We start from the raw sequence: 99,527 nt of genomic DNA, 5'->3' as shown, positions 1-99,527 counted from the left end.
GCCCTGCATTCCAGGACGGAAATCTCACGGAAAACCAGTCAAATACGACAAGCGAAAATACAAACGCCGCAACCGCATCGAGATCATGTTCGGAAGGCTCAAGGACTGGCGGCGGGTCGCAACACGCTATGACAGATGCCCGACCGTCTTCTTCTGGCTATGAGTCCTGAGCCTAGAATTAATGATCCAGATCCTGGCCATTATCGGGACCTTTGAGCAGACGGCTCTTTTCTCCGGTGATGCTGAGAGGGATATCGCCACGCACGGTGATACGACGCAGGAGCCGGGGATGAGTATCGAAATCGGCTGTGGCATAGTGCTGGGTGGCGCGGTTGTCCCAGATGGCAACGTCACCCGGTTTCCAGTTCCAGCGGACGGTGTTGTCAATCTGCGTGATGTAAGACTGGAAGATCTCCAGCAGCCGATTGGCATGCTGCGTGGGGATGCCGCGAATTTCCTTGAAGAAATGGCCCAGAATAAGGGTGCGCTCCCCGGTCTCAGGATGAACGCGCACGACCGGATGTTCTGTCTCATAAAGGCGTGAAATGAAACGAGCGCGGAAGTCCGCAATTTCCTCGTGGCGCGTGTCGTATTTGTAGAAATTGGTGTCGTAATCGTTGCCATGAACGGCCCAAAGTGTGTCGGCAAGCTGCTGCAAAGGCGCAGGGAGATCGTCATAGGCCGTGGCTGTATTAGCCCAGAGTGTGCTGCCGCCATAAGGCGGGATCGTGATAGCGCGCAGGATCGAGGCCTTGGGGTAAGCCGGCACGAAAGTGACGTCTGTATGCCATGAATCCGTGGAACGACCGTTGCGGGAGTTCAGTTCGAACGTATAGGGCGTCCCTGCGGCTGCGGGGATTGTCGGGTGAAGGATTGGGTCTCCGAAGACACGACTGAACGTTTCGTGCTGGGCATCATCGAGGAACTGGTCACGCAGGAAGATCACTTTATGGCGCAGCAGAGCATCATGGATGAATGCTTTGTGCTCTTCAGGCAGAAGTTCGCGGGCGTTAATCCCATGGACAATGGCGCCGATACGGGATGTGACCTTTTCGATCGTAAGCTGTGTCATGAGGGAACTCCTTCGGATTGGGGGAGTGCCTGACTACTGGTGCGGTCAGGTCGCGTGAGAGACGGAGGCGTAATGAAAAAGGTCAGGATTGCGCTTGCGAGGAACAGTGCGGCGTAGATGAGGATAATTCCCTGCGTGCCGACTGCGCCTTCAAAAAGGTAAACGATGAAAGGCCCGATCCAGACGCTACTTCCGGCGCCAAGGTTCAGCAGGGACATGGCGATACCTTTGTGATCCGGCAGAAGAGAGGGCGTCAGAGCCGAAAGCGGCACATATCCGGCAAGCGTCATGCCAAAAACTGCGGCAGAGCCATAAACCGCGAGCAGGCTACTGTGGGCGTACAGCAGCGGGATCCAATACAGACCAACGCAACTCACGGCGCTCCCGATACCGCCAAACCAGATGATGGTCTGCCGCCATGAAATATAGTCGCTGGCGAAACCGATCAGCAGGTTAAAGACGATGTTGCTGGCGAAGATGATTTCGAGAAAGCGAATCCATACATCCTGTGACAAGCCCAGACGACCCGTAAAAAAGAATGGCATGAAAACGATCAGGCCATGCGTAGCGCTGGAATTGACTGCCCGCACGATGCACGCCAGACCGACGCCTGGATTGTGACGGATCTGACGAACCGTTTCACGCAGGGTAGGACCGATGTCTTTCAGGCTGCCTTTCTCTGCACGTGGCGTAGTGGGCAGCGGCAGGACGGCAAGGAGGCCACCCGCTCCCACGCCGAGAAGGGCGATCCAGAGTGTAATGTACTGGCCGTAAACGGGGAGCAGGAGTTGCGCCACAATAGAACCGACCGTGGGCAAGCCGCAGGTAAAGCAGAACCAGAACAGACCGACAGCACGACCCAACCGGTCCTGACGGATCGTGGTGACGAGCAAGGTCAGCAGTCCATAGGAAAACAGCGGATATCCCGCTCCTCGCAACCCGTAGGTTAAGAGTAGCAAGGCTGAAGAATGAGCCGGAATGGCAACGCCAAGAAACAGAAGTTGCGGCACGATCCAGAATAACAGACCAGCCGTCATGACGGCGCGACTACCAAAGATGTCGCACAGCAAGCCCGAGAACCAGGCCGCCAGAGCAGCGAAAAGTCCGTAGGCTGTGAAGAGAAGGGCTACGAAGTGCTCCGTCTGCCCCGTCTGGACCAGAAACGGCGACAGATAGCCGACCTCGACGCCATCCCCGATCATGAAGACCAGAAGGCCGGCATACTGGAGGGTAAAGCTGCGGGGCAGGCGGCTGGCTGGCAGAAGCGGAGCGGCGGGAAACGTCGTCTGCATGTCAGAAATCCGCATGAACAGCGCCGAAGTACTGGCGGGGCGCACCGAGGACGACAGACTGGTAATCACCAGCCATAGGGTAACCGTTCTGCCCCATGGTGGAGATGTATTTTACGTTCGTCAGGTTATAGACATTCAGGTCGACCGAGAGGTGCTGGAGAAAGCCCGTGTGAGACAAGCGGTGCAACTGTTTGCTCAGGTCGTAACGTGCACCGAAATTAGTCAGCCAGTAGGACGGGACCTTCGTGTCGCCAGTGTAGCTAAGATTCCGCTTGCCGACATACTGGGCCTCGATATGTGCCTGAAGATCATGCCAAGTGTAGGACAGGTCAGCGTGATACATAAGACGTGGATAGGCCACGACCTGCTGGCCGCGGATATTGTAAGTCACCCGCGATCCGTTGACGGTCTGAGTAATGTTGTTGTCATAGACGGCGTGGTTGTAGCTGATGCTGTTGGTCAGGCTCAGCCCCTTAACGGGTGTGAGCGTGACGGCACCATCCACACCGGTCATCGTCACACCGCCGACGTTCTGGATGGTCGTGTAGGGCTGGGTTGTCGGACCGGTGGAGATGCGCTGCAGCCGGTTGGAAAAGATCGTGTGATAGCCGTAGAGCGAACCGCTGACGAGACGGCCGGTATAACGATAGCCTCCTGCAAAATTCCAGTCCGTTTCGGGGCGCAGCGTACTTTTGGAGGCCTGATAGGCGGCCTGTGAGGTCGAGAACGGCGATGAGCCGCTGTTATAGCCTGAGACGGGATAAACCTTCACGTTCTCCGCGATATCGAAATAGAGCTGATGGCCGGGAGCGAAGCGCCATTCCCCGCTGAAATGCGGCAGGAAAGGCTTGCTGGACGTGAGTGAGTCTCCACCAGCGATAGCGGTCGTGCGGGTGTAAGTTTCCCAGTTGGCCAGCGCGCCGACGCGGGTCGTGTTCAGGACGGATCGGAAACCAGCATGGAGCGCGATGGTGCTGGTAACGTGATACGTATCCTGGAAATAAGCGACAAACGTGTTGGTATTAAAGACCTGTCGGTAGCCATTCTGGAAAGGGTTCTTGAGGTTGTCGAGCCCGTTGACGGGTGTTGCGGTCCCGTCGAGGACGTCCTGCAGCAGCGGCTGCTGGTAAAGCGGCTTACTAATGTCGAAATGAGTATTTTCATACCACAGACCTACATTCAGCACGTTATGCGCGATGCGATAGGACAGGGACGTCGTGAAGCCGAAGCGGTTCGTATCGGGCTGGGTAACCTGATCGATCAGAGGCGCTCCGTTAGGGGACGAGATCAGAGGGCTTGCGACTGAACCGCGCTGATAGGAGCGATGCCCATAGACCGTACTCTGCCAGCGCAAGCGATCAGTCAGGGCAAGGTCGGCCGATACACCCCCAACATAGGAATGCTGCATCTGGGCGCCCTCGTAATAGGACGCGGTGTAAGGGCTCTTGAGGTTGGCATAGGCTGCAGGAACCTGTCCTCCCGGAAGTCCACGCTGGGCCAGAGCGAGACGATATGCCTTTTCATAGCCGCCGGGCTGCCCGATGAAGTTATCGATCGCGTAGCCACCGTTATTGAACATATCCAGGCTATAGTCCTGATAGTTCTGCATCTGCATATCGGTGTAGTCGAAGTAGGCCGTAATGCGGCTGTCCTGCCCGATAGGGTGCAGAACCTTGGCGTTGACCTGCTGCATGAACTGGTCCTGCCCACCACGCCATTTGGTGGTGTCGTTGCGGGCATAGGAGACATAGAAGCGCGTCCCTTGGCGGTTCAGATCACCGCTTTCGAGACGCACAAACGTCCGGTAGGTCGCATTACTCCCGAAAGTCTGGTTCACACTGCCCCCCCGTTTGTGAGACGGATCGCGTGAGATAAACTGCACTGTACCGCCCAGATTGGACGTACTGGCCACGCTCTCCGAACCGGTGGACGCCGAAACATCCATACGCTCAATGTTTTCAGACGAAATAGCGGAGGTCGGGCTCAGGCCGTTAACGTTGCTGAATTGCTGGTCTCCAAGCGGAATCCCATCCAGCGTCATGCCGATCTGGCTCTGATCGAAGCCGTGCATCAGGAAGGAGTTCTGCCAAGTGTTCACGCCCTGCGGATCACCGGAATTGAACAGAACGCCAGGTAGTCGGGTGAGGGCCTTGAGCGGATTGGTTCCGGCGGCATATTCGCGAATGGTAACAGCAGAAACGGGATTGGATACCCAGTTAGCTTGGCGGTGTCCTTCCACCCCAATGCTTTCGGTTGCTTTGGCGCTGATGGCGCGGGATGCAGCCGGTTTGTGAGCAGGCAGCGCAGGCGTGCCGTGACGCGGATTTGTGCCCACCTTGATGGCCGGAGAAGCAGTATCAGCGAAAGCGTAGGTATTAACCGAGAGAGTCAGCAGGGCAATCAGAGAAACGGAGCCACTGGCGCTACGGCTGGAAAATGAAAATGCGGGCATGGAGATACACTCACAAGATACAGGAAACGGGAATTTTCAGGTCTTGGGAGGGTCAACAGCGCCAGGCCGGGTGGTCGGGAGCTGGATGTGCGGACGTATTCTGCGGGAAAAGCCTTTCACGCAGCGTCTTGCCGTCCTTGGGCTTGATACGGCCACGACGCTTCAGTTCCGGCAGAACGAGGCGGATGAAGTCGTTGTAGCTGTCCGGATTAACGAGCTGGATCAGATTGAGGCCATCGGTCTCGGATTCCTCGAGCCACTGCTCAATCTGATCCGCGACGGTTTCACCTGTACCGACGAAAGTTTTGGCACGGCCAAAGCCTTCTGCCGGGCTTGTGGCTTCTGCAATAGTCCATGAACGACCACTGATGGCAGGATCAAACTGTTCAAGGACAGACTGGCTGGCTTCCGTCGGACGATAGGTCAGGACCTCGTCTGTCTGGTTTTTTGAGAAGTCCACACCCGTCATTGAGGAGTAGTGGATGAGCGATCCGGTGGCATCGTAGAAGGCTTTGTATTCCGCGAATTTGCGAATAGCGTCTTCCTCAGTCTCCCCCACCACGACCGCTGCGGCGCAAATGAAGCGCAGGCTGCCTGGGTCGCGACCTTCACGAGCAGCGTCCTCACGAATACGCCGGACATTCTTTCTTGTCCCTTCTGCACCAGCACCTACGACGAAAATGACTTCCGCATGTCGTGCCGCGAATGCCCCCCCCCGGGCTGAAGCGCCTGCCTGAAGCAGAACGGGAACCCGTTGCGCGCTGGGCTCGGCAGTATGGCCGTCCGGAACGCGGTAGTACTGGCCTTCATGTCGTATAGGGTGAACTTTTGCCGGATCGGTGTAGATCCACTCACCTGAAGCCGTTTGGCGTCGGATGACAGCATCGTCTTCCCAGGATTTCAGCCACAACTTGTAGACGACGCTCATGAACTCGTCCGCCCGGTCGTAGCGTTCGTCATGGGGTATCTGATGGTCTAATCCAAGATTGCGAGCCGCACTTTCCTGCTGCGACGTCACAATGTTCCAGCCCAGACGGCCCTTTGTCAGATGGTCGAGCGTCGTCAGCTTGCGGGCGAGAAGATAGGGGTGCTCATACGTCGTGGACAGCGTGATGCCAAAACCAAGCGTCGTCGTCGCGGCGGCCATGGCGGACACCAGCAGAAGCGGATCGATCAGTGGGGACTGGATACCGTGCTTCAGGGCAGCGTCTGGACTGCCGCCGTAAACATCAATCTGGCCGAGGGCATCCGCGATAAACAGGGCATCGAACCCAGCGTCATCGAGTGTGCGTGCCAGGTCAGTCCAGTAGCTGATGTCCTTGTAACGATGTGTCTGGTCAGCGGGATGGCGCCACAGGCCGTAATTCAGGTGCGAGACCGTGGCCATCGTAAAGCCGTTGAGGATGATGTGCTGTCCCATTACGCCACCCCCACGCGCCACTGAGCAGGGGGCAGGATTCCATTGACAGCGTAATCCCCAACAACGCGTGTGCGATAGACACGGGGGTTGTGATTACCCAGTGTCCGAACGTTGCGCCAATGTCGATCCAATCCAACGACCCGCAAGGTTGCACCACCGCTTAGCGCGTCGAACAAAGCCGTGGTGGCTTCCAGAACCAGCGGCAAAATCCGATCCTGTACCTGCCAGACTTCGAGTTCAGCACGCGCAATCGTGAGGTCGATTTCCGAGGCAGGACTATCTGCAACGGCCTGAATGGCGCGGGCAGCGCGTTCAACAGCTGCACCGGCGATATAGGCGCCACTGAAGACATGACCGACAACTTCGAGTATTTGCGGATCTTCTGCGGGAAGGTCTGCATTCCCGTGGCTGAAGGTGCGTTTGCGGCGCCGCACGGCATCCGCTACGTCCGTTGCAGCGGAGCGCGCAATCCCGGCAACAGTCGCCAGATGATAGAGCTGGAAGAATGCCTGGGAGTGCGGGAAGGCCGTGTTGCCGTAACGCAGATCGGCGTCTTCGGTATGGACGTCACGGAAATGTGCCGTGCCGCTGGCGGTCAGGCGTTGCCCAACACCGTCCCAGTCATCCACAATTTCCAGGCCGGGATCATTGCGGGCAGCCAGTGTTTTGACGGTCTGGCCATCTTCCGTTGTGCCGGTAACAGTCAGCCAATCGGCATAGAGCGAACCGGTCGTAAAGAACTTCGAGCCGTTAATGACCCACTGGCCATCTTTCTGGGACAGGGTCGTGCTGAAAAGATCACGCTTTGACGCCGGGCCTTCAGCGGCTGCGGCCCCTGCGGTCTGTCCGGCTCCAAGCCGATCGAGCCATTTCGTACGATAGGGGCCATCGGGTTCGAACAGGAGATGCTCAACGAAGCCGAAATGGGCTCGGAGCGCCTGTGCAACGTTTGAATCGGCCTTGGCTAACGCCGTGATAAGAGAAAACAGATCCTCAAGACTGGCACCAAGGCCACCATGCACTACGGGAACGCGGAGCGCCGTGAAACCACTCTCCTTGAGAAGGCGTATCTGCTCGAAAGGAAGTTCGCGGTTCAGTTCAGCGTGAAGAGCCTGCTTCCGAATTTTTTCGAAAACGGCAGAAAAACGCTCGTGAAGCGGAGTATTTTCACGCGCATCCTGTCCCCAGAGAAGGGAGAGATTAGGAAGAGGAGCGGATATGTAGGTCATGGTGTCTACCTGTGGCGTGCGGTCCGAACAAAGGGAGTGAGAGCAGGGGAGAGCCCGGCATCATCGGAGGACAGGAACTGGCAAACACTACAGACATAAAACCATACCGTTTCGTTATTATTTAATATCAAATAAATTGTGTAGTGATTCTTTTGTTGTGTCAAACTCATGGTTATTAAATATTTTAACTATATTATATAGTTAAATTTATGTGTAGATAATTGAAAAAATCTGGTTTGTGACCGGGGTCTTTGGCTCGCGTAGCCTGCCGCCATCACAGGCTGCAGTATCGGTCGCTGTCCATTTCCGGGTGAAACTGAACTGCCGGTCAATATAAATATGCAATTTGTAACCAACGAACGGGAACGGCAAAATTCGTTGCACGACATGTTCCATCATCCTGTCGCTTTGATGGACTTCAGCGTCCAGCGCGCATGCCTGTTTTTATGAGACAGCTTTGAGGGATTGTTCTGCCAGTCTTGTGGGAGCCGACCTTACCGGAGGTCCGTCTTCTCAGCGTTTGTCTTGCGCTGCTTTGGAGCTGCAACCAATGTCGCATTCAAGATGTGACCTGACATCGGTAGATCAATGGTGTCCCGCAGGGTCGCATCAAAGCGGTTGAACAGCATGTCGATAACACCAGCTCAAATGAATCGCTCACGGAACAGCCAGGCCGTTTGGCGTCAGGCACGCGGTCCGACAGCCCAAGCGTCAGCAAACGCGTAAAGGATAGGCAATCGTTGATCAAATATTCCGTTCGTTCGTCGGACAAATTATTCAGCGCTTGGATCATCAGAATTTTGAACATCAACACCGGGTCAAACTGCGACCGTCCGCCTTTCCCCCATCCACATGGGCCAGAGACCCTTTCGGGTCAGGGCGGAACACTTCAAAATCCACAGTCGGGGAAAAGCTTTGAGTTAATCACAAACCCACGCAGGCGAGCCAGCTGCTCTACAACATCAAAGAAGTCCACCTGCTTCATGCGATCCTCTCCCCAATGTACGCGGAGGAAAACAGAATTACAGAGGCAACCTTAAAACCAAGGGGTTTTTCGAACCTCCAGCCGTCGTTATGATAGGCACTGAACGAGAGTGTCTTCTCTTTTCCGCCGAACCGATATTCCAGTCGCCAGATCTTAGCGCCATTCGGGCGAACAATAAGGTGCAAACCCTGCGCATCGCTAAGTTTATACTAAGATTCCCGCGGGAAAGATTTGCGGATTGCTACGTCTGTCAGCACCGATACTCCCACGCCTCAAACGATACCCCCATAGCTACCCCTTATCACGATTAAAGTTCATGTTTTGTTCTCATCATTAATGGACACAAACCCGATGAACGAAAAGGGCAGAAACGGCTGCCCTTGGTCAATAGCGTGTACTAATGGTGGGGGTATCGTTGGCGGAGAGAGTGGGATTCGAACCCACGGTACGCTATTAACGTACACACGCTTTCCAAGCGTGCGCCTTAAGCCGCTCGGCCATCTCTCCTGTCGAGCGAGGTGGTGTTTACGAAAGGTCTGTTTGAAGATCAACCCCTTATGCGGGCTTTTTCGACGAATTGTTCAATTAATTTGTGAGATTTTTCACCTACGCGGCTTTCAACACCCGAAGACACATCCACAGCGGGCGCTGAACTGGCATTAATAGCGTTTTGAACATTGGAAGGCGTCAGGCCACCTGCCAACATCCAGAAGGCTGGAGCCTTCCATTCCTGGGTCAAGGCCCAATCGAATGTGCGCCCAAGGCCGCCCGGACGATCGTCTCCATCCTGCCGGGGGGCTTCAATGACATATCCGTCAACCTCAGCGCGAACAGGAAGATCCGAAGCGGACTTCATCCCGCGTGCCAACCAGACGGGAAGTCCAAATCGACTTCTGATTTCTTTTGCACGCTCAACTGAATCGTAAATCTGCAAAACATTGAGCGGCACTGTTTCCAGAGTGTGCTCAATTGTTTTGTCATCGGCTTTGACGAACAACCCGACACGAGAGGATGTAAGACCGCCTGACACACTCTCATGCAACCGGCGGGCCTGTTCCGGCAAAACGTATCGCGGTGATGCCGGATGAAAGACGAAGCCAACCCAGTCTACGCCTAAACTGGCGCAAAGCTGCATGGTCGCGACATCTCGCACACCGCAGATTTTAACTCTCGTCATACGCTCGCAAGCTCAGCCATAATAGCTGCCGCAGCTTTTGCGGGATTGGGCGAACGCGTGATCGGGCGACCTACAACAATCCAGTCTGCTCCTGCTTTTGCTGCCTGAGTGGGCGTCATGATGCGCTTCTGGTCATTGGAAGCGGTACCCTCTGGCCGAATGCCAGGAACAACCAAAACCGGATCATCGCCCAAAGCGTCTCGCAAAAGAGCAATCTCATGTGCCGAGCATACAAGGCCATCCGCACCGGCACGAATGGCCAGTTTGCCAAGACCCAGAACCTGTTCCCGTGGCGTAGCCTCAACACCGGTTTCTCTGAGCCCGGCTTCATCCATGCTCGTCAGAACAGTTACGGCCAGCAGTTTGGGGCGCTTTTCGTCATTCGGAAAAGCCTGCTCCAAGGCTTCGCGGGACCGTGAGATCATCTCGGTGCCACCACAAGCATGAATTGTCGTCAGGGCAGGGCGCAGTGGCGCCAATGCAGACAGTCCCGAAGCTACAGTATTGGGAATATCATGCAGTTTGAGGTCCAGAAACAACTCATGCCCGGCAGACACAGACTTTACGGCATCCAGACCACAGGCATACGTAAACTCGAGGCCAAGCTTGATGGCATCAACAGCATGCCCAAGACTTGAAGACCACTCTTCTGCCTGCGTTCGACTGTTTGTATCAAAAGCGGCAATCAGCCGGGTGCGCTTGGTCATGGGTGCAGTCAGATCCGGTTTTCAGGTGAGGACACTGTTGTCGTAGCAGCAACAGGCGGTGTCTGGAGGCGATCAAGGCGCTGGTGCAGCTCAACAAGCTGGCTTTCCAGAGTGCGGACATGCGCTTCGGAGCGACGAGCTCGGGAGCGTTGACGAAACTCACCCACCCAGCCCGTGAGAAACCCGAAGATCAGCCCCACGACACCGATGCCCAGCGCGAGCGTACCCACGGACAGATGCCAGCCAAAAGAAATCAGCCAGATCGGCTCAAGGTCCGTGTTGCTCAGGGCGAATACGATCAATACGGCCAGAAAGATGACAATAAAAAGAAGTCTCAGCATAGGAATGTCCTATTCGTGCTGCCCGTGAGGCACGAACCGCACCACGGGAGGATTGATTTCCTGTCAGCACTCATGATGTGCTTGCGTCTGGAACATAACCAAGCACCGATGCTGACGTTCCTTTAAGGCGATAACATTCTCAGCGCCTCACTGAAAGGGAGAGCTATGTCCGAAGTCATCCCCCTCCGCCCGACACTTCCAAAAGCTGATCTTCTCTGGGCTGTCATTGCTTCACAGGGAAAGCGCAAAGTCGTCGCAGATATTCATCTATCCCAAAAGGCCGCTGAAGCTGACTGCCAGTGGCGCATGGCTCAGGTCAGGACTTACTCGCGATTTCTTATCAGTGAACAGCAGCCACCGCCCGTCTATCACATCGAGCGTATACGCCGGGCCGAATTACCTAAACGATGGGCACCGTTGCCAGCTTTGGGAATGCTACGTGGCAGGTTCATTTGAGATCAGCAGAAAGTGTTGCCGGGTAGCCAAAATGCCGCCCTCATGACACAAGACTATTTCAGACATGTTGCTGCGCTTTCAGACGACTACGCAGGACACCGTGCATAGCTTACAAGGTAAGGTCAGGATGAACGATCACGATCACGCAGACACACTTCAGGGCGCTTCGGGCGTTTCTGCAAGCCCGGCTGCTGCCCCTACACTCGTCCTTGGCTCTCAATACCTTCGCACACTGTCCATCGACGTACAGAATACGCCTGACATCTATCGCGATATTTCAGGCGAGCCCCATATCGGCATGACGGTAGACGTGACAGCCCGGCAGCTTCCGGGAGGGCACCCGAATTTCGAAGTCACGCTGGTAATCCGTGCTCAGGGTCTGGACGCCCCGCAGTCCGCCACACACAATGCCCGTACGCTTTATGAACTTCAGATCGCTTATGCGGGTCTCTTTGCGCTTTCCGGTCTGGTCACACAGGCAGATGTCGAACCTCTGCTGCTGGTCAATGCTCCTGGGTATCTGTTCCCGTCTGCAAGAATGATCCTGCTTAATACGATCCGGGAAGCAGGCTTCCCTGTGGGCAATATCCAACCGATCAACTTCCATGATCTCTGGCAAAGCCGCCGCACTCAACAGAACTGAAATACTGCTGGCACTGAAGTAAGAGTTTCGCGCAGAGGAAACGGTCCGCATGAGCCTGAAAGACTACATCCTAGCTTCCCCGGCTTTTTCCGGTAGCCGTCCCCCCGTGTGGGGACGCTTTGATGCGGAGTGGTACCGGACACGCTATGCTCACGTTCTGCGCGAAGAAAAGCTTCTGAGCGATGACGGTCTGCCGTTGAACCTCAGCAATGAGGCAATGGAAACTCACTGGCTTGAAAAAGGTGCCAGCAGAGGCCTCTCACCGAACCGGTTCTTTGATGAAGAATGGTATCTCCGTCAAAATCCGGACGTTCGAGACGGGATCGGTTACGGCGTCTTCAGCTGTGGCTTTCTGCACTATTGTGAAAGTGGCTTTCGCAGCCGCTCGCCACACTGGCTGTTTTCAGAAACGGACTACTTCAGCCGCAATCCAGACGTCAGTCAGCCGCAATCCAGACGTCAGTTTGCCTGTCCTGATCTCTCAAGGGTTCAGCAACGGGTATGATCATTACCTGACCGACGGCGAACACGAGCACAGACAGGCACATCCCTTTTTTGAAACTTCTGTCTTCCGGATGGCGAGCCTGAGCCGAGGCTTGTCATATGATTACGGAAAGGGAGACTTTCGGCAGTTCTTGATGTCATCTGAAGCAGGTCTGTGCCGTAGTTCCTGGTATTTCGATCCGGAGTGGTATCTCGCTACATATCCCGATGTCGCAAAAGCAGTAGAGCAGGGCCTCTTTCTCAACGCTCTTCATCACTACCTGACAAACTCAAATCCCGTCGCGTACAGTCCGAACCAATGGTTCAGCGAAGCGCACTATGCTCAGCTGTATCCAGATGTCGCCGCGATCGTAGCAGATGGTGGCTTCCGGAATGGGTACGAGCATTTCATCCGGTTTGGCGCACGGGAAATGCGTGTCCCGCAAACGGGGGTAGATCTCCAGGCGTTTGCTCACCACCCTGGCGTTCAAAGAAAGCTCAGGGAACGGCATTTCAGAGACATTTTTGCGCTCTGGGTACAATCACAGAGCACTCTTGGTGTAGAAGAAGACATCCCGGATGCAACGGCACAGCAGTACCAGAATTTGGACCTGCGACGCGCAGAAACACTTATTCCGTCCATCGTCAGAGCGCCTCTTGATTTCCGCCTTATTCGCCCGGCGGAAGTCAGTGTCATCATCCCAGTGGCTAACCAGTTTCTGGACACACTTTCCAGTCTCGCGGCCCTGCATGCCAACGGCGCAGGCACGCTCGATGTCATTATCGTTGACGCCGGATCAACGGATGAGACCGCGCAGATCGAGCGTTTTGTCAAAGGGATCCGCGTTCTGCGTCCCTCGTTCCGCGCGAGCAGCAGCGAACAGGTCAATCTGGGCGTAGAAGCAGCGCGCGCTCCCATTGTACTCCTGATAGAACCTGGAACGCAGCCCTTTCCGGGTACCATCAGAGCCGCGCTTCAGGCCTTCAAGACACCTGATATCTGGGCCGTTGGTGGGCAGTCCCTCGGTCTCGATGGACGCGTGCTGGAAGCTGGAACAGTCGTATGGCGTGATGCTTCTACGCTGCGGTTTGGGGCCGGCGCCAAAGCAAACGAACCCACGATCGGGTTCTGCCGTCAGGTAGACGCCATTTCGGTTGGCATGCTGTTTTGTCGGCGCCAGAAACTAGCAGAATGCGGCAGCATTGATCAGAATTGCATCGGCTCGGAAGCACGACTGCTTTCCCTCTGCCTGGCCTTGCGTCAACACGGCGGGAAAATCGTTTATGACCCGTCAATCCTTGATCGAACCAGACCACCAACCGCACTTCCAGGCGATTTCCTGACACGCAATCAGAACTGGTTGCGGCGGCGCTTCTCGTCCCTTCTTTCCAGACACCCCATGCAGGGCAGTTCACTGTTCAAGGCACGTTTTGCATCTGGCGTGCCAACCGTTCTTTTTCTGTGCGACAGACTGCCACATCGCTCGCTAGGGTCTCCCCATCTACGACGGCAGGATCTTGTTCTCGCACTAAGCCAGAAGGGGCACCACGTTACGGTCTTTCCAATCGACGGAGACGTCACGGATACTGTAACGACCGCTCTGGATTTTCCGGCCGACATCGAAATCATGAACGACAGCGATATTACCGAGCTGTCTGATTTCCTGCGCGACCGCAGCGGATCTTTTGACATGATCTGGGTAAGTGGCAGCAGCGCGCTTCGACGCACCGCTACAGTTCTTCGCGCACATGCTGCTACTCTGCCTGAACTAAACATCGTTCTGGACCTGGATGGAACAGGCGCGGAAGAGACATATCTCCGCAAACGGGTCGGGGCGGTTGATGATCGTGAGCAGATGCTCGATGATCTCGATCAGGAACTTGCAGATGCCTGGATGTGTCAGGTCCTGGTAACCAGCCATGAGACGGAAGCAGACAGTCTCCGTCAACTTGGCTACGGCAATGTCAGGCAGTTGGACCAACTGCCAGTTACCCCTCTCGCGAGTACGCCGGGCTTCAGTGAACGCTCCGGCATTCTGTTTGCCTTACCCGTACTTGATGCAGGAAATGCAGTACATGACGGCCTGAACTGGTTCATGCTCGACGTTATTCAGAAACTCGAGGGACGGCTTCCGCCAGACGCAACAGTTCTCATCGCGGGACAGATAGGGAACGATGTCGATCTGACACCCTACACGCGTGCCTCGCTTGTCGAGCCGTTGCAATCCCTGGTGAATATGAGCGCTCTGTATCGTTCTCGCCGTATCCTTGTTGATCCATCCCGCGTCATGAGCGCCTCTGCCAAGGAAATTCTTGAAGCTGCGGCTGCAGGTTTACCGGCAGTACTGACAGAAACAACACGAGCCCAGTTGAATTGGGAAGATGGGAAAGATTGCGTATCTGGCGGTTTCTGTGATCCCGACAGGTTTGCTGATGCAATCGTGCGCCTGTATCAGGATCAGGCACTTTGGAACGAAATCAGCAATCAGTCTCGTCACACAGTTTCCGAGACGTCGAAAGCAATCCGCTTCGACCAGCAGCTCAATGCCATTCTGGCATTGGCAAGCGGCCAGGACGCTCTGCCGGCTCAAACCCATCCGCCGCGTATGATCCGGCAAAACAAACCTGCAGGGCCCATTGCGCCTGCTCCGATCCGGCTGCAGCCCCGTAAAATATCTGACACCCCGACGCCAGCGCCAATCCCTGATGACGAAGATCACGGTGACGTAGCGTCGGCAAAAACACTCGCACCGCGCGTTGGAATTTCATTACCGCTTTCGGAACTTTGACCTAATGACGACCACTTCTCACATTTCCGCTCTGGATGCTGTCCTCTCACATATCGACACGTCTCTTGATGCCTCTGTCGAGCGGCTTTTCAGCCTCCTGAGAATTCCGAGCATCTCCACACAGCCATCACACGCTGCAGATTGCCGAAAAGCAGCGGAGTGGCTTCAGGCTGATATGGCAAGCATGGGTCTCACCGCGGATATACGTGAAGTTCGCTGGGCCGCGCCCGGACACCCGATGGTCGTGGCTCATGATTCTACCCAGGCAGGCAAGCCGCATGTCCTGTTCTACGGCCATTATGACGTGCAGCCGACTGACCCGGAAAATCTCTGGAAGGCGCCTCCCTTCGAACCAAGGCTTGTGGAAGAACCGTCTGGACGCAAGGTCATCGTGGCACGTGGGGCCAGCGATGATAAAGGTCAGGTCATGACCTTCCTAGAGGCTTGCCGGGCGTGGAAAATTGTCCACGGTTCCATCCCGGTGCAGGTCAGTGTTCTCCTGGAAGGTGAGGAAGAGTGCGGCGGAAGCAATCTCCTGCCATTCCTTCAGGAGAATGCTTCCGAACTGAAGGCCGATGTCGCTCTGGTATGCGACACGTCGATGGCCGACCGGCAGACCCCCGGCATTACAACCTCACTCCGAGGCATGATGGCGGAAGAAATCATCATCGAATGTGCCTCTCATGACCTACATTCAGGCATCTACGGCAACGCCGTAGCCAATCCTATTGCCCTGTTATGTCAGATTCTAGCTTCACTTCGCGATGCTGACGGACGTGTAACACTTCCTGGGTTCTACGACGGCATTCAAGACCCATCCCCAGAGACACGCGCACAGTGGAAAACACTGTTTCCAGATGATGCGGCCTTGCTGGAAGAAGCTGGCCTATCCGTCGCTGCCGGGGAAAAGGGCTATACCGCCATTGAGCAGACCTGGTGCCGCCCAAGTTGCGAAATTAATGGTATTTCTGGCGGATACGAAGGCGAGGGCTTCAAAACAGTCCTTCCCGCAAAAGCAATGGCAAAAGTGTCCTTCCGGCTTGTGCCCGGGCAGGACCCGGACAAAATCCGCGAAACCTTCCGCGCGCATGTGAATGCTGCCCTGCCAGCAGACGCCAAGATTACATTTACGGCGCATGGCGGCTCACCCGGCTTTGAAGTCTCTCGTGATAGTCGCTTTCTTGCTCCCACACTGAAAGCTCTAACTGACGAATGGGGCATCCCTGCCGCTACGATCGGCTGCGGTGGGTCCATCCCAGTGGCTGGCGAAGTACGGGACGCGTTAGGACTGGATGCACTCATGGTTGGCTTCGCACAATCTGATGACCGTATTCACTCTCCCAATGAGCAATACGGCCTGGACTCCTTCCACAAAGGTGTGAGGTCTTGGGCGCGCATCATTGCTTCCCTCGCAGACGCAGGCTGACATGAACGCTCCGATTGCCCTGACCCTCGGTGATCCGGCTGGGATAGGGCCGGAGCTGGCCGCCCTGGCCTGGTCGGCCCTGCGAGAAACAGGGCCAACTTTCTTCTGGCTTGGTGATCCAGCGCTTCTCAACGACGCGATACCCTTCAAGCTGATTGAAGGGCCGGAAGATGCTCAAGACGTGTTTTCCGATGCCTTGCCTGTTGTACCAGTTGAATGTTTGGCTCCCGTCGTTTCTGGAACGCCGGATTCACGCAATGCTTCTGCAGTCATTGCGAGCATTGAACAGGCCGTACGATATGTTCAGAGCGGGCAGGCGGCAGGCATCACGACCAACCCGATTGCCAAGCATATTCTGGCCTCAGCAGGATTTTCCTTTCCTGGGCACACAGAATTTCTGGCAGCGCTCTGTCATTGCGATGGGCAGGAAGTCATGATGCTGGCATCCCCTCATCTGAGGGTTGTGCCTGTGACGATCCATGTGTCTCTGCGCCAGGCAATCGAGAGCCTGACCACCGAGCGGATTGTTGCGGTCACGCTCGCCACGCACAAGGCTTTACAGAGTGACTTTGGTATCACTAAGCCGCGCCTGGCGATCGCTGGCCTAAACCCCCATGCTGGCGAAGAGGGCGTGATGGGCACGGAAGAAAAAACCATCATCGGCCCAGCTATAGCCATATTGAAGTCCCAAGGACTGACCGTAATGGGTCCGTTCCCACCAGACACAATGTTCAGCGCAACAGCGAGGCCGGGCTATGACGCAGCTATTTGTATGTATCATGATCAGGCGCTTATTCCCCTGAAAACGCTTGATATGGCTGAGGGCGTGAACGTCACCATTGGCTTGCCGATTATCAGGACGTCTCCAGATCACGGCACTGCCTTCGATATTGCGGGCCCGGTAGGACGTTCAGACAGTCAGGTTGATCCATCCAGCCTTCTCGCAGCACTCAGACTGGCAGATTCCATGTCCCGTCATAAAAAGGGAGACAACCGATGATTCGTCTTGGTGTTAATATCGATCATGTTGCCACCCTGCGAAACGCCCGCGGCGATGCATACCCAGACCCTGTAGAAGCCGCAAAGCTTGCCCTTAAATGGGGAGGAGACGGCATTACAGCGCATCTTCGGGAAGATCGTCGACACATCCGTGACGCAGACATGCCACGCCTCAAGGCACTCGCAGCACCGTTGAATTTCGAGATGGCTGCAACGCAGGAAATGGTTCGGATCGCTTGCCTGCTGAAGCCCCACGCATGCTGTCTGGTTCCGGAAAAACGTACGGAAGTGACGACAGAAGGCGGTCTGGACGTCGCAGGACATCGCGAAGTGCTGGCCCCGCGGATTGCGCGCCTGAAAGACGCGGGTATTCGGGTCTCTCTGTTCATTGATCCGGATCAGCGCCAGATCGAAGCTTCGGCGGAGCTTGGCGCAGCGGTTGTGGAACTTCACACAGGCGCTTATGCCCACAACAAGCCTGGAGAACTTGAGCGCCTTCAGCATGCCGCCGGAATCGTCACAGACTGTGGACTGGAACTCCATGCCGGTCACGGTCTGACTTATGACAACGTGACGCCTGTGGCCAAGCTTCCAGGACTGGCTGAGCTGAATATCGGGCATTTCCTGATCAGCCAGGCGGTTTTCGATGGCCTGGGCCCAGCCGTTCGTAAAATGAAATATCTGATCAACTGCCCATAAAAAAGAGCCGGGATAAATCCCGGCTTTTTCGTTCTTACTTTGCTGGCTGAATAACCGACTGTGTCTTGTCGTCGGTGAATTTCGGCACATATTTTCCGGACTGGTCGGAGTATGTGGCCGAGGTGCTCTGTGCCGGTGTTGCCGGTGGGTGGAAGGCTGACACCGGACCGAATGGACCTGCATTTACGCGATGCATCGTCGACTCTCTCTGGCGGGCACACCCACGGGTGATGATGGAGCATATACCGTCAGTGCCGATATATTCGTCGTCATTTCCCGTATAATGCACTTCGGAAACACGATCATGGTCCAGTCGAAGGACCATACGGCAAGTTGTGCCGCCGCCGCCAAAAGCAGACTGATAAATGCTGATAATGGACTGTGCAGGAATCAGACCTGAGTCAGAAGAAATGGTAGGTGTGCTCTGCGTACCATCATACTGCCAGATCTCTGTCGTATCGTTCAGCTTCTTGGTGCTTCCCGGAAGACCGGCGCAGGCCTGGAGATCGTAGCCCGTCATGCCGACCATCTCGAACTGGGCCTTGTGAGCGTTACGGGAATCAAAATAACCGCATCCGGAAAGAGCTGCCGTTGTGGCGAGAGCTCCGAGTGTACGGAAGAGGAAGGGGCGCATTCTGTCTCCTTTGCGCGGGGTCAGGATGGACTGCCCTAAACCAATCCGGACAGGACCGAATGGACAGGGCAAAATAGAAAGAGCCCGATTTCTACAACACGAAACCCATTCAGGGTAGGGGAGACGGGTTCCTTTAAGGGTAACGATGAGCTACAGGGCAAGACCTTGCCAAACACAGGAGTGCCACTCATGGCCGATATGACCCTTTCCGAAGTGACACGCCTTCAAACGACGCTGCAGCGTCTTCTGGGATCGCCGAAGCTCGCAGTCGTTAAGCCTGCACGTAAGGGAATGAGTGTTGAACTCGCCGTTTCAGGCGAAGTTATCGGCACGGTTCATCGTGACGAAGATGAAGGCGAAGTCTCATACGCCATTCACATCACAGTTCTTGAGGAAGATCTTCCTCCGGCCTGAACAGCCCTTATTTAGGGCCGAGGGGCAGACTGCGGTAATTCAAATCGCGTGATTTTCCAGCCCCAGTGCTCGAACTTCATGTGCAGAACGAACGGCGTCTGCCCGGGCTGGTCAACTTGTGCCTCAAATTTGTTCAGGCTTACGAAATGAGCATGCAGGCCACCAAGCACTGGCCAGCCCCCTCCCGAAGAATAACTGGAAGACCCTGCTGGCATCAGCTGATGCGCCGTTGACATGAGGGTCGTGGGAGAAAGCTCTGTATCGATGGCATTCGATATGGCATTTCCCGCAAATGAACTCCCAAAATCCGGAAGATCATCGTCTGAAGCAGGCACGGGCGGTCTGAACTGCTCCTTGAGAGAATGCGTCAGGGAACTCCAGTCCACATGGGGAATCAATCTGGCGGGATTATTGCCTTTCATGGCACGGTCAATGTCCCACAGCGCCAGAAACGGAGAAACAGCGTAAGCTGCCAGCACCGCACCAGCTGTAACACCCAGCCCCTGTCGGGCTCGGTATGATATTTTCCAGAAAGAATTTTTCACGCTCAAGCCTCCGCACAGGCCCTGAAAATCAGGGGAAGGTGGACATCCGTGAATCTAACGTCTTTCCGTCTGAAAAGTCAGCAATTATCTTGTACTGATGAACCTTGATTTTTCTGATGCCGAACTTGAGCGATATTCCCGTCATATTCTGCTTCCGCAGGTAGGCGCCACGGGGCAGGCTCGGGTCAGGCAGGCCTCGGTCCTGATTGTTGGGGCAGGAGGGCTAGGCGCTCCTCTGGCGCAGCAACTGGCCGCTTCTGGTGTCGGGCATATTGGCCTGATGGATCACGATCATCTGGAGCTCAGCAACCTACAGCGTCAGGTTCTCTACACGACACAGGACATTGGCCGCCCTAAAGCTAAAGCTGGCGCAGAACGGCTTGCAGCGCTCAATCCGTTGTCTCGCGTCACGGCGTACTGCACCCGTGCAACAGCAGAGACGCTGGACGAGCTTGTTCCGCACTACGACCTCATTTGCGACGGTACTGACAATTTTGAGACACGCCTTGCTGTCTCAGATGCCTGCGTAAAATATGGCCGAACACTTGTCTCTGGCGCCGTTCAGGGATTTTCCGGGCAATTGGCCGTTTTCAGACCTCAGACTGGCGGCCCCTGCTATCGCTGCCTGTTCCCCGAAGCCGCCCAGACCGAGGCCCCGACATGTGGCCAATCTGGAGTGCTCGGCGCAGCAACGGGCGTCATGGGGAGTTTGATGGCTGTTGAAGTGATGCGCGAGCTTATGCAGCTTGAAGGGCGGAATGAAACACGCCTCATGATCTGGGATGCTCTAGGCGCAACCATGCGGAGTTTTGCTCTGGCCCGGGATCCCTCCTGTCCAGTCCACACCCATAACGAAAGCACACCAGCGTGAAACCTCCTGTTTTTCTGACGCTGGCAGACGATTCCTGGCAACGCGCGCACTATGCTTTTATCGTCGCTGCTGGAATGCTCTCCCTAGGGCGTGCAGTTACAATTTTTGCTGGCGGCAAAAGTGTTCACGCACTGGCAAAAGACTGGTCAGGTCTCGCAGGCATTATTCCTGACGATGAACTTGCCGCTCGTGGTGTGCCGGGTTTCCGTGAGTTGCGGGACGCCTTGATCGAATTCGATGTAACACTGATGGCATGTGAAACAGGCCTGGCCCTCGCCGCCCTCGAACCAGACGCCCTTGTCGAAACCGTTTCTGTCCGGGGTATCGTAACCTTTCTGGAGCAGGCGGGAGACCGCCCGATCACGGCACTATGAGTTTCCACATACGAACAATTCGGAAGTTTTGTGATTTGGTGACTTGCCGAAACCCTTCACCCTTGGCAGGGATGCGGTCATGAGAACGCTTGTCACCCCTCTGTCCCGAACACTGCGCTGCCGTCAGTTTCTTCTGGCTGTCACGACTGGCACGGCTTTGCTGGCCATTCACCCCGCAGAAGCGCGCCATCACAAGCATGAGCACACGGCTAAAGCCGACGCCTCTGCAGCTGCCAAGACGACCCATGCGAAAAAGAAATCGGCAAAAGCCAAAAATGACAGTGCAGGGGCCGTCAAAACGACTCATCACGCATCGCATCACGGTTCGAGCAAGCATATCGCGCCTGTAGCGGCGGCCGGAGCCGGGGCGGCAGCAGCCGCTGCGGCCGCGAGCCAGCCCGCAACCGCAGCGGCAACGCCAGATGTTCCGCCCACCGACCCGACCGATAAAGGGAGCAACACGGGGCTACCTCTCCCCAGATACGCAGCCCTGCGTGCAGACAAGGTCTATATGCGGCGTGGGCCGGGTGATCGCTATCCCATCGACTGGGTTTATCATCGCCGTGGTCTCCCTGTTCAGATCGAGCGTGAATTCGATGTCTGGCGACTTGTCGAAGACTCCGACGGCCAGAAGGGATGGGTCCATCAGGCAACGCTGTACGGCAGCCGAACTTTCGTCATTCCGGGCTTGCCGCCTGAAGGCGTGAAAGCTCAGACGGGAGAGGCTTCCGCCAAGGACGGAGACCACATTGGCCGCGCAGATGCACGCGTTCTGGGTCACGTCGAGACGCAGGATGAAGCCCGCGCGCATAAAAGTGATGTTCTCCTCATGAGCCATCCGGAGGAAGACAGTAGCGTGGTTGCTGTCCTCCAGCCGGGAACCGTGGGCAACATCAAAGCCTGCCCACAAAGTTCTCAATGGTGCCACGTGGTCGTCAAAGGCTACGAGGGATGGCTGCCACGTCGTCTGTTCTGGGGACTTCTCCCAGGAGAGACGATTCAATCCAACTGATTTTTCTTGCGAGGACGCCAACACATGACATCCAGCTCCCATCATCGCCGTACGCGGATCGTCGCAACTCTTGGCCCGGCATCGTCCTCGCCTGAGATGATCTTTGCTCTGGCTGAAGCAGGGGTAAATGTCTTCCGTCTCAACTTCTCCCACGGCGCCCATGAAGACCACGGCGAGCGTCATGCGGCGATCCGGGCAGCAGAAGCGAAAGTTGGTCGACCACTCGCCATTCTTGCCGATCTTCAAGGGCCGAAACTGCGCGTAGGTGTTTTCGAAAATGGTCCGGTTATCCTCGAAGAAGGAAAGCCGTTCCGTTTGGATCTGGATAGAACACCCGGCACGGTAGACCGCGTCTGCCTGCCACACCCAGAAATCATTTCTGCCGCCAAGCCAGGCAGCCACCTCCTGCTCGATGACGGCAAGCTCAAGCTGCGCGTTGTCAACGTCATTGAAGGTGCTCTGGAAACGGAAGTTGTCATTGGCGGCAAGCTGTCTGAACGCAAGGGCGTAAATGTCCCTGACGTGACGCTTCCTATTCCGGCTTTGACCGAGAAAGATCGCAAGGACTTTGACTTCGCGCTTTCTCTGGGTGTGGATTTCATTGCGCTCTCCTTCGTACAGCGCCCGGAAGACGTCGAAGAAGCACGCAATATTGCCAAGGGCCGCGCAGCAATTGTGACGAAGCTCGAAAAGCCACAGGCAATGGATGACCTGGAGAGGATCGTTCGTCTCTCAGACGCGATCATGGTGGCGCGTGGCGATCTTGGTGTTGAACTGCCTCCGGAAGAAGTTCCAGTCGCACAGAAGCGCGCCATTGCTGAAGCGCGTCGTCAGTGCCGTCCGGTTATCGTGGCGACGCAGATGCTGGAAAGCATGATCGAAAGCCCAACGCCAACACGTGCCGAAGTTTCCGACGTATCCAACGCTGTCTATGATGGCGCTGATGCTGTGATGCTTTCGGCTGAAAGTGCTGCGGGCAAGTATCCGATTGAAGCAGTTTCCATCATGGCGCGTATTGCGTCTCGTGTTGAGCAGGACGTCGAATGGCGTCTGCGCATGGACCGCTCCCGCCCGAAGCCGGAAGGAACGGTTCAGGACGCGATTGTTCAGGCCGCCTGGCAAGTTAGCACCGCGCTGAATGCCCGGACCATTGGCGTTCGGACACAAGGCGGTGGTGGCGCCCTGCGCATGGCTCGTGAGCGTCCTCACTGCCCGATCCTGGCCGTCACACCTCATCAGGAAGTAGCTCGCCGTCTCTGTGTTGTTTGGGGTGTCTTCCCTCAGGTCGTAGAGAAAGAACACATTGCTCAGAGCATTGAGGAGCTGGCAGCTCCGACGGCTGCCATGGCACTGTCCATGAAGCTTTGTCGCAGCGGGGACCACGTTATCGTTCTGGCAGGGCTTCCTTACGGCGTGGCTGGAAGCACAAATACACTTCGCATCACAACGGCCTGATTTTAAAGAATTTTCCCTTCCTGCTATTTTTCAGGAAGGGAAAATTTTCAGGCCTGTCGATTTTCGATCAGCGTCCGCCGGATTGCCCGGCCTCGTTCAATCCGGCTCGTAATCGCTTCCTCATCCCCTGCACGTATCGCCTGCGCCATACCCTGGGCATCTGCGACAAAGCGATCCAAGGTCTCTAACAAGACATCCTTGTTGGCGATGAAGATATCTCGCCACATGACGGGATCAGAAGCCGCGATACGCGTGAAATCACGAAAACCCGATGCGGCATAATCGAGAACGGCTGCACGAATTTCTTCGGAAAGATTATCCGCCGTATCGCAGATCGTAAAAGCCAGCAGATGGGGAAGGTGACTCACCATGGCGCAGATACGGTCATGCTTGTCATCAGGAAGAATTTTTGTGCGAGCGCCACAAAGCTCCCACAGCTTCTGTATCTTCTCTATGGCAAGCTTATTTGCCCCCTCTGGCGGCACGAGCAGCGACCAGCGGTTCTCAAAAAGCGTCGCAAAACCAGCGTCCGGCCCTGAGTGCTCGGTTCCAGCCATAGGATGACCCGGAACATAGTCCACACCCGCAGGCAGGAGAGCCTGTATCGTAGGGCCGAGTTTTCCACGTACAGATGCAACATCCGTGAGGATTGCTCCCGGTCGCATGTGAGGCAGAATAGCGCGCGCTGTCGCTTCTACTGCACCGACGGGAACACAGATCATCACGCAGTCAGCCTGCGCTGCCAGCGCCATATCGTCTGTAACAACGTCTGCAAATCCAAGCTCGCGGACGCGATCAAGAACGGCAGGATTAATATCAGCCGCGATCAGCGTATCCGCTAGCGTGCCCATTTCTTTCCCCCGCCGCAGGACAGAGGAACCGATCAAACCGGGACCAATAACGGCCAGAGAACGGAAAAGGGGCATCACAGAACGCGCGGCGCGGTTGCGAAAGCGGCGTCGTCCTCTTTTTCAGCTTTTTGATGAGATGATCCGTCTTTTCCCGCAGCCCCAGCTATCGCAGACGTTCTGGCCTTTTTCAGGACCGACGTAACGGTGTCTTCAGGAGCACCGGCAAGAGTAGCCCGTTCTTTGCGAAGACGATTCATCTCTACAACCTGCCATCCAAGAAGAACGGGGATACCGATCAGGATATCACGCCCACGGCGGAGCAGAGACAGGCTTAGGGAGATCTGTGAGTCTATTCCGAAGATCAGGCCAAGCGCCACATAGGCGGCTTCTTGCACACCAAGTGCCGCCGGAACAAGAAATCCTGCTGACATGATCCCGCACACCACGCCTTCAATGGCGAGAGCAGACAAAAACCCGACGTGAGCGCCTAACAGCTCCAGCGCCGTCCATGTGGCGGCTGCACCACCGACCCAGCAACTGAAATGCACGATCGCGCCCAGCATAATGCGATCCGGGCGCCCCCAAAGCGATTCCAGCCGCGCCTGAAAAATGTCCGTATTTCCGATGAGGCTTTCTCGCCAGTCAGAGGCGATATGACGCCCGAAGAACATGGCGGCCTTGCGTACCATCGATCCGCCGCGGTGCTGCGTCCAGATGAAACCGGCAATGCCGAGAGAGAGCAGCACCATGCCGCCCATCAGCGGCCAGATAAACCGCGCGGCTCCCTGATGACCAACGAGGCAGAGAATCGCAACAAGAATGAAGGCGATCTGCCCCAGAACCTCTGTTGTGATGTCGACCAGATTGGCCGCCACACCTTCTGGCCAGTGAAGATCTTCACCATCAACGTCCCGAGCCTGATGCCCTGCCAGGGTTGCACGAACGCCGAGGACCATTCCGCCCAGCTGGGAAAAGGGAAGGCAGGCACCCGCTGCATCACGGACAAATCGTGCGCCGGTCAATCGTGCCAGACCGATCTGCGGTACGGCTGCCTTCCAGGCGATGCCGAGACCGACATCCAGAACAAGCTGGATCAGCACCAGAAGGAAGAAACCTCCGACGCCAACTTTTCCTAGAGCTTCCATGACTGGCTGGATGCCTGCCTTGGCGGCAATGAATGTGAAAAGAGCCACACCCAGAAGGGAGAGAATAATAGGGAGAGTTTTTTTCAACGTCTTCGTCACATACCGTTCGCAACACGCTCTAACCCACAGCTCTGCAATATTCCAGCCTTGCAGACGCTTTCCCCCGAAAGCCACCGGCAGTATGGTGGCCGAAAAATTTCAACCTGTTGCTGATGAGCCGAGGAGAAGATTGCCACCATGAACGATGTCACACTCGTTACAGGGGCTACCGGGTTCGTTGGTTCTGCTGTTGCCCGCGTACTCCGGGAACGTGGGCACCGCCTGCGTTTGTTCGTTCGGGAAAACTCGGACCGTTCCAACATTGCAGAGCTCGACGCGGAACTTGCCATCGGGGATCTGTCTGATCCGACGACCCTTCCTGCCGCTCTCAAAGGTGTGAAGATCCTTTTTCACGTCGCTGCCGACTACCGACTCTGGGTCCCGGACCCTTCGGTCATGATGAAAGCGAACGTAAACGGCACACGGAACCTGATGCTCGCAGCTCTTGAGGCCGGGGTAGAAAAGATCGTTTACTGCTCTTCCGTAGCAGCACTTGGCCTAAGCAAAGACGGCACACCTGCTGACGAGGAAACATACGTCACGGAAAGCAGTGTCATCGGCACGTACAAACTGTCCAAGTATCGTGCTGAACAGGAAGTACTGAAGCTGGTCCGGGAAAAAGGTCTCCCAGCGATTATCGTCAATCCCTCCACGCCCATTGGTCCGCGCGATATCAAGCCAACCCCCACGGGGCAGATGATTCTAGACTGCGCCTCCGGCAGGATGCCCGCATACGTCGAGACCGGATTGAACATCGTTCACGTGGACGATGTCGCAGAAGGCCATGTTCTGGCTCTGGAACGCGGCAAGATCGGCGAAAAATATATTCTCGGTGGCGAGAACATGATGTTGGGAGACCTCTTCAGGCTCACCAGCGAAATCGCCTGCGTCAAGCCGCCTCGGGTCAAGCTCAAGCAATCCTGGCTCTATCCAGTCGCGGTCGTCTCTGAATGGCTTGCACGAGGATTTGGGATTGAGCCCCGCGTGACGCGCGAAACACTCGCCATGTCCCGGAAGCTCATGTTCTTCTCATCGCTCAAGGCTCAGAGAGAACTGGGCTATGCGCCGCGCCCTGCACGGGATGCGATCGCGGATGCGATTTCATGGTTCCGACTGCATGGACGTATGAAATAATGCTGTTTGGAAGCGCACTTACCAGTCTTGGGGCTTGGATTTATCTTTCACTCTTCCATGGAAAATTCTGGCAGGGTGGCCCAACTCTCAAAGCAGGTTCGTCGCCCCCGTGCGCCCCGGATGTTGCAATCGTGGTGCCCGCGCGTGACGAAGCTGAGTCTATCCAGTCGTGTCTGACATCTCTTTTGCAACAGGACTACGACGGCAAACTTTCTGTCATTCTCGTAGATGACAACAGCACGGACGGAACGGGAGATCTGGCACGCGCCGTTCCCGACCCTCATAACCGGCTGATTGTTCTCACTGGTGCCCCACGACCACCCGGATGGAGTGGCAAGCTATGGGCTGTTAACCAGGGCGCCCAAAAGGCCCTTAACCATATTGGACCGTACGGCTACATTCTGTTTACCGATGCCGATATCATGCATGCGCCCCAGCACTTGGCCACCCTTCTGGCCAAGGCGCGTGAAGACGATCTCGACATGGTTTCAGAGATGGTTGCCCTTAACTGCGAAAGTTCAGCCGAGCGGTTTCTTGTTCCGGCTTTCGTCTATTTCTTCGCCATGCTCTATCCGTTTGCCTGGACAGCCAGTGAACGGTCACGCATTGCGGGAGCAGCAGGGGGAACAATCCTTCTCCGTCGACGCGCTTTGGAGCGCATCGGTGGCATTGAAGCCATCCGGGGCGCACTGATTGATGACTGCACACTCGCAGCGCATGTCAAACGATCGGGTGGCAGGCTCTATCTGGGGCATAGCGAACTTGCATGGTCAGTGCGTCCCTATCGCGGAGCCAAAGACATCTGGGAAATGATTGCCCGGACAGCTTACGTCCAGCTTCGCCAGTCTCCGTTGCTGTTGCTTGCGACCATTCTGGGAATGACGCTGATCTGGCTTCTCCCTGTCGGTCTGGCGCTTTTTGGCAAGGGGCGTACGAGGAAAGTCGGACTTCTGACCTATCTCGTGTCTTGCGCAACCTTTCTGCCAACTTTGAAGCGGTTCGGTCTTCCACTATGGCGAGCATTACCGCTGCCATTCGTTGCGGCTTTTTATATGGCTGCCACCGTTGGTTCTGCCATAGACCACCATAGAGGCGTCGGCGTACGCTGGAAAAATCGTTCCTATACGGATGAGGCATCGTGACAGAAGACATCTGGGGGACGAAAGACGTCACCTCCGCCAAAGGCAAAACTGACGAAAATTTCCCCGTCGGCTCTCTACTGATTTCCCGGCGCCTGCGCCCATATGTTCACACATATTATAATTTCGCCCGCGTCGCCGATGATATGGTGGACACTCCTGACCTGACGCCGCAGCAGAAAATTGCGCGGCTGAAAGGGATGGCTGCCGTCATTCGGGGGGAAATCCAGGCGCCTCAAAGAGCAGATGCACAGACAGCCGTAAAATTAAGAGAGGTGCTTCTCAAAACAGGCGTTCCTCTGGAGACGGCAACGGATCTTCTTGAAGCATTCTGTATGGATGCAGAAAAGACACGTTACGAGAGCTGGCAGGAACTCCTGCATTACTGCCGGTATTCGGCCAACCCGGTTGGGCGCTTTCTTCTACTGCTACACGCAGAAGGGCAGGAGACCTTGGCACCATCAGACGCACTGTGTTCCGCATTGCAGGTCATCAACCATCTCCAGGATGCGTCTGAAGATCTGAAAACGCTGGATCGATGCTACATTCCGCTTCCTTGGCTCGCAGAAGAAGGCGTTACAATCGACGATCTTCGGCTTGTTCGAAGCAAACCAGGTCTACGCCGCGTTTTTGATAGAATGCTGGATGGCGTAGACACACTGAATCGCGAAGCCCGCGGACTACCGATGCTGATCAAGGATCGCCGGATGCGGCTTGAAGCTGCTGTTATCGTAGAGCTATCGCATATTCTGACGCGCAAACTAAGACGTCAGGACCCTGTCGCAGAACGTGTGTCTCTTACGAAATCAGACGGTGTAAAGGCATTGCTTCTGGCTATGCGCTACTTTCCGTCGAACTAAATAGGGTGAGGGAAGGCTTCAGACCTTCCCTCAGGCAGATCAGCCGACAATACGGTCGAGCGCTGCACAGAACTTTTTCATGTCGCTCATGGAGCCAACCGTAATACGGGAGGCATTCGGCCAGATCGGCCAAGAGCGACCAATGATAATATTTTCCTTCAGGAAAGCATCCTTGATCGGTGCAGCAGGGCGCTTCCAGTCAATAACGAACATATTCGCGTCAGACGGAATGAAGCTGATACCCTTCTTCTGAAGGTGCTCATAGGTCATGGCGCGTGCCGCATCCATCTCACGACGGCGTGCCGCAATATCCGACGCCATGGTCAGGCTCTTCGTACCGCAAATGACCGCAGGGATCGGCAGCATGTGAGTCTGGTTTACACCGTCATAGCGCATCATCTTCTCATGCAGAGCCGGAGGAGCCATGCTGAAGCCAAGTCGCAGGCCAGCCATCGCGAACATCTTCGAGAAGGTCCGCAGGACAACTACATCGCGTCCTTCAGCAACGAGCGAAACGGCGCTCGGGGCGTCAGAGAAATGGATGTAGGCTTCATCAACCAGAACAATGGAGTCTTTCGGCTTGTTCGCAACCAGCCAGCGAATATCTTCTAGCGGGGTGATGGTGCCGGTCGGGTTGTTCGGTGAGCAGATGTAGTAGACGCCGGCATTCGGATTAGCCTTCAGCATCGCCTTCACATCGGTCTTATAACCGTTCGATGCGTCCAGCGGCACCTTGGCCAGCGGAATCTTGAGCCACTCAGAAGCCACCCATCCGGCTTCGTAGCTTGGGTCTGCTGTGACCAGACCACGCGTCGGGGAACAGAACGTCACGATCGTACGACAGAGCGGATCAGAAGAGCCACCCCATGGCAGAATGCAATTTTCTGGGACGTTGTCGATCTTGGCGGCTGTGCGGATCAGATCTTCACGGGTATGGCCGCTCGGATCATACCGGTTTCCCTCGAAAACGGCAGCGGCACCCGCCTTGGCAGCGGCTGGAAAAGGACCGGTCCAACATTCATTGCTACCGATGCGGACCATCTTGGTGACATCACCGGGCGGCAGCGCGGTGAGGGGGGAAGCCTCCGCACGCCCAACAAGGGACCGAACTGCCATGCCTGCACTCATTAGTGCAGCCACGCGGCCCAGACTACGACGGGAATAACCGCGTGAGAGAAGATCGTCTTTTGCTTCAGGGGACAGGCAGTCGGTCATGCTCGGCTCACGCTCCTAGTGTGTCTGAAAACATACTAGAAACGAAACGATCTGTCTGTCAAAGCCCGAAATGAAATCGGATTTCAGTATTCTGGTTTCTGCTTGTCCACGGGGATAGAGGTCAGCTTCCCCTCAACGCCCGCATAGGTCAGCAGAAGAACGGTCGGGACATCTCCTGACACACCACGGTGCACATCATTCACTGACTCCGCAAAGGCCTCGCCCTGATGAAAGGTTCTGGTTTTGCCACTCTCACGGTCTTCAATTTTCAGAGTTCCCTGCAGGACATAGCCAGCGTTTGGAAATGGATGGACATGCCAGGGCAGGGCCGTGTGAGGCGGAATGGTGAGCCGGATCATACTCAGTTCTGGCTGAGAGGTGGAATACGGCGTGTAGGTTACTCCGTTCCAGGAATGGGATGCGTTCAGCAGGTGATCAGCATGGGCGGTGGCTGTCGACGATTCTGCATGGGCAACTGAACCCGCAGTCAGGCAGGACAGAAGGATCAGAGACAAACGGAAATTCATCGGATACTCCTTTGGGCAGAGTGTTGCCATTTGGCATCATACAAACGTATGGCATCCCATTCCGTTCGTGTCGGCTTTGTGACATCCCGGTTTGGGGCTAGAACGCAGAATTTCTGAAACAGAACAGGTGACAGACATGGTTTTCAGCAGGGCGCGTGCTTTTTCTGGTCTTCCCTGCGCGCAGGCCGATCTTGACCATGTTGCGCACATTGTCACAGCCTCCGGGACGTCTTTTGCCAGAGGTATGAAGGTCTTACCGGCGGCAAGACGGCAGGCCATGTTTGCAATCTATGCGTTCTGCCGGCAGGTCGACGACATTGCGGATGGTGACACAAATGTCGCTGACCCCGCACAGGCCCTGCAGGAATGGCATGAACGCATAGACCGCCTGTATCAGGGGGAAACGCAGGACGCACTCGATCGTGTTCTTGTGGCAGCAATTTTCAGGTTCCAGCTCCAAGCCAAGGATTTTCACGCTGTTATTGACGGGATGGCCATGGACTGCGGCGCCCCGATTGTTGCACCTGACGAGAAAACCTTGGATCTGTACTGCGATCGTGTTGCGTCAGCCGTAGGTCGCCTCTCGGTTCGTGCCTTCGGGGACTCTTCCTCTGCGGCTGACCGTGTGTCCAAACATCTGGGGCGGGCCCTCCAGCTTACCAACATTCTTCGCGACATTGCTGAAGATGCAGCGCGGGACCGGCTGTACCTTCCGTCAGAACTGCTGGAACGTTTCAACGTACCCACCAATCCGAAAGAAGCTCTGTACGCACACGGCCTGGATGATGTGGCACGGATCCTGAGCCGCCGCGCTCATGATCATTTCCGGGAAGCACGCAGTGCAATGAAAGAATGCGATAGCACCGCCATGCGTCCAGCACGCATGATGGCAGCGTCTTATGAGCCAGTTCTGAACGCACTCGAAAAGCGTGGATGGAAAAATCCGGAGCTTTCTCCGAAAGTCAGTAAGGGCTGGCGGGCAGTGCGCGCCCTGGCGGCATACGTGAAGTAAGCCCGATGAGCCACGTTCATATTATTGGCGGAGGCCTGTCCGGCCTGTCTGCTGCCGTAGAACTTGCTGCCCAGGCCCAGGTCACGATTTATGAAGCAGGCCCTGCCTGTGGCGGACGCGCACGCTCTTTTCATGACCGCACGCTCGATACCCTGATCGACAACGGCAACCATCTGCTGCTGTCGGCCAACGGCCTGACATTCCGGTATCTGGATATTCTCGGCGCCCGTCACACACTGGCAGGGCCTGGTATTCCGATCTTTCCTTACTATGATCTGGCAGAAGATCTGGCTTGGACCCTACGCCTTTCCAAAGGAAAAGTCCCATTCTGGGCATTACCTGGCGGTCGCCGCGTTCCAGGGATGAAGCTTTCCGAACTGGCATCCCTCGGACGTTTCCTGAAGGCTGATGACACAACGGTTGTGGAGGAATGCCTGAAGCCCGGTCAGTTGAGTCGACGCCTTCTGGAGCCTTTCGCCATCTCGGTTCTGAACACGGACCTGCACACTGGCAGTGCACTGTTGTTGGGAAACGTCATCCGGAAGTCTCTGGCACAAGGCGGTATGGCCTGCTGCCCCTGGTTTCCCAAAATTGGCCTCTCTGAAACACTGGTCGACCCAGCGATTTCATACCTGAACCGGTATCATGCGACGGTCCGCACGGGCGTTCGTGTTAGTACCATCATCAGAGAGAATGGTCGTGCGACTGCCATCGAGACGACGGAAGGCCGCATTGAGCTTGGTCCGGAAGACCACGTCATTGTCGCTACACCCGCTCCAGTCACCCAAAACCTGCTGCCGGAACTGGTTGTGCCAGACGCATTCGAGAGCATTGCAAACGCGCATTTCAAACTTGCTGCGCCCGTAGAGGCGAGGGGCGTCGTCGCTCAGGCAGGTTTTGTAGGTCTCGTGGGTGGTATTTCGGAGTGGATCTTTCTGAAAGGCGACGTCCTTTCCGTCACGGTCAGCGCCGCTAATCGCTACGCAGATCGGGACAGCAACGAGATGCTCGCCACCATCTGGTCTGAAATCCGACGCGCTCTTGATCCTATCCTGCCTCAGCCACTCCCGGTCGCGATGCCACCTGCTAGGCTGCTACGGGAAAAACGCGCTACATTCGCCGCGACACCAGAACAAAACCGCCGTCGCCCCAAAGCGAAGACAGACACCGCCAATATGGCGCTGGCGGGAGACTGGACGGATACGGGGCTTCCCTCAACAATCGAAGGGGCCATTCAATCCGGGCTGGCAGCTGTCAGCGCTCTGGGTTTCCGTTCTGCCGTGAAAAACACGGAAACGTGATGAGTGCTCTCCAAACCATGGCTGTAACACAACTCCCGATAATGAGGGCTGCATGTCCCGGGAGACCTGAACAATGCTGATCTATCCTGATGAAAAGGAGGACCGTGTGAGCGAGACCCTTTCCCACAAGCCTGTCGACGCCGAAAACGTCAACCGTGCCATTGAGGGGGCCCATGCCGCTCTGGGCAATCGCCAGAAAAACGACGGACACTGGGTTTTTGAACTTGAGGCAGACGCGACCATTCCTGCCGAATACGTTCTGCTAGAGCATTATCTTGATCGTATTGATCAGGAAAAGCAGGACAAGATCGGCATTTATCTGCGCCGCATTCAGGGCGAACATGGGGGCTGGCCGCTTTATTTTGGTGGCGGCTTTGACTTGTCCGCAAGTGTAAAAGCTTACTTCGCGCTCAAGGCCATCGGGGACAGTATAGACGCACCACATATGCGTCGCGCCCGCGAAGCCATCCTGGACCACGGTGGGGCCGCCCGGTCCAATGTGTTCACACGCATTCAGCTTGCCCTGTATGGTGAAGTGCCTTGGGATGCCACGCCTGTCATGCCGGTTGAGCTCATGCTGCTCCCGCGGAAGGCATTCTTCTCAGTCTGGAACATGTCGTACTGGTCACGATGCGTGCTGGCGCCGATGCTGGCAGTGGGGGCTATGAAGCCTACTGCCATCAATCCGCGTGGCATTCATATCCAGGAACTGTTCGTCAAACCACCTGAGCTGGTCAAGGACTGGATCCGGGGTCCATACCGCTCAATCTGGGGACGGGCTTTCAAACATCTGGACTCTGCGCTTCGGCCTGTCCTGCCGCTCATTCCTAACCGCATCCATGAGAAGGCTATCAAGGCTGCCATCAGCTTTATCGAACCACGCCTGAGTCGTGGCGGCCTTGGAGCGATCTACCCTGCCATGGCCAACGTGGTCATGATGTATCGCGCGCTTGGCGTTCCCGACAGCGATCCGCGCGTGGTCACGGCATGGGAGTCCATTCAGGACCTTCTTGTTCAAAAAGAAGACGAAATTTACTGCCAACCCTGCGTCTCACCTGTGTGGGATACAGGACTGTCAGGGCTTGCCATGATGGAAGCGGCATCCGGTGCTCATCCCACCAAACGGGACGAAACCATCGCAAAGCTCAAGAAAAGCGCTGAATGGCTGCGGGACCGCCAGATCCTGGATGTCAAAGGAGACTGGGCAGTCAACACACCCAATTTACGTCCGGGTGGTTGGGCTTTCCAGTATGAAAACGATTACTACCCGGATGTGGATGATACGGCTGTTGTCGGTATGCTTCTGCATCGTGTTGATCCTGAAGAGAACCGTGAAGCCATTGAACGCGCACGGGAATGGATCATTGGAATGCAAAGCACCAATGGTGGGTGGGGCGCGTTCGACATCGATAATGATCTCGAAATGCTGAACCATATTCCGTTCTCGGATCATGGCGCGCTTCTGGACCCACCAACTGCCGATGTGTCCGCACGGTGCATTTCTTTCCTGTGTCAGCTTGGCCATCCGGAAGACCGGCCAGTCATCGACAAGGCACTGGATTACCTGCGCAAAGAGCAGGAAAAAGAAGGCTGCTGGTTCGGTCGCTGGGGCACGAACTATATCTACGGCACCTGGTCTGTTCTCTGCGCCCTGAACATTGCGGGCATCTCCTATGATGACCCGATGGTGAAGCGCGCCGTCACATGGCTGGAAGACGTTCAGCGTGCTGATGGCGGATGGGGCGAAGATTGCGCAACCTATGAAGGCGCGCCTCCAGGCACGTACAAGGAGAGCCTGCCGTCACAAACCGCCTGGGCTGTTCTCGCGCTGATGGCTGTGGGCCGCCGTGACAGTGAAGCCGTTAAGCGTGGCATCAACTTCCTGACATCAAAGCAGGATGATAACGGCGAATGGCAGGAAGACGCCTATAACGCTGTTGGCTTCCCGAAGGTCTTTTACCTCCGCTATCACGGCTATAAGCAGTTCTTCCCGCTTCAGGCTCTGTCGCGTTACCGCAATCTGGGAACCAGCAACACCGGTCGCGTGGAATACGGTTTCTGATGCTGGGTGTTCTAGTCGGAATGAAGCAGGAAGCGCGCATCATTCGCCGCTTCCTGCCGGACGCACCGATTGCTTTGAGCAACGCTACAGCATCAGGCGCTGTGGCTGGAGCCGAGAGGCTTCTGCGCGCTGGAGCAACACGTCTGCTATCTTTCGGATGCGCTGGCGGACTATCAACCAGCGTAAAACCCGGCACGATTATCGTGGCAGATTGTGTTGTCATGAGCGACTCAAGCTACGAGGCCGATGCGGGTCTGAGCAGGCAGTTCGGGGCAGACCATGCCCGCCAAGGACGCATTCTTCATAGCGACAGCCTCATCGAAACGGCGGAAGAAAAATCCCGTCTCTACGAGACTACAGGCTGCATCGCCGTCGATATGGAAAGCGGCGCAATAGCCAGAACCGGCAAGCCTTTCGCAGTCCTTCGTGTCGTCTGCGATGATTCAGCCCGCAGCCTGCCGCCAGCTGCACGGGATGGCCTCAAGGATGGCGCCATCCATTTTGGCGGACTGTTGTCCTCTCTCGTCAGGCAGCCGTCGCAGATTCCTGCGCTCATCGAGCTGGGCAAGGATGCTGCTATGGCACAGAAAGCAATGGCTTTATTTCTGGAAGCCCATCCGCCGCAGCTGTGAGAAAACTCTAGCTCCTGCAAAAGTCGCCAGAACGCCTGCGGGCACCAGCCAAGGGAAGGCGATGGGATGACCTTCAATCCTGACCATCGCCAGACCGGCCAAAACAACAACGGCTGTTATAAAACCGGCAATCCCATTTGCCTCATCTCGTGAATGTCCGACCATCGCCAGCAAAAACACTCCAAGCGTCGCACCATAGCTGTAAGACGCGATTGAGAGCCCGAACACGACGGCAGAGCCTGTCGGATGAGAGAAAGACAGCGCGGTCACAACAAGCAGAACGGCCCAGAAACACGTCGCCGTCCGCAGGGACAGCGTCTTCTTCGGAAAAAAATCGCTTTTTGTCGCGGCTGCCATTGAATTCATGGCGCTGGAAAGAGATCCCATTGTCGCAGCAAGAATGCCAGCTACGAGCAGTCCGCGCAGAATAGGGGGCAATGTCAGAACAAACTGCGGGAAGAGTGCATCTGGAGCACCATGATAATCAGGCCAAAGCGCTCTTAACCCCACCCCGACAAATGAAAGTAGGGCGAACAGCAACGCCACGACAAACACACTTCCAATCATCGCTGCCCGCGCGCCTTTGAGCGTCTTTGCTGCGAGGCAACGCTGAAGCATGAGTTGGTCTGTACCGTGTGAAGCAAGGGAGAGAATTGCGCCGCCAACAACAGCTCCCGCTACGGAGAAAGGATTGGTGAAGACTGGCAATCCCCCGGTAAACATGGGAGCTACATGAAAAATATCAGTCCCTGAGCGGCTGAACAGCACGACCCCACACGCGACACTGCCGCCGAGATAAAGAAGCAATTGAAGCGTGTCGGACCAGACGACAGCTTTCAGACCGCCCGCCAGCGTGTAAGCCAGCGTGAGAATGACAATCCCCATGAGCAGGACAATATCCGGAATGGGATAGCCGATACTCGCACACAACAGGGAAACCGGAATCATGCCGGCGTACAAACGTACACCCTCGGCAAGAAGACGCGTCAGCAGGAACGTGCCAGACACCAGCTTCTGAAGACGCGTTCCGAACCGCTGGCCAACATACCGATAGATGGATGTCGCGCCCCGCTCATGCAGAGGCAGAAACCACCAGGCGACAGCCACGCGTCCGAGCAGATACCCGACTGCCAGTCCCAGAAAGACATATCCGTGAAGGTACGCCACGCCAGGAACACTGACGATCGTCAATGTGGATGTCTCGGTTGCAACTAACGAGAGGCAGATAGCCCAGGGCGGAAGATCTTTATGAGGTTGCCGCGCCAGAGTGAGCGCAAAAAGCGGCAACGACACGAGGTAAAGCAGGATGACAATAAGGCTCTGGATCATCCTGTCCGTTCTGTAGGTGGAACGTGATCCGGTCAAGCACCGGAACTGGCGAGCGCCTTTAAAAAAGCGCTCGTCAGTTCAACGATCAGCCTTCGTCGCTTAGTCGCTCGGGGCGGAAACCCGTGGCAATGACATAAAGTTCGCTTGATTCCTTACGAGAGGCAGGCGGCTTAACATGCTTGACCGAAGAGAAGGCTTTCTTCATGGATTCAAGCATCTGTTTTTCAGAGCCACCCTGAAAGACCTTGGCCACGAAGCTTCCACCTTCAGCCAGAACCTGAACTGCAAAATCCAGCGCACCCTCTGCCAGTCCCATAATCCGCATATGGTCTGTTGCGGCATGGCCCGTTGTGTTGGGAGCCATATCAGACATGACGAGGTCTGCTGGGCCGCCGAGAATTTCTTTGAGGCGATCAGGCATTTCCGGATCCGTAAAATCACCTTCAATGATCTCGGCACCGCTGACAGGATCGACAGGCAGGAGGTCCACGCCTGCAATGTTGCCAGCACCACGTTTTACAGCAACCTGAGACCAGCCGCCTGGGGCCGCTCCCAGATCGATGACGCGCGCACCGGGCTTGATGATGTGAAACCGATCATCGATTTCGATAAGCTTAAAGGCTGCACGTGAACGCCAGCCCTGTTTACGGGCTGCCGCGACATAGGGGTCGTTGAGCTGCCGGTTTAACCAGCGCTGCTGTGCCGTGGTGCGCCCACGAGCTGTTCTAAGGGTGACGACCTTATTACGGGCCGTCTGTGAAGTAGAGGCGTCCTGAGTAGCGTCAGCTGCACCTGGTGCGGCAGCACTCTTGAGAGCTTTTCCAGGGATGCGCTTGGGTCCCGTATCCTTTTTGGAAGAACCGGAGCGGGATCTGGGCGGCTTCATATCGTGGCGTAATTCCCGAGAGGGCCCCTCGAACGGGGCGTTACATGTCGATGGGTCCTGCGGCGTTCTCTAGTGAAACGCTGACCATGATCGCGGGCCATACGCAGCAGCATGCCATCACGCAACCCCCGATCGGCAATCGTGACCTCTTCTATAGGCCAAGTCCGATGAATTGCCTCGAAAATTGCACATCCGGGAAGAACATACTTTACGCGATCCTGTCCGACACAGGGATGCATCGCCAAATGATCGCGCGAAAGGCTCCGGAGCGTATCGATGGCACTTCGCATGATTTGCCCCGGCAAAGTCAGGCCATCAATCGCCGCGCGATTATAACGGGGCAGGGCCAGAGCGACACCGGCAAGGGTCGTGACAGTACCAGACGTACCCAGCAGGCACGCATTTCCCTGCGCGACTTCACGGCGGATGCGGTGAACATTCTCAAAACCTACAAGGTGGCTCTGCACGTGAGAAACCATCTCTTCATAGGAAGAGCCATGGCCTTCACCGAACATCTCCTGAAGCGTGATGACACCCACAGGCATGCTGGTTGTCCCAATCAGTGTCTGAGACTTACGTTCCTGATCAACACGCACCCATGCAACTTCAGTGGAGCCACCACCAATATCAAACAGAACGCCACGTTCGGATTGAGACGGTGGCCGTGACGGCATCCGGAAGAGGGGAGAACAGCTCTCCAGCGCGAGCTCTGCTTCCTCACGCGCCGTGATAATATCAATGGTTAGACCAATTTCGGTCTGCACCCGCTCAAGAAACTCCCGACCATTCACGGCGCGACGGCAGGCTTCGGTGGCCACAGCGCGAACGTGGGAGAGGGGCCATTGCCGCATGCGCTCGACGCAAATGCGCAGGGCATCAAGCGCGCGTGTCATAGACTCTTCAGCCAGTCGGCCGCTGACACGCAGACCTTCCCCTAACCGGACAGACCTGTTGAAACTGTCCACGACCCGAAAACCATTCGGTGTGCCTGCGGCAATCATCAGCCGACAGTTATTCGTCCCAAGATCAATGGCCCCAAAGAACGGACCGGCCTGACGGGCACCAGACGCGCGAATTTGCGCCTGACCTGAAAGCCTTTGCTCCGTTCCTTGCCTCATCATCTTGTTTAGGCTCCCGATTTTGCCCGTGCTGGGACCTTGAATATGCAGCATGAGACGGGAAAACGTCTTACCGCAAGAAAAATATCAGTTTTTTAAAAAAAAGTGGAAAGACCCCCTTGCGTCACTCAGCCGTGATGGGTAAACACCCACTCACCGCTTGGGAGATAGTTTAGCGGTAGAACTACCGGCTCTGACCCGGTCAGCCCTGGTTCGAATCCAGGTCTCCCAGCCAACAAATTCCTTAAAATCTACCGTAAAAAAGAGACTTCCCCTCCAGGGGGGAATTAGTCTATGAGGACCCGCCAACGGCCGGCTGGGCCTCTTGGCCCCCGGTTCAGACTTCAAGCGTCCCACGACGCATGACCAACGGGGGCCAGCGGGCATGACATCCTCTTCCTGCACAACTGATTTTAACGCACGCATACGTGAAGCACTGGCGTTCGACGATGTTCTCGTCGAACCGGCTGAATCGTCCGTGCTTCCGGCCCAGACATCCACCCGCACACGCCTGACGCGCACCATTGAGTTGAACATCCCTTTGATGTCCTCCGCCATGGACACGGTGACGGAAGATGGCATGGCGATTGCCATGGCCCAGCAAGGCGGCATGGGCGTCATTCACAAGAACCTTTCCATTGAAGAGCAGGCGGAGCAGGTTCGTCGCGTCAAGCGTTTCGAATCTGGCATGGTGGTGAACCCCGTCACCGTTGGCCCGGACCAGACACTGGCTGAAGTCAACGCTATCATGGCTCGCCACGGTGTCTCTGGCCTCCCGGTTGTAGAAGAGGGAACCGGCATTTTGGTTGGCATCCTGACCAACCGTGACGTCCGCTTCACCACGGACCTGAATACCCGCGTCCGTGATCTGATGACGAAGGACAATCTTGTCACGGTTCTCAATGGCGCTGCTCCTGAAGAAGCTCGCGCTCTGCTGCATCGTCACCGCATCGAAAAGCTGCTGGTCGTTGATGAGGGCGGCCGCTGCATCGGCCTCATCACCGTCAAGGACATGGACAAGGCGACGACGCATCCGCTCGCCATCAAGGACGCGCAGGGACGGCTTCGCTGTGCCGCAGCTGTTGGCGTTGGGGAAGACGGTCTGAACCGTGCTGCTGCCCTCGTGGAAGCCGGTGTGGACGTTATTGTCGTTGATACCGCTCATGGCCACTCCCACGGCGTCCTGAGCACAGTCCGGACACTGAAGGAGCGTCACCCAGGCCTTCAGGTCATCGCAGGTAACGTCGCGACCCCACAGGCGGCTCGCGCCCTTATTGAAGCCGGAGCAGACTGCATCAAAGTTGGTATTGGCCCGGGGTCCATCTGCACAACCCGCGTTGTTGCCGGTGTGGGCGTGCCGCAGTTCTCCGCCGTCATGGAAACTGCTGCGGCCTGTCATGAACTTGACGTCCCGGCCATCGCGGATGGCGGCATCCGGACATCCGGTGACATTGTTAAGGCCATTGGTGCCGGTGCTGACGTCGTGATGGTCGGCTCTCTTCTGGCTGGTACGGACGAGAGCCCGGGTGAGACGTTCCTGTATCAGGGGCGCTCCTATAAGTCGTATCGTGGCATGGGGTCTCTTGGCGCAATGGCCCGAGGTTCAGCGGATCGTTATTTCCAGGCAGAAGTCCGTGACACGCTGAAGCTCGTGCCGGAAGGGATCGAAGGACAGGTTCCTTATAAGGGCAGCATGGCTCCGGTCGTGCATCAGCTCGTTGGCGGCCTGAAAGCAGGCATGGGCTACACCGGATCGGCCACAGTTGCTGATCTTCAGGTCCGCACCATGTTCCGTCGCATCACGAATGCGGGCCTTCGTGAAAGTCATGTTCACGACGTGACAATCACGCGCGAAGCCCCGAACTATCGCCGGGACTGACATTTCCTGTGCATTGGCCTCTCGCTTTGAGAGGCCAAACCGGCTACGGGGGCGATATGACCCCCGCAGCTCGCCTTTCCGGCGCCATTGATCTGCTTTGTGCGATCCAGAATGCGCCCCGCCGTCCCGCAGACGCTACCGCTAACGCTTTTTTCCGTGAACGCCGTTATATAGGCGGCGGAGACCGGCGCGCCATTTCCACGCTTGCCTGGGATGTGCTGCGTGGCTGGCGGCGGCTGCACTGGCACCTGGAAGGCAGCCAGGGCGAAATTTCTCCACGCTTGCTATGTGCTGCCTCCATGCTGCTGACCGGCACGACGATGGATCAGGTTCGCATGTTATTTAGTGGCGAGCGCTATGCTCAAAAGCCTCTGACCCCGCGTGAAGATGTGAACCTTAAGCATCTGGAAGGAAAAGAACTTTCTACCCAGAAGCAACCTGTAGCAGTCCGCCTCGAATATCCGGACTGGATTGAGCCAGCCCTACGCGAAACTTTCGGATCCCGAATGGCTGACGAAATGGAAGCCATGCTCGGAACCCCGACTTTGGATCTTCGCGTGAACCTCCTGAAGGGCACTCGCGAGGACGGTCTGCGTGCGCTGAAGAGCGAGGGACTGAACGCCGTTCCAACAAAGCTCTCGCCATGGGGATTGCGTCTCGATGGCCGTCAGCCAGTTACGGCAGCACAGGCCTTCAAAGACGGACTGGTAGAAATTCAGGACGAAGGTTCCCAGCTCGTTGTCGCAGCAGCCGGCGCCAAACCGGAACACCGCGTTCTGGATTACTGCGCCGGCGCTGGCGGCAAGACTCTTGCCCTTGCCATGACCATGGAAAACAAGGGCCATATCGTTGCCTGTGACGTTCATGAAAAGCGCCTTGAAGGAGCTGTCAAACGTCTGCGTCGGGCAGGGGTGCATAATGTTGAGCGACACCTGCTCACCACCGGCGACAAATGGGCCAAGCGTCGGGCAGCAAGCTTTGATCGTGTTCTGGTGGACGCACCATGTTCAGGGACGGGCACATGGCGTCGCAACCCGGATGCACGACTGCGACTGACACCTGAAGACATTCAGGAACTTGTTATCAAACAGTCCGAAATCCTTGATCGTGCAGCATCTTTGGTCAAACCCGGCGGCCGGATGATTTATGCGACGTGCTCTCTTTTGGCCGCTGAAAACGGGCAGCAGATTGATGCCTTTCTGAAGCGTCGGACAGATTTTGTTCGTGTAGCTACGGAAGACCTACCCGATCTTCTGCCAGCCGAACTCCGCGAAAAGGCTCAGTTTTCCCTGACGCCCCTTCGTGACGGAACGGATGGCTTCTTTGCCTGCGTTATGCAGCGGGTTGAACAGAAGGTTGAGACGTCACAGGAAGAAGCTCCTTCCACATAACAAGCGCATCCACATACCCTTGCTCAGGGTGGTTGAACGCACCGGGTAGCGTTCCAACCACCCTGAAACCAAGATGCTTCCAAAGCGCAATGGCTCGCAGATTGGTGCTAACGACAAAGTTGAACTGCATCGCCCTGTATCCGAGTACCTGAGCCTCTTTCAGAGCATATGTTCCCATTTGCGTTCCCGCACCATACCCCGGCGCTGCAACAAAACCAGCATTAGCGACATGCTGACCACCGCCTTTCTGATTGTCCTGCACATAGAATGTGCCCACAATCTGGCCTGTCTTTGTCTCGGCAACATACACGCGATGCTCGACGGCCATCCAGTACACCAGCGCCTGACGACGGCCCCACGTTCGCGGCAGAGCGTACGCTTCCCCAGCCTTGAGAACCGGTGCCAGCAAACGCCAGATACCCTCTCGGTCCAAGGACTGTGCCGGACGAATGGTCAGGATCGTTTCAACCATCGGATAACACTCTCAAAATCACGCAGTTAGGCCCAACACATTATCCGGGTTATGATACGGTTTCCAAAATCAGCACGGGACCAACGCGCTCTTACACATGCAGTATGATATTTTCATCGGCATCGCCTCGACCTTCGGGGCCGGAATGCTGGCCCAATGGGTTGCCTGGCGGTTTCGCCTTCCCGCAATCGTGCTCCTGTTCACCATTGGGCTTCTTTTCGGCCCGGGGCTGGGCATTGTGCACCCTTCAGAGACGATGGGCTGGGTCTTCAGACCACTGGTCTCCCTCCTGGTCGCTATTGTCGTTTTTGAAGGCGGCATGGCTCTGGATATCCGGCAGCTCCGCGAGGCAGGAGAAGGTGTCGCACGCCTGACGATGCTGGCCTTACCCATCAACTGGGTTCTGGGATCGCTGGCAGCCCATTACGTTGCCCATCTTGAATGGGGCACGTCGATGCTGTTTGGCGCCATCATTGTTGTCACAGGCCCAACCGTGGTGCTCCCGCTTCTACGAAGCGCAAAGCTCCAGCCTCGTGTCGCGGCGTTCCTGAGATGGGAAGCGATCGTCAATGATCCGCTGGGAGCGATTCTGGCGGCCGTTGTGCTGCAGCTCATGCTTCTGCACGTTGACCTGCATACCGGCGTCTTTTTCACGCACACACTTCCTGATCTGCTCGCTGCTGCAACTGAGTCGATTTCGGCAGGCATTCTTCCAGCCTATCTGATCCGTTATCTCTTCACTCGCGACATGATGCCGGAAATTCTCAAAACGCCGGTGCTTATCTCAATGGCACTGCTGATTTTCACGGCCTGCAATCTGGAAATGGAGGGCGCTGGCCTGGTCGCGGTCACTATTTTTGGCATGGCACTGACCAACCTTCACATTCCAGGCGTCGCAGAACTGAGGCGCATCAAGGAATCGATGGTGGTCCTCGTCGTGTCGGTACTGTTCATCCTGCTGACGGCAGATCTTCATCGCGACGTTCTCAAGCATCTTTCCATTCCCATTCTGATGCTGACGCTTGTCGTACTGTTCGTCGTCCGTCCGGTTGGAATTTTCTTTTCCACCCTGGGCACCAGTATGCCTTGGAAAGAGCGCCTCTTCGTCGGATGGATTGCCCCACGAGGCATCGTCGCCGCCGCCGTTGCCGGCGCCGCTGGTATTCGCCTGAAAGAAACGGGCTACCAGTCAGCTGACCTCATTATGCCGGCGGTCTTTGCCGTCATCGCTGTCACCATGATCCTTCATGGCTTTTCGCTTCGCCCAATCGCGCGCGCCCTCAAGCTCACGCTCTCTAACGATCCGGCGATTGCCATTCTGGGGGCGAGCAAATGGTCTATCGACCTTGCAGCCTGCCTTCACAGGGAAAACATACCTGTTCTTCTGGTAGACAACCGATCCAGTGCGCTGATGGCAGCCGCACAACTCGACATTCCAGTTCTAAGAACTGAGCTATTGTCCCAGCACGGGCAGGAAGCACTGGAAGAACGACCGGCAGACTACCTGATCGCAACGACCGGAGACGGCATCTATAACGGGATGATCTGCGGACATCTCGCGCCAGCCATGGGGCGGGAACGGGTGTTCCAGATCAGCCCGGGTGTCGCCCGACTGGATTTTTATCATGGGCTTTCCCGTGACTCCCGAGGAAAGGTTCTAGGAGAACCTGCCTGGAATTACACCCTGTTCGATACCCTGTTCGAGCAAGGCTGGCGCTTCGTATCCCGTGCAGCCAATGAGGCCAATGCGGCAGGGTTTGGAACGGACGACAATCGCCTCGATATCCTTGTCAGCAGACGCTCTGCCATTCTTATTCGTTCCGCAGAAGATCCGACTGTCATCACTCCGATGCCTGGGGACCTGATGATCTCGATGGTACCGCCGACTGACACTCCACACACAGAGGAAGAGGCAGCTTAAGGCGCTTCCACCACAATAGCCGTCAGCCCCTGTTCCAGCACATAACGCAGGTCCTTTTCCTGCAATGCAATACAGCCTTCCGTCACACCGCTGGCGGGAGGCAAATGCAGGAAAATTGCAGACCCACGTCCCGACTCGATGGTGACGTCATTCCACCCCATCACAATGCAGAGATCATAAACATGATCATCCCGGCACATTTTCTCACATGATGCAGAGTGAGGAAGTGTCACCGGACGGTTATAATCCGGGTGCGATCCGTCATCGCACCAACCATCCGAAGCAGCTATTGGCTCGATAGGTAAACCCGCGCCGGAAACAGGCTTTTCCACACGATCTGCGCGATACAGGATACGGCGGAGGGGTAGTTCACCTACAGGGGTCGCGTGATCACCTTCACGCTTGTCAAGACGAATACCACCAGCCCCGATCAAAGCCGGAATGATTACATTACGAAAGTGAAGAAAAGCGCGGCCCTCAGTGATTCTCAAAATAGCTTTAGTCATGTTGCTGTTCCCTTTCGGATAAGTATTTGTCATATCTCAGATGGCAAGTGTGCTGCTGGTCCTGCGGTGCAGGATAGGCAGAATTGGATGCGTGGCCTATTAACGCGAACACATGCGGATGTGACGTTTTCCGCCTAGATAAAACGAGACAGGTATTATGGCAGGTCCCCGGCCCATCCTCGTGGTAGATGATGACGATACGCTACGAAGCCTGCTGACAGAGCAACTCCAGCACGGTGGCGAACTTGAGGCTGTGGAAGCAGTCTCCGTGGCAACAGCAAGGGAGCTCCTCAAGAAGCCTGGTGCCCGTTACGACGCCATGCTGCTGGACATCACCCTTCCTGACGGAGACGGCCGCGACTTCTGCGCGGAACTCCGTCGCGAAGGCGTTCGGATGCCGATCATTATTCTGACCGGTTCAGACGATGAAAGCGATGTTGTCCGCGGGCTTGATGCAGGCGCAAACGACTATGTCGCAAAGCCATTCCGTATCGGGGAACTGCTGGCGCGGCTTCGGGCACAGCTCCGGATCTTTGAAAACAGCGAAGATGCCGTTTTTGAAATTGGCCCTTACGCGTTTCGTCCATCGGCCAAACTTCTGGTTGAGACGGCCCGTAATCGCCGCATTCGCCTGACGGAAAAAGAAGCCGCGATTCTCAAGTATCTTTACCGGGCCGGTCAGCGCCCCGTCGCCCGTCAGGTGCTTCTGAACGAAGTCTGGGGTTACAACGCTGCAGTCACGACCCATACACTTGAGACGCATATCTATCGTCTTCGCCAGAAAATCGAGCCAGACCCCACCAAGACGTCCCTGCTGATCACTGAGGGTGGTGGGTATCGTCTTGACCCGGAAGGCCGCACTGTTGCTACGGCCGAATCACTGACAGCCTGATACTCAGGCTCTGCCGGTCAGGCTGGATCGAAATCCAGCACGACCGGCACGTGATCTGAAGGGCTGTCCCAATCGCGAACATCCCGCAGAACACGAATATTCCGAAGGCCTGGCATCAGATCTGGCGTAAGCCAGACATGATCTAGGCGCCTTCCACGATCTGACTTCTTCCAGTCCTTGTTCCTGTAGGACCACCATGTGTACAATTTGGTGGGCTCAGGCGTAATCCGCCTCATGGCGTCCTCAAACCCTGTCGCCATCCACGTATTCAGTCGCTCGGTCTCCGGCGGCGTATGGCTGACGATTTTCAGAAGCTGACGATGGCTCCAGACATCATGCTCCAACGGAGCGATGTTGAGATCTCCAACCACAATGCTGCGCACTGGTGGGCTATCCGTGAACCATTTCGCGGCTTCTTCTACAAACGCGAGTTTGTGAGCAAATTTTTCGTTTTCTGCCGGATCCGGGATATCGCCCCCCGCAGGGACATAGAAATCATGCAGCATCACTGGCCCGCCAGGTGTCTGAATCGATGCCGCGATGTGCCGACAATCGCTCCGACTGCACCAGTCAGGCGTATTCGCAACTGAGTTGAGGGGCAGACGGGACAGGATTGCAACCCCGTTATATCCCTTCATTCCTCGATAGAGCTGATGCGGAAAGCCAAGCTTCACAAGAGCTTCGGCCGGGAAGAGCGGATCGGGCACTTTCGTCTCCTGAAGGCAGACGATGTCCGGATTTTCCTCCTCAACGAGCTTCTTCAGCAGCGGCAGACGAAGCCGGAGGGAGTTGATGTTCCATGTAATCAGACGCATCACCATTGGATCGTCTGAATTGAGCGCTTTGACAAGCACCTCTTGCGTCAGACCCGCTCACACCCGATCTAGGACGGATCATGACTGAACTGCACGACACGCTTCTGACTTTCGATACCCATATCGACATTCCATGGCCCGATCAGGCGGATGCCTGGTCTCTGCACACGGACCGAAAAGTCGATGTAAGAAAATGCGATCAGGGCAAACTTCGCTCTGTCTATCTTGCCGCCTATATTCCGCAGGGACCACGCGATGAAGCGGGCCACGAAGAGGCCTGGCACCGTGTTAAGGCGATGCTCAAGGTCATCAACGCCCTCGGCGGACATCAGGACGGACTGAGCGCAAATGTCTGCCGAACAGCAGAGGATGTCCGCTCAGCATTCCGGGCAGGAGCGCTCGCTATTGTTCCCGCCATTGAAAATGGTCATGCCCTGGGTGGTGTACCGTCCCGGATCGGCCAACTGGCCGCAGAGTATGGCGTCCGATACCTGACCCTGACCCACAACGGGCATAACGCTCTCGCAGACGCGGCCATTCCAAGAAAAGACCTGAATGATAGTCCTGAACTTCATGGGGGACTGTCTGAACTGGGCCGCGAGACCATTCGCGAGATGAATCGCCACGGTGTGCTGGTGGATGTGTCACACACGGCAAAATCCACCATGATGCAGGCGTCAGAACTTTCCACCACGCCGGTATTCGCCAGCCACTCCTGCGTCAGAAGTCTCTGCGATCATCCTCGCAACCTCGACGACGAGCAGCTCGATCGCCTGAAAGAAACTGACGGACTGATCCAGATTACCGCCATGGGATCTTTTTTGCGTAAGGGCGGTGGGGGCACCGTAGAAGATCTGGCGCGCCATGTTGCCTATGTCGCCGAGCGGGTGGGCGTTCGCCATGTTGGTGTGTCATCAGATTTCGACGGCGGCGGTGGTATACTAGGCTGGCAGGATGCAACTGAAACACCGGCTGTGACACAGGCGCTCCTCAAGGCCGGGTTTAGCCCTGAAGAGCTGACTGCTATCTGGGGTGGTAATATGCTGCGTCTGATGGAAAAGGCTGAGCAAGCATCAATTTCAGCCTGAAAAGACAGCTCTGTTCAGCAAAAAAGTGCGCCCTAACGGGAACAGAACGGGACCATTCAGACTTAATGTGGAGTGCACTCATCCACGATGTTTCGGAAAGCTGTCATGTCCCGTTCGACACGAACCTCAAACTAAAAATTTTTCCGTCCCCTGACGGAACGGAAAATATTTTCCATTATTATCAATATCTTACGTTTACTGATTAAAAATTAGGCAATCTGATGGCAAGGCCGGGAAACCTTGGCCTTCATGATTCTGTCATGGAGCAACCCACAGACTTGTCCACAGGATCAGTGGATGACTGAAGAACTGGCATGACTGACCCTACGCCCACAGAGACAGAAACCTCAATGACACCTGAAGAAGCTCCTGTTCCCGTTGTAAAAAAGCAGGGCGTCGAGGCTATTCGGGACGCTTTGAAAACCATTCCCTACAGCCCTGGCGTGTATCGCATGCTGGGCGAGAAAGGGGAGGTTCTGTATGTAGGCAAGGCGTTAAGCCTCAAGAAACGTGTTTCTTCCTATACGCGCACAACCCAGTTGCCAGAGCGTCTGCGCCGTATGGTGTCTCTGACGGTCTCGATGGAGATTGTCATTACCCGGACGGAAGCTGACGCGCTTCTGCTGGAAGCAAACTACATTAAGCGTATGAAGCCACGCTTCAACATCCTGCTGCGGGATGACAAAAGCTATCCGTGGCTGATGCTCACTGAAAATCACGAATTTCCTCAGATCACCAAACAGCGTGGAAAACCCGTGAAAGGCGCCACCTACTGGGGACCTTTTGCTTCCGCATGGGCGGTAAATCAGACTCTGAACCTTGTGCAGAGAACTTTTCTACTGCGATCCTGCTCTGACGCTGTTCTTAAGAGCCGGACAAGGCCCTGCCTGCTGTTTCAGATCAAACGCTGCGCTGCGCCATGTGTGGATCGTATTTCCAAAGAAAATTATAGCGAGCTAGTCGTTCAGGCTCGGCAATTCCTTTCGGGTAAAAATACCGAGCTGCAGCAGGAACTTGCTGTTGAAATGGAACGCGCCTCCGAAGCCATGGAATATGAGCGGGCTGCAGCCATTCGGGACCGTATTCGTGGATTTTCCAGCATCCAGAATTCAGGAATCATCAATCCGGCCTCCATTCACGACGCAGACATCGTGGCAATCTGGCAGGCCGCAGGGCAAACCTGCATTCAGGTCTTTTTCATCCGTGGAAGCCGCAATAACGGCAACCGTGCCTTCTATCCCGTGCATGCGGAGGAAGAGACCCCGGCTGACGTGCTCTCCGCCTTCCTCATTCAGTTCTATGACAACAAGCCTCCACCACCTGTCATCCTGGTAAATCAGGAGATCTCGGAACAGAAGCTCGTCGAAGAGGCCCTCAGCATCAAGAGGGAGCAGAAAGTCGAGGTTGTCTGTCCTCAACGCGGCGAAAAGAAAAGTGTCGTAGACCATGCGACCCTGAACGCGCGTGAAGCACTGGAGCGAAAGCTGGCGGAGAATACCGGACAGCGCAAACTCCTGGAGGGCGTCGCGAAGGTTTTCAGTCTCGCTGAAACACCCCAGCGGATCGAAACCTACGATAATTCACACATCATGGGTCAGGCACCTTATGGCGTCATGGTTGTGGGTGGGCCGGAGGGTTTTGAAAAGCGCTCCTATAGAAAATACGCCATCAAGGGCCCGGTCACTCCCGGTGATGATTTCGGCATGATGCGGGAAGTCATGGAACGCCGTTTTGGAAAAAACAGGGAAGATGGAGAACGACCTGAAGACTGGCCAGATCTGCTGCTAATTGACGGCGGCCTGGGTCAGTTCAACGCAGTGCGCAACGTATTGGCAGACCTTGGCGTTACGGGAATTCCCATTGTGGCAATCGCTAAAGGCCCGGATCGTGATGCTGGACGCGAATGGTTTTTCACTGAAACACAGCCACCGTTCCAGCTCCCACCTCGTGATCCGGTTCTCTATTATCTTCAACGCCTGAGAGATGAAGCCCACCGTTTCGCGATTACGACACACAGGGCAGGGCGCTCCAAAGGACTTCGGAAATCTGAACTGGATGATGTTCCGGGAATCGGAGGTGCCCGCAAGAAGGCGCTTCTGAATCACTTCGGGTCAGCCAAGACCGTGCGACAGGCCAGTCTCGAAGAGCTTGAAACTGCACCCGGAATCAGCTCTGGAACGGCCAGAGCCATCTACGGGCACTTTCATCCCGAATGGCTTCGGACACAGAGCTGACAATTCCGTGAGGTCACGCCCTGAACGGTGGCTTGGCATAAAAAATACACACATTCAGAGAGGATTGGCGCATACCGGAGACGGATAAACTGTTCTAGACTGCTTCGTGATGCTGACTGATCTGCCAAACGTCCTGACTCTGCTCCGTATTGCGGCCATTCCTGTTCTGGTTGCCCTGCTGGCGCTGCATTCCGCACTCGGTAACGTCGCAGCCTGCGTTGTGTACACGGCTGCTTGCATTACGGATTATCTGGATGGTGCTCTGGCACGGAAATGGCAAATGCTATCCGAACTGGGCCGGATGATGGATCCGATTGCCGACAAGCTTCTTGTCGGTGCGCTGTTGCTCGCACTCGCTGGCCTGACCACACTCCCGGTGTATTCGCTCTATGCTGCCATCATCATCATGCTGCGCGAGATTCTGGTCAGTGGCTTGCGTGAATACATGGCCTCCCAACGCGCAACCCTTCCATCCACCCGCCTTGCAAAATGGAAGACCGGAATTCAGATGGTTGCAATCGGTTTCCTGATTGGCGGAGACAAAGCTGCGGCTACGCTTCATCTTTCATTCCTGCCGGCCACACTAATCGGCGGTATTCTTCTCTGGGTTTCAGTTATTCCAACAGTTCTAAGTGGATGGGGCTATCTCACCGCCGGACTTTCCAGAATGATGGCCTCTGAGCCTCGCAAGTCCTCAAAGATCGTCTCCTGATCTGGACTATCTGTGATTATTATTGCAGTTATCAGCTCGTCATCTGGCGCTTTTAATCGATGACAGGTAAAGTTCAGGGATCGACCTTATGGGAGTACACAATGCGTAAGGCCGCTCTACTGGCATTACCTCTGGCCCTGAGCGGCTGTGCGGGCATGGGCAAGTTTTTCAATGACACCGCGCTGTGGTCGGGAAGCAACCCTAATGCTCCCCATGGCGATAGTGAGAACCTTCGCAGGGCACGCGGTGAATTCGTAGCAGCTGCACCAATCCTGCCAGAAGGTGGGAACATGTGGCCCGGCTCACCTCAGCCTCTGCCAACCCTCAAAGATGTTGTGAACCCTGACAGCGTCTTTAATAAGTCTCTTGGCGATCCGGCTACGTATTTTGGCGGTGCAACGCTCGACAAGAACTTCATGGGTGGTGGTATTGCCGGCACCGGTGCTCTCGGCGTCTCTGGCCCTCAAATGAAGCCAGGCGACACCATGTCCGTCGGTGAAAAAATCGATGCGATGCGTGGTGTGTCAGAAGATCGCAGTCACTTTGTCCCGACACTTCCCACTAGCGTTCCGGATAATGCTGGTCGTTTCCTGAACAAAAACCCTGACAAAACCATCATCATCCCGAATGGGGATGGAACGAGCACGCTTATTGCTCCGGATGGTAAAGTCCGCGTTGTGCGCGGCGTGCCGTCAGTTCCTAATAAATAATTATCAGAAATTATCTGCCTTGTCGGAGCATTAATCCGACAAGGCAGTTCTCTCAGTACTGCCTGAAAAGGGCGACCAGCCGTCCCTGTATGCGCACACGCGCAGCAGGCAGAATACGTGTCTCGTATTCCCGATTAGCGGCTTCCAGAGCAATCGTAGAACCACGACGGCGCAGCTTCTTGAGCGTCACTTCCTGATCATCAATCAGCGCAACAACGATCTGACCATTATCCGCCACTTCGCCGCGACGGATGATGGCAACATCCCCGTCCAAAATGCCAGCTTCAATCATGGAATCACCCGCAACTGTGAGGGCATAATGCTCTCCAGTGCCGAGTAGGGACGATGGCACCTGAATCTGTGCGCTATCATCCTGCAAGGCCTCAATAGGGAGGCCGGCAGCAATGCGTCCGTATAGTGGAAGCTGAACGCTTGCGTTCTCAACGGGAGAGCGAGGAGCCTCGGAAAATGTCCCGGGAAGATCCTGACGACCACCCTCAACAACTGTTGGAACGAAAGGCGCCGGATTAGACACGGCATCTACAACCGGGGCCTCAAGCCCCATATGCGGCAAACGCAGAACTTCAAGCGCTCTTGCACGATGGTGATGCCGTCGCAGAAAGCCGCGCTCTTCAAGGGCGGAAATGAGGCGATGAATTCCTGATTTGGAACGAAGTTCGAGGGCGTCCTTCATTTCATCGAAGGAAGGAGAATAGCCCGTCCGCCGAAGATGTTCGTCAATGTATAGCAAAAGCTGGTGCTGCTTACGCGTCAGCATACAGGCGCTCCCATGCGCCTCGGTGGAGGCAAAATCTGAAGATTGAGACACTGCATAAACTTATGCGACGCTCTTTTGTTCCTTATAGGTTCCTGTTCGTCCACCTGCAAGAACATCTACCAGGCATCAACAAAGCTTTTATCTGGCTAAAAACCCCAGTTTTTGCGGAAAAATGCACCTTATCCCTGGATTTTCTTCAGAAAGCCTTGACCTAGGACATACAAATCAGCATGTTGCGCCGAACTAGATCAACCTGCTGCTTTGGCACTTGCGAGCGGCATCAGGACGGCGCAAGCCCGAGGGTATCATGGGAAAAAGCAACGTTATTCAGATCCGTCTCGTCTCGTCGGCTGACACCGGCTACTTCTACGTCACGAAGAAGAACGCACGTTCTGCTACGGGCAAGATGGAAGTCCGTAAGTATGACCCGGTTGCCCGCAAGCACGTGACCTTCCGCGAAGCCAAGATCAAGTAAGATCTCGCGGATCATACGACGTTAAAAAAGGCGGCCTTCGGGTCGCCTTTTTTATTGGCTCGATTTCTGACGAATAGACTTTCCCGAACATAAAAAAAGAGCCGAGAACGGCTCTTAAAATAGTTTGTCGTGCGGACCGTAGGGGATAACGATATCACCGTTACGCGTCAGATTGAGCATGGCACGGGAACGTTCATCCAGAATGTCAGCATCAAGAGCTTTCTCTTTCAGAGCCAGCACTCGACGGTGCCACACCGCCTGTTCATCCTTGGCATCCTGCTGCGCCTGGATAGCCTGCTGCTGAAGCACAAGCTGATCCTGATAGGCACGGATACCATGAGCGCCGTGAAGGGCGTTCCACCCGAAATAAGCAGTTAGGGACAGAAAGAGCACAGGGGGAGCAACCGCGCGGATGGCACGTTTGATAAATCTGACGGGTCTCACGCGGGGTAACAGGCTCCCTTGGCTTGAAAACTTCTCAACAATCTAGCTCAGAGAGAGGCTGCGAAACAATCACTGTTGTTCAAGACAGTAGATTATTTTAGCGCGCATATAAAACCGGCCTCCTGAATAGAGGCCGGCGTTCGTTGATCAGGCGGACTTCAGAATGCTGCGACCCGCATAACGGGCTGCGCTTCCGAGCTGCTGCTCAATACGGATCAGCTGGTTGTACTTAGCCGTACGATCAGAGCGGGAGAGGGAACCCGTCTTGATCTGACCACAGTTCGTAGCAACAGCAAGATCTGCAATCACGGCGTCTTCAGTTTCACCGGAACGGTGGCTCATAACGCAGGTGTAGCCAGCTTTGTGAGCTGTCTCGACTGCTTCCAGCGTCTCCGTCAGCGTGCCGATCTGATTGACCTTCACGAGCAGGGAGTTAGCTGTCTTGGCCTTGATGCCGCGACGAAGGCGCTCAGGATTGGTCACGAACAGATCATCACCAACAAGCTGGAGACGATCACCCAGACGGGACGTCAGCTCAGCCCAGCCTTCCCAGTCATCCTCAGCCAGACCATCTTCAATGGAGACAATCGGATACTTCTTGGCGAGATCTTCGAGGTAGGAGATCATGCCTGAAGAGTCGAACTCTTTGCCTTCGCCCTTCAGGTTATAACGGCCATTGCTGTAGAACTCGGTCGCTGCGCAATCGAGGGCAAACGTCACGTCATCGCCTGGACGATATCCGGCAGCCTCAACAGACTTCGTAATGAAGCTCAGAGCTTCATCAGCAGACTTCAGACCCGGAGCAAACCCGCCCTCATCACCAACATTGGTGTTGTGACCAGCAGCAGACAGACCCTTCTTGAGAGCGGCGAAGATTTCAGACCCCATGCGCACGGCATCAGCCAACGTCGGCGCACCAACTGGCTGGATCATGAACTCCTGAATGTCGATCGGGTTATCCGCGTGTTCGCCACCATTCACGATGTTCATCATGGGAACCGGAAGCGTGTGCGCGAAAACGCCACCGACATAGCGATAGAGCGGCAGTTCCAGCTCTTCTGCCGTCGCCTTGGCAACCGCGAGAGAAACGCCGAGAATTGCATTCGCACCAATGCGGGACTTGTTCGGCGTGCCATCCAGCTCGATCATCGCATTGTCGATTGCGATCTGATCTTCGGATTCGGCACCCTGCAGCACTTCAAGGATTTCGTCTTCGACAAAACCACAGGCCTTCAGAACACCTTTGCCGTTGTAACGGGACTTGTCCCCGTCACGCAGCTCAACGGCTTCGTGGGCACCAGTGGAAGCACCGGAAGGAACTGCGGCGCGACCGCGGGCACCAGACGACAGCTCAACCTCAACCTCAACGGTTGGGTTACCACGGCTGTCCAGGATCTCGCGGGCGGTGATATCAACAATGGCGCTCAATGGAAGCTCTCCTGGATATGCGTGAACCGGGGGTGGCTCATAACCGTTCGGGACGGACCACACGTCTCGTCTCAAAATCAGAACACAAGGTCAATCGACGACATGCGTCTTCCTTTCCTCGCCCTGATCCTCGGTTTGGCAGGACTTATACCTTTCCTGACCCTTGGAGGGTGGATTTTCCTCGCCGGACTTTTCTCCCCACTCCCGCATCTAACCGTTATTCTTCTGGCTTATGGGGCATGCATCCTGTCTTTTCTCGGTGCAGTCCACTGGGGCCTCGCCATGGAGCGGCCAGATATCATCACAGTTCAGGGAACAGCAGATCGCGACCGCCAGAGACTCCTTCTGGGAGTCTGCCCTGCACTCTGGGCATGGCTTTCACTGTGTGTCGGACTGCTTGGAGGACTGCGCGCCGGATACCTGCTTGAGGTTATCGGTTTTCTGGCAACGTTTGCGTTAGAACGAATGGCCTGGAAGAATGGCGCGCTGCCACCGGGGTACATGCCCCTAAGGGGCGTTCTGACGGTGGGGGCTGTCATAAGTCTCCTCATGGCAGCCCTGGCACCTTTACAGAATTATACGCTGTAGGATTTGGCCAAAGCGTCAAACGCTTTAAGGCGGGTCAACAAGGCCCGCATTTCTGAAAGCGGCACCATTGTTGGACCATCACTCGGAGCATGATCCGGGTCCTGATGTGTCTCGATGAAAACTGCCGCAACACCGATAGACAATGCAGCACGGGCGAGGGGTTCAACAAACTCCCTCTGTCCGCCCGTGGAGGCCCCTAAGCCACCCGGTTGCTGCACAGAGTGAGTGGCATCGAAAACAACCGGATAGCCCGTCTGAGCCATAACTGGCAGGCCGCGCATATCACTGACGAGCGTGTTGTAACCGAAGCTCGTGCCACGATCACAGAGCATGATTCGCTCGTTACCGGTTGAAGCCAGCTTAGCCGCGACATTTGCCATATCCCAAGGCGCCAGGAACTGACCCTTTTTGACATTGATGGCACGGCCCGTTTCACCGGCGGCAAGCAGCAGATCAGTTTGTCGACACAGGAAAGCAGGGATCTGGAGCACGTCCACCGCTTCCGCAGCGACAGCACATTGCTCGGCAGCGTGAACATCCGTCAGAACAGGAACGTCAAAGCGTTCACGGATAGAAGCCAGAATATCCAGCCCCATCTCCATGCCTACACCGCGAGCCGCATTCACGGAACTACGGTTCGCCTTGTCATAACTGCTCTTGTAGATCAGCCCGATATCCAGCTCTCGACATAACGTGGAGAGAGCATCTGCCATCTCCACGGCATGATCTCGGGATTCAATCTGGCACGGTCCTGCAATCAGCGTGAAGGGCCGGTCCTGACCAATCTCGAGCTTTCCAATCTGGAAGCTCACTTGCTTTCAGCCCGCTTGCGAGCTGCCCCGATAAATCCGGCGAAAAGCGGATGCGGATCAAACGGCTTGGACAGCAGTTCCGGATGATATTGCACGCCGATGAACCAAGGATGATCCGGGTATTCCACCACTTCCGGAAGAACGCCGTCCGGAGACATTCCAGAGAAGCGCAAACCCGTCTTTTCCAGACGATCCTTGTAGTGAAGGTTCACTTCCCAGCGATGACGGTGACGCTCCCGAATATCGGTCGTGCCATAGATCTCAGCGGCGCGTGATCCTGCAGCCAGCTTGGCCGGGAATGCGCCAAGACGCATCGTTCCGCCAAGATCACCGCCTTCACGGCGGCGCATCAGCTCATTGCCGTTTGCCCATTCCGTCATGAGACCAACCAGCGGCTCACTCGTGGGGCCGAACTCGGTAGAAGACGCTTTCGTGAGGCCAGCAAGCGAACGGGCGCATTCAATCACGGCCATCTGCATGCCGAAGCAAATGCCAAGGAACGGAATGCCGTTTTCACGAGCATAGCGGACGGCCTGAATTTTGCCTTCTGCGCCACGCTCACCGAAACCGCCCGGAACCAGAATGGCATCCGCATCCTTCAGGCGCTCGGCTATATCACCTGACTTCTCGAACTCTTCCGATTCGATCCAGTCGAGTTTGACGCGCACATTGTTCGCGATACCGCCATGCAGCAGGGCTTCCGCCAGCGACTTGTAGCTATCCAGAAGCGCCGTGTACTTGCCGACGACAGCAACCTTGACCTCGCCCTCAGGCTCACGAATCGCGTGGACGATCTTTTCCCAGCGCGTCAGGTCCGGCGAGCCTTCGAACGGCAGACCGAAGTAACGCAGAACTTCGCGATCCATGCCTTCGTTATGGTACGAAATCGGGCACGCGTAGATCGTATCCACGTCCAGCGCTGCAATCACCGCTTCCGAACGGACGTTACAGAAGTTCGCGATCTTGCGGCGTTCGTTTTCCGGAATCGGCCGATCCGAACGGCAGAGCAGAACCTGCGGCTGAATGCCGACATTCTGCAGTTCCTTAACGGAATGCTGCGTCGGCTTCGTCTTCAACTCACCGGCTGAGGGAATGTAGGGCAGCAGCGTCAGATGCACACACATGGTCTGGTTGTGCCCCAGATCATTGCGAAGCTGACGAATGGCTTCAAGGAAAGGAAGGCTCTCAATGTCGCCAACCGTTCCACCAATTTCCACCAGAACGAAATCATATTCTTCCGTCCCAGCCACCACGACATCCTTGATGGCGTCCGTGATGTGCGGGATGACCTGAACGGTTCCGCCCAGATAGTCGCCGCGACGTTCGCGGGCGATGACATCGGAATAGATGCGACCTGTTGTGGTGTTGTCTGCACGGCGGGCATGGACGCCCGTAAAGCGCTCATAATGACCAAGGTCGAGGTCGGTTTCGGCCCCGTCGTCAGTAATGAACACCTCACCATGCTGATACGGGCTCATCGTGCCCGGATCCACGTTCAGGTAAGGGTCCAGCTTACGCATGCGGACCTTGTAACCGCGTGCCTGGAGGAGAGCAGCAAGAGCCGCAGAAGCGATGCCCTTGCCGAGAGAAGATACCACACCGCCGGTGATGAATACGAAGCGCGTCATGGGCGCTCCTCATACACCGAAGGTGGGGGCGAGGGGAAGCGTCGAGATGCTTCCCGATTCAGTTAGTGAGCAGGCGTCTCGGCAGGAGCCGGAGCAGCAGGGGTTGCAGGCGCAGCAGGAGCCGTCGTTGCAGCAGCCGGGGCAGGCGGATCTGCAAGGATATCATGGCCACCGACACCCGAGGAAGCACCGCGGTTCAGAAGGGCCAGAACGAGGCAGAGCAGCATGAAAACGCCAGCAAGCACAGATGTCGCACGCGTCAGCAGCGTTGCCGTGCCGCGGCCAGTCATGAAGGAGCCCATGCCCTGGCTGCTACCGATGCCGAGGCCGCCGCCTTCACTGCGCTGGATCAGGATCGTACCGATCAGGGCCAGTGTGACCAGCAGATTGATGACAAGCAGAAAAGTGGTCATGAACGATAGGGTCCGGACAATGGTTGGGATGAGAGACGGAGCGATGCCGCTTCGGCAATGCGCAGGAAGCTTCTGGCCTCCAGGCTGGCACTACCAACCAGCACTCCGCCAAGCACCCCGATGGAAAGAATAGTCGGCGCCTGGGCCGGTGTTACGGAGCCGCCATACAGGATTGGCACGCGAATGTCATCCATCTTGAGACGGGACTGCAACAGACCACGCAACAAAAGCAGCGTCCGTTCAAGCTCTTCCCGGGATGGAGTGACGCCACTTCCAATTGCCCAGACCGGCTCATACGCCAGCACGCCATTAAAATTATCGGTCAAAGAACCGTCAATCTGGCTGGCCAGAACTGTTGCCGCACGACCATCCTGCCGCTCGGCCATCGTTTCCCCGATACAGACAACAGGAATCAGCCCGGCAGCTTCTGCCGCCTGCACCTTTTGCCTGATCAGGGCGTCGTTTTCACCATGGGCCTGCCGACGTTCTGAATGCCCCAGGAGAACGTAACGCGCGCCAGTATCGGCGAGCATTTCAGCCGAAATATCACCTGTATGAGCCCCGGAAACCGCAGTATGACAGTCCTGCGCTCCCAGCATTATGGATGCTCCTGCGCCCTCAAGTGCCTCAGCCACACGGTCCAGTTGCGTGAAGGGTGGGCAAATGACCATCCGTACATCGTCAGGCAACGAACGCGCACCTTCGGCCACAGCTGTTGCAAGTTGCCGTGACGCCTCCCGCAAGCCATTCATCTTCCAGTTCCCGATGACGAGTTTCGGCGTTACATTCATGCTTCCTCCTGGGGGTGGCCTGTCCGCTTCTGGTCAAGCGCGGCTCACGACATTATGGTGCGGCAAGTTCTAGCGGGCCTTCCCCGTCCGCACCATCCCGCCATCCGGATCCGTCCTGACCCTATGATTACCACCCTACGCCACCTCCTTGTTGACTCCTGGGCCGGCCGTGCCGCCGCAATCCTGATTTTCCTGGCCTTCATCGGGTGGGGTGTAGGAGACGTCTATTCCAATATGGGGACGAGCAGCTCCAATACGATCGTCACGATCGGGAACAGAACGATCACGCCGGATGACCTTGCGCGGGCACTCTCCGCACAGCTACCGGCAGCAGCCCAGCAGATGGGACTGTCTGATCCATCGCATTTGCCGGACGGCACGAAGCAGCAGATTGCACGTCAGGTTCTTCACAATCTCGTGATCCAGAACGAGGTACAGCTTGCAGGCGAGCGTGCTGGCATGGTTGTGCCAGATGAGTTGATCCGGAAAGAAATTTTCGCAATCCCGGCTTTTCACAATGCAGCAGGTCAGTTTGATCGCAGCATGCTGAATGACCGACTGGCCCGCATTGGCATTACCGAAAAACGCCTGATCCAGATGATTCGCGAGGACATTATTTCCCGTGCCCTGCTTCAGGGTATGGGCGCTTCCGTTCAGGCACCAACATCCCTTCTGAACCGTCTGTTCGCCTTCGATGCAGATCAGCGCGTCATGGATGTTCTGCGCGTTCCGTTCACTTCAACAGCAGTGTCAGCGGCCCCAACCGACGAGCAGCTTCATCGCTATTACGACAATCATCCGCAGGATTTCCGCACCACGGAATATCGTCATGCCAAGATGGTCGTAATGACGGCGGACAGCGTCGCCAAGACAATCGAAGTACCGGATGACGTTCTACACAAGCTGTATGATTTTCAGTCCCGCACGTACAACATGCCGGAAACACGCACGCTTCAGGTTCTGACGTTCCAGGAAGAGAGCAAAGCCAATGCTGCGGCTACGGCATGGCGCAACACCAATGCGTGGGACGCGATCCAGAAGGCTTATCCGGATGCCGCGGCTGTCGCTCTTCCGCACGTCCGCGAAAGTGACATTCCGAACCCCGAGCTAGCCAAGGCAGCTTTTGGAGCGCCCGCCAATCAGATCAGTGGTCCGACGAAAACGGCAGCAGGCTGGGTCGTCTTCAACATCACGGATGTCGTCGCCCCTCATCAGACCACTTTCGAGCAGGCTAAGCCTGAACTGCGCGATCAGGTCCAGAAGCAGGAAGCTCCCGAAGCACTTCAGGCGCGCCTGGAGCAGTTTCAGGACGCGATTGCAGGCTCCACAACGCTTGAGAAAATTCCATCCAACCTCGGTGCGGTACCAGCAGCTGGCTCGCTTGATTCCCATGGCTTGATGCAGGACGGAACCCCGGCACCAATTCCGGGCGACGCAGGCCTGCGCCAGTCCATCGTTCAGCATATCTTCTCTCAGAAGAAAGATGCCCAGCCAGTTGTTGTAAACGGCCCCGATGGATCTGCCTTTGCCGTTGTGGTGGACGAAGTCCATCCTGGAACACGCCGTCCGTTCGCTGATGTGCGGGATCAGATCGTTCAGGCATGGACAGCAGAACAGCAGCGTCATGCCGCTGATACACGCACCACAGCCCTGTTTACAGAAGCCAAGAAAAGCACTCTTGCAAAGGCACTCGACGGTCAGGCTGAAGCGTCCAGCCTTCGCAAGGATGTGACAATTTCCCGCATCCACCCGGACCAGTCTCTTCCTCAGAATGTTCTTCGTGCTGCATTCGGCCTGAAGGTCGGCACAACAGGAATGTATGAAGGGCCGGATGCGTTCTGGATCGTCAACGTGACAGGACAGAAGCCGGGTGCAGAAGCAGATGCTGCCTCTCTCCAAAAGGAACTGTCGGCCCAGTACGTTCAGGCTCTTCAGGCTGATATCCCTGCGGCCCTGGACGCCAGCCTTGAAAAAACAGTGCCGGTGTCGCACCTGAACACCAACCTCTTCAATCAGGTCGTGGCGTCCACGTCACCGGGGAACGCAGGCGGAGCGCAGTGATGAGCATCGTTCACAGCATTGAAGCCGCAGATCTTTTAACGCCCGTCTCAGCCTACCTCCGATTGTCACGCCTCTCTGATGATCCGTATCGGATGCTTCTGGAGAGTGTGGAGGGGGGAGCCGCACGTGGTCGATATTCCGTGATTGCACTTCTGCCTGATCTGGTCTGGAAGTGCCGCAACGGTGAAGCGGTTCTGGACGGGACACCCTTGGAGGGGAACCCGCTGGAGACCCTGAAGGACATTATCGACCAGAGCCAGATGACGCTGCCAGTCGATATGCCTCCCATGATCGGCGGGGTCTTTGGCGTTCTGGGATACGACATGGTGCGGCAGATGGAATTTCTGCCAAATGCGCCCATCAACGATCTGGACCTGCCGGAAGGGATCATGATCCGTCCGCAGCTCTTCGCGGTCTTTGACTCCGTGCGTGATGAGCTGACCCTTGCAGTGCCTATCCGGGGCTCAATGACGGGAGCAGAAGGCCATGCGCTTCTGGATCGCGCGCGTGAAGCCCTTGCTGCTCCACTGGAAAATGCCAGCGAAACACTTCCAGCGGGAAGTGAGTTGGCACCGCCGTCCTGCAATATGACGCAGGAGCAGTTTGAAGCGAACGTCCGCAAGGCACAGGATTACATCGCGGCTGGAGATGCCTTCCAGATTGTCCCGAGCCAACGGTTTACGACACCCTTTCCACTTTCGCCGCTTGCCCTCTATCGCAGCCTGCGCCGCGTCAATCCGGCGCCGTTCCTGTTCCTGATGGAGCTGGAAGATTACGCGCTGGTCGGATCTTCCCCCGAAATTCTTGTTCGTTTGAGGGAAGGGGAAGTCACGGTTCGTCCGCTAGCCGGGACACGTCCTCGTGGAACGGATCGGGAGCATGATCTGGCACTTGAGAGAGAACTGCTCGCCGACAAGAAAGAGCTGGCTGAACATCTGATGCTCATTGATCTGGGCCGCAACGATGTCGGGCGTGTTTCCGAACTTGGCACAGTGGAAGTGCCGGATCAGTTCGTGATCGAGCGTTACAGCCATGTGATGCACATCTCTTCAACCGTTACCGGGCAAATCAAAGCAGGCAAAACGGCCATGGATGCCCTCGTCGCGGCATTCCCGGCAGGAACCCTGACCGGAGCTCCAAAAATCCGCGCCATGCAGATCATTGATGAGTTGGAACCGACCCGTCGGGGGCCATACTCGGGATGCGTCGGATATTTCGGAGCGGACGGGGAAATGGATACCTGCATCGGGCTCCGTATGGCCGTTCTCAAAAATGGCCAGATGTATGTTCAGGCCGGCTGCGGGGTGGTCGCGGACAGCGATCCCAACTCCGAATTTCGTGAAACACAGGTCAAGGCGAGGGCTCTTTTCAGAGCGGCCGAAGTTGCTGTCTCCAACGCAGCAAAATCCTGAAACAATGTTGCATTTGACGTAACGAAACGTGAAGGCCATCCTGTTGCCATGATCCTGCTCATCGACAACTACGACAGCTTCACCTTCAACATCGTCCACCATCTGGGCGCACTGGGTGTTGAATGTGATGTGAGACGAAATGACGCGCTGAGCGTGGACGAAGCACTTGCGCTCAACCCGTCTGCCATTGTGATTTCGCCAGGTCCTTGTGCACCAGATGGTGCGGGGATCTGCTGCGAGCTGATCCGGGCAGCAGCCGGAAAGTTTCCCGTGTTTGGCGTATGCCTTGGACATCAGGCCATCGGTCAGGTTTTTGGCGCTACTGTCGTTCGTGCGCCCGTGCCGATGCACGGAAAGATCAGCCCTGTAAATCATGACGGGACGGGTGTTTTTGCAGGCTTACCAAACCCCGTAAACGTCGTGCGCTATCATAGCCTGACGCTTGATCCCACGACCATTCCTCCCGAACTGATCGTCAACGCTTCTACGGAAGATGGCGTGATCATGGGCATTCGCCATCGGGACTACGACATTCACGGTGTACAGTTTCACCCTGAAAGCATTGCATCGGTTGCAGGCCGTGAACTTCTTTCCAATTTTCTGACTATTGCCGGTATTCAGCACAAAGCTACTGAAGCGGCATGACAGGAAAGACAGATTTTGCAGCCGTTCTTCGCAAGGTTGCTGATGGCAAATCTCTGGCATCGCACGAAGCTGATGCCGCATTTTCCGCCATCATGGCCGGCTCCGTAGACGCTCCCTTACTCGCCGCATTCCTGACAGCTCTCAAAGTTCGCGGTGAAACAGAGGCGGAGCTCACAGGCGCAGTTCAGGCCGTCCGACGATATATGACGACCTTGCCTGATGTGCCTGATAACACCCTGGATGTCTGCGGAACGGGCGGAGATGGGCTAGGGACGCTCAATGTCTCCACTGCGGTTGCATTCGTTCTGGCAGGCCTCGGCGTTCCTGTGGCCAAACATGGCAACCGGGCACTTTCATCCCGCTCCGGCGCCACGGATGTACTGGAAGTTTTGGGCATCCCCCCGACCGATGACCTGACGCTTCAGTCCCATCGGCTACGTGAAAACAATCTGGCCTTTCTGGCCGCGCCTTTTCATCATCCCGCGATGCGTCATGCCGCACCGATCCGGAAAGCTCTTAGCTTCAGAACTCTCTTCAATCTGCTTGGCCCTCTATGCAATCCTGCGCAGGTTCAACGCCAGCTTATCGGTGTTTTTGATGCCCGGTGGTGCGAACCTGTCGTCCGGACTTTGGCCAATCTTGGCAGCACGCATGTCTGGGCTCTTCACGGAACCACAGATGAGGGCGGCAGCGATGAACTAACGCTGGCAGGCCCAGCTCAGATTGCCTGCCTTGAAGATGCGAAAGTTCTCTCCCTTTCATTCGAGCCCGAGATGGCGGGAATGGTCAAAACGCCGATCTCTGCTGTTCGCGGCGGAAATGCTCAAGAGAACGCCGTCGCACTGCGCGCGCTCTTCAATGGCGCTCCCGGCCCGTATCGTGATACTGTACTTCTGAATGCTGCAGCTGCCCTGCATGTGGCAGGCCGAGGTAGCGTCGTGCAGAACGGCACAATTGACGCGCAGGCTTTTCGTAACAATGTAGCTCTGGCAGCGAGTGCCATCGACGATGGCTCCGCGCGCGCAGCTCTGGACAGAGCGGCCATGACAAATTCCACCCTTATAAAAACAAACGCAGGACTATCATGACCTTCATGCATCAGCGACCCGCGATGACCTATGCACCTGAAGGGGTAGAGCAGTTTCCTGACCCGGAAGTTCCGGAGACGACCACGCCGCCCATCAAGGATCCCGCCGTCGAGACAACCGATCGCAGCGACGTTCTTGCTCGCATCTGCGCCCGCACACGGGTGGATGTAGAACAGCGTTCACAGATCATGTCTCTCAAGGAGATCACGCTGCGCGCGCGTGAAGTCACGGCGCCGACACGAGGCTTCGGTCAAGCTCTTCAGCATCTGACAGCAGACCGACAGGTTGGACTGATCGCGGAAATCAAGAAGGCGTCTCCATCCGCTGGTGTGCTCCGCCCAAATTTCAATCCTGTTGAAATTGCGCTGTCTTACCAGGCTGCTGGTGCAACGTGCCTGTCCGTTCTGACGGAAGGATCATGTTTCCACGGCAGCACAGATGATATCCGTGCCGTTCGCGAGGCCTGCAGCCTTCCAATCCTGCGCAAGGACTTCATTCTTGATCCCTGGCAGGTCCACGAGAGTCGTCTGATTGGGGCGGATTGCATCCTTCTGATTATGGCCGCCCTGACAGAAACGCAGGCATCCGAACTCATTGGAATTGCACGTGGCCTGGACATGGATGTGCTGGTTGAAGTGCATGATGCTGACGAACTGAACCGGGCTCTGGCGCTCGACACGTCTTTGATCGGCATCAACAACCGAAACCTCCGCACCCTGAAGACAGACATTCAGACAACGCTTGATCTGGCCCCTATGGTCCCACCTGACCGGCTGGTTGTGTCTGAGAGCGGCATTAAAACCCAGGATGATCTATTGAAAGTCGGAGAAGTCGGCGCGAGTGCCGTGCTTGTCGGAGAAAGCCTTCTTCGTGAAGAAGATCCAGGCCAGGCTGCGCGCCGTCTTTTAGGTTTCGTCTAATTTTTCTTGCTGAGAGGGCGATCTTCCCCTCTCAGCCTTGTCATTCCGCATTGAGCTCACGCCCTCCTGCTTTTCCTTTCGGAGATGTAACTGGGGCCACTCTGGCCTTCCGGGTCGAGTGACGGTAAGAGCTTCCCCAGATTTGTGCATTTGCAGGAGACCTGCCATGGGCGAGACAACGTCCGCTTCCTACCGGAGCAATGGTCCGGCCCTTTCGCCGGAAACAATGAAGCAAGCCTACAAGGACATGCTTCTTATCCGACGTTTTGAGGAAAAAGCTGGCCAGCTTTACGGAATGGGCCTGATTGGCGGCTTCTGCCATCTTTACATCGGGCAGGAAGCGGTTGTGGCCGGCATCGGTCTGAACATGAAGCAGGGTGATAAATCCATCACCTCGTACCGTGACCATGGTCAAATGCTCGTGGCCGGCATGACACCCCGCGGCGTGATGGCAGAGCTCACCGGGCGTGCAGGCGGCTATTCACGCGGCAAGGGTGGCTCCATGCACATGTTCTCCCGCGAAAAAGAATTCTACGGCGGCCATGGCATCGTCGGTGCGCAGGTCGCTCTAGGCACAGGCTTGGCCTTTGCCAACATGTATCGGGGCACGGACGAAGTCTCCATCGTCTATTTTGGCGAAGGCGCATCAGCTCAGGGACAGGTCTACGAGAGCTTTAATCTCGCAGCGTTGCACAAACTTCCCTGCATCTACGTCATCGAGAACAACAGATACGGCATGGGCACGTCCATTGAGCGTGCCTCTGCCTCCAAAGACCTTTCTCGTAATGCTGAGCCTTGGGGCATCGCGAGCCGCAAGGTCGATGGTATGGACATTTTTGCCGTCCACCAGGCTGCGCAGGAAGCCATGGAACACTGCCGCTCCGGGAAGGGACCTTTCCTGCTGGAAATGGAAACCTACCGTTACCGCGGGCACTCCATGTCTGATCCGGCCAAATACCGTGATCGTGCTGAAGTTGAAGAAATGCGTCGGACACGTGATCCGATTGAAACCCTGAAGGCTGAAATGCTGCGCAACGGCATCGAGGAAAGCATCTTCAAGGACATTGAAACCGAAGTGAAAGCCGTCGTGGCGGACGCTGTTGAATTTGCACAGACCTGTCCTGAGCCGGATCCTTCCGAACTCTGGACTGACATTTTGGTGGAGGCCTGATTTCCATGGCATCTCTGATTCTGATGCCGGCCCTGTCGCCGACCATGACCGAAGGTACAATTGCACGCTGGCTTCGTCAGCCTGGCGATGTAGTGAAGTCTGGCGATGTGATCGCCGAGATTGAAACCGACAAGGCCACGATGGAAGTCGAAGCCGTTGATGACGGTGTGTTCGGGAAGGTTCTCGTGCCCGAGGGCAGCGAGAGCGTAGCTGTCAACACGCCTATTGCTGTCCTTCTTGAAGATGGCGAAGACGTAGCCGCTGCCGAAAACGTGACGCGTTCAGCGGATCCAACTGTTGGCGCATCAGTTGCTATCGAAACTCCATCCGCACCTGCCATTGTCGAGGCTCCGGCTATCAAGCAGGCTGACGACGAGAAAGACTGGGGCGAAACGAAAAACATTACGGTTCGCGAGGCTCTTCGGGACGCGATGGCTGCAGAGTTGCGCCGTGACGAAGACGTCTTCCTGATGGGTGAGGAAGTTGCCCAGTATCAGGGCGCTTACAAGATCAGCCAGGGTCTGCTGGATGAGTTTGGTGAGAAGCGTGTGATTGACATGCCAATCACCGAGCACGGCTTTACTGGCATGGCGGTCGGCGCGGCTCTGACGGGCCTGAAGCCTATCGTTGAGTTCATGACAATGAACTTCTCGCTGCAAGCCATTGATCATATTATTAATTCTGCAGCCAAGACGCTTTATATGTCCGGTGGACAGATGGGCTGCCCGATCGTTTTCCGTGGCCCGAATGGTGCCGCGGCACGCGTCGGCGCTCAGCACTCCCAGTGCTTTGCAAGCTGGTATGCTCATATTCCCGGCCTGAAGGTCGTTGCTCCGTGGTCCGCCGCGGATGCGAAGGGTCTTCTGCGCGCGGCTATTCGGGATCCGAACCCGGTAGTCGTACTGGAAAACGAGATCCTGTACGGCCAGAAATTCCCATGCCCTACGGATGAAGACTTCATCCTGCCGATCGGGAAGGCCAAGATCGAGCGTGAAGGTAAAGACGTGACCCTGGTTGCGTTCTCGATCATGGTTGGCGTTGCGCTCGATGCCGCTGCAAAGCTGGCAGAAGAGGGCATTGAAGCCGAAGTCATCAACCTTCGTACGCTGCGGCCCCTTGATACTGAAACGATCATCAAGAGCGTCAAGAAGACGAGCCGGATTGTTTCCGTTGAAGAAGGCTGGCCGGTTGCGGGGATCGGCGCAGAAATCTGCACGGTCGCCGTTGAGCAGGCTTTTGACTGGCTCGATGCTCCTCCAGCGCGCGTCTGCGGGCTTGACCTGCCGCTGCCCTACGCGTCCAATCTTGAAAAACTGGCACTTCCGAAACCCGAGTGGGTTGTGGAAGCGGTCCGCAAGCAGTTCGGGGACTGACCGACAATGGCAATCGATATTCTGATGCCGGCCCTGTCGCCGACAATGACTGAGGGCAAGCTGGTCCGCTGGCTTAAAAACGAAGGAGACACGGTCTCTGCCGGAGACGTGATCGCTGAAATCGAGACCGACAAGGCCACGATGGAAGTTGAAGCGGTAGATGAAGGAATTCTTGGCCGTATCCTCGTTCAGGAAGGCGCGGAAGGTGTCGCTGTTAACACACCTATCGCCATTCTTGTCGAAGACGGCGAAGATGTTCCAGCAGCATCTTCAGCACAGGCACCCGCTTCAGTAGCTCCGGTTGATGCGCCTGCTGCTTCCGTAAATCCACCTGCGCCAGTCACCAAGGCAGCAGTTATGGCAGAGAGTTCTGAGCGTATTTTTGTTTCTCCGCTTGCAAAGCGTATGGCAAAAGAGCGCGGAATTGCTCTCGCGTCGCTCAACGGAACGGGACCAAACGGTCGTATTCTAAAGCGCGATGTAGAGAAGGGCGGCCAGCCGGCTAAAACTGCGCCCAAAGCTACGTCCGCGGCACCCGTTGCTAACGAGGGTACCGTAACGCGCGTTCCGAATTCCACGATGCGTAAAGTCATCGCGCGACGCCTGACGGAATCAAAAACGCAGGTGCCGCATTTTTATGTATCTGTGGACATCGAACTTGATGCTCTGCTTGCGCTTCGTTCCAAACTGAACGCGACGGCTGAAGACAATAGCTTCAAGCTCTCTGTAAACGACATGATGATCAAGGCCGTAGGGCTGGCACTCAAGAAGGTGCAGGGTCTGAACGTCCAGTTTACAGATTCAGAGACGCTGCATTTCGATAATGTGGACATCTCGATGGCTGTATCCATTCCAGATGGCCTTATAACGCCAATTATTCGGAATGCGGACCAGAAGTCCCTGCGCGAAATCAGTCGCGAAGCCAAAGATCTGGCCAAGCGTGCCCGCGCAGGCAAGCTGAAGCCGGAGGAATTCCAAGGCGGGACATTCTCGATCTCCAACATGGGGATGTTCGGCGTCCGCGATTTTGCCGCGATCATCAATCCGCCGCAGGCTGGTATCCTGGCTATTGCGTCGGGCGAGAAACGTGCCGTGGTTCGTGGAGACCAGCTTGCAATTGCAACCGTCATGACGGCGACACTTTCTGTTGATCATCGTGCCGTTGATGGCGCACTTGGCGCACAGTGGCTGAACGCCCTGCGCGACATCGTACAGAACCCTTACACTCTGGTGGTCTGATCCATGTCCGATACTTTCGATCTGATCGTTGTTGGTGGCGGTCCTGGCGGTTACGTTGCAGCACTCCGAGCCAGCCAGCTTGGCATGAGCGTTGCCATCGTGGAGAGCACGCATTTTGGTGGTATCTGCCTCAACTGGGGCTGCATCCCCACCAAGGCGCTCCTGCGCTCCTCGGAAATTCATCATCTTCTGCATGATCTGAACACGTTCGGCTTCTCGGCCGAAAATGTTTCCTTTGATCTTCCGAAGATTGTCGCCCGGTCCCGCGGCATTGCACGCCGTATGGGCGGCGGAATTGCTCACCTGCTGAAGAAGGCCAAGGTCACGACCTTTGACGGTCGTGCAAAACTGGCTGGACGGGCAGGGGAAGCACATAAGGTTTCCATCACCAAAGACGGCGCTGAAGTCGCAGTCATCAAGTCGCCCAACGTGATCCTGGCAACAGGGGCGCGCGGTCGTCAGCTTCCAGGTCTTGAGACGGACGGAAAGTTGATCTGGGGTGCGCGTGAGGCCATGACTCCGGCAGAACTGCCGAAGCGTCTTCTGGTCATTGGCTCTGGAGCTATTGGCATTGAATTTGCGTCTTTCTACCGCAACATGGGTAGCGACGTCACAATTGCTGAAGTTGCGGATCGCATTCTGATTGCCGAAGATCCTGAAATCAGCGCCGCTGCCCGCAAAGCCTTTGAGAAGCAGGGGATGAAAATCATCACCGGCGCAAAGGTTGGAGCGCTGCAGAAGGGCGAAAACGACGTCTCCACCACGATTGAAAGTGCGTCTGGCACGGTTGATCTGACCGTGGATCGCGTGATCTGCGCTGTTGGTATTGTTGGAAATGTTGAAGATCTGGGCCTCGAGGGAACCAAGGTTCAAGTCGATCGTACTCATATCATCACGGACGGCTTCTGCCGCACGGCAGAGCCGGGCATTTATGCTATCGGGGACGTGGCAGGCGCTCCATGGCTTGCTCACAAGGCAAGCCATGAAGGCATTCTCTGCGTCGAGAAGATTGCCGGTCGCTCCCCACAGCCTCTGCATGCGCTGAACATTCCGGGCTGCACTTACTCTCGTCCCCAGATTGCTTCCGTAGGTCTGAGCGAAGAGAAGGCTATTGCCTCTGGTCACAAGGTCCGCGTCGGTCGCTTCCCGTTCATGGCGAATGGCAAGGCCGTAGCGATGGGTGAGACGGAAGGCATGGTCAAAACCGTGTTTGACGCGACCACCGGAGAGCTTCTTGGTGCTCATATGATCGGTGCCGAAGTCACAGAAATGATCCAGGGTTATGTTATCGCCCGGACCAGTGAGCTGACGGAAGCAGAACTGATCGAGACGGTTTTCCCGCATCCGACAATCTCCGAGACAATGCATGAAGCGACTCTGGCGGCCTTCGATGGCCCGCTCCATATCTGAGCATCATGTCCCAGCGCATCACCATTGATCATCGGTCAGCGCCTTCTCCCCGTCATCCGGAGAAAGCGCATCGCCCCGATAACCCGATCCAGCGCAAGCCGTCCTGGATCAGGGTCAAAGCGCCCAATCATCCCGTCTATCACGAGACGCGAGCTCTGATGCGGGAAGCGAATCTGGTTACGGTGTGCGAAGAGGCTGCTTGCCCGAATATCGGGGAATGCTGGTCTCAGCGTCATGCCACCATGATGATCATGGGAGAGATCTGCACGCGCGCCTGCGCGTTCTGCAACGTCACAACCGGCCTGCCCAAGGCGCTGGACGAGGACGAGCCTCGCAGGGTTGCAGAAGCTGTAGCAAAGCTCGGCCTCAAGCACGTTGTGATTACATCGGTGGACCGTGATGATCTTGCGGATGGCGGGGCGCGCCATTTTGCCAATGTGATCAAAGCCATCCGGACGGCTTCAGCGAGCACTACAATCGAAATCCTGACTCCTGACTTCCTGAGGAAGCCGGGCGCTCTAGAGGTTGTCGTGGAAGCTAGACCGGACGTTTTCAATCACAATATCGAGACTGTGCCACGTCTCTATCCCACTATTCGTCCGGGTGCGCGATACTATCAGTCCCTTCGTCTGCTGGACGGTGTGAAGAGGCTTGATCCATCCATTTTCACCAAGTCCGGCCTGATGCTTGGCCTTGGTGAGGAGAAGATGGAAGTATGGCAGGTCATGGATGATTTCAGGGTCGCTGACGTCGATTTTCTGACGTTGGGACAGTACCTTCAGCCGAGCGTAAAGCATGCATCGGTCGAAAAGTTTGTTACCCCGGAAGAATTTGACGGCTATGCTGCGGCTGCCCGTTCCAAAGGATTTCTCCAGGTCAGTGCCAGCCCTCTGACACGATCCTCCTATCATGCGGACAGTGACTTCGCGAAGCTGCAGGCTGCGCGAAACAGCCGTCTGAAAGAAAGTCCCTGATGCCGACACATGCCGAGCAACGGTTGATTGCCTACACGCCGGAGCAACTTTTTGATCTGGTCGCAGATGTGGAGAGATATCCGCAGTTTCTGCCATGGTGCGTCAAAGCGACTATCAAATCCAAGACGGAGCATGAACTGGTAGCTGACCTGACAATCGGGTTCGGTCCGTTCCGTGAGACCTTTACGAGCCGTGTGACCTTGGAATGCCCTTCGCGTATCCGCGTCCGCTATGAAAAAGGGCCTTTCCGGTATCTGAATAACGTCTGGACATTCACACCTGATCCTCGTGGTTGCCTGGTGGATTTCTTTGTGGACTTCGAGTTCCGGTCCCGTCTGCTTCAGAATGCGATGGGTGTTGTTTTCAATGAAGGCGTTCGTCTGATGGTCTCAGCCTTCATCAAGCGGGCTCGTGATATCTATGGCGTACAGACGCCACAATCCCGTACTCCGCAGCCGGGACTTTCCTGAGCACAGGAAAGAATTCGTAATACGTCATGAACCATTTGGCGCGTGTGGCGTTTTGAGCCCCAAGCACCGAATGGTGTCATGAAAGGATTACGCAATGAAGAAATTTACCTTCGGCGCATTTGCCTTCTCGGCTTTGATTGCTGCTGCTTCTCCGGCTATGGCCGAACACCATGGACATCACCATGGCAAAAAGTCTTCTTCGCACATGCAGAAGTCTGATGAAGCGTCTGCAACAGACGCCCTGAACGCCCGCTCGCTCCAGCAGGCTCAGACGCCAGTTCAGGCACAGGCTCCAGCAGCTCCGCTTCCGGTTGCAACGGCGCCGACGTCCGCGGTTGTTCCTACGGCGCCGGTCCCAACCGTACCGCCAGCGGCATCAACAATGCCAGCAACGGCCCCGACTGACGGTCAGTAAATCGTCAGTCGGCACGGTTTGGCATAAAGGCCCTCACCAGATCGGTGGGGGCTTTTTTGTTCAGGCCTTCAGGATCATTTCAAGAGCATGTCTTACCGTAACCTTTCTAACTGCAGTTCGATCTCCCGAAAAAACATGTCGCTCTGAAATTGCCTTTCCTGGAAAAACAGCCAGCCCGAAGCAAACAGTTCCCAAAGGTTTCTCAGCACTTCCCCCGTCTGGTCCTGCTATTCCTGTGACAGAAGCCGCTACTGTCGCATCCGCGGCATGCCACAGTGCGCCCTCCGCCATGGCTCGTGCCGTCTCTTCACTGACTGCGCCGTATCGAACAAGAGTGTCTGCCGGAACGCCAACAGCACTGCTTTTCAGGGCATTGGAATAGGTCACAAGGCCGCCTTCGATCACGCTGGACGACCCTGCAATATCGGTGAGGGCCGCGCAGATCATCCCGCCCGTGCAACTTTCCACAGTCACAAGACGCAGGTTTCTTACCGCCAAATGCGCAAGCACTTGTTCACAAAGTGATCGAAAATCAGTTTCCGACATTGGAAGCGCTCACTCGATAAACCATCATGTTAGCTTCGATATTTTCGATGTACATTCGCGTTTCCCGATAAGGTAGACGCTCGATCCAATCGAGAATGCCATCTTCAGATAAAGGATCGGCAGGTGGATTTGCTTTGAGCCACAGATCCACCCGATGCGGCCCAGCATTATAAGCAGCCAAGGCATAGGGAATGACGTTATCAAAGCGCGCGAGCAACTGGGATACGTAAGCATTCCCTACGGTCAGATTGGTCTGAGGATCCAGCAAGGCCGCTGCGGAGACATTCATGCCCCCCAGATGGGCCCGTCGCACAACATCCGTCGCGGCCCCGGGTAAGATCTGAAGCAGTCCTATGGCATGAGCCCCGCTGATGGCAGCAGAATCGAACCCGCTTTCCTGCCTGATGACGGCTGGAAGCAAACCATCTGGGACAGTCGATGCTTCCGGCCATGGATTAGGGAAACCCTGCGGATAAAGGGCAACGCCTTTTCGTGACAAGGCATGAGCGGCAAAGACTTCAGCGGCAGGAACATTAAGGCGTGAGCCAAGGTCTGCCACAGCTTTCTGACCTTGCGGCGTCGGATTAGCGATCAGAAGAAGCAGGAGGAAGTCTTTAGCGTGTTCCTGATCTCCTGACTGCATCAGGTCGGTGGCCGCCTCGACGAGATCCTGTCGCTGCAAGTCTCCTGATGCCACCGTTGGAAGAGAGTGCAAGCTTTGCTGGAGCGCACTATCGAATTCCTGAGACGTCGTCCCGGCCAAAATAAAAGACTGCTCCCCGGAAAGCGCTGCCTGAGCAAGCTGGCCATGGAACGTCGTGGGAAAACGTGTCGCACGCTCAAATGCGTCCTGCGCGTCTCCTGAATGCCCTGCGGCCAGGCGGGCGCGCGCAGTCCAGTACCAGCCTCGAGCCTGCATCGCGAGTGAGGAAGCCTGCTGGAGCGGCCTGAAAAATTCCTCCGCTTGGTCGGGAGAGTTTAATAGCCGAAGAGCAATAAAGCCCGAAAGATTTTGTGCTTCCTGACGGTCGATTTCGGTGAGCGGCAGTGTTGTGTCCTGCGCTAGGGCGTAAGCGTCCTGCACACGACCTGCGAGGAGTAGGGCGCGAGCCAGACTTGCTCTTTCACTGGACCACTCATGAGAAGGAGCCGCAGCTTGCAAGCGTGAACCCGCATCATTCCAGAGCGCCAAAGCTTCATCCAGGCGGTCTCCGCGCCGGAGAGCCCGCAGGCGATAACGAATTAAAATGGGATCTGCACGCTCCGCAGGAGATAGAGCCTCAAATGCGCTGTCGGCATCAGGGGAGACGGATCGTTCAGCGAGTCTCGCGCGTGCAAGAGCCTGACGCTCGGGCGGCAAGCGAGGGATCTGACGTCCAGCGGCTGAAATCTGCCCCTTGGCTTCAAGAGTAGCATAACGCTGCCACTGATCATCCGCACTGAAAACAGTGGCATATCGCGCCAGAAGAGCACCTTCTTCCTGAACAGTTCCTGCACCGGAAATCCAAAGCCTGCGCACTTCATTCACTGCACTGGGGAGATGATCCTGACAGTTCAGGAACGCCGAGACGAGTGTCAGGGGAAGAGCCGGGCAGAGACGGTTTAAAGCTTCAGGATCAGACGTATGCGTAAGGGCATTCTGATATCGCCACAGAATTTTGGCGCGTTGTGGCCAGACCGGGGTCTGCAGAAGAAAGGCGGCATAGTCGTCCGCAGGTCGGTCTGTGGCTAAAGGCGCGACAAGTGACAGCCACTGAGCCAATCGGTTTTGAACCGAGGGTGTAGAGGGCAAAGGAGCTGCCGCCCCAAGAAACAGGGCAGCAGCCAGCAGAAGTGGTCGATCAGTTCGGCAGCACAACATGATGCCAGATTTCTCCTCCGCCGCGGATGATAAGCTCAATCGCCACAACCAGAACGACAAACAGACCACACCATGCGATCCAGCTGTAACGGGCCAGAAGCCCGGCAATGAACGACGCGGCAACGCCCATCAGCAACACAGAGAACGCAAGGCCGCCCATGAGAATCCATGGATGACCAACAGCAGCACCTGCGACAGCAAGGACATTGTCCAGACTCATGGAAAGATCGGCAATGACAATCTTGAGAATGGCAGGCCCAAGACGGGAAGGGGCGTCAACCTCCACGTCCGCATCACTGTGCCGGAGTTCCCGATACATTTTCCAGCAGACCCAGAGCAGCAGACAGCCGCCTGCAAGCGTCAGGCCCACAATAGCCAGAAGACGGGCTGCAACCAGTGCCAGTCCAATTCGCAGGACAGCCGCAAACGCTGTGCCGATCAGAATGGCCAGACGCCTCTTTCGCCCCTGAAGGCTACGAACCGCCATCCCGATGACAACAGCGTTGTCTCCCGCGAGCGTGATATCAATGAGGGTGACCTGTGCCAGCGCAAACAGGCCGTGAACGAAAGTATCAGGGAGCAAGGTTGTCATTCTTCCAAAAGGGGTCCGTGCAATATCCTCGTATTTGGTCTAAGCAGCCTCCGTAAAGCCCCACTCGCCTCCGGAGTTCTCATGGTTCCGCGTTATAGCCGCCCCCAGATGACCGCAATCTGGTCGCCCGCCAACCGTTACCGTATCTGGTTCGAAATTGAAGCCCTGGCCTGTGAAGCCATGGCGGAACAGGGCGCAATCCCTGCCGAATCAGCCAAAACGATCCGCGAAAAGGGAGATGCCGCAATGGCCGCATTCTCCGACGCTGACCTGGCCCGGATTGACGAGATCGAGGCGGAAACGCGCCATGACGTGATTGCGTTCCTGACATGGCTGGCAGAAAAAGTTGGCCCGGACAGTCGTTTCGTTCATCTCGGCATGACGTCTTCGGATGTGCTGGACACATGCCTGTCCGTTCAGCTGACACAGGCTTCCGACCTTCTTCTTGAAGATCTGGAGCGCGTTCTCGCTGCTCTCAAGACGCGCGCATACGAACACAAGCTGACCGTGACGATCGGCCGCAGCCACGCCATTCACGCAGAACCAACTAGCTTCGGCCTGAAACTGGCTGGCCATTATGCAGAATTCGCGCGCAACAAAGAGCGTCTGCTTCAGGCCCGCAAAGAAATCGCTGTCTGTGCCATTTCCGGTGCGGTCGGTACGTATGCTCATATTGACCCGGCCGTCGAAGAATACGTTGCCGACAAGCTGGGACTTGTTGCCGAAAGCGTCTCCACGCAGGTTATCCCTCGCGACCGTCACGCAGCCTTTTTCTGCACCCTGGGCGTGATTGCCAGCGGTATTGAACGTCTGGCTGTTGAAGTTCGCCACTTGCAGCGTTCGGAAGTGCGCGAAGCGGAAGAGTTCTTCCACAAGGGACAGAAGGGCAGCTCCGCGATGCCGCACAAGCGGAATCCGGTGCTGTCCGAAAATATGACAGGCCTTGCCCGCCTGATTCGCTCTCACGTTACGCCTGCACTGGAAAACGTTGCCCTCTGGCACGAACGTGACATCAGCCACTCGGCCGTGGAGCGGAACATCTGCCCTGACGCCACGATCGGGCTTGATTTCGCTCTGATGCGTCTGGCTGGCATGATGGAAAAGCTCATGGTCTATCCGGACCAGATGATTGCCAACATGGAAAGCCTTGGTGGCGTTGTCCATTCGGGTGAAGTGCTGCTGGTTCTGGCCCGCGCTGGCATTTCCCGCGAAGACGCCTACCGGATCGTCCAGCGCAACGCCATGGAGACATGGACGAAGCTGGGCCACCCTGACTTCCGCACGTTCCGCGAGAATCTTGAAGCAGATCCGGAAGTTGCTGGCCGTGTCAGCGCGGAAGTTCTGGACCGGGCCTTCGATCCGGCGCAGCATCTCAGCCAGGTTGATCGCATCTTTAACCGCATTTTCGGTTAATCTGGACAAACGGGGGCGGGAATAGTTTTCCCGCACTCTCGCGGTTCCGGTTCCGCAATGCTATGGAACCGAAAAACCGTCGCTGGACCAGCCGTTTCCGCATCCCTGACAAACGGGACGGCGCAACGCAGTAAGGATTGCTCATGGCCCGCCGCCGCCAGCTCTATGAAGGCAAAGCCAAGGTTCTTTTCGAAGGGCCCGAGCCCGGAACGCTCGTGCAGTATTTCAAGGATGACGCTACCGCCGGAAACGGCGCCAAAAGTGGCGTGATCACAGGGAAGGGTGTTCTGAACAACCGCATCAGCGAATACCTGATGATGAAGTTGCACGACATCAACATCCCAACGCACTTCATTCGCCGTCTCAACATGCGTGAGCAACTGATCCGCGAAGTCGAGATCATTCCACTCGAAGTGGTGGTCCGCAATGTTGCGGCGGGCTCGATCGCCAAGCGCCTTGGCATCCCTGAAGGGACCCGTCTGCCGCGCACAATCATCGAATATTACTACAAGAACGATACTCTCGGGGACCCGATGGTCTCTGAAGAGCATATTGCCGCATTCGACTGGGCCTCACCACAGGACCTGGACGACATGAATACACTGGCTCTCAGGACCAATGATTTCCTGATGGGCATATTCATGGGCGTTGGCATCACCCTCATTGATTTCAAGCTGGAATTCGGCCGTCTCTGGGAAGGCGAGGAGATGCGGATTATCGTCGCTGACGAAATCTCTCCCGATAACTGCCGCCTGTGGGACAGCAAAACCAGCGAGAAAATGGACAAGGACCGATTCCGCAGGGACATGGGCCGCGTCGAAGAAGCTTATCAGGAAGTTGCACGGCGTCTCGGGATCCTGCCCGAAGCCAGTAATGGAGACCTCAAGGGTCCGGAGGCAATATAATGAAAATCCGCGTTTTCGTTTCTCTGAAAGATGGTGTTCTTGACCCGCAGGGCAAAGCCGTCGGCCATGCTCTTGAGTCTCTGGGTTTCAAAGGTGTTGGTGAAGTGCGCGTTAACCGCGTGATCGAACTGGACGTTGCAGCGCAGGACAATGCTGCAGCTCTTGCGGAGGGTGAGGCCATGGCCCGCGCCCTTCTGGCTAACGAAGTCATTGAAGACTTCAGCGTAGAGGTGGCAGCATGAAGCTCTTCTCCGCTGCTCTTCTGGCTGTCGGTCTCGTGACCGTAGCCGCGGCTCCTGCTCATGCACAGCGCGTTTCCAAGGTCTCCGGAAAAGCTCTGGGCAACATGTGCTCGGCCAGCAAGTCCACCGCTCTCTGTGACGCCTATCTCGCAGGCGTCATGGACAGCGAAGTCTGGTCCAAGAAATATGACAGCTACGCCGATGACGCTGGCGCGCCTGTCGCGTTTTGTGTTCCGGTCAGCGAAACGACAACGCAGGTCCGCGGCAAGCTGATTTCCTGGCTGCACGCTCATAATGATGCGTTGACGCAGTCGGGCGGCAAGGCCGTTTACCGCGCCCTACATGATGCGTACCCTTGCCATACGGCTCCGGAGGCTCAGAAATGAAGGCAGGTATCGTCGTATTTCCTGGCACGAACCGGGAGCGCGACATGGTGCACGCCCTGAGGCTGGTTTCCGGCCAGACCCCGAAGATGATCTGGCACCGGGACACATCCCTTGGTGATCTGGATCTCGTGGTTCTGCCAGGGGGTTTCAGCTTCGGAGATTATCTGCGCAGTGGTGCCATGGCTGCTCATTCTCCGATCATGCGCGAAGTCAAAGCTTTCGCTGAGAAGGGTGGCCATGTTCTCGGTGTCTGTAACGGTTTTCAGATCCTGACGGAAACGCATCTTCTGCCAGGCGCACTGCTTCGCAACGCTGGCCTGCGCTTTCTGTCGCAGGACTGCCACCTGAAAGTTGAAAATGCCACGTCGGCATTCACGCAAGGATGGAAGAGCGGCGACATTTTCCGTGCACCGCTTGCCCATGGCGATGGCAACTACACGGCCTCACCTGAAACGCTTGAGCGTCTCGAAGGAGAGGGCCGGGTTGCATTCCGCTATTGTGCCGCTGATGGACAGGTCTCAGAGGGCAATCGCCACTCCAATCCCAACGGCAGCGCGCGCTCGATTGCTGGTATCCTGAGTGAAAATGGCCGTGTGTGTGGCCTGATGCCGCACCCTGAAAACCTGACTGACCCGGAAATCGGTGCGACTGATGGCGTGCCGCTCTTCAAAGGCCTGGTGGAGGCTCTCGTCGGATGAGTGTTACAATCGACGCCAAACTGGCCCAGTCGTTCGGCCTAACACCTGCGGAATATGACAAGCTCCTGAGCATCATGGGCCGCACGCCCAGCTTTACAGAGCTTGGCATTTTCTCGGTCATGTGGTCCGAGCACTGTTCTTACAAATCCTCCCGCATCCATCTCAAGACGCTGCCAACCAAGGCTCCATGGGTCATTCATGGACCGGGCGAAAATGCTGGCGTTGTTGATATCGGCGAAGGTCTGGCTGCCGTCTTTAAGATGGAAAGCCACAACCATCCGTCCTTCATCGAGCCTTATCAGGGCGCAGCGACAGGCGTGGGCGGTATCCTGCGTGACGTGTTCACCATGGGGGCCCGTCCGGTCGCCAACCTGAATGCCCTACGCTTCGGTGACCCAAAAAATCCGGGAACGCGCCGTATCGTCGATGGTGTTGTTCGCGGCGTAGGTGGATACGGCAACTGCGTCGGCGTTCCGACGGTCGGCGGGGAAGTCAACTTCCACAAGGCCTATGACGGCAATCCGCTCGTCAATGCGATGACGGTAGGTGTCGCCAAGCAAGACAAGATTTTCCTTTCTGCTGCTGCAGGCATTGGAAATCCGGTTGTTTATGTTGGCTCCAAAACCGGTCGAGACGGTATTCATGGCGCTACCATGTCCTCCGCCGAGTTCGACGATGAGGCCGCCTCCAAGCGTCCGACCGTGCAGGTTGGCGACCCGTTCATCGAGAAGCTGCTGATTGAGGCGTGCCTTGAACTGATGGCCACCGATGCGATCGTGGCCATTCAGGATATGGGTGCGGCTGGCCTGACGTCTTCTGCTGTTGAAATGGCAGGCAAGGGTGGCGTCGGAATTGAGCTTGACCTTGATTCCGTCCCGCAGCGCGAACCCGGCATGTCAGCCTACGAAATGATGCTGTCTGAAAGCCAGGAGCGTATGCTCATGGTTCTCAAGCCTGAAAGCACCGAGCAGGCCCGGGCCATCTTCGAAAAGTGGGAGCTGGATTTCGCTATCGTCGGGCAGCTGACAGATAGTGGCCGCATCACAATCAAGCACAACGGACAGGTCGAAGCGGATATTCCGCTGGCACCGCTGGCCGATGAAGCTCCGATCTACAATCGCCCGACTGTTCCGCTGGAAGCCCCACGGCACATCCAGCCGCCTGCAGACCCGGTAGGGATTGAGCATGCTCTACTGACATTGATCGGCTGCCCGGATCTGGCGTCCCGCGCATGGATCTGGAACCAGTACGATGCATCCGTCGGCGGGAATACGGCGCGCCGCCCAGGTGCGGCAGATGCTGCCATTGTGCGCGTGGAAGGAACGCGTCTGGGCCTCGCCCTGACGACAGACTGCACCCCGCGTTACTGTCAGGCTGACCCGAAAACTGGAGCAGCACAGGCTGTTGCGGAGGCATGGCGCAACATTACGGCAACAGGTGCGAAGCCTTTGGCCGTGACGGACAACCTGAATTTCGGCAATCCGGAACGTCCGGAAATCATGGCTCAGTTTGCTCAAGCCATCAAAGGCATGGGTGAGGCGTGCCGTGCGCTGGATTTCCCGGTCGTGAGTGGCAATGTCTCATTGTATAACGAGACACGTTCACCATCAGGTCTGGCCCAGGCTATTCTCCCGACACCGGCGATCGGCGCTCTGGGTGTTCTCGCAGATGCATCGCGGTCCATCGGACTGTCCATGCCTACAGATCATGATCTGGTTCTGATCGGCGAAATCCGTGGTGAACTCGGTCAGTCCCTGTGGCTCCGCGAGATTTGCCATCGCGAGGACGGTGCTCCGCCTCATGTTGATCTTGTTGCAGAGCGCCGGAACGGTGACTTTGTGCGCGGACAGATTGAAGCCGGGTTGGTCACAGCCTGCCACGATATTGCAGATGGCGGTCTTCTTGTGACACTGGCTGAGATGGTCATGGCTGGAGATGTTGGATGCGTGTTGAATGCACCCCCATCCAACATTCCACTGCATGCTTTCTGGTTCGGTGAAGATCAGGCGTGCTATGTTGTGGCGACCAAAAGCGCTCAGGCTCTTCTTGCCGCAGCCGAAAAAGCTCATGTCCCGGCCCGCAAGCTGGGTCATTCCGCCGGCAAGGAACTGAAGCTTGCGGATGGTATTGCACTAAAAGCCAGCAGACTGCGCGACATCAACGCAGCATTCTTCCCGAAATTCATGGGTGAGGACGCCTGACACATGCCGATGACAGCATCCGAAATCGAACGAACCATCCTGGCCGCTATTCCCGATGCCCAGATCACAATTCAGGATCTGGCCGGGGACGGGGATCACTACGCCTGCACCGTGGTCAGCACGGCATTCGAAGGGCTTTCTCGTGTACGCCAGCACAAACTGGTTTATGATGCGTTCGGAACCCGCATGGGTACTGAGCTGCATGCGATGGCTCTCAAAACCCTGACCCCTTGAACTCAGGGGGAATCATTCCCTTCTGAAGTGACTGCTGACAGCCAGGGAGGGCTTTGCCTCTCCCTGATGCCGACAAAAGGAAAAACCAATGTCTGAGACCGTGTTCCAGCATATCCAGAACCTGATCGACGCAAACCCGGTCATGCTGTTCATGAAGGGTGACAAACTCTTCCCGCAGTGCGGCTTCTCTGCACGTGTTGTGCAGATCCTGAACCACCTTGGCGTGCCGTTCGAGACCTGCAATATTCTTGAAAGCGCTGAGCTTCGTCAGGGCATCAAGGATTTCTCACAGTGGCCGACCGTGCCGCAGCTCTACGTCAAAGGTGAGTTCGTTGGCGGCTGCGACATCGTGACGGACATGTACCAGAGCGGTGAACTTGAGACTCTGCTGACCGAAAAAGGAATCGCTACGGCGAATGCCTGATTTCGTTAATTCCGGCCGCTGAAACGGCCGGAATTCAACCTTTTTCAAGGCTTGCAGACGCCACAATTCAGCCATGATGTGTCCAAAAGTGGCAAGACCTTGATTTTTTCTAAAACTTTCCCCATCGGGGTTGTCGAACCCTCTGATTACGTCATACGGTAGTTCCATCAAAACAGGGATGGAAACACATCAATGGCGCGACAGTGGGCTGGCCGAATTGCTCTCGGCATTATGGGCGTTGGACTATGCATGGGAGCCGGAAAGGCTCATGCCCGTGCAGCCATCACTGATTACGAAGCCAGCAAGCTGACATTTGATGCGCTGACAGCAACCCCGGTTTACCACCGTCCGGTTGTTCACTTTGCTCGTCACTCCGCAAGCCACTCAATGGCATGGAGCGGACATCACGCTGTAATCCGTAACGTGGCTTATCGCCCGCATGCAGCTGCCGCAACAACAGCTCATCGCCACGTTCGCAGCCGTCGCACCTGATATTATGTAAGGCGTAGCGCATCCACGATGCGTCGCGCCTGCCCCTCACGATTGACCGCAATAACGTCAAAACGCGTGTTCGGGCGTGACCAGTCTGGTCTGGTCGCAAGGACATACTCGAAGGCTGCCATCAGCCGCTCAGCCTGACGAGGCTGAAGGGCTTCCACGCTATCCCTGAGTGTGGAACGGCTTTTTACCTCGACAGCAATAACCCAGTCGTCATCCGCAACCAGAAGATCGATTTCGCCATATGGCGTTCTGAGCCTTTGAGCCAGAATTTCCAGCCCTGCCTCCACCATATGGCGCCTTGCGATTTCTTCTGCGTTCAGGCCGCCGTAATAAGCCTGAACGCCTCGTGCGCGGCGATTAATCAGCGCTCGTCTTTCATAAGGCGGGCTGCATCAATCGCAAAATACGTCAGAATGCCATTACAACCAGCCCGCTTGAAAGCAATCAGGCTCTCCATAATGGTCCGATCCCGCTCAAGCCAGCCATTCTGAATAGCGCCAGCCAGCATCGCGTATTCTCCGGACACCTGATAGGCAAAGGTCGGCACAGCGAAACGGTCACGGATGCGGCGGATAATGTCCAGATAGGGCATGCCCGGCTTGACCATGATCATGTCCGCACCTTCACGAATGTCCTGTTCGACTTCACGAAGAGCTTCGTCCGAATTGGCCGGGTCCATCTGATAGGTTTTCTTGTCGCCCGTCAGAAGGCCACCTGATCCCAGCGCATCACGGAACGGGCCGTAGAAAGCAGAAGCGTATTTCGCGGTATAGGCCATGATGCGGACGGTCTCGAAGCCGTTGGCATCAAGTGTCTCACGGATTGCCTGCACACGACCATCCATCATGTCAGACGGCGCAATAATGTCGTTTCCAGCGCGGGCCTGATTGAGCGCCTGCTGACGCAGAATCTCGACAGACTCGTCATTGAGGATACGGCCGTCCTTAATAACACCGTCATGGCCATGATCCGTGTAGGGATCGAGCGCCACGTCACCAATGACACCAAGCTCCGGAAAAGCTTCCTTGATGACGCGCGACGCGCGGCACATCAGATTGTCCGGGTTCAGGGCTTCGGTACCCGTTGCATCACGCAGTTCGACTGGCGTGATGGGGAAGATGGCAACCGCCGGGATGCCAAGCTCAACAGCCGGGCGGACATGCTCCACCAGATTGTCGAGGCTGACGCGCTCAACACCGGGCATGGAGGACACTTTCTGGCGCTGGTTTTCGCCTTCACAAACGAAAATCGGCCAGATCAGGTCATCGACGTGCAGTCGATTTTCCTGAACCAGCCGACGTGTAAAGGCATCGTGGCGATTACGCCGCGGGCGGAAGAGGGGGAATGATGCGTTCGTCATGCCCCCAATCATGCTCCTATATTTTCTATCTGGAAAGCAGGCTGTGACGTACTCCGTAACAGAAATAGATCGCCAGCCCGATCACGAGCCATACCACCAGCCGAACCCAGGTCAGCAGATCCAAAGACACCATGACCGCACCGCAGGACAACACGCCCAGAACCGGAATAATCGGCCCACCTGGCACACGGAAGAGGCGAGGGGCCTGAGGCTCCTTCATCCTTAAAAGTGGAACGCCGACGCAAACAATGATGAACGCAAGCAGGGTTCCGATGGAGGTCATGTTGCCCAACTCACCAATCGGGAGCACTGCGGTCAGAACGCTTGTCAGGGCAGCAAAGCAGAGATGGGACGTCCAGGGTGTATGCGTGCGCGTGTTCAGCTTCGCGAAGACTTTCGGAAGCAGCCCGTCATGCGACATGGCCAGAAATACGCGCGCCTGACCTAAAAGAAGCCCAAACAGGACAGAAACGTATCCTACTGTAATCCCCAGTTTCACGAGACTGGCGAGCCATGGGGCACCAGCAGCATCAATCGCCGTGGCAACCGGGCTTGGATCATTCGCCATGACTTTATAGTTCACAACGCCCGTCAGAACCGCAGAGAACACTGCATAAACAACACCACAGATCAGTAAGCTTCCGATAATGCCGACCGGGATATCCCGGGCTGGGTTTTTGCTGTCCTGCGCGGTTGTGGAGACGATATCGAATCCCAGATAGGCAAAGAATGCCATCCCTGCGGCCCGCATCACGCCCGAGAAGCCGAAATGCCCAAAGGTGCCGTCATTCGGCGGAATATACGGATGATAATTGGCCAGCTTGATATGCGGGATGCAGAACACCAGCACCAGAGCGATCACTGCCAGCTTGATCACCACGATGACGTTGTTCACCGCAGCGGACTGGCTGACACCACGCATCAACAAGGCTGTTACGACCCAGATAGCCAGAACAGCCGGGAAATTGAACCAGGCACTGACAACTGACCCGTCCGCCAGTGTCACGGGTGTCATGGGTGTCGCCAGAAGCCGCGGATCAATCGTAATGCCCCAACCTGAGAGCAGGGAGGACACATAGCCCGACCAGCTCGAGGCCACAGCGGCTGCACCTACTGTATATTCCAGCACAAGATCCCAACCGATGATCCAGGCAATCAACTCACCCATGGACGCATAGGCATAGGAATACGCTGACCCGCCTGACGGGATCATACCAGCCAGTTCGCCGTAACAGAGGCCGGCAAATCCACAGGCGAGGGCGGCAATAAGATAGGACAGCGTGACGGCAGGGCCTGCATTCTGGCCTGCTGCAACGCCTGTCAGGGAGAACAGGCCGGCACCGATGGTCACACCCACACCGAGTGCGATGAGGTGCCAGGGGCCAAGAACACGTTTCAGGCCTGTATTGTCAGACGCAGCGGAAGACACAGGCTTGGTCCGCCAGAGCGGATTGGTCATGAAAGATCCTCGTTGGAAACACGGATTGTTTTTGCCGACGCGCGCATTCTGCGGTAGTGACGGGGCGAACTCACCCTGGAGAATGGACCACGATGTCGGAACACGCCAGCCAGTCCACGCTGAATCCTTTTTTCCACGCGCCTCTGAAAGAGGCTGATGCCGAAGTTGCCGCAATTCTGAATGACGAACTGACCCGTCAGCAGGATGGTATCGAGCTGATTGCGTCCGAGAACATGGCATCTTTTGCCGTGATGGAAGCGCAGGGCTCTGTTCTGACCAACAAGTACGCTGAAGGCCTTCCTGGCAAGCGCTACTATGGTGGCTGCGTTGACGTGGACCGCGTTGAAACTCTTGCTATCGAGCGCCTTAAGAAGCTGTTCGGCGCAGAATTTGCAAACGTGCAGCCGCATTCCGGCGCCAATGCCAATCAGGCAGCCTTCATGGCAATGGCAAAGCCGGGCGACACCATTCTGGGCCTGAGCCTCGCGGCTGGCGGACATCTGACCCACGGTGCAGCTCCGAACTATTCCGGCAAGTGGTTCAACGCCGTTCAGTATGGCGTGCGCGCGCAGGATGGCCTGATCGACTACGATCAGATGGAAGAGCTGGCCCGTGAGCATAAGCCGAAGATCATTGTCGCAGGCAGCTCCGCCTATCCGCGCGTGATCGACTTCCCGCGTTTCCGGAAGATTGCTGACGAAGTCGGCGCTTATCTGATGGTGGACATGGCACATTTTGCCGGTCTGGTTGCCGCTGGCCTATATCCAAGCCCACTCCCGTATGCTGACATCGTGACGTCCACGACTCACAAGACACTACGTGGGCCGCGTGGTGGCATCATCCTGACGAACAGCGCTGAGCTCGCCAAGAAGATCAACTCTGCGGTCTTCCCAGGCCTTCAGGGTGGTCCGCTGATGCATGTCATCGCTGGCAAAGCCGTTGCCTTCGGTGAGGCCCTGAAGGACGACTTCCGCGACTACCAGAAGCGCGTTGTGGCCAATGCAAAGGCACTGGCTGACGAACTCCAGCTTCGTGGCTTCGACATCGTGACAGGTGGCACAGACAGCCATCTCGTTCTCGTAGATCTTCGCCCCAAGAAAGTGACGGGCAAGCTTGCAGAAGAAATTCTGGAACGCGCTGGCATCACAGCCAACAAGAACGCCATTCCGTTCGATCCGGAAAAGCCGTTCGTCACGTCTGGCATTCGTCTGGGCAGTCCGGCTGCAACGGCACGTGGTTTCGGCGAAGAAGAATTCCGCACCATTGCCCGCATGATGGACGAAGTTCTGACGGCAGCTCTGGAAGAGGGCGACGTCAATGACACGACCAACCGTGTCCATGAAGAAGTGAAGGCGCTCTGCCGTCGCTTCCCGATCTATGATCGCGCCTCTGCCTAAGAGTTAAGGTGGACTGCGGTGCGTCTGGCCAGACGCACCGCAAGCTGCCTCTGCTTGGGGCGAAGGTTTGGCACGATGAGCAGACAGTCATCGTAGGGCGTGCAGATAGCATCGTGGCCATCCCGGGCAATCACAGTTCCTGCTCTTGGGATGCAGGTGTTTCCAACCCAAGGCTCAACAAAGCTAAACTCTGCACTTTTTGCCGTGACATTATCTGTCACGACAGCAAGCCTCACTGGCTGCGTTTTATCCTGAGCCACCCCCTGTAGATGCACATTCAGGGCTTCAGCCAGAAAACGATGGCTAACTTTCTCCATGACATCAACGGTCTGTGGTTCCCAATGTAGCCCGGCTTCCAGCAGACAGGATCGCCCGGTACCGCCGACGGCCATAAAGCGCGCATGTTCAATCAGGCGAGAACCGCCATGATGCCCAAGATCTGTCAGAACCAGCGTCGGCAATCCCGCTTCTGAGGCTAAGGCGCAGGCGAGATCACTGGACCGCCGCCTGGGCGGGACAATGAAAAGCGGATTGGATGGCCAGAGTGTCGAGTGAAGGTCCAACAACAGATCCGCACGCTCGATGAACGGGCGAAGCTCACGTGCGCGCTCCAGTTCATTGGACTGCTCATCACTGTTCAGACGTGATGGATGCCAAAGTCGGTTGAGATCCTCATCCCTGTAGCGGGAAGCCATCGGAGCGGAGCGATCAAAGCGATCGAAAGCCTTCAGATTGGCAAGAATCAGAGTGACCCGCCCTATTGCAGGAACAGGCGTAGTACGTCGAAGTCTCTCTAGGGCATGGCCACCAGCATATTCATTCCCATGCACCATACCGGTAATCACGACATCCGGGCCATTTCGGCCGGAGTCAAAAACCACGACACCGGGAACTCCAGATGCGGGACTACTCCAGGCCGAAAGATCTGGTGGATCAAGACAAACGGTTAGTGGAAAAGGCGGACGGCCGCTTCCGGGCAGGTCTTCAGTCAGGCGCGGCTGACGAAGCCGGATCGGATGGTGCCTCTGTCCTGCCTTACAACTCATGCCGCCCCGCTTACTCTCCGTGCAAAATCCCGTATGACCGTTTCACAGCGCTCAAGCTGTTCCTTGGCAATAAACTCGTCCGGACGATGAGCCTGAGCAATATCTCCCGGACCACAGACAATACTATCCATGGCACCACGCTGGTAGATCCCAGCCTCGGTTCCATAAGACACTTTTCCCGTCGTGTTGCTGCCAGTGATCTGGCACGTCAGTTCTGTCAGGAGATGGTCGGCGGACAAGGCCAAGGGGGGCAGGTCCACCAACAACAGGTAGCTGATGCCTCCACCGGGGTTATCTTCTCTCAGACTTTCATCCAGCGGGGAGAGGGCCTCACGTAACTTCTCAAACTCTACGGAGCCTTCATCGCCGGGAACATTCCGCCACTCAACATCGAATTCGGCCTGCTCAGGAATGATATTGAGGATACTGCCACCAGATGCGAGGCCAACCTGCATGGTCGTATACGGCGGAACAAACCCGTCAACACGACGCCCCTCGATTGAAAGCCGGTCAGCTTCATCAGCACAAATGGCGATGGCTCGCCCCATGGCATGCAAGGCATTTTTTCCGCCTTGAGGCAGGGACGAATGCCCAGGCTTTCCAACCAGCCGGACGCGAACAGCGAAACGCCCTTTATGAGCGATCACCGGCGTCATCATGGTAGGCTCTCCCACCATGCAAAGGGCAGGAAGCAAGTGCGCCTGCTTTATGTCCTCAATCAGGTGTCGTGCACCATCACAGGTAATTTCTTCGTCGCAGGTAAAAAGCAGATGGATGGGCTTGGGGAGATCCATGGCCTTGAAATCGGGCACTGCGGCCAGCATGCAGGCGACGTAGCCCTTCATGTCTGCGGCGCCGCGCCCATAGAGGCGGCCGTTCTCTTCCCTGAGAACAAAAGGATCAGACGACCAGTCCTGACCGTCAACCGGAACACAATCCACATGCCCGGCGAATGCCATTCCCCCAGCTTTTTCTGGACCGATAACGGCATGCAGGTTCCACTTCCCGTCATCTCCACCCGGATACCGGGTAAAAGCGACATCATGGGCAGCCAGATAACCTTCGATCCATTCGATAATCGAAAGATTTGAATGGCGGCTGGTCGTATCAAACGAGACCAATGCCGCAAGAATCGTCTCTACCCGGGGAGGAATGGTGCGTGGATCGGTCATGGATTGTAGTGTAAGCACGTTCCTGGCCAGTCGCCATAGAGCTTGTAACGGCTTTATGATGCTGATGCTCAAGGCAGGAAACATGTTGTAAAGAAGCAGGCGTGACGGCAGCTGATTTTAAACTGAAACAGATTTTCCTCCGTACGAAACCCGCCTTGAAGGACATGCCGTGAGCCACCCTAATCTTTCTGTTGCTCACAGGATCTGGCAAAAACTGCCTCAGGAACCGAGACGACGGTTTTTTGCATGGGCAACAGCCCTCGTCGCGCCCAGCATCAGCAAGACTTATCCATCCCGTGCTTCCGGCATTATTGTGGCTGGAGAACTGAGCCGCAGTTCAGGATTGGGCGAAGGGGCTCGTCTGATGGTGAAGGCTCTGCGCAAACTGAACATTCCCTGTGCGACCTGGGATATAGACACCCGGCGACTTGAGGGGGATGCAGTCGGGGCAGGCGCACCTCTTGTCATTCACGTCAATGCGCCAATGCTCCCCTCTGTCCTTCTCAGAATGCCGCGCTCTCTTCGGAACGGCCGGAAAGTGATCGGCTATTGGGCATGGGAATTGCCCATCATTCCAAAAACATGGACATACGCCCGGCGATATGTCCATGAAATCTGGGTGCCGTCCCGCTTTACCGCTGATGCGATCGCGCCCCTCAATGTCCCGGTTCGCGTGGTGGAACACCCTGTTGGCCTTGCGGGTCAAAAACCCTCTCAGAAAGACCGGGCGGCATTCAACCTGCCAGATGATGCCCTCATTGTTCTTGTTTCGTTTAATCTTGCGTCCAGCATGGTTCGGAAGAACCCCATCGATACCATTCGGGCATTTCGTGAGGCGTTCGGCATCCGTCCTGACCGGATTTTACTGCTGAAGATTGGCCATACAAAAAACTACCCAGACGATATGGCCGCCATTCAGGCAGCGATCGGTGGGGCTCATAATATTCGTCTCGATACAGCGCATTACAGCAGCGAAGACACGCTGGCACTCATGGCTTGCGCTGATATCGTTCTTTCCCTTCACAAGAGCGAAGGGTTCGGACTGGTCGTGGCTGAAGCCATGGCGCTGGGGCGTTGCGTGGTCGCCACGGACTGGTCTGCAACGGCGGAGTTCATGGATACTTCATGCGGGCTTCCAGTAGCCTACAATCTCTCTCCCGCCCGTGATCCACGGGGGGTTCTCGACATGCCGCAAACCAGCTGGGCCAACCCTGACGTTCAATCCGCGGCACAGGCATTAAGAGAAGCCGCAGATAATCCCGCTCTTCGGGAACGCCTGGGAAATGCCGCCATGAAGCATGTGGAGGATCGGCTGAACGGCCAGAGCCTTCTGCAAGCGGTACAGGCATCAGGAGTTCAGGGGTGACGGCCAGGAAAGTTTTTGTCTGGCAGTGGGGGAAACGGGGCGCGGGGCCGCGAATCGCGGTGGACCTTGCCAATGGGCTTGCTGCACTCCCCCGAACCAGTGTTCAGCTCTCGCTTTCCGACCAAGCGGAAATTCTTCATAGCCATCACGCCCCTGCGAATGTCCTGACATTCAGGACGTATCGCTCTGCGTTCGGGTTGTTCTGCAAATTCCTGCAGGCACCGGTGATTATCACACGTCTTTTCATGGCCATTCGGAGCAACAGGCCCGATATCGCCATCTGCGCAATGCCAGGGCCACTTGATGTTCTCATGGCGCACGCTCTGCGGCGGGCCGGGGTGCCGGTCATCACGATCATTCACGATGCCCGTGCACATCCGGGAGACGGCTACCCGTTACAGATGTTTCTTCAACGCATTCTGATCAGGCAGTCATCCAGTCTGGTCACCTTTAGCCAGCACGTCGCCAAAACATTGTCGGGCGATGCATCGTGTCAGGGAAAAAGGATACTCTCGCTTTCCCATCCACCATTTATCGGGACGAACGCCGCTCCGCCTTTCAGCCATCAGGGGAAACCCAGGCTACTGATGTTTGGACGTCTTCTGCCCTATAAGGGACTGGACCTGTTGGCTGCGGCACTTCCGCAGGTTGATATTCCTATCGAATGTCGCGTTATCGGGCAGGGGCCTGACAGCCCTGAACTTGCTGAACTTCAGAAGATCAACGGAGTTCAGGTCGAAAATCGGTGGGTTCCAGAAGATGAGCTGTCACAGCTGATTGGCTGGGCAGACGTATTGCTGCTTCCCTATCGGGAAGCCTCTCAAAGTGGCGTAGGCGCAATGGCCGCAGCAGGTGGGCGTTATATCGTCGCGACGAATGTGGGTGGCCTCACGGAGCAATTCGCTGACAATTCACAGGCGGTACTGTGTGAGCCGGAGCCAGCGGCTATCGCAGAGGCAATCACCAGCCTTCTGAAAAACCCACCACCAATCCTTCCAGTTCCTGACAGCACACTGGCCTGGCAGGAACTGGGAAGAAATATTCTGGACCGCTATCTCCCTTAGGTGTCGAGTGCGTCTTCTGTCGCGATACGAATGCGATAGCCAATGTGCTTTTCAATATCGCGCAGGAACAGACGCTCATCACTGTTGATGAGAGAGAACGCAGCGCCCTTCTTGCCGGCACGAGCCGTCCGGCCAATGCGGTGAACATAGGATTCAGGCGTTTCTGGCATGTCCATGTTGATGACAAGATCAACATCAGAGATATCCAACCCGCGTGAGGCGATATCCGTGGTCACTAACACAGGCACTCGCCCCTGTCTAAACAGGTCCAAAGCCTTGTTTCGGGCGCCCTGTGTCCGATCACCGTGCAGGGTTTCCGCCCTGATGTCATGACGGCGAAGCACTTTCGCCATCAGATCGACATTCACCTTAGTGCGGGCAAAGACCATGCTGCGGCCCGGAAACCTCTCCAGAATACGTGCGACAGTTTCAGGCTTGTCGTCTTTTTCTACAAACATCGCGCGCTGGCGGATTTTCTTTGGGGTGAAGGTTTCAGCAGCAACATCCACCCGTACCGGATCACGCGTTACACGCTTGGCCAGAGCCATGACCGGCTCTGGCAGCGTAGCAGAGCAGAAGACGGTTTGCGGCGGCACATCGGGGAAATAGGGTGTCAGCGCCGTCATGCTTTCGGAGAAGTCTTCATCCAGAAGGCGATCGGCCTCATCCAGCACGAGGTAGGTCAAATACTCCAGAACCAGTTCACCCTGCATCACCAGGTCCAGCAGTCGTCCATGCGTGGCCACAATAATGTCGACGCCATCGCGGATCGTGCGCAACTGCTGATCACGTGGTGTTCCGCCACAGATCACACGCGTTTTCAAAGACAGGCGACGCCCTAACTGACGGCAGACCGCCGCAGTCTGCGCGGCCAGCTCCCGTGTGGGTTCAAGAATTAAAGCGCGCGGGCCCGGCGCAGCTTCCCCTTCATTCAGCTTCTGCAGCATGGGGAGCACGAAAGCAGCAGTTTTGCCACTTCCTGTCTGGGATGCGACAAGCACATCGCGCCCGGCCAGAAGAGGCGGGATGGCCTGGGACTGGATCGCGCTCGGGCGTTTGTGCCCAACCTGCTCCAGCGTGGCCAGAAGAGGGGGGATCAGTCCAAACTCGGCAAAACCGTCAGAATTGGAAATTGAAGGTGTTTCAGGCATCGTCATATCCGCTTCTTGCCAAATTTCTTCCGTTTCGGGAAATAGCGTCTTTTTTCGGAGTCCAACCATGAAGGCCACGATCATCGCCGAAGACTTCGCCGGGATGCGTGCGCAAGGTGCCGGTCTCGCGGAGAAAGCAGAAATGGACTGGGACTTTCAACCCGTTCTGATCCGCAGACCCTGGAATCATATTCCGGCCCGATACTGGCCGTCTCCTTTAAAGCGCATTGCCCCCATCACCATAGCGCCTGACACAAAACTGATCATCAGTATTGGTGGAACGGGAGGCATTGCAGGCGCAGCAGTTGCCAAACGGGAAGGGTTGCCCGTGGTGCAGATTCAAAATCCCCGAGCTGACCTCACAAAATTTAATCTTATTGTTGCCAACAGCCATGACGGCATTAATGGCCCAAATGTTTTGATCTCTCGCAATGCATTGCACCCCGTCACGCCCCAGAAGCTGGATTATGCCCGTGCCTTATGGGCTGATCGTCTGAAACATGACGAGAGGCCTTTGCTTGCCATTCTGGTTGGCGGCACAAACGGGCGCTTTTCTCTTGGGGCGGCGGAAGCAGTCAAAATGGCAGAAGGACTGATCGCTTGCGTGAACCGGAATGAAATGCAGGCTGTCCTGACCCCCTCACGCCGGACGGACCCAGCCGCTCTTGCCGTGCTGAAGGAAAAGCTTGTTCCAGCCGGTATCCGCATTCTTGAAGGGCAGGGAGATAACAATCCTTATTTCGGGATGCTCGCCTGCGCAGATATGATTGCCGTGACTACAGACAGCGTTTCCATGATTTCTGAAGCTGCCGCTACGACTGCACCGGTGATGGTTCTTCCACTTCCGGGCAAGTCAGCGCGCATTGGCAGGTTTGTGCAAACCCTTGAGGAAGCAGGGCGCGTCCGCATATTCAACTCGACCTTGACATCATGGTCTGTCCAGCCGCTTGACGACACCCCCACTGTGGCGAGAGAAATGCGCCGACGACTGAAGCTCTGAAAGGGCCCTCTATGCTCGATATCCGCACTTTCGGTCCACAGGGTGGAAACGTGCTCTACAAGGCGCTGGCCCACCCGCTAGCAGCCGAAGCGCTGACGCGCATGGAGAAGGCTTTCGCCGGGCAGACAATCGTCATTTACGACCCCGAAGACACCGTCCGAACGCTGGTTGCCCTTTATCCGGGACTGAAGCCTTCTGTCGTGCTGGTTCATGATACCGAGCAGGTTGGCCAACCCGACGGCTTTGGTGGGGCGAAGCAAGCCCTTTTGGAACTGCCCGACACTGAGGCAGATATCATTCTGGCACTCTCATTCGATGACGCGAAAATGCGCGGTCGTCTGGGCAAGCTTCTGGATGGGCGCACATTGCACACTCTCGCCCCGGCACGCCTGCCCGATGATATGATCGTCCGTGGTCGCCCCTATCTCGACAAGCTCAATTTCGCGACAAATTTTGCTTTTTTCCGGGATGACGATCAGTTTTCCACGCGGATCGTGACGGCTAATTACTGGTCCAATTATGGCTCGCAGGATCTGCGTTACTGGCTACGTCTTTATGACCAGTCAGGGCAGGTCATCGCCCAGTGGGAGCAACCTGTTACCCAGTCTGGCGCAGGCATCACGATTGATAGCGCCCAAATCCGTGAACGTTTCAGCCTGCCGCCGTTTATGGGGCAGCTTTTCATTCATGTGATCGGCGCGCGCGGGCATGACGTCGTCAAGTACGCGCTGGATGTCTGGGGCAGAAACGGTGACCCAAGTCTGTCCGTCACGCATGACGCCAATGCCTGGCCATCTGTCCGTTATGCCACGCTACCGGCTCCGGAAGCAGATGAGACCCTGACCGTCTGGGTCCAGAACAGCCATGCCACCACGATCCCGGCGGGAGGCATTACCTTTAACCCCATGGGCGTGGAAGAACATCGTGGCGTTGATCGGGCGATCGGCCCGTTTGAGACCATCGCGGTCGATGTCGGAAAGATCTTTCCCGAACTCACATGGCCTGCCCAGCTCGAAATGCGCTCAGGACGTCATCTGGTTCGCCCACGCTATGAAATAACGCAGCGTGGACGCACACGCATTGCACACCTGAATGTCGAGCGAGACAATATCCGCCCGGACTCAGCCATCAGAAATTTCGCACCATCGCTAGGCCGAGGCTTTCTGCTGCCTTTTCCCATTCTGGACCCTGAAAAATTTGAAAGCTTTATCCAACCCAACCCCATGTCCGAGGCACTGGAAACGCTTCCTGTGCGGCTGGATATTTTCGATGATGCCGGACAGCCGGTAGGCTCCCACTTCCTTGGAAATCTTCCGCGCAGCCACTCAACAGCCATCGCCTTGCATGACCTGACAGACCGGCCAGGGCATGCAGATCTGGTATATGACTTCCGAGACGGAGGGGAAGCTGACGGCTGGCTTCATGCGCTCATGCGCTATCGCAACCGAGAGACCGATCATGCGGCAGAAACCAGCTTTGGAGCGCACATCTTTAACACGCTCATGACATGGCGTTCCGAGCCGCAATCCTACTCCGGTCCACCGCCGGGCCTGACAACGCGTCTCTTCCTGAAGCTTGGCCATGATCATCTGCGTAGTTTCTGTTGCCTGATTCATCCCGCCTCAATTGAGGGAACGGATGAATCCGAAACGGTTCTGCTGCTTCATGCCGCTGACGGCACCCTGGTGGCCGAGACGGGTATCCGCATCCAGCCATCAGGCTCCTACATGGTTCGTCCCCATGAGCTTTTTGAGAGCGCCCACCTGGAGCGAGCCGGTGTCGGTGGATATATCCTGATCCGCGATCTCACATGCCGCCTGTTCGGGTACCATGGCCTTGAAAACGGGGAAGGTGGCTTCTCCCTCGATCACATGTTTGGCTTCTAAACCTTTCAGGCCTCTTGTTGAGGAATGGGTTACTGCCCTTTCTTCAACAGGAAGAACGGCGGCTTACGCTAGCTGACGAAAGCATGTCCGTCCGCAGTGAATCCACGAGCTTCCATCGGCCTTTGAATTTTACGCAGAATAAATTTATACTTCTGTAAGACGACATTTCACACATTCTGAATATTGGTCCCATCTCAATGCTTTCCAACGCGCATTTCTCTTCTTCTCGCACGGCTGTTCTTGTGCCCTGCTATAATGAAGAAGTGACCATTCAGAAGGTTGTGCAGGATTTTCGTGCAGCACTGCCGAGCGCAGATATTTACGTTTACGATAACAACTCGACAGATCGCACAAAGGAAGTCGCCAAAGCTGCGGGAGCAATTGTCCGTACGGAACGGATGAAAGGGAAGGGACACGTTATCCGCCGGATGTTCGCGGATATTGAGGCAGACTATTATATCCTGGTTGATGGTGACGCCACCTATGAGGCTACTGCAGCACCCGGCATGCTCCATGCTGCCATGTCAGAAGGTCTGGACATGGTAAACGGTGCACGCGTAACAGACCGCGAGGCCGCCTATCGCCGCGGACATGTGTTGGGCAACAAGGTACTCACAGGACTGGTAACGCTCGTCTTCGGCCGTCGCCTCAATGACATGCTCTCCGGATATCGCGTATTTTCCCGGCGCTTCGTAAAGTCTTTCCCAGCTCTTTCTGCCGGCTTTGAGACCGAGACCGAATTCACGGTCCATGCCCTCGAACTCGGCATGCCGATTGGGGAAATTCCAACGGCTTATATCGAGCGCCCGCCTGGTTCAGCATCCAAGCTGCGCACCTACTCAGACGGACTGCTAATCCTGAGAACCATCATCAATCTGGTGAAGCAGGAACGCCCGTTGATGTTCTTTGCGGCGCTCTCACTATTTTTTACCCTTGTCGGTCTGATCCTCGGGATCCCTGTCGTGGTGACCTACCTCAATACAGGGCTCGTCCCACGCCTTCCTACAGCGCTCCTTGCCACAGGCAGTATGATCCTTGCAGCACTCTCGCTGGTTTGCGGCCTGATCCTGGACAGCATCACACTGGGTCGACGCGAGTTGAAGCGTATGCATTACCTGTCACTGGCCGCACCTCCCTTGCTGGAAGAACAGTAAAAATAGCGTTCTGAGACCACTCACTGCGCGCGTTCTGAAAAGAAGCATCTGAGCCGGAGGCGGACTATTAGCATCCCACTTCCGGCTGAACCGAACTTGTCACTCGGCTTTTTTGATAGATCCGGGACGTCAACGCTCGATCAAGAAACTTGGTAATGGGCTTGGTAAAAAGCCGCGAGACAGCTTCACCCAGCCCCCAGATCACGATCAGGCAGACTGGATAGACAATCCATCCATTGCTTTGCGGCCAATGATTATGCCTCCAGATCCGAACAGCCGCCATGACAACAAACATGTGGGTGAGATAGACCTCGTATGACAGTTGCCCCATTCTACGGATCCACCAACTCCATCGACCATCTTCAAATGAACGCCAGCCACAGGCCAAAACCAGCATGGCAATGCCTCCATAAAGGACGGCAAACCAGCCATCAGACAGCAGATGCCACCAGGATGGCGGACCAAACATCTCTGCCAGCATCATCAGCAAACCAACGCCCCACATCGCAACAGGCCAGCTTCCGTTAGGACGATACCGCGCTGCCACGATTGCCATGAGAATACCCAGCGCAATGGTTCCCAAACCGGTCAGGGTGGCCTGCTCTCGCCAGATTTCATTGCCCTGAAGCGTTGCCTGATACACGGGTGCCGTTACAGCCAGCAGGAGAAACGAAACCACACATTCAATCGGCAGAGGACCGGGAACAGCAGATAGAAAAGCTCTTCAATCGACAGAGACCAAAGGATCGTCCAGCCTGCAACACTCCAACCATGCCGCGCCTGCCACACGTTAAAATACAGCCCGAAAGCTGCCATTGCCGCGCCTAGGAAGCTCTGACCCGGCTTTGAGAAGCGATAATCCTCGAAGCCGACATAGTCGAGCACTCCGAGAACACTCACAAGTAACACGAGGCAGGGAAGGATACGAATGGCGCGATGAATGAGGAACCTGACCGGTTGTATCCGATCCAAAGCACCGAAAGTCTGCGTAATTCGGGACGCAATCAGAAAGCCGGACAAAACGAAGAAGATGCTGACAGCCTCGCGTTCAGGCCCACCAGGAACCAACGCGGTAGAAAGCTGGCCAACCCCGTATGAGAGAGGGGAATGCGTATTCCAATGTGATTACTGATCACAAAAAGAATTGCTGCTCCTCGCAGACAATCCAAAGCTGCATTCCGTTTCATTGTCGCTCCCATTCAGACAAAATGTTTCTGACGGCGCAATGAGTTCAAACAAAGGCGATGACGTGGCCAAAAAATCGTCTTGTCAGACTGTATCGCCACTGTTAAAAGCCCGCTCAACGAATGGGCGCGTAGCTCAGCGGTAGAGCACTGCCTTCACACGGCAGGGGTCACAGGTTCAATCCCTGTCGCGCCCACCATTCTAAGTCCTTGAAAATACTTAATATTATTCGCGCCAATTGGGCGAATGGCCTGCATCATTCTATTGGCTGGCCCATCTTCTTACCAAACCAGCGCGGATAAATACCGTACCCTCATATTCAAATATGCGGCGGCAGCTCTAGCCTACAGTACTAAACCACGGGGCTTTTCGTGGACTAAACCCGAGTGCAGCCATAGCCTTACGATTGCAGGCGCCTGTCAGGCTATTCTGGTAATAGACGCTTTCTTCGCCCATCAGCAGAACAGCGTCCTTTTCAGTCATGCACGGCGGCACCGGTGCCCCGACCCATCGCGCATAAGCCTTCAGCCATCTCGCGAACTGAAGAGGCTGACTATCAACGATATTATAAACGCCAGGCTTGGCTGTAAGTGCTGATACAGTTGCCTGTGCCGCATCATCTACATGAACAAAAGAGAATGTGCTGGCGCCCGCACCAATCAGTGAGACCTCACCACGAGCAAGATGCGCGGTAAATGCACCATCCGGCCAGTACCACGTCCCTGGGCCGTAGAAAAAGCCGTATCGCAGCGTGACACTCTCCATTGTGGGAGCGCTAGTGACGCGTGCTTCCAGAGCTGCATACATCCGAGCGCTTTCTCCGATATTCCCCGGCGCGCTAATTCTCAGAGAAGAGGCTTCTGTCGCCAGGTCATGACCAGCGTCCAGATAAAAGCCGCAAGACTGCTGTATGTAGCGCTTTACGCCATATGTTTGCGCCGCATCGAAAAGATTGCTGCCACCTTCAAGGCGGAGTTTTCGATCAATCGGAAGATGCTTTGGAAGATCAAAAGGACTTGCTGGGAGAGACGTAAGCTCATCAATCACGACGTCAGGGCGGAGCTTCTCGATTATTGCAAAGAGTGCCTTCCTATTGAGAGCATCAGCCTTGACCGCATGGGCTCCCAACATCTCGATAGCCGTCAGGCTTTCCGCCCGATGAGCCATCCCCCAGATGTCATGTCCAGCCTCTTTGAGGCGCGCAATCAAGCAGCGCCCCAGCGCTCCGCTCGCACCGGCGACAAAAATTTTCATAGCGAATATCCCGTAGCTCAGTGCGCAGGAAAGACGAACGGCGCCGCTTTGTCCTTGACGAAAAACGCAATGAATTTAGCAGGTTCGGTCTGACTGGCATTCCGCCCTACAACATGCACGTCATTAGGGCCTTCAAAAAAGGTTTGCCCCTCTTTCAAAGTGACTGGCTGCCCACCCTTAACCTGCATGATGACGCTGCCCTTGAGAACATAAACGAAGACTGATGCGTTATGCCTGTGGATCGGGTCGGAATCTCCTGGCCCGTAGTCCACTGTCACCATGGCCCCTTCCTTTCCTGAAAGACCTGGCAGTTCGTGACTCATCAAAGGTGTGACTGTTGTCGCTGCCTGAAGGGAGGAGGCCCAGAAGCCAGCAGTTAAAACTGCCAGGACAGTAAATTTACGCACAGGATATTTCCTTTTTTGTTAGCTGAAACCGCTCAAGCACTGTCCGAACGACGTCTCTGCCTGACCTTGTTCGTCCTGCGCGTCTGAACACGCTCATCAAGCCAGGTCTGTGCCTCTCCAAGAAAAGGCGAGGGCGCCTTGTCCCGAACTGATTTGGCCAAATCGGCGAGGGATGTTTGGGCTAACTCCCGACGCATCGCCTTTTCAGCTCGCAGCATGACTGCATGAATTCCGCATACCCCCTGCGTTGCCCATCCAGGTGGGTTCTCGTCAAAGAGGGCGCAGCGTCCGCGGATTTCCTGACAATTAAAGAGGCGCTTTTCACCATCCACTGCGTCAACAATGGCCAAAACAGTGATCTCGTCGGCAGGTTTTGCCAACGTGTAGCCACCCTTCAACCCTTCAGCAGCATTGAGGAGACCAGCCTTTTCCAGCTTGGGCAAAAGCTTCGCAACAAATGCTGCCGGAATATTTTGAAGCTCCGCCAGATCGAGACTGCTGACAGGCTCAGGATTGTCGACAAGCCACAGGAGGCTGTGCAGGACGTATTCAGTGCTAGCGCCGTAAAATGACATACGCAGACCATATCTATCCGCGTTTTGATTCGCAAGATGGAGGGATCGAAGAACCCTTGATTGATGTGCTTGGCCCGTAATTTCTGGCTTTTGGCGATTTGATAGACG

At 56.1% G+C, this 99,527-nt stretch carries 97 protein-coding genes, 3 tRNA genes and 3 pseudogenes; 59 read left to right on the top strand and 44 right to left on the bottom strand.

The features are described 5' to 3' along the window. Positions 1 to 163 (top strand): annotated as a pseudogene (locus tag HK24_RS02830) (IS5/IS1182 family transposase); the annotation flags it as partial. Between the two features lie 15 nt (positions 164 to 178). On the opposite strand, the gene HK24_RS02825 reads toward HK24_RS02830, so the two are convergent. The 11 genes and pseudogenes from HK24_RS02825 to HK24_RS02775 all read right to left on the bottom strand — a co-directional run bounded on the left by HK24_RS02825 (position 179) and on the right by HK24_RS02775 (position 10,675). Beyond that, complete coding sequence (locus tag HK24_RS02825; RefSeq protein WP_086633235.1) at positions 179 to 1,072, bottom strand: TauD/TfdA family dioxygenase; 894 nt, start codon at positions 1,070 to 1,072, stop codon at positions 179 to 181. Beyond that, positions 1,069 to 2,364 (bottom strand): MFS transporter, encoded by a 1,296-nt coding sequence (locus HK24_RS02820; protein ID WP_158092984.1) that lies wholly within the window; start codon positions 2,362 to 2,364, stop codon positions 1,069 to 1,071. The genes HK24_RS02825 and HK24_RS02820 overlap by 4 nt, the downstream gene beginning before the upstream one ends. A gap of 1 nt (position 2,365) precedes the next feature. Next, positions 2,366 to 4,816 (bottom strand): TonB-dependent receptor, encoded by a 2,451-nt coding sequence (locus HK24_RS02815; protein ID WP_086633233.1) that lies wholly within the window; start codon positions 4,814 to 4,816, stop codon positions 2,366 to 2,368. 52 nt (positions 4,817 to 4,868) lie between these two features. Continuing rightward, positions 4,869 to 6,236, bottom strand: a complete 1,368-nt coding sequence (locus HK24_RS02810; RefSeq protein WP_086633232.1) for an LLM class flavin-dependent oxidoreductase — start codon at positions 6,234 to 6,236, stop codon at positions 4,869 to 4,871. Further along, positions 6,236 to 7,465: an acyl-CoA dehydrogenase family protein gene (locus tag HK24_RS02805; RefSeq protein ID WP_086633231.1), complete on the bottom strand. Its 1,230-nt coding sequence runs from the start codon at positions 7,463 to 7,465 to the stop codon at positions 6,236 to 6,238. Before HK24_RS02805 ends, HK24_RS02810 begins: the two co-directional genes overlap by 1 nt. A gap of 219 nt (positions 7,466 to 7,684) precedes the next feature. Next, positions 7,685 to 8,450: pseudogene (locus HK24_RS02800) on the bottom strand (transposase); the annotation flags it as partial. Continuing rightward, positions 8,447 to 8,644: pseudogene (locus tag HK24_RS14020) on the bottom strand (Arm DNA-binding domain-containing protein); the annotation flags it as partial. The pseudogenes HK24_RS14020 and HK24_RS02800, both read right to left, overlap by 4 nt. A 222-nt stretch (positions 8,645 to 8,866) precedes the next feature. Next, positions 8,867 to 8,957, bottom strand: a tRNA-Ser gene (locus HK24_RS02790). A 40-nt stretch (positions 8,958 to 8,997) separates the two neighbouring features. Next, positions 8,998 to 9,627, bottom strand: coding sequence for a phosphoribosylanthranilate isomerase (locus HK24_RS02785; protein WP_086633229.1), 630 nt, complete (start codon positions 9,625 to 9,627; stop codon positions 8,998 to 9,000). Then, on the bottom strand, positions 9,624 to 10,334 hold the full coding sequence (gene pyrF, locus HK24_RS02780) for an orotidine-5'-phosphate decarboxylase (protein WP_086633228.1): 711 nt from the start codon (positions 10,332 to 10,334) through the stop codon (positions 9,624 to 9,626). The genes HK24_RS02785 and pyrF overlap by 4 nt, the downstream gene beginning before the upstream one ends. Positions 10,335 to 10,342: 8 nt before the next feature. After that, positions 10,343 to 10,675, bottom strand: a complete 333-nt coding sequence (locus HK24_RS02775; protein WP_086633227.1) for a lipopolysaccharide assembly protein LapA domain-containing protein — start codon at positions 10,673 to 10,675, stop codon at positions 10,343 to 10,345. A 165-nt stretch (positions 10,676 to 10,840) separates the two neighbouring features. Between HK24_RS02775 and HK24_RS02770 the strand changes: the two genes are divergently transcribed. The 7 genes from HK24_RS02770 (at position 10,841) to HK24_RS02745 (ending at position 18,170) form a co-directional block, all read left to right on the top strand. Beyond that, positions 10,841 to 11,131, top strand: coding sequence for a hypothetical protein (locus tag HK24_RS02770; protein ID WP_086633226.1), 291 nt, complete (start codon positions 10,841 to 10,843; stop codon positions 11,129 to 11,131). A 127-nt stretch (positions 11,132 to 11,258) separates the two neighbouring features. Then, on the top strand, positions 11,259 to 11,774 hold the full coding sequence (locus HK24_RS02765; protein ID WP_046901702.1) for a protein-export chaperone SecB: 516 nt from the start codon (positions 11,259 to 11,261) through the stop codon (positions 11,772 to 11,774). 49 nt (positions 11,775 to 11,823) lie between these two features. After that, positions 11,824 to 12,279: a hypothetical protein gene (locus HK24_RS13770; RefSeq protein ID WP_233126058.1), complete on the top strand. Its 456-nt coding sequence runs from the start codon at positions 11,824 to 11,826 to the stop codon at positions 12,277 to 12,279. Between the two features lie 133 nt (positions 12,280 to 12,412). Further along, complete coding sequence (locus HK24_RS02760; protein WP_233126055.1) at positions 12,413 to 15,046, top strand: glycosyltransferase; 2,634 nt, start codon at positions 12,413 to 12,415, stop codon at positions 15,044 to 15,046. A gap of 4 nt (positions 15,047 to 15,050) precedes the next feature. Further along, a complete protein-coding gene (locus tag HK24_RS02755) occupies positions 15,051 to 16,472 on the top strand; it encodes a M20/M25/M40 family metallo-hydrolase (protein WP_086633225.1) in 1,422 nt (473 codons plus the stop codon). 1 nt (position 16,473) lies between these two features. Then, on the top strand, positions 16,474 to 17,472 hold the full coding sequence (pdxA, locus tag HK24_RS02750) for a 4-hydroxythreonine-4-phosphate dehydrogenase PdxA (RefSeq protein WP_086633224.1): 999 nt from the start codon (positions 16,474 to 16,476) through the stop codon (positions 17,470 to 17,472). Beyond that, on the top strand, positions 17,469 to 18,170 hold the full coding sequence (locus HK24_RS02745) for a pyridoxine 5'-phosphate synthase (protein ID WP_086633223.1): 702 nt from the start codon (positions 17,469 to 17,471) through the stop codon (positions 18,168 to 18,170). The genes pdxA and HK24_RS02745 overlap by 4 nt, the downstream gene beginning before the upstream one ends. A gap of 34 nt (positions 18,171 to 18,204) precedes the next feature. Here HK24_RS02745 and HK24_RS02740 read toward each other — a convergent pair whose 3' ends face one another. Next, on the bottom strand, positions 18,205 to 18,804 hold the full coding sequence (locus HK24_RS02740) for a hypothetical protein (protein WP_046901697.1): 600 nt from the start codon (positions 18,802 to 18,804) through the stop codon (positions 18,205 to 18,207). A gap of 189 nt (positions 18,805 to 18,993) precedes the next feature. Between HK24_RS02740 and HK24_RS02735 the strand changes: the two genes are divergently transcribed. Next, positions 18,994 to 19,218 (top strand): DUF3126 family protein, encoded by a 225-nt coding sequence (locus HK24_RS02735; protein ID WP_046901696.1) that lies wholly within the window; start codon positions 18,994 to 18,996, stop codon positions 19,216 to 19,218. Positions 19,219 to 19,229: 11 nt separating this feature from the next. Here HK24_RS02735 and HK24_RS02730 read toward each other — a convergent pair whose 3' ends face one another. Beyond that, positions 19,230 to 19,763, bottom strand: a complete 534-nt coding sequence (locus HK24_RS02730) for a DUF2939 domain-containing protein (RefSeq protein WP_046901695.1) — start codon at positions 19,761 to 19,763, stop codon at positions 19,230 to 19,232. A 97-nt stretch (positions 19,764 to 19,860) separates the two neighbouring features. Here HK24_RS02730 and HK24_RS02725 point away from each other — a divergent pair, with 97 nt between their 5' ends. The 4 genes from HK24_RS02725 to pyk all read left to right on the top strand — a co-directional run bounded on the left by HK24_RS02725 (position 19,861) and on the right by pyk (position 23,475). Further along, on the top strand, positions 19,861 to 20,634 hold the full coding sequence (locus tag HK24_RS02725; protein ID WP_086633222.1) for a HesA/MoeB/ThiF family protein: 774 nt from the start codon (positions 19,861 to 19,863) through the stop codon (positions 20,632 to 20,634). Continuing rightward, positions 20,631 to 21,008, top strand: coding sequence for a DsrE family protein (locus tag HK24_RS02720; protein ID WP_086633221.1), 378 nt, complete (start codon positions 20,631 to 20,633; stop codon positions 21,006 to 21,008). The genes HK24_RS02725 and HK24_RS02720 overlap by 4 nt, the downstream gene beginning before the upstream one ends. A gap of 79 nt (positions 21,009 to 21,087) precedes the next feature. Then, positions 21,088 to 22,020 (top strand): SH3 domain-containing protein, encoded by a 933-nt coding sequence (locus HK24_RS02715; protein ID WP_198942042.1) that lies wholly within the window; start codon positions 21,088 to 21,090, stop codon positions 22,018 to 22,020. A gap of 24 nt (positions 22,021 to 22,044) precedes the next feature. Further along, positions 22,045 to 23,475, top strand: a complete 1,431-nt coding sequence (gene pyk / locus HK24_RS02710) for a pyruvate kinase (RefSeq protein WP_086633219.1) — start codon at positions 22,045 to 22,047, stop codon at positions 23,473 to 23,475. A 47-nt stretch (positions 23,476 to 23,522) separates the two neighbouring features. On the opposite strand, the gene HK24_RS02705 is transcribed toward pyk, so the two are convergent. Together HK24_RS02705 and HK24_RS02700 are read right to left on the bottom strand one after the other, a co-directional pair. Further along, positions 23,523 to 24,401: a prephenate dehydrogenase/arogenate dehydrogenase family protein gene (locus HK24_RS02705; protein ID WP_086633239.1), complete on the bottom strand. Its 879-nt coding sequence runs from the start codon at positions 24,399 to 24,401 to the stop codon at positions 23,523 to 23,525. Continuing rightward, positions 24,401 to 25,570 carry a lysylphosphatidylglycerol synthase domain-containing protein gene (locus HK24_RS02700; RefSeq protein ID WP_086633218.1) on the bottom strand — a complete coding sequence of 390 codons (1,170 nt, stop codon included), beginning with the start codon at positions 25,568 to 25,570 and terminating at the stop codon, positions 24,401 to 24,403. The genes HK24_RS02705 and HK24_RS02700 overlap by 1 nt, the downstream gene beginning before the upstream one ends. A 138-nt stretch (positions 25,571 to 25,708) precedes the next feature. On the opposite strand from HK24_RS02700, the gene hpnA reads away from it, so the two are divergent. The 3 genes from hpnA to hpnC are packed head-to-tail and all read left to right on the top strand — an operon-like array spanning position 25,709 to position 28,703. Continuing rightward, positions 25,709 to 26,704, top strand: coding sequence for a hopanoid-associated sugar epimerase (hpnA, locus tag HK24_RS02695; protein ID WP_086633217.1), 996 nt, complete (start codon positions 25,709 to 25,711; stop codon positions 26,702 to 26,704). Continuing rightward, the gene (locus tag HK24_RS02690; protein WP_086633216.1) at positions 26,704 to 27,846 is read left to right on the top strand and encodes a glycosyltransferase; all 1,143 of its coding nucleotides are present in this window, start codon (positions 26,704 to 26,706) and stop codon (positions 27,844 to 27,846) included. The genes hpnA and HK24_RS02690 overlap by 1 nt, the downstream gene beginning before the upstream one ends. Beyond that, positions 27,843 to 28,703 (top strand): squalene synthase HpnC, encoded by an 861-nt coding sequence (gene hpnC, locus HK24_RS02685; protein WP_086633215.1) that lies wholly within the window; start codon positions 27,843 to 27,845, stop codon positions 28,701 to 28,703. Before HK24_RS02690 ends, hpnC begins: the two co-directional genes overlap by 4 nt. A gap of 39 nt (positions 28,704 to 28,742) precedes the next feature. Here hpnC and HK24_RS02680 read toward each other — a convergent pair whose 3' ends face one another. Next, complete coding sequence (locus HK24_RS02680) at positions 28,743 to 29,918, bottom strand: pyridoxal phosphate-dependent aminotransferase (protein WP_086633214.1); 1,176 nt, start codon at positions 29,916 to 29,918, stop codon at positions 28,743 to 28,745. Positions 29,919 to 30,001: 83 nt separating this feature from the next. Further along, a complete protein-coding gene (locus HK24_RS02675; protein WP_086633213.1) occupies positions 30,002 to 30,445 on the bottom strand; it encodes a cupin domain-containing protein in 444 nt (147 codons plus the stop codon). 136 nt (positions 30,446 to 30,581) lie between these two features. Here HK24_RS02675 and hpnD point away from each other — a divergent pair, with 136 nt between their 5' ends. From hpnD to HK24_RS02655, 4 genes are all read left to right on the top strand, one after another. Beyond that, positions 30,582 to 31,457, top strand: a complete 876-nt coding sequence (gene hpnD / locus HK24_RS02670; protein WP_086633212.1) for a presqualene diphosphate synthase HpnD — start codon at positions 30,582 to 30,584, stop codon at positions 31,455 to 31,457. Positions 31,458 to 31,462: 5 nt separating this feature from the next. Then, positions 31,463 to 32,758 carry a hydroxysqualene dehydroxylase HpnE gene (gene hpnE / locus HK24_RS02665; RefSeq protein ID WP_086633211.1) on the top strand — a complete coding sequence of 432 codons (1,296 nt, stop codon included), beginning with the start codon at positions 31,463 to 31,465 and terminating at the stop codon, positions 32,756 to 32,758. 73 nt (positions 32,759 to 32,831) lie between these two features. Continuing rightward, a complete protein-coding gene (shc, locus tag HK24_RS02660) occupies positions 32,832 to 34,820 on the top strand; it encodes a squalene--hopene cyclase (protein WP_086633210.1) in 1,989 nt (662 codons plus the stop codon). Further along, positions 34,820 to 35,452 (top strand): hypothetical protein, encoded by a 633-nt coding sequence (locus tag HK24_RS02655; protein ID WP_086633209.1) that lies wholly within the window; start codon positions 34,820 to 34,822, stop codon positions 35,450 to 35,452. Before shc ends, HK24_RS02655 begins: the two co-directional genes overlap by 1 nt. On the opposite strand, the gene HK24_RS02650 is transcribed toward HK24_RS02655, so the two are convergent. The 3 genes from HK24_RS02650 to HK24_RS02640 form a co-directional block, all read right to left on the bottom strand. After that, positions 35,420 to 36,781, bottom strand: coding sequence for a sodium:solute symporter (locus HK24_RS02650; protein ID WP_086633208.1), 1,362 nt, complete (start codon positions 36,779 to 36,781; stop codon positions 35,420 to 35,422). The two genes, HK24_RS02655 and HK24_RS02650, sit on opposite strands and share 33 nt — an antisense overlap. A gap of 85 nt (positions 36,782 to 36,866) precedes the next feature. Further along, complete coding sequence (locus tag HK24_RS02645) at positions 36,867 to 37,667, bottom strand: RlmE family RNA methyltransferase (RefSeq protein ID WP_046901679.1); 801 nt, start codon at positions 37,665 to 37,667, stop codon at positions 36,867 to 36,869. Continuing rightward, positions 37,664 to 38,788 (bottom strand): Ppx/GppA phosphatase family protein, encoded by a 1,125-nt coding sequence (locus HK24_RS02640; protein WP_086633238.1) that lies wholly within the window; start codon positions 38,786 to 38,788, stop codon positions 37,664 to 37,666. Before HK24_RS02640 ends, HK24_RS02645 begins: the two co-directional genes overlap by 4 nt. Before the next feature lie 158 nt (positions 38,789 to 38,946). Here HK24_RS02640 and HK24_RS02635 point away from each other — a divergent pair. From HK24_RS02635 to HK24_RS02625, 3 genes are all read left to right on the top strand, one after another. After that, a tRNA-Gln gene (locus tag HK24_RS02635) sits at positions 38,947 to 39,020 on the top strand. Positions 39,021 to 39,170: 150 nt separating this feature from the next. After that, a complete protein-coding gene (guaB, locus tag HK24_RS02630) occupies positions 39,171 to 40,664 on the top strand; it encodes an IMP dehydrogenase (RefSeq protein WP_086633207.1) in 1,494 nt (497 codons plus the stop codon). A 56-nt stretch (positions 40,665 to 40,720) separates the two neighbouring features. Beyond that, positions 40,721 to 42,055, top strand: a complete 1,335-nt coding sequence (locus HK24_RS02625) for an RsmB/NOP family class I SAM-dependent RNA methyltransferase (RefSeq protein WP_086633206.1) — start codon at positions 40,721 to 40,723, stop codon at positions 42,053 to 42,055. On the opposite strand, the gene HK24_RS02620 is transcribed toward HK24_RS02625, so the two are convergent. Then, entirely contained in the window at positions 41,997 to 42,527 is a 531-nt protein-coding gene (locus HK24_RS02620) for a GNAT family N-acetyltransferase (protein WP_086633205.1), read from the bottom strand. The two genes, HK24_RS02625 and HK24_RS02620, sit on opposite strands and share 59 nt — an antisense overlap. Before the next feature lie 97 nt (positions 42,528 to 42,624). Here HK24_RS02620 and HK24_RS02615 point away from each other — a divergent pair, with 97 nt between their 5' ends. Then, positions 42,625 to 44,448 carry a sodium:proton antiporter gene (locus HK24_RS02615; RefSeq protein WP_086633204.1) on the top strand — a complete coding sequence of 608 codons (1,824 nt, stop codon included), beginning with the start codon at positions 42,625 to 42,627 and terminating at the stop codon, positions 44,446 to 44,448. Here the strand turns inward: HK24_RS02615 and HK24_RS02610 are convergent. Next, complete coding sequence (locus HK24_RS02610) at positions 44,445 to 44,954, bottom strand: L,D-transpeptidase (protein ID WP_086633237.1); 510 nt, start codon at positions 44,952 to 44,954, stop codon at positions 44,445 to 44,447. The genes HK24_RS02615 and HK24_RS02610 overlap by 4 nt on opposite strands. A 157-nt stretch (positions 44,955 to 45,111) precedes the next feature. Here HK24_RS02610 and HK24_RS02605 point away from each other — a divergent pair, with 157 nt between their 5' ends. Beyond that, entirely contained in the window at positions 45,112 to 45,846 is a 735-nt protein-coding gene (locus HK24_RS02605; RefSeq protein WP_086633203.1) for a response regulator transcription factor, read from the top strand. 17 nt (positions 45,847 to 45,863) lie between these two features. On the opposite strand, the gene HK24_RS02600 is transcribed toward HK24_RS02605, so the two are convergent. Then, positions 45,864 to 46,661 (bottom strand): exodeoxyribonuclease III, encoded by a 798-nt coding sequence (locus HK24_RS02600; protein ID WP_198942044.1) that lies wholly within the window; start codon positions 46,659 to 46,661, stop codon positions 45,864 to 45,866. Between the two features lie 80 nt (positions 46,662 to 46,741). Here HK24_RS02600 and HK24_RS02595 point away from each other — a divergent pair, with 80 nt between their 5' ends. The 4 genes from HK24_RS02595 (at position 46,742) to HK24_RS02580 (ending at position 51,405) form a co-directional block, all read left to right on the top strand. Next, positions 46,742 to 47,749, top strand: a complete 1,008-nt coding sequence (locus HK24_RS02595) for a dipeptidase (protein WP_086633201.1) — start codon at positions 46,742 to 46,744, stop codon at positions 47,747 to 47,749. Positions 47,750 to 48,063: 314 nt separating this feature from the next. Continuing rightward, entirely contained in the window at positions 48,064 to 49,983 is a 1,920-nt protein-coding gene (uvrC, locus tag HK24_RS02590) for an excinuclease ABC subunit UvrC (protein ID WP_086633200.1), read from the top strand. 109 nt (positions 49,984 to 50,092) lie between these two features. Next, complete coding sequence (gene pgsA, locus HK24_RS02585; RefSeq protein WP_086633199.1) at positions 50,093 to 50,695, top strand: CDP-diacylglycerol--glycerol-3-phosphate 3-phosphatidyltransferase; 603 nt, start codon at positions 50,093 to 50,095, stop codon at positions 50,693 to 50,695. 101 nt (positions 50,696 to 50,796) lie between these two features. Beyond that, positions 50,797 to 51,405, top strand: coding sequence for a hypothetical protein (locus tag HK24_RS02580; RefSeq protein ID WP_086633198.1), 609 nt, complete (start codon positions 50,797 to 50,799; stop codon positions 51,403 to 51,405). 52 nt (positions 51,406 to 51,457) lie between these two features. Here the strand turns inward: HK24_RS02580 and lexA are convergent, their stop codons facing one another. Further along, the gene (lexA, locus tag HK24_RS02575; RefSeq protein WP_086633236.1) at positions 51,458 to 52,183 is read right to left on the bottom strand and encodes a transcriptional repressor LexA; all 726 of its coding nucleotides are present in this window, start codon (positions 52,181 to 52,183) and stop codon (positions 51,458 to 51,460) included. A gap of 307 nt (positions 52,184 to 52,490) precedes the next feature. Here lexA and rpmG point away from each other — a divergent pair, with 307 nt between their 5' ends. Beyond that, complete coding sequence (gene rpmG, locus HK24_RS02570; protein WP_046901668.1) at positions 52,491 to 52,658, top strand: 50S ribosomal protein L33; 168 nt, start codon at positions 52,491 to 52,493, stop codon at positions 52,656 to 52,658. Positions 52,659 to 52,772: 114 nt separating this feature from the next. Here the strand turns inward: rpmG and HK24_RS02565 are convergent, their stop codons facing one another. After that, entirely contained in the window at positions 52,773 to 53,102 is a 330-nt protein-coding gene (locus tag HK24_RS02565) for a septum formation initiator family protein (protein ID WP_086633197.1), read from the bottom strand. Between the two features lie 147 nt (positions 53,103 to 53,249). Next, positions 53,250 to 54,530, bottom strand: coding sequence for a phosphopyruvate hydratase (gene eno / locus HK24_RS02560; RefSeq protein WP_064272901.1), 1,281 nt, complete (start codon positions 54,528 to 54,530; stop codon positions 53,250 to 53,252). 102 nt (positions 54,531 to 54,632) lie between these two features. On the opposite strand from eno, the gene HK24_RS02555 reads away from it, so the two are divergent. Continuing rightward, entirely contained in the window at positions 54,633 to 55,118 is a 486-nt protein-coding gene (locus tag HK24_RS02555; protein WP_086633196.1) for a DUF3429 domain-containing protein, read from the top strand. Here the strand turns inward: HK24_RS02555 and kdsA are convergent. The 4 genes from kdsA to tpiA all read right to left on the bottom strand — a co-directional run bounded on the left by kdsA (position 55,106) and on the right by tpiA (position 58,762). Beyond that, on the bottom strand, positions 55,106 to 55,930 hold the full coding sequence (gene kdsA / locus HK24_RS02550) for a 3-deoxy-8-phosphooctulonate synthase (protein ID WP_086633195.1): 825 nt from the start codon (positions 55,928 to 55,930) through the stop codon (positions 55,106 to 55,108). The two genes, HK24_RS02555 and kdsA, sit on opposite strands and share 13 nt — an antisense overlap. Further along, positions 55,927 to 57,558 carry a CTP synthase gene (locus HK24_RS02545; protein ID WP_046901663.1) on the bottom strand — a complete coding sequence of 544 codons (1,632 nt, stop codon included), beginning with the start codon at positions 57,556 to 57,558 and terminating at the stop codon, positions 55,927 to 55,929. Before HK24_RS02545 ends, kdsA begins: the two co-directional genes overlap by 4 nt. Positions 57,559 to 57,620: 62 nt before the next feature. Next, positions 57,621 to 57,971: a preprotein translocase subunit SecG gene (gene secG / locus HK24_RS02540; protein ID WP_061510564.1), complete on the bottom strand. Its 351-nt coding sequence runs from the start codon at positions 57,969 to 57,971 to the stop codon at positions 57,621 to 57,623. Next, positions 57,968 to 58,762: a triose-phosphate isomerase gene (gene tpiA / locus HK24_RS02535; protein WP_086633194.1), complete on the bottom strand. Its 795-nt coding sequence runs from the start codon at positions 58,760 to 58,762 to the stop codon at positions 57,968 to 57,970. The genes secG and tpiA overlap by 4 nt, the downstream gene beginning before the upstream one ends. A 54-nt stretch (positions 58,763 to 58,816) precedes the next feature. Here tpiA and HK24_RS02530 point away from each other — a divergent pair, with 54 nt between their 5' ends. From HK24_RS02530 to HK24_RS02475, 12 genes are all read left to right on the top strand, one after another. After that, positions 58,817 to 60,823 carry a peptidylprolyl isomerase gene (locus HK24_RS02530; protein ID WP_233125980.1) on the top strand — a complete coding sequence of 669 codons (2,007 nt, stop codon included), beginning with the start codon at positions 58,817 to 58,819 and terminating at the stop codon, positions 60,821 to 60,823. Continuing rightward, positions 60,823 to 62,235 (top strand): anthranilate synthase component I, encoded by a 1,413-nt coding sequence (trpE, locus tag HK24_RS02525; RefSeq protein ID WP_086633192.1) that lies wholly within the window; start codon positions 60,823 to 60,825, stop codon positions 62,233 to 62,235. Before HK24_RS02530 ends, trpE begins: the two co-directional genes overlap by 1 nt. Positions 62,236 to 62,283: 48 nt before the next feature. Beyond that, entirely contained in the window at positions 62,284 to 62,880 is a 597-nt protein-coding gene (locus HK24_RS02520) for an aminodeoxychorismate/anthranilate synthase component II (protein WP_086633191.1), read from the top strand. Then, positions 62,877 to 63,968, top strand: a complete 1,092-nt coding sequence (gene trpD / locus HK24_RS02515) for an anthranilate phosphoribosyltransferase (protein WP_086633190.1) — start codon at positions 62,877 to 62,879, stop codon at positions 63,966 to 63,968. The genes HK24_RS02520 and trpD overlap by 4 nt, the downstream gene beginning before the upstream one ends. After that, the gene (gene trpC / locus HK24_RS02510) at positions 63,965 to 64,888 is read left to right on the top strand and encodes an indole-3-glycerol phosphate synthase TrpC (protein WP_046901656.1); all 924 of its coding nucleotides are present in this window, start codon (positions 63,965 to 63,967) and stop codon (positions 64,886 to 64,888) included. Before trpD ends, trpC begins: the two co-directional genes overlap by 4 nt. Positions 64,889 to 65,054: 166 nt before the next feature. Next, positions 65,055 to 66,059 carry a pyruvate dehydrogenase (acetyl-transferring) E1 component subunit alpha gene (pdhA, locus tag HK24_RS02505; RefSeq protein ID WP_086633189.1) on the top strand — a complete coding sequence of 335 codons (1,005 nt, stop codon included), beginning with the start codon at positions 65,055 to 65,057 and terminating at the stop codon, positions 66,057 to 66,059. A gap of 5 nt (positions 66,060 to 66,064) precedes the next feature. After that, a complete protein-coding gene (locus tag HK24_RS02500; RefSeq protein ID WP_086633188.1) occupies positions 66,065 to 67,432 on the top strand; it encodes a pyruvate dehydrogenase complex E1 component subunit beta in 1,368 nt (455 codons plus the stop codon). A gap of 6 nt (positions 67,433 to 67,438) precedes the next feature. Continuing rightward, positions 67,439 to 68,671, top strand: a complete 1,233-nt coding sequence (locus HK24_RS02495) for a pyruvate dehydrogenase complex dihydrolipoamide acetyltransferase (protein WP_086633187.1) — start codon at positions 67,439 to 67,441, stop codon at positions 68,669 to 68,671. Positions 68,672 to 68,674: 3 nt separating this feature from the next. Then, the gene (lpdA, locus tag HK24_RS02490) at positions 68,675 to 70,081 is read left to right on the top strand and encodes a dihydrolipoyl dehydrogenase (protein ID WP_086633186.1); all 1,407 of its coding nucleotides are present in this window, start codon (positions 68,675 to 68,677) and stop codon (positions 70,079 to 70,081) included. Between the two features lie 5 nt (positions 70,082 to 70,086). After that, positions 70,087 to 71,055 carry a lipoyl synthase gene (gene lipA, locus HK24_RS02485; protein WP_086633185.1) on the top strand — a complete coding sequence of 323 codons (969 nt, stop codon included), beginning with the start codon at positions 70,087 to 70,089 and terminating at the stop codon, positions 71,053 to 71,055. Then, positions 71,055 to 71,525 carry a type II toxin-antitoxin system RatA family toxin gene (locus tag HK24_RS02480; RefSeq protein ID WP_086633184.1) on the top strand — a complete coding sequence of 157 codons (471 nt, stop codon included), beginning with the start codon at positions 71,055 to 71,057 and terminating at the stop codon, positions 71,523 to 71,525. The genes lipA and HK24_RS02480 overlap by 1 nt, the downstream gene beginning before the upstream one ends. Before the next feature lie 94 nt (positions 71,526 to 71,619). Then, the gene (locus HK24_RS02475; protein WP_086633183.1) at positions 71,620 to 71,940 is read left to right on the top strand and encodes a hypothetical protein; all 321 of its coding nucleotides are present in this window, start codon (positions 71,620 to 71,622) and stop codon (positions 71,938 to 71,940) included. A gap of 60 nt (positions 71,941 to 72,000) precedes the next feature. Here HK24_RS02475 and HK24_RS02470 read toward each other — a convergent pair whose 3' ends face one another. Genes HK24_RS02470 through HK24_RS02460 form a run of 3 tightly spaced genes read right to left on the bottom strand, consistent with a single transcriptional unit; the run spans position 72,001 to position 74,939 of the window. Beyond that, complete coding sequence (locus tag HK24_RS02470; protein WP_086633182.1) at positions 72,001 to 72,486, bottom strand: CinA family protein; 486 nt, start codon at positions 72,484 to 72,486, stop codon at positions 72,001 to 72,003. Then, positions 72,473 to 74,347 (bottom strand): lytic transglycosylase domain-containing protein, encoded by a 1,875-nt coding sequence (locus HK24_RS02465; protein WP_086633181.1) that lies wholly within the window; start codon positions 74,345 to 74,347, stop codon positions 72,473 to 72,475. The genes HK24_RS02470 and HK24_RS02465 overlap by 14 nt, the downstream gene beginning before the upstream one ends. Continuing rightward, positions 74,328 to 74,939: a YjbE family putative metal transport protein gene (locus HK24_RS02460; protein WP_086633180.1), complete on the bottom strand. Its 612-nt coding sequence runs from the start codon at positions 74,937 to 74,939 to the stop codon at positions 74,328 to 74,330. Before HK24_RS02460 ends, HK24_RS02465 begins: the two co-directional genes overlap by 20 nt. Positions 74,940 to 75,020: 81 nt before the next feature. On the opposite strand from HK24_RS02460, the gene purB reads away from it, so the two are divergent. The 9 genes from purB to HK24_RS02415 all read left to right on the top strand — a co-directional run bounded on the left by purB (position 75,021) and on the right by HK24_RS02415 (position 81,934). Further along, positions 75,021 to 76,352 carry an adenylosuccinate lyase gene (gene purB / locus HK24_RS02455; RefSeq protein WP_086633179.1) on the top strand — a complete coding sequence of 444 codons (1,332 nt, stop codon included), beginning with the start codon at positions 75,021 to 75,023 and terminating at the stop codon, positions 76,350 to 76,352. A 143-nt stretch (positions 76,353 to 76,495) separates the two neighbouring features. After that, complete coding sequence (gene purC, locus HK24_RS02450) at positions 76,496 to 77,257, top strand: phosphoribosylaminoimidazolesuccinocarboxamide synthase (protein WP_086633178.1); 762 nt, start codon at positions 76,496 to 76,498, stop codon at positions 77,255 to 77,257. Then, the gene (purS, locus tag HK24_RS02445; RefSeq protein ID WP_046901643.1) at positions 77,257 to 77,499 is read left to right on the top strand and encodes a phosphoribosylformylglycinamidine synthase subunit PurS; all 243 of its coding nucleotides are present in this window, start codon (positions 77,257 to 77,259) and stop codon (positions 77,497 to 77,499) included. The genes purC and purS overlap by 1 nt, the downstream gene beginning before the upstream one ends. Further along, positions 77,496 to 77,885 carry a Rap1a/Tai family immunity protein gene (locus tag HK24_RS02440; protein ID WP_086633177.1) on the top strand — a complete coding sequence of 130 codons (390 nt, stop codon included), beginning with the start codon at positions 77,496 to 77,498 and terminating at the stop codon, positions 77,883 to 77,885. Before purS ends, HK24_RS02440 begins: the two co-directional genes overlap by 4 nt. Further along, positions 77,882 to 78,583, top strand: a complete 702-nt coding sequence (gene purQ / locus HK24_RS02435; protein ID WP_086633176.1) for a phosphoribosylformylglycinamidine synthase subunit PurQ — start codon at positions 77,882 to 77,884, stop codon at positions 78,581 to 78,583. Before HK24_RS02440 ends, purQ begins: the two co-directional genes overlap by 4 nt. Further along, entirely contained in the window at positions 78,580 to 80,784 is a 2,205-nt protein-coding gene (gene purL, locus HK24_RS02430) for a phosphoribosylformylglycinamidine synthase subunit PurL (RefSeq protein WP_086633175.1), read from the top strand. The genes purQ and purL overlap by 4 nt, the downstream gene beginning before the upstream one ends. A 3-nt stretch (positions 80,785 to 80,787) precedes the next feature. Next, a complete protein-coding gene (locus HK24_RS02425) occupies positions 80,788 to 81,018 on the top strand; it encodes a BolA family protein (RefSeq protein WP_046901639.1) in 231 nt (76 codons plus the stop codon). 88 nt (positions 81,019 to 81,106) lie between these two features. Continuing rightward, entirely contained in the window at positions 81,107 to 81,442 is a 336-nt protein-coding gene (grxD, locus tag HK24_RS02420; protein ID WP_046901638.1) for a Grx4 family monothiol glutaredoxin, read from the top strand. A gap of 192 nt (positions 81,443 to 81,634) precedes the next feature. Further along, on the top strand, positions 81,635 to 81,934 hold the full coding sequence (locus tag HK24_RS02415) for a hypothetical protein (RefSeq protein WP_046901637.1): 300 nt from the start codon (positions 81,635 to 81,637) through the stop codon (positions 81,932 to 81,934). A gap of 2 nt (positions 81,935 to 81,936) precedes the next feature. Here HK24_RS02415 and HK24_RS02410 read toward each other — a convergent pair whose 3' ends face one another. Genes HK24_RS02410 through HK24_RS02400 form a run of 3 tightly spaced genes read right to left on the bottom strand, consistent with a single transcriptional unit; the run spans position 81,937 to position 84,762 of the window. Further along, a complete protein-coding gene (locus tag HK24_RS02410; RefSeq protein ID WP_339408235.1) occupies positions 81,937 to 82,248 on the bottom strand; it encodes a YraN family protein in 312 nt (103 codons plus the stop codon). A gap of 56 nt (positions 82,249 to 82,304) precedes the next feature. Then, complete coding sequence (gene hemB, locus HK24_RS02405; protein WP_233125972.1) at positions 82,305 to 83,303, bottom strand: porphobilinogen synthase; 999 nt, start codon at positions 83,301 to 83,303, stop codon at positions 82,305 to 82,307. 25 nt (positions 83,304 to 83,328) lie between these two features. Beyond that, complete coding sequence (locus HK24_RS02400; RefSeq protein ID WP_086633172.1) at positions 83,329 to 84,762, bottom strand: APC family permease; 1,434 nt, start codon at positions 84,760 to 84,762, stop codon at positions 83,329 to 83,331. A 92-nt stretch (positions 84,763 to 84,854) separates the two neighbouring features. Between HK24_RS02400 and glyA the strand changes: the two genes are divergently transcribed. After that, positions 84,855 to 86,159 carry a serine hydroxymethyltransferase gene (gene glyA, locus HK24_RS02395; RefSeq protein WP_046901634.1) on the top strand — a complete coding sequence of 435 codons (1,305 nt, stop codon included), beginning with the start codon at positions 84,855 to 84,857 and terminating at the stop codon, positions 86,157 to 86,159. Here the strand turns inward: glyA and HK24_RS02390 are convergent. Together HK24_RS02390 and argE are read right to left on the bottom strand one after the other, a co-directional pair. Next, positions 86,156 to 87,205: a succinylglutamate desuccinylase/aspartoacylase family protein gene (locus tag HK24_RS02390; RefSeq protein WP_086633171.1), complete on the bottom strand. Its 1,050-nt coding sequence runs from the start codon at positions 87,203 to 87,205 to the stop codon at positions 86,156 to 86,158. The two genes, glyA and HK24_RS02390, sit on opposite strands and share 4 nt — an antisense overlap. After that, a complete protein-coding gene (gene argE / locus HK24_RS02385; RefSeq protein ID WP_086633170.1) occupies positions 87,202 to 88,377 on the bottom strand; it encodes an acetylornithine deacetylase in 1,176 nt (391 codons plus the stop codon). The genes HK24_RS02390 and argE overlap by 4 nt, the downstream gene beginning before the upstream one ends. 169 nt (positions 88,378 to 88,546) lie before the next feature. On the opposite strand from argE, the gene HK24_RS02380 reads away from it, so the two are divergent. Together HK24_RS02380 and HK24_RS02375 are read left to right on the top strand one after the other, a co-directional pair. Then, a complete protein-coding gene (locus tag HK24_RS02380; RefSeq protein ID WP_086633169.1) occupies positions 88,547 to 89,743 on the top strand; it encodes a glycosyltransferase family 4 protein in 1,197 nt (398 codons plus the stop codon). After that, positions 89,740 to 90,807 carry a glycosyltransferase family 4 protein gene (locus HK24_RS02375; RefSeq protein ID WP_086633168.1) on the top strand — a complete coding sequence of 356 codons (1,068 nt, stop codon included), beginning with the start codon at positions 89,740 to 89,742 and terminating at the stop codon, positions 90,805 to 90,807. Before HK24_RS02380 ends, HK24_RS02375 begins: the two co-directional genes overlap by 4 nt. On the opposite strand, the gene HK24_RS02370 is transcribed toward HK24_RS02375, so the two are convergent. Next, entirely contained in the window at positions 90,804 to 92,042 is a 1,239-nt protein-coding gene (locus tag HK24_RS02370; protein WP_064272880.1) for a DEAD/DEAH box helicase, read from the bottom strand. The genes HK24_RS02375 and HK24_RS02370 overlap by 4 nt on opposite strands. Here HK24_RS02370 and HK24_RS02365 point away from each other — a divergent pair. The 3 genes from HK24_RS02365 to HK24_RS02355 all read left to right on the top strand — a co-directional run bounded on the left by HK24_RS02365 (position 92,026) and on the right by HK24_RS02355 (position 95,998). Beyond that, positions 92,026 to 92,958 (top strand): mitochondrial fission ELM1 family protein, encoded by a 933-nt coding sequence (locus HK24_RS02365; RefSeq protein WP_086633167.1) that lies wholly within the window; start codon positions 92,026 to 92,028, stop codon positions 92,956 to 92,958. The genes HK24_RS02370 and HK24_RS02365 overlap by 17 nt on opposite strands. Positions 92,959 to 92,969: 11 nt before the next feature. Next, a complete protein-coding gene (locus tag HK24_RS02360; protein ID WP_086633166.1) occupies positions 92,970 to 94,844 on the top strand; it encodes a hypothetical protein in 1,875 nt (624 codons plus the stop codon). A gap of 197 nt (positions 94,845 to 95,041) precedes the next feature. Beyond that, a complete protein-coding gene (locus HK24_RS02355) occupies positions 95,042 to 95,998 on the top strand; it encodes a glycosyltransferase family 2 protein (RefSeq protein WP_086633165.1) in 957 nt (318 codons plus the stop codon). Between the two features lie 67 nt (positions 95,999 to 96,065). Here HK24_RS02355 and HK24_RS13765 read toward each other — a convergent pair whose 3' ends face one another. Together HK24_RS13765 and HK24_RS13760 are read right to left on the bottom strand one after the other, a co-directional pair. Further along, positions 96,066 to 96,677, bottom strand: coding sequence for an acyltransferase (locus tag HK24_RS13765; RefSeq protein ID WP_233125970.1), 612 nt, complete (start codon positions 96,675 to 96,677; stop codon positions 96,066 to 96,068). Then, a complete protein-coding gene (locus tag HK24_RS13760) occupies positions 96,650 to 97,018 on the bottom strand; it encodes a hypothetical protein (RefSeq protein WP_233125968.1) in 369 nt (122 codons plus the stop codon). Before HK24_RS13760 ends, HK24_RS13765 begins: the two co-directional genes overlap by 28 nt. A gap of 289 nt (positions 97,019 to 97,307) precedes the next feature. Here HK24_RS13760 and HK24_RS02345 point away from each other — a divergent pair. Beyond that, a tRNA-Val gene (locus tag HK24_RS02345) sits at positions 97,308 to 97,382 on the top strand. Between the two features lie 140 nt (positions 97,383 to 97,522). Here HK24_RS02345 and HK24_RS02340 read toward each other — a convergent pair. From HK24_RS02340 to HK24_RS02330, 3 genes are read right to left on the bottom strand one after another with little or no spacing between them, the layout of a single operon-like run. Next, the gene (locus tag HK24_RS02340; RefSeq protein ID WP_086633164.1) at positions 97,523 to 98,437 is read right to left on the bottom strand and encodes an NAD(P)-dependent oxidoreductase; all 915 of its coding nucleotides are present in this window, start codon (positions 98,435 to 98,437) and stop codon (positions 97,523 to 97,525) included. 17 nt (positions 98,438 to 98,454) lie between these two features. Beyond that, on the bottom strand, positions 98,455 to 98,844 hold the full coding sequence (locus HK24_RS02335; protein WP_086633163.1) for a cupin domain-containing protein: 390 nt from the start codon (positions 98,842 to 98,844) through the stop codon (positions 98,455 to 98,457). A 32-nt stretch (positions 98,845 to 98,876) separates the two neighbouring features. After that, on the bottom strand, positions 98,877 to 99,419 hold the full coding sequence (locus tag HK24_RS02330; RefSeq protein ID WP_086633162.1) for an Rrf2 family transcriptional regulator: 543 nt from the start codon (positions 99,417 to 99,419) through the stop codon (positions 98,877 to 98,879). Positions 99,420 to 99,527 lie beyond the last annotated feature (108 nt).

It is taken from the genome of Gluconobacter sp. DsW_058, assembly GCF_002153615.1.
Classification (GTDB): domain Bacteria; phylum Pseudomonadota; class Alphaproteobacteria; order Acetobacterales; family Acetobacteraceae; genus Gluconobacter; species Gluconobacter cerinus.
This window is presented reverse-complemented; position numbering and strand designations above follow the sequence as displayed.

Coding starts and splice junctions, on each gene's coding strand:
- HK24_RS02825 (WP_086633235.1), bottom strand. CDS start 1,072: ATGACACAGCTTACGATCGAAAAGGTCACATCCCGTATCGGCGCCATT.
- HK24_RS02820 (WP_158092984.1), bottom strand. CDS start 2,364: ATGCAGACGACGTTTCCCGCCGCTCCGCTTCTGCCAGCCAGCCGCCTG.
- HK24_RS02815 (WP_086633233.1), bottom strand. CDS start 4,816: ATGCCCGCATTTTCATTTTCCAGCCGTAGCGCCAGTGGCTCCGTTTCT.
- HK24_RS02810 (WP_086633232.1), bottom strand. CDS start 6,236: ATGGGACAGCACATCATCCTCAACGGCTTTACGATGGCCACGGTCTCG.
- HK24_RS02805 (WP_086633231.1), bottom strand. CDS start 7,465: ATGACCTACATATCCGCTCCTCTTCCTAATCTCTCCCTTCTCTGGGGA.
- HK24_RS02785 (WP_086633229.1), bottom strand. CDS start 9,627: ATGACGAGAGTTAAAATCTGCGGTGTGCGAGATGTCGCGACCATGCAG.
- pyrF (WP_086633228.1), bottom strand. CDS start 10,334: ATGACCAAGCGCACCCGGCTGATTGCCGCTTTTGATACAAACAGTCGA.
- HK24_RS02775 (WP_086633227.1), bottom strand. CDS start 10,675: ATGCTGAGACTTCTTTTTATTGTCATCTTTCTGGCCGTATTGATCGTA.
- HK24_RS02770 (WP_086633226.1), top strand. CDS start 10,841: ATGTCCGAAGTCATCCCCCTCCGCCCGACACTTCCAAAAGCTGATCTT.
- HK24_RS02765 (WP_046901702.1), top strand. CDS start 11,259: ATGAACGATCACGATCACGCAGACACACTTCAGGGCGCTTCGGGCGTT.
- HK24_RS13770 (WP_233126058.1), top strand. CDS start 11,824: ATGAGCCTGAAAGACTACATCCTAGCTTCCCCGGCTTTTTCCGGTAGC.
- HK24_RS02760 (WP_233126055.1), top strand. CDS start 12,413: ATGTCATCTGAAGCAGGTCTGTGCCGTAGTTCCTGGTATTTCGATCCG.
- HK24_RS02755 (WP_086633225.1), top strand. CDS start 15,051: ATGACGACCACTTCTCACATTTCCGCTCTGGATGCTGTCCTCTCACAT.
- pdxA (WP_086633224.1), top strand. CDS start 16,474: ATGAACGCTCCGATTGCCCTGACCCTCGGTGATCCGGCTGGGATAGGG.
- HK24_RS02745 (WP_086633223.1), top strand. CDS start 17,469: ATGATTCGTCTTGGTGTTAATATCGATCATGTTGCCACCCTGCGAAAC.
- HK24_RS02740 (WP_046901697.1), bottom strand. CDS start 18,804: ATGCGCCCCTTCCTCTTCCGTACACTCGGAGCTCTCGCCACAACGGCA.
- HK24_RS02735 (WP_046901696.1), top strand. CDS start 18,994: ATGGCCGATATGACCCTTTCCGAAGTGACACGCCTTCAAACGACGCTG.
- HK24_RS02725 (WP_086633222.1), top strand. CDS start 19,861: ATGAACCTTGATTTTTCTGATGCCGAACTTGAGCGATATTCCCGTCAT.
- HK24_RS02715 (WP_198942042.1), top strand. CDS start 21,088: ATGAGAACGCTTGTCACCCCTCTGTCCCGAACACTGCGCTGCCGTCAG.
- pyk (WP_086633219.1), top strand. CDS start 22,045: ATGACATCCAGCTCCCATCATCGCCGTACGCGGATCGTCGCAACTCTT.
- HK24_RS02705 (WP_086633239.1), bottom strand. CDS start 24,401: ATGCCCCTTTTCCGTTCTCTGGCCGTTATTGGTCCCGGTTTGATCGGT.
- hpnA (WP_086633217.1), top strand. CDS start 25,709: ATGAACGATGTCACACTCGTTACAGGGGCTACCGGGTTCGTTGGTTCT.
- HK24_RS02690 (WP_086633216.1), top strand. CDS start 26,704: ATGCTGTTTGGAAGCGCACTTACCAGTCTTGGGGCTTGGATTTATCTT.
- HK24_RS02680 (WP_086633214.1), bottom strand. CDS start 29,918: ATGACCGACTGCCTGTCCCCTGAAGCAAAAGACGATCTTCTCTCACGC.
- HK24_RS02675 (WP_086633213.1), bottom strand. CDS start 30,445: ATGAATTTCCGTTTGTCTCTGATCCTTCTGTCCTGCCTGACTGCGGGT.
- hpnD (WP_086633212.1), top strand. CDS start 30,582: ATGGTTTTCAGCAGGGCGCGTGCTTTTTCTGGTCTTCCCTGCGCGCAG.
- hpnE (WP_086633211.1), top strand. CDS start 31,463: ATGAGCCACGTTCATATTATTGGCGGAGGCCTGTCCGGCCTGTCTGCT.
- shc (WP_086633210.1), top strand. CDS start 32,832: ATGCTGATCTATCCTGATGAAAAGGAGGACCGTGTGAGCGAGACCCTT.
- HK24_RS02655 (WP_086633209.1), top strand. CDS start 34,820: ATGCTGGGTGTTCTAGTCGGAATGAAGCAGGAAGCGCGCATCATTCGC.
- HK24_RS02650 (WP_086633208.1), bottom strand. CDS start 36,781: ATGATCCAGAGCCTTATTGTCATCCTGCTTTACCTCGTGTCGTTGCCG.
- HK24_RS02645 (WP_046901679.1), bottom strand. CDS start 37,667: ATGAAGCCGCCCAGATCCCGCTCCGGTTCTTCCAAAAAGGATACGGGA.
- HK24_RS02640 (WP_086633238.1), bottom strand. CDS start 38,788: ATGATGAGGCAAGGAACGGAGCAAAGGCTTTCAGGTCAGGCGCAAATT.
- guaB (WP_086633207.1), top strand. CDS start 39,171: ATGACATCCTCTTCCTGCACAACTGATTTTAACGCACGCATACGTGAA.
- HK24_RS02625 (WP_086633206.1), top strand. CDS start 40,721: ATGACCCCCGCAGCTCGCCTTTCCGGCGCCATTGATCTGCTTTGTGCG.
- HK24_RS02620 (WP_086633205.1), bottom strand. CDS start 42,527: ATGGTTGAAACGATCCTGACCATTCGTCCGGCACAGTCCTTGGACCGA.
- HK24_RS02615 (WP_086633204.1), top strand. CDS start 42,625: ATGCAGTATGATATTTTCATCGGCATCGCCTCGACCTTCGGGGCCGGA.
- HK24_RS02610 (WP_086633237.1), bottom strand. CDS start 44,954: ATGACTAAAGCTATTTTGAGAATCACTGAGGGCCGCGCTTTTCTTCAC.
- HK24_RS02605 (WP_086633203.1), top strand. CDS start 45,112: ATGGCAGGTCCCCGGCCCATCCTCGTGGTAGATGATGACGATACGCTA.
- HK24_RS02600 (WP_198942044.1), bottom strand. CDS start 46,661: ATGCGTCTGATTACATGGAACATCAACTCCCTCCGGCTTCGTCTGCCG.
- HK24_RS02595 (WP_086633201.1), top strand. CDS start 46,742: ATGACTGAACTGCACGACACGCTTCTGACTTTCGATACCCATATCGAC.
- uvrC (WP_086633200.1), top strand. CDS start 48,064: ATGACTGACCCTACGCCCACAGAGACAGAAACCTCAATGACACCTGAA.
- pgsA (WP_086633199.1), top strand. CDS start 50,093: ATGCTGACTGATCTGCCAAACGTCCTGACTCTGCTCCGTATTGCGGCC.
- HK24_RS02580 (WP_086633198.1), top strand. CDS start 50,797: ATGCGTAAGGCCGCTCTACTGGCATTACCTCTGGCCCTGAGCGGCTGT.
- lexA (WP_086633236.1), bottom strand. CDS start 52,183: ATGCTGACGCGTAAGCAGCACCAGCTTTTGCTATACATTGACGAACAT.
- rpmG (WP_046901668.1), top strand. CDS start 52,491: ATGGGAAAAAGCAACGTTATTCAGATCCGTCTCGTCTCGTCGGCTGAC.
- HK24_RS02555 (WP_086633196.1), top strand. CDS start 54,633: ATGCGTCTTCCTTTCCTCGCCCTGATCCTCGGTTTGGCAGGACTTATA.
- HK24_RS02545 (WP_046901663.1), bottom strand. CDS start 57,558: ATGACGCGCTTCGTATTCATCACCGGCGGTGTGGTATCTTCTCTCGGC.
- secG (WP_061510564.1), bottom strand. CDS start 57,971: ATGACCACTTTTCTGCTTGTCATCAATCTGCTGGTCACACTGGCCCTG.
- tpiA (WP_086633194.1), bottom strand. CDS start 58,762: ATGAATGTAACGCCGAAACTCGTCATCGGGAACTGGAAGATGAATGGC.
- HK24_RS02530 (WP_233125980.1), top strand. CDS start 58,817: ATGGTGCGGCAAGTTCTAGCGGGCCTTCCCCGTCCGCACCATCCCGCC.
- trpE (WP_086633192.1), top strand. CDS start 60,823: ATGAGCATCGTTCACAGCATTGAAGCCGCAGATCTTTTAACGCCCGTC.
- HK24_RS02520 (WP_086633191.1), top strand. CDS start 62,284: ATGATCCTGCTCATCGACAACTACGACAGCTTCACCTTCAACATCGTC.
- trpD (WP_086633190.1), top strand. CDS start 62,877: ATGACAGGAAAGACAGATTTTGCAGCCGTTCTTCGCAAGGTTGCTGAT.
- trpC (WP_046901656.1), top strand. CDS start 63,965: ATGACCTTCATGCATCAGCGACCCGCGATGACCTATGCACCTGAAGGG.
- pdhA (WP_086633189.1), top strand. CDS start 65,055: ATGGGCGAGACAACGTCCGCTTCCTACCGGAGCAATGGTCCGGCCCTT.
- HK24_RS02500 (WP_086633188.1), top strand. CDS start 66,065: ATGGCATCTCTGATTCTGATGCCGGCCCTGTCGCCGACCATGACCGAA.
- HK24_RS02495 (WP_086633187.1), top strand. CDS start 67,439: ATGGCAATCGATATTCTGATGCCGGCCCTGTCGCCGACAATGACTGAG.
- lpdA (WP_086633186.1), top strand. CDS start 68,675: ATGTCCGATACTTTCGATCTGATCGTTGTTGGTGGCGGTCCTGGCGGT.
- lipA (WP_086633185.1), top strand. CDS start 70,087: ATGTCCCAGCGCATCACCATTGATCATCGGTCAGCGCCTTCTCCCCGT.
- HK24_RS02480 (WP_086633184.1), top strand. CDS start 71,055: ATGCCGACACATGCCGAGCAACGGTTGATTGCCTACACGCCGGAGCAA.
- HK24_RS02475 (WP_086633183.1), top strand. CDS start 71,620: ATGAAGAAATTTACCTTCGGCGCATTTGCCTTCTCGGCTTTGATTGCT.
- HK24_RS02470 (WP_086633182.1), bottom strand. CDS start 72,486: ATGTCGGAAACTGATTTTCGATCACTTTGTGAACAAGTGCTTGCGCAT.
- HK24_RS02465 (WP_086633181.1), bottom strand. CDS start 74,347: ATGTTGTGCTGCCGAACTGATCGACCACTTCTGCTGGCTGCTGCCCTG.
- HK24_RS02460 (WP_086633180.1), bottom strand. CDS start 74,939: ATGACAACCTTGCTCCCTGATACTTTCGTTCACGGCCTGTTTGCGCTG.
- purB (WP_086633179.1), top strand. CDS start 75,021: ATGGTTCCGCGTTATAGCCGCCCCCAGATGACCGCAATCTGGTCGCCC.
- purC (WP_086633178.1), top strand. CDS start 76,496: ATGGCCCGCCGCCGCCAGCTCTATGAAGGCAAAGCCAAGGTTCTTTTC.
- purS (WP_046901643.1), top strand. CDS start 77,257: ATGAAAATCCGCGTTTTCGTTTCTCTGAAAGATGGTGTTCTTGACCCG.
- HK24_RS02440 (WP_086633177.1), top strand. CDS start 77,496: ATGAAGCTCTTCTCCGCTGCTCTTCTGGCTGTCGGTCTCGTGACCGTA.
- purQ (WP_086633176.1), top strand. CDS start 77,882: ATGAAGGCAGGTATCGTCGTATTTCCTGGCACGAACCGGGAGCGCGAC.
- purL (WP_086633175.1), top strand. CDS start 78,580: ATGAGTGTTACAATCGACGCCAAACTGGCCCAGTCGTTCGGCCTAACA.
- HK24_RS02425 (WP_046901639.1), top strand. CDS start 80,788: ATGCCGATGACAGCATCCGAAATCGAACGAACCATCCTGGCCGCTATT.
- grxD (WP_046901638.1), top strand. CDS start 81,107: ATGTCTGAGACCGTGTTCCAGCATATCCAGAACCTGATCGACGCAAAC.
- HK24_RS02415 (WP_046901637.1), top strand. CDS start 81,635: ATGGCGCGACAGTGGGCTGGCCGAATTGCTCTCGGCATTATGGGCGTT.
- hemB (WP_233125972.1), bottom strand. CDS start 83,303: ATGACGAACGCATCATTCCCCCTCTTCCGCCCGCGGCGTAATCGCCAC.
- HK24_RS02400 (WP_086633172.1), bottom strand. CDS start 84,762: ATGACCAATCCGCTCTGGCGGACCAAGCCTGTGTCTTCCGCTGCGTCT.
- glyA (WP_046901634.1), top strand. CDS start 84,855: ATGTCGGAACACGCCAGCCAGTCCACGCTGAATCCTTTTTTCCACGCG.
- HK24_RS02390 (WP_086633171.1), bottom strand. CDS start 87,205: ATGAGTTGTAAGGCAGGACAGAGGCACCATCCGATCCGGCTTCGTCAG.
- argE (WP_086633170.1), bottom strand. CDS start 88,377: ATGACCGATCCACGCACCATTCCTCCCCGGGTAGAGACGATTCTTGCG.
- HK24_RS02365 (WP_086633167.1), top strand. CDS start 92,026: ATGAAGGCCACGATCATCGCCGAAGACTTCGCCGGGATGCGTGCGCAA.
- HK24_RS02370 (WP_064272880.1), bottom strand. CDS start 92,042: ATGATCGTGGCCTTCATGGTTGGACTCCGAAAAAAGACGCTATTTCCC.
- HK24_RS02360 (WP_086633166.1), top strand. CDS start 92,970: ATGCTCGATATCCGCACTTTCGGTCCACAGGGTGGAAACGTGCTCTAC.
- HK24_RS02355 (WP_086633165.1), top strand. CDS start 95,042: ATGCTTTCCAACGCGCATTTCTCTTCTTCTCGCACGGCTGTTCTTGTG.
- HK24_RS02340 (WP_086633164.1), bottom strand. CDS start 98,437: ATGAAAATTTTTGTCGCCGGTGCGAGCGGAGCGCTGGGGCGCTGCTTG.
- HK24_RS02330 (WP_086633162.1), bottom strand. CDS start 99,419: ATGTCATTTTACGGCGCTAGCACTGAATACGTCCTGCACAGCCTCCTG.